This is a genomic window from Gelidibacter japonicus (assembly GCF_010725055.1).
Taxonomy (GTDB): domain Bacteria; phylum Bacteroidota; class Bacteroidia; order Flavobacteriales; family Flavobacteriaceae; genus Gelidibacter; species Gelidibacter japonicus.
In genome coordinates this window covers 93011-180358 of sequence record NZ_BJKB01000011.1, presented here as the reverse complement: position 1 = coordinate 180358, position 87348 = coordinate 93011, and the positions used below count along the sequence as shown (strand labels likewise).

At 39.1% G+C, this 87348-nt stretch carries 69 protein-coding genes (1 of these 69 running past the window's edge); 38 read left to right on the top strand and 31 right to left on the bottom strand.

Annotated elements, in window-relative coordinates; all coding sequences use genetic code 11:
* Positions 1 to 161: 161 nt before the first annotated feature.
* From G6N06_RS12660 to G6N06_RS12650, 3 genes are all read right to left on the bottom strand, one after another.
* The gene (locus G6N06_RS12660) at positions 162 to 1196 is read right to left on the bottom strand and encodes an aldo/keto reductase (protein WP_163517110.1); all 1035 of its coding nucleotides are present in this window, start codon (positions 1194 to 1196) and stop codon (positions 162 to 164) included.
* Positions 1197 to 1302: 106 nt separating this feature from the next.
* On the bottom strand, positions 1303 to 2259 hold the full coding sequence (locus tag G6N06_RS12655; protein ID WP_163517109.1) for an OmpA family protein: 957 nt from the start codon (positions 2257 to 2259) through the stop codon (positions 1303 to 1305).
* A gap of 80 nt (positions 2260 to 2339) precedes the next feature.
* Positions 2340 to 3104, bottom strand: coding sequence for an exodeoxyribonuclease III (locus tag G6N06_RS12650; protein ID WP_163517108.1), 765 nt, complete (start codon positions 3102 to 3104; stop codon positions 2340 to 2342).
* A 140-nt stretch (positions 3105 to 3244) separates the two neighbouring features.
* On the opposite strand from G6N06_RS12650, the gene G6N06_RS12645 reads away from it, so the two are divergent.
* The 6 genes from G6N06_RS12645 to G6N06_RS12620 all read left to right on the top strand — a co-directional run bounded on the left by G6N06_RS12645 (position 3245) and on the right by G6N06_RS12620 (position 15301).
* Positions 3245 to 6655 (top strand): DUF8818 domain-containing protein, encoded by a 3411-nt coding sequence (locus G6N06_RS12645; RefSeq protein WP_163517107.1) that lies wholly within the window; start codon positions 3245 to 3247, stop codon positions 6653 to 6655.
* Between the two features lie 52 nt (positions 6656 to 6707).
* Positions 6708 to 7097 (top strand): hypothetical protein, encoded by a 390-nt coding sequence (locus tag G6N06_RS12640; protein ID WP_163517106.1) that lies wholly within the window; start codon positions 6708 to 6710, stop codon positions 7095 to 7097.
* Between the two features lie 70 nt (positions 7098 to 7167).
* Positions 7168 to 11478: a CusA/CzcA family heavy metal efflux RND transporter gene (locus G6N06_RS12635; RefSeq protein ID WP_163517105.1), complete on the top strand. Its 4311-nt coding sequence runs from the start codon at positions 7168 to 7170 to the stop codon at positions 11476 to 11478.
* The gene (locus G6N06_RS12630; protein ID WP_163517104.1) at positions 11478 to 12623 is read left to right on the top strand and encodes an efflux RND transporter periplasmic adaptor subunit; all 1146 of its coding nucleotides are present in this window, start codon (positions 11478 to 11480) and stop codon (positions 12621 to 12623) included. Before G6N06_RS12635 ends, G6N06_RS12630 begins: the two co-directional genes overlap by 1 nt.
* Before the next feature lie 9 nt (positions 12624 to 12632).
* Entirely contained in the window at positions 12633 to 14615 is a 1983-nt protein-coding gene (locus G6N06_RS12625; RefSeq protein WP_163517103.1) for a heavy metal translocating P-type ATPase, read from the top strand.
* A 128-nt stretch (positions 14616 to 14743) separates the two neighbouring features.
* Positions 14744 to 15301, top strand: coding sequence for a DUF3575 domain-containing protein (locus G6N06_RS12620; protein ID WP_163517102.1), 558 nt, complete (start codon positions 14744 to 14746; stop codon positions 15299 to 15301).
* Positions 15302 to 15409: 108 nt separating this feature from the next.
* Here the strand turns inward: G6N06_RS12620 and G6N06_RS12615 are convergent, their stop codons facing one another.
* Positions 15410 to 16951, bottom strand: a complete 1542-nt coding sequence (locus tag G6N06_RS12615; RefSeq protein ID WP_163517101.1) for a glycine--tRNA ligase — start codon at positions 16949 to 16951, stop codon at positions 15410 to 15412.
* A gap of 62 nt (positions 16952 to 17013) precedes the next feature.
* Complete coding sequence (locus tag G6N06_RS12610) at positions 17014 to 17895, bottom strand: DUF8428 domain-containing protein (RefSeq protein ID WP_163517100.1); 882 nt, start codon at positions 17893 to 17895, stop codon at positions 17014 to 17016.
* 92 nt (positions 17896 to 17987) lie between these two features.
* Between G6N06_RS12610 and G6N06_RS12605 the strand changes: the two genes are divergently transcribed.
* Positions 17988 to 18665, top strand: a complete 678-nt coding sequence (locus G6N06_RS12605; RefSeq protein WP_240338061.1) for a ComF family protein — start codon at positions 17988 to 17990, stop codon at positions 18663 to 18665.
* A 53-nt stretch (positions 18666 to 18718) separates the two neighbouring features.
* Positions 18719 to 20350: an Ig-like domain-containing domain gene (locus tag G6N06_RS12600; protein WP_163517098.1), complete on the top strand. Its 1632-nt coding sequence runs from the start codon at positions 18719 to 18721 to the stop codon at positions 20348 to 20350.
* Here the strand turns inward: G6N06_RS12600 and G6N06_RS12595 are convergent.
* The 3 genes from G6N06_RS12595 to G6N06_RS12585 form a co-directional block, all read right to left on the bottom strand.
* Positions 20310 to 21089, bottom strand: a complete 780-nt coding sequence (locus G6N06_RS12595) for an amidohydrolase (protein ID WP_163517097.1) — start codon at positions 21087 to 21089, stop codon at positions 20310 to 20312. The genes G6N06_RS12600 and G6N06_RS12595 overlap by 41 nt on opposite strands.
* An 8-nt stretch (positions 21090 to 21097) precedes the next feature.
* Positions 21098 to 21607, bottom strand: coding sequence for a hypothetical protein (locus G6N06_RS12590; RefSeq protein WP_163517096.1), 510 nt, complete (start codon positions 21605 to 21607; stop codon positions 21098 to 21100).
* 64 nt (positions 21608 to 21671) lie between these two features.
* On the bottom strand, positions 21672 to 22814 hold the full coding sequence (locus G6N06_RS12585; RefSeq protein WP_163517095.1) for a methionine aminotransferase: 1143 nt from the start codon (positions 22812 to 22814) through the stop codon (positions 21672 to 21674).
* A gap of 394 nt (positions 22815 to 23208) precedes the next feature.
* On the opposite strand from G6N06_RS12585, the gene G6N06_RS12580 reads away from it, so the two are divergent.
* Positions 23209 to 25341 (top strand): S46 family peptidase, encoded by a 2133-nt coding sequence (locus G6N06_RS12580; RefSeq protein WP_163517094.1) that lies wholly within the window; start codon positions 23209 to 23211, stop codon positions 25339 to 25341.
* 70 nt (positions 25342 to 25411) lie between these two features.
* Here the strand turns inward: G6N06_RS12580 and G6N06_RS12575 are convergent, their stop codons facing one another.
* Both G6N06_RS12575 and ahcY read right to left on the bottom strand, forming a co-directional pair.
* On the bottom strand, positions 25412 to 25909 hold the full coding sequence (locus G6N06_RS12575; RefSeq protein ID WP_240338060.1) for a very short patch repair endonuclease: 498 nt from the start codon (positions 25907 to 25909) through the stop codon (positions 25412 to 25414).
* A gap of 361 nt (positions 25910 to 26270) precedes the next feature.
* Positions 26271 to 27587 carry an adenosylhomocysteinase gene (gene ahcY / locus G6N06_RS12570; protein WP_163517093.1) on the bottom strand — a complete coding sequence of 439 codons (1317 nt, stop codon included), beginning with the start codon at positions 27585 to 27587 and terminating at the stop codon, positions 26271 to 26273.
* A gap of 158 nt (positions 27588 to 27745) precedes the next feature.
* Between ahcY and G6N06_RS12565 the strand changes: the two genes are divergently transcribed.
* From G6N06_RS12565 to G6N06_RS12530, 8 genes are all read left to right on the top strand, one after another.
* A complete protein-coding gene (locus G6N06_RS12565) occupies positions 27746 to 28375 on the top strand; it encodes a 4'-phosphopantetheinyl transferase family protein (RefSeq protein ID WP_163517092.1) in 630 nt (209 codons plus the stop codon).
* 85 nt (positions 28376 to 28460) lie between these two features.
* Positions 28461 to 29231: a phosphoglycerol geranylgeranyltransferase gene (locus tag G6N06_RS12560; protein WP_163517091.1), complete on the top strand. Its 771-nt coding sequence runs from the start codon at positions 28461 to 28463 to the stop codon at positions 29229 to 29231.
* A 68-nt stretch (positions 29232 to 29299) separates the two neighbouring features.
* Positions 29300 to 29560: a thiamine-binding protein gene (locus G6N06_RS12555; RefSeq protein ID WP_163517090.1), complete on the top strand. Its 261-nt coding sequence runs from the start codon at positions 29300 to 29302 to the stop codon at positions 29558 to 29560.
* Positions 29544 to 30176 carry a nicotinamide riboside transporter PnuC gene (gene pnuC, locus G6N06_RS12550; protein WP_163517089.1) on the top strand — a complete coding sequence of 211 codons (633 nt, stop codon included), beginning with the start codon at positions 29544 to 29546 and terminating at the stop codon, positions 30174 to 30176. Before G6N06_RS12555 ends, pnuC begins: the two co-directional genes overlap by 17 nt.
* Complete coding sequence (locus G6N06_RS12545; protein ID WP_163517088.1) at positions 30137 to 30703, top strand: AAA family ATPase; 567 nt, start codon at positions 30137 to 30139, stop codon at positions 30701 to 30703. The genes pnuC and G6N06_RS12545 overlap by 40 nt, the downstream gene beginning before the upstream one ends.
* Positions 30700 to 32253 carry a DUF4301 family protein gene (locus G6N06_RS12540; RefSeq protein ID WP_163517087.1) on the top strand — a complete coding sequence of 518 codons (1554 nt, stop codon included), beginning with the start codon at positions 30700 to 30702 and terminating at the stop codon, positions 32251 to 32253. Before G6N06_RS12545 ends, G6N06_RS12540 begins: the two co-directional genes overlap by 4 nt.
* Positions 32254 to 32430: 177 nt before the next feature.
* Positions 32431 to 32835 carry an alternative ribosome rescue aminoacyl-tRNA hydrolase ArfB gene (gene arfB / locus G6N06_RS12535; RefSeq protein ID WP_163517086.1) on the top strand — a complete coding sequence of 135 codons (405 nt, stop codon included), beginning with the start codon at positions 32431 to 32433 and terminating at the stop codon, positions 32833 to 32835.
* A gap of 745 nt (positions 32836 to 33580) precedes the next feature.
* Entirely contained in the window at positions 33581 to 36046 is a 2466-nt protein-coding gene (locus G6N06_RS12530; RefSeq protein ID WP_163517085.1) for a TonB-dependent receptor, read from the top strand.
* Here G6N06_RS12530 and G6N06_RS12525 read toward each other — a convergent pair.
* On the bottom strand, positions 36043 to 36465 hold the full coding sequence (locus G6N06_RS12525; RefSeq protein ID WP_163517084.1) for a Rieske (2Fe-2S) protein: 423 nt from the start codon (positions 36463 to 36465) through the stop codon (positions 36043 to 36045). The genes G6N06_RS12530 and G6N06_RS12525 overlap by 4 nt on opposite strands.
* A 153-nt stretch (positions 36466 to 36618) precedes the next feature.
* On the opposite strand from G6N06_RS12525, the gene greA reads away from it, so the two are divergent.
* Both greA and G6N06_RS12515 read left to right on the top strand, forming a co-directional pair.
* Positions 36619 to 37092, top strand: coding sequence for a transcription elongation factor GreA (greA, locus tag G6N06_RS12520; protein WP_163517083.1), 474 nt, complete (start codon positions 36619 to 36621; stop codon positions 37090 to 37092).
* A gap of 297 nt (positions 37093 to 37389) precedes the next feature.
* Positions 37390 to 37779 carry an HIT family protein gene (locus tag G6N06_RS12515; RefSeq protein ID WP_163517082.1) on the top strand — a complete coding sequence of 130 codons (390 nt, stop codon included), beginning with the start codon at positions 37390 to 37392 and terminating at the stop codon, positions 37777 to 37779.
* A 17-nt stretch (positions 37780 to 37796) separates the two neighbouring features.
* Here the strand turns inward: G6N06_RS12515 and G6N06_RS12510 are convergent, their stop codons facing one another.
* Both G6N06_RS12510 and G6N06_RS12505 read right to left on the bottom strand, forming a co-directional pair.
* Positions 37797 to 38135, bottom strand: a complete 339-nt coding sequence (locus G6N06_RS12510; RefSeq protein ID WP_163517081.1) for a hypothetical protein — start codon at positions 38133 to 38135, stop codon at positions 37797 to 37799.
* Between the two features lie 9 nt (positions 38136 to 38144).
* The gene (locus G6N06_RS12505; RefSeq protein ID WP_163517080.1) at positions 38145 to 39293 is read right to left on the bottom strand and encodes a sensor histidine kinase; all 1149 of its coding nucleotides are present in this window, start codon (positions 39291 to 39293) and stop codon (positions 38145 to 38147) included.
* Between the two features lie 180 nt (positions 39294 to 39473).
* On the opposite strand from G6N06_RS12505, the gene G6N06_RS12500 reads away from it, so the two are divergent.
* The 3 genes from G6N06_RS12500 (at position 39474) to aat (ending at position 41552) form a co-directional block, all read left to right on the top strand.
* Positions 39474 to 40343: a flavin reductase family protein gene (locus G6N06_RS12500; RefSeq protein WP_163517079.1), complete on the top strand. Its 870-nt coding sequence runs from the start codon at positions 39474 to 39476 to the stop codon at positions 40341 to 40343.
* Between the two features lie 85 nt (positions 40344 to 40428).
* The gene (locus G6N06_RS12495) at positions 40429 to 40803 is read left to right on the top strand and encodes a DUF3127 domain-containing protein (protein ID WP_163517078.1); all 375 of its coding nucleotides are present in this window, start codon (positions 40429 to 40431) and stop codon (positions 40801 to 40803) included.
* Positions 40804 to 40916: 113 nt separating this feature from the next.
* Positions 40917 to 41552 (top strand): leucyl/phenylalanyl-tRNA--protein transferase, encoded by a 636-nt coding sequence (aat, locus tag G6N06_RS12490; RefSeq protein ID WP_163517077.1) that lies wholly within the window; start codon positions 40917 to 40919, stop codon positions 41550 to 41552.
* Positions 41553 to 41847: 295 nt separating this feature from the next.
* Here aat and G6N06_RS12485 read toward each other — a convergent pair whose 3' ends face one another.
* The 3 genes from G6N06_RS12485 to G6N06_RS12475 form a co-directional block, all read right to left on the bottom strand.
* Positions 41848 to 42678, bottom strand: coding sequence for an IS3 family transposase (locus tag G6N06_RS12485; protein ID WP_205334770.1), 831 nt, complete (start codon positions 42676 to 42678; stop codon positions 41848 to 41850).
* Between the two features lie 8 nt (positions 42679 to 42686).
* Complete coding sequence (locus tag G6N06_RS12480; protein WP_163517075.1) at positions 42687 to 43085, bottom strand: transposase; 399 nt, start codon at positions 43083 to 43085, stop codon at positions 42687 to 42689.
* Between the two features lie 442 nt (positions 43086 to 43527).
* Entirely contained in the window at positions 43528 to 44094 is a 567-nt protein-coding gene (locus G6N06_RS12475) for a DNA-3-methyladenine glycosylase I (protein ID WP_163517074.1), read from the bottom strand.
* Between the two features lie 88 nt (positions 44095 to 44182).
* Between G6N06_RS12475 and G6N06_RS12470 the strand changes: the two genes are divergently transcribed.
* Positions 44183 to 44806 (top strand): thioredoxin family protein, encoded by a 624-nt coding sequence (locus tag G6N06_RS12470; RefSeq protein ID WP_163517073.1) that lies wholly within the window; start codon positions 44183 to 44185, stop codon positions 44804 to 44806.
* Positions 44807 to 44896: 90 nt separating this feature from the next.
* Here the strand turns inward: G6N06_RS12470 and G6N06_RS12465 are convergent, their stop codons facing one another.
* The 6 genes from G6N06_RS12465 to G6N06_RS12440 all read right to left on the bottom strand — a co-directional run bounded on the left by G6N06_RS12465 (position 44897) and on the right by G6N06_RS12440 (position 49303).
* The gene (locus G6N06_RS12465; RefSeq protein WP_240338059.1) at positions 44897 to 45688 is read right to left on the bottom strand and encodes an energy transducer TonB family protein; all 792 of its coding nucleotides are present in this window, start codon (positions 45686 to 45688) and stop codon (positions 44897 to 44899) included.
* A 70-nt stretch (positions 45689 to 45758) separates the two neighbouring features.
* The gene (locus G6N06_RS12460; protein ID WP_163517072.1) at positions 45759 to 46301 is read right to left on the bottom strand and encodes a hypothetical protein; all 543 of its coding nucleotides are present in this window, start codon (positions 46299 to 46301) and stop codon (positions 45759 to 45761) included.
* Between the two features lie 34 nt (positions 46302 to 46335).
* The gene (gene truB / locus G6N06_RS12455) at positions 46336 to 47031 is read right to left on the bottom strand and encodes a tRNA pseudouridine(55) synthase TruB (RefSeq protein ID WP_163517071.1); all 696 of its coding nucleotides are present in this window, start codon (positions 47029 to 47031) and stop codon (positions 46336 to 46338) included.
* Entirely contained in the window at positions 47031 to 47843 is an 813-nt protein-coding gene (locus tag G6N06_RS12450; protein ID WP_163517070.1) for an undecaprenyl-diphosphate phosphatase, read from the bottom strand. The genes truB and G6N06_RS12450 overlap by 1 nt, the downstream gene beginning before the upstream one ends.
* A gap of 88 nt (positions 47844 to 47931) precedes the next feature.
* The gene (locus tag G6N06_RS12445) at positions 47932 to 48201 is read right to left on the bottom strand and encodes a DUF3098 domain-containing protein (RefSeq protein WP_163517122.1); all 270 of its coding nucleotides are present in this window, start codon (positions 48199 to 48201) and stop codon (positions 47932 to 47934) included.
* A gap of 223 nt (positions 48202 to 48424) precedes the next feature.
* On the bottom strand, positions 48425 to 49303 hold the full coding sequence (locus G6N06_RS12440) for a cell division protein FtsX (RefSeq protein WP_163517069.1): 879 nt from the start codon (positions 49301 to 49303) through the stop codon (positions 48425 to 48427).
* Between the two features lie 215 nt (positions 49304 to 49518).
* Here G6N06_RS12440 and G6N06_RS12435 point away from each other — a divergent pair, with 215 nt between their 5' ends.
* Complete coding sequence (locus G6N06_RS12435; protein WP_163517068.1) at positions 49519 to 52497, top strand: leucine--tRNA ligase; 2979 nt, start codon at positions 49519 to 49521, stop codon at positions 52495 to 52497.
* A gap of 229 nt (positions 52498 to 52726) precedes the next feature.
* Entirely contained in the window at positions 52727 to 53434 is a 708-nt protein-coding gene (locus tag G6N06_RS12430; protein WP_240338058.1) for a zinc metallopeptidase, read from the top strand.
* A gap of 91 nt (positions 53435 to 53525) precedes the next feature.
* On the opposite strand, the gene G6N06_RS12425 is transcribed toward G6N06_RS12430, so the two are convergent.
* Positions 53526 to 54041 carry a hypothetical protein gene (locus G6N06_RS12425; protein ID WP_163517067.1) on the bottom strand — a complete coding sequence of 172 codons (516 nt, stop codon included), beginning with the start codon at positions 54039 to 54041 and terminating at the stop codon, positions 53526 to 53528.
* A gap of 386 nt (positions 54042 to 54427) precedes the next feature.
* Here G6N06_RS12425 and G6N06_RS12420 point away from each other — a divergent pair, with 386 nt between their 5' ends.
* Positions 54428 to 55150, top strand: coding sequence for a Bax inhibitor-1/YccA family protein (locus G6N06_RS12420; protein ID WP_163517066.1), 723 nt, complete (start codon positions 54428 to 54430; stop codon positions 55148 to 55150).
* A 62-nt stretch (positions 55151 to 55212) separates the two neighbouring features.
* Here G6N06_RS12420 and G6N06_RS12415 read toward each other — a convergent pair whose 3' ends face one another.
* Both G6N06_RS12415 and G6N06_RS12410 read right to left on the bottom strand, forming a co-directional pair.
* On the bottom strand, positions 55213 to 55683 hold the full coding sequence (locus tag G6N06_RS12415; RefSeq protein WP_163517120.1) for an Lrp/AsnC ligand binding domain-containing protein: 471 nt from the start codon (positions 55681 to 55683) through the stop codon (positions 55213 to 55215).
* A 170-nt stretch (positions 55684 to 55853) separates the two neighbouring features.
* Positions 55854 to 57218, bottom strand: a complete 1365-nt coding sequence (locus G6N06_RS12410; RefSeq protein WP_163517065.1) for a saccharopine dehydrogenase family protein — start codon at positions 57216 to 57218, stop codon at positions 55854 to 55856.
* 86 nt (positions 57219 to 57304) lie between these two features.
* On the opposite strand from G6N06_RS12410, the gene G6N06_RS12405 reads away from it, so the two are divergent.
* Positions 57305 to 57700: a DUF423 domain-containing protein gene (locus G6N06_RS12405; protein WP_163517064.1), complete on the top strand. Its 396-nt coding sequence runs from the start codon at positions 57305 to 57307 to the stop codon at positions 57698 to 57700.
* A gap of 60 nt (positions 57701 to 57760) precedes the next feature.
* Positions 57761 to 59377, top strand: coding sequence for a phosphoenolpyruvate carboxykinase (ATP) (pckA, locus tag G6N06_RS12400; RefSeq protein WP_163517119.1), 1617 nt, complete (start codon positions 57761 to 57763; stop codon positions 59375 to 59377).
* A gap of 75 nt (positions 59378 to 59452) precedes the next feature.
* Here pckA and G6N06_RS12395 read toward each other — a convergent pair whose 3' ends face one another.
* The gene (locus G6N06_RS12395) at positions 59453 to 60199 is read right to left on the bottom strand and encodes a uroporphyrinogen-III synthase (protein WP_163517063.1); all 747 of its coding nucleotides are present in this window, start codon (positions 60197 to 60199) and stop codon (positions 59453 to 59455) included.
* A 15-nt stretch (positions 60200 to 60214) separates the two neighbouring features.
* Complete coding sequence (locus tag G6N06_RS12390; RefSeq protein WP_205334769.1) at positions 60215 to 60868, bottom strand: DUF4271 domain-containing protein; 654 nt, start codon at positions 60866 to 60868, stop codon at positions 60215 to 60217.
* 87 nt (positions 60869 to 60955) lie between these two features.
* On the opposite strand from G6N06_RS12390, the gene G6N06_RS12385 reads away from it, so the two are divergent.
* From G6N06_RS12385 to G6N06_RS12375, 3 genes are all read left to right on the top strand, one after another.
* Complete coding sequence (locus G6N06_RS12385) at positions 60956 to 61678, top strand: polyprenol monophosphomannose synthase (protein ID WP_163517062.1); 723 nt, start codon at positions 60956 to 60958, stop codon at positions 61676 to 61678.
* 91 nt (positions 61679 to 61769) lie between these two features.
* Positions 61770 to 63116 carry a dihydroorotase gene (locus G6N06_RS12380; protein ID WP_163517061.1) on the top strand — a complete coding sequence of 449 codons (1347 nt, stop codon included), beginning with the start codon at positions 61770 to 61772 and terminating at the stop codon, positions 63114 to 63116.
* Complete coding sequence (locus tag G6N06_RS12375) at positions 63113 to 63544, top strand: DUF4296 domain-containing protein (RefSeq protein ID WP_163517060.1); 432 nt, start codon at positions 63113 to 63115, stop codon at positions 63542 to 63544. The genes G6N06_RS12380 and G6N06_RS12375 overlap by 4 nt, the downstream gene beginning before the upstream one ends.
* Here the strand turns inward: G6N06_RS12375 and G6N06_RS12370 are convergent.
* Positions 63541 to 64566 carry an NAD-dependent epimerase/dehydratase family protein gene (locus tag G6N06_RS12370; RefSeq protein WP_163517059.1) on the bottom strand — a complete coding sequence of 342 codons (1026 nt, stop codon included), beginning with the start codon at positions 64564 to 64566 and terminating at the stop codon, positions 63541 to 63543. The genes G6N06_RS12375 and G6N06_RS12370 overlap by 4 nt on opposite strands.
* 92 nt (positions 64567 to 64658) lie before the next feature.
* On the opposite strand from G6N06_RS12370, the gene tyrS reads away from it, so the two are divergent.
* Complete coding sequence (gene tyrS, locus G6N06_RS12365; protein ID WP_163517058.1) at positions 64659 to 65969, top strand: tyrosine--tRNA ligase; 1311 nt, start codon at positions 64659 to 64661, stop codon at positions 65967 to 65969.
* 321 nt (positions 65970 to 66290) lie between these two features.
* On the opposite strand, the gene G6N06_RS12360 is transcribed toward tyrS, so the two are convergent.
* Positions 66291 to 67271, bottom strand: a complete 981-nt coding sequence (locus G6N06_RS12360) for a LuxE/PaaK family acyltransferase (RefSeq protein WP_163517057.1) — start codon at positions 67269 to 67271, stop codon at positions 66291 to 66293.
* A gap of 484 nt (positions 67272 to 67755) precedes the next feature.
* Positions 67756 to 68100: a T9SS type A sorting domain-containing protein gene (locus G6N06_RS12355; protein ID WP_163517056.1), complete on the bottom strand. Its 345-nt coding sequence runs from the start codon at positions 68098 to 68100 to the stop codon at positions 67756 to 67758.
* 216 nt (positions 68101 to 68316) lie between these two features.
* Here G6N06_RS12355 and G6N06_RS12350 point away from each other — a divergent pair, with 216 nt between their 5' ends.
* The gene (locus G6N06_RS12350) at positions 68317 to 69000 is read left to right on the top strand and encodes a response regulator (protein WP_163517055.1); all 684 of its coding nucleotides are present in this window, start codon (positions 68317 to 68319) and stop codon (positions 68998 to 69000) included.
* A complete protein-coding gene (locus G6N06_RS12345) occupies positions 69000 to 70046 on the top strand; it encodes a sensor histidine kinase (RefSeq protein WP_163517054.1) in 1047 nt (348 codons plus the stop codon). The genes G6N06_RS12350 and G6N06_RS12345 overlap by 1 nt, the downstream gene beginning before the upstream one ends.
* On the opposite strand, the gene G6N06_RS12340 is transcribed toward G6N06_RS12345, so the two are convergent.
* Entirely contained in the window at positions 70020 to 71075 is a 1056-nt protein-coding gene (locus tag G6N06_RS12340; protein WP_163517053.1) for a glycosyltransferase, read from the bottom strand. The genes G6N06_RS12345 and G6N06_RS12340 overlap by 27 nt on opposite strands.
* Before the next feature lie 615 nt (positions 71076 to 71690).
* Here G6N06_RS12340 and G6N06_RS12335 point away from each other — a divergent pair.
* From G6N06_RS12335 to G6N06_RS12320, 4 genes are all read left to right on the top strand, one after another.
* Positions 71691 to 80141, top strand: coding sequence for a DUF8693 domain-containing protein (locus G6N06_RS12335; protein ID WP_163517052.1), 8451 nt, complete (start codon positions 71691 to 71693; stop codon positions 80139 to 80141).
* Positions 80142 to 80428: 287 nt separating this feature from the next.
* Complete coding sequence (locus tag G6N06_RS12330; protein WP_163517051.1) at positions 80429 to 81190, top strand: DUF8693 domain-containing protein; 762 nt, start codon at positions 80429 to 80431, stop codon at positions 81188 to 81190.
* A gap of 981 nt (positions 81191 to 82171) precedes the next feature.
* Positions 82172 to 85546: a DUF8693 domain-containing protein gene (locus tag G6N06_RS12325; protein WP_163517050.1), complete on the top strand. Its 3375-nt coding sequence runs from the start codon at positions 82172 to 82174 to the stop codon at positions 85544 to 85546.
* 877 nt (positions 85547 to 86423) lie between these two features.
* Positions 86424 to 87348: the start of a DUF8693 domain-containing protein gene (locus tag G6N06_RS12320; RefSeq protein ID WP_163517049.1), read on the top strand. The gene runs 6347 nt beyond the window's last position; the window shows 925 of its 7272 coding nt (coding positions 1-925); its start codon is at positions 86424 to 86426; the stop codon falls past the right edge of the window.

The following is an 87348-nucleotide window of genomic DNA, read 5'->3' as shown; positions in this document are numbered from 1 at the left end:
GTTGTGGTAAAGCCTAATCAGCTTCGTCAAAACAGATCCAAAAAAAGAAGCGATAAAATAAATTTTGGTTTATTTTATCGCTTCTTTAAAGTAATCACTAAAAATGAGATGCTTTTTCAGTGGCCTCGTAAATGGTCCGCTTTTTTTATTCTTCTGTTTGATTATGCAGATGGATTTGGGATTTCTTTATGGACTTCTTCAATTGCGTCCAAAACTTCTTCGCTCAAGCTCAAATGTATACTGTCAATATTTTCTTTGAGCTGTCTTAAATTGGTGGCTCCAATAATATTACTGGTTACAAAAGGCTGTTGGGTTACAAATGCCAAAGACATTTGTGCCAAAGACAAATGGTGTTGATCTGCTATGGCAAGATATCGTTTCGTTGCTTTGGTACATTGCGCACTGCTATATCTGGCAAATCGTGTAAAAAGATTTAATCTTGAGTTTTTAGTATCCTCTCCTTTGATATATTTTCCTGACAACACACCGCAGGCCATCGGTGAATACGCCAAAAGCCCAATGTTTTCTCTCATGGCTATTTCTGCCATATCTCCCTCAAAAATCCGGTTGATTAAAGAATAGGCGTTTTGTATCGTGATCATACGCGGTAAATCGTGCAATTTTGTTTCCTCTAAAAAGCGCATTGTTCCCCATGCCTTTTCATTGGATATGCCTATATGCCTAATTTTTCCAGAAGTAATGATGCCATCCAAGGTATGAAGAATTTCATTGAAGTTATCCTGCCATTGCTCGTCTTCATGCTTATAATCTCTGATTCCCAAGGTGTTGGTATTGCGTTCTGGCCAATGCAGTTGGTATAAATCTATATAATCGGTCTTCAGTCGCTTTAAACTTTTATTGACTGCATCTTTTATGGCTTCTGGACTAAAACCATTGGTTCTGATATGGGCCGTGTACTCCCCTGGTCCAGCAATTTTGGAAGCCAATACCACCTTGTCTCTATGTCCTGTTTTGTCAAACCAGTTGCCAATAATTCGCTCCGTATCTGCATAGGTTTTTGGTTCTGACGGAACAGGATAAAGTTCGGCAGTATCAAAAAAATTGATGCCTTGATCAAATGCATAATCCATTTGATCAAAAGCTTCAGTTTGGGTGTTTTGGCGTCCCCAAGTCATGGTGCCCAAACACAGTTTACTGACTTTTATATTGGTGTGGGGTAGAGTGGTGTATTTCATATGTACTCCCTGCGAAAGCAGAGATATCCTTGTTAGTTAAACTTTTCCATTTTTGATTATACAAAGACCTGTCAGGTTTTTGAAAACCTGACAGGTCTGAAGCTACTTAATCATTCAACAATCTCGAAATCTCATCCAATTTAGGGGTCAATATGACCTCAATACGTCTGTTTTTGGCTTTACCTTCTGGGGTGTCGTTTGATGCGATTGGTGCATATTCACCACGACCAGCGGCAGTCAGGTTCTCAGGATTGATGGCCGGATTCTCTTTTAAAATTTGAACAATAGCGGTAGCGCGTTTAGTGGATAGATCCCAGTTACTATTCATTGGTCCAGTGCCATTATAAGGATCAGTGTCCGTATGACCTTCTATCAGAATTGCAATATCCGGATTTTGAGCCAATACGCTTCCCAATTGTTTTACGGCTTCTCTACCATTATTGCCCACGGCCCAACTGCCGGATTGAAACAACAACTTATTTTCCATGGAGACATAGACTTTCCCATCACGCTGTTCAACAGTCAGACCTTTACCTTCAAAATTGGTCAATGCGGTAGAAATGGCATTTTTGAGTTTGTTCATGGCAGCATCTTTCGCGGCAATCACGCTTTCAAGCTCTGCAATCCGCTGTGAACGAGCTTCCATATCTTCTTTTAATTTTTGCAAACGCGAGTTTTCATTGGCTAAAGCTTGTTCTTTTGCTTCCAATTGTGCCAATAGCTCTCTGTTCTTTTTGGCATTCTCGGCAATTGCTGAAGAACTGTTTTTCTCTAAGGCCTGATATGATTCCTGTAAATTTCTAAGATTGGTGCTGGTGACATCATACTCCTTTTGAAGCTGATTGCGTTTCGCGGTAGTATCATCGTAATCCCTTTGTAATTGAGACAATCTATTTTGCGCAAGGATCAAATCCTTTTTTAGATTGGCGTTTTCATCAGCAATTTCCCGATTCTCTTTTCTTAAGTTGGCGTATTTACTTTCTAAATCTGTATAGATTTTTTTAGACACACAAGACGTTGTCAACACAAGCGTCAACGCAATAAGGGACAATTTTTTAATCATGTTTATAAGTGTTTATTGTTAGGTTCATTTATTAGTCTTCAGTCTTCAGTCTTCAGTCTTCAGTCATCGTTCATCGATCATCAATCTTCAATTTCCAGCAATATTGGACAATGGTCGCTATGCACGGCATCTGACAAGATAACGCTACGTTTTAGTTTTTCTTGTAAAGGAGCACTCACCAATGCATAATCCAAGCGCCAGCCTTTGTTTCTTGCTCTTGAATTGGCCCTGTAGCTCCACCAGGTATAGTGGTCAGGGTCCTTATTAAAATGTCGGAACGAATCTATAAAACCACTGTTCATAAAATCTCCAATCCATTCGCGCTCTACAGGTAAAAATCCGGAAACATTGGAAAGCCCTTTTGGATTATGAATATCTATTTCTTCATGACAGATATTATAATCGCCTAGAATAATCAAATTTGGAATTCTCACTTTCAGTTCATCAATATATACTTGGAACATATCCATATAGTCAAGTTTATGTTGCAAGCGGGCGTCATTGGTGCCTGATGGCAAATATAAACTCATTATGGAAAAGTGATCATAATCTACTCTAAGGTTTCGACCTTCATAGTCCATTGATGCAATTCCTGTGCCATATTCGACGTGGTTTGGTTTGGTTTTACAGAGTATGGCAACACCGCTATAACCTTTTTTTTGAGCACTGAACCAATAGTGGTATTTATAGCCCGCCTCTTCAAAAACAGAGACGTCTAATTGTTCTTCCATGGCTTTTATTTCTTGTAGGCAAATGACATCTGGATTGGCGCTTTTCAACCATTTTATAAAACCTTTATTGAGAGCTGCACGAATGCCGTTGACGTTGTAGGAGATGATTTTCATATGTATTTCCCATGAAAATGGGAATCTTTAAGTTAAAACTTGATTTCGCACAAACTTAAATAATACTGTACTTTTATACGATAATTTTAAAGGCATTTTAACGATAAAATAATATCCGCCTTTAGAAGTTAATGTATTAGATGAAAATTGCTGTTCTTCTTATCTCCCTTATGACTTGTTGTTGTGTGTATGCACAGCAACCAACGTCCAATTATAGGACGAAGAAAATGGCGGTGAAGGATTCCGTTCAAATTGACTCGGTGAGTATCAATTCCAGTCAATTCAGTATTAAGACTAAAGAAAATATCCTCCTTGACACTTCTTATTATAACGTTGATTTTACAAAGGCGCTGCTGACATTTAAAAAACCTATTGAAACGGACTCTGTCATCATCGATTATCTCAGGTATCCAAATTTTATTACTCGAAAATATTTTCAGCTTGACGATAAGATCATCGTGGAAAGTACCGATAATCTGCAACAGCTCTATAAAATGCAGCAATCCACCTTGACCAGGAATTACACCCCTTTTGATGGATTGACCACCTCTGGAAGCATTTCAAGAGGTGTGACCATTGGCAACAATCAAAACTCGGTATTGAACAGCGAACTCGATCTTCAAATTTCAGGCAAGCTGAGTGATAAGGTGTCTTTGCGAGCGTCTATTCAAGATGCCAATATTCCTTTGCAGGAAAGTGGGTATTCCCAACGTTTGGATGAATTCGATCAGGTGTTTATTGAATTGTTCAGTGATAATTGGCGCATCAGGGCAGGAGATATTGATTTGCAAAACAATGACTCGTATTTTGCCAGTTTCACCAAACGCGTTCAAGGCTTGAATGTGGATGTAGATTTGGGCAACGACACTACCAAAACCAATTTATTTACGGCGGGAGCTTTGGTACGAGGCCAATTTACGACCAGTCAATTTAGGGCGCAAGAAGGCAATCAAGGCCCTTACAAACTAAGAGGTCCAAATAATGAGCTGTATGTGTTGGTGGTTTCTGGAAGTGAAACGGTCTATGTGAACGGAACGCCCATTAAACGTGGCGAAAATCAAGATTATATCATTGATTATAACGCAGGTGAAATTATTTTCAACTCGACATTCCCGATGACTTCTGAAATGCGGATTACTGTAGACTATCAATATAGTGAACGAAATTTTTCACGATTTACAGTATTTGGCGGTGGAAGTGTAGACACCGAAAAATTTAAAATAGGCGCTTCCGTCTATTCAGAAGTCGATTCTAAAAATCAGCCTTTACAGCAAAATCTATCCCCAGAACAGGTACAGATTTTGGCCAATGCCGGCGATGATCAATCGTTGATGGTGGCGCCTTCTGGCGTGCCAGAGCCGTATAATGAAAATCGTATCTTATATAAAAAGGAACTTGTTGATGGTGCAGAAGTTTATGTGTTTTCAAACAATCCTGAAGATGATCTATACAGTGTGAAATTCCGTTTGGTTGGCGATAATCAAGGAGATTATGTGCTGATCAATAGCAACGCAGTTTCTAATATATATGAGTATGTGTCGCCAGTTTCAGGTGTTCCTCAAGGGAATTATGCAGCAATTGTCCAATTGATAGCGCCTACCAAATTGCAGGTGGCAGTAGTTAATGGAAGCTATAAACCTACCGAGAGAACGGATATTTATTTTGAAGCCGCAGGGAGTAAAAACGATTTGAACCTCTTTTCAAATTTGGATGATGACAATAACGACGGGTTCGCTGGGAAACTTCGCGTACGACAAAAGGTCATAAAAAGTGATAGTCTTTGGAATTTGTCAGCAATACTTGATGCAGATATGATACAACAGGATTTTAAATCCATCCAACGTTTGTATTATGCGGAGTTCAATCGGGATTGGAATTTGGAAATGCCGATTGGAAATCAAAATTTACTGACTGCTGGCCTTGATCTTTATCACCCAAAAAATGGTATGGCCAGTTATAAATTTGAGCATCTTAATTATTCTGAAAATTTCAATGGCAATAGACATAGTGCGTTTGCCAGTTTGAAATTTGGAAGATGGCAAGTATTTACCAATTCCAGTATTTTGAATAGTGAAAGTGATATTTCGGAATCGACCTTTTTGCGTACTTTTAATAGATTGACCTATAACTTCAAGAACCAATGGCTGGGAACTAAATTGGCTGCAGAAGATAATGATCAACGCGAAATTGCCACCAACCAACTGACGACATTAAGCCAACGCTTTAAATCGGCTGAAGTATTTTACGGGATTGGCGACAGCACAAATGTTTTTGCCGAGTTGGGTTACCGACATCGCGTGAACGACAGTCTACGGATGGATAGCGTTGAAAAGGTAAGCAGTTCCAATACCTATTATATCAAGTCTAAAATCATTCAAAATTCTGCCACCGATTTAGGTGTTTATATCAATTATCGCACCTTAAAATCGGTGGATAAAGCCATTGAAAATGAGAAATCCCTAAATTCGAGAGTGACGTTCAGCCAGCAACTGTTTTCCCAAATAGTGTTATGGAATACGGTTTTTGAAACCAATGCCGGAAGTCTGCCTCAACAGGATTTTACTTATGTTAAGGTGGAGCCAGGCCAAGGTGCCTACACTTGGATTGACTATAATAACAATGGCATTCAAGAGCTCAACGAATTTGAAATTGCACAATTTCAGGATCAAGGCGAATTTATCAGGGTGCTGTTGCCTAATCAAGTATTTGTCAAAACGCATCAGAATAGGCTGAGTCAAACTATCACCATTAATCCGCAGCAATGGGCGGTGAGCGAAAGTGGCAGCAAGAGATTTTGGTCGCATTTTTACAATCAGACCTCGTATTTAGTAGATCGAAAGATAAAAAGAGAAGATAATGGCTTTGATCTCAATCCGTTTGCTGACAATGATGAGAATCAATTGGCCTTGAACAAGAGTGTTAGAAATGTTCTTTTTTTTAACAGAGGGAAACAGCACTTCACCACCTCTTACACTTTTTTAACCAATGCAGCGAAGACTTTACTTTCCATCGGATTTCAAGAGAGCAAACTAAAGAGCCATCAATTCAATTTTAATCACAAATTTGCCGAAAGTTGGCTTTTGAATTTAAAGACCAGTTTAGGAGAAAATCAAAGTTTGAGTGAGAATTTCGCCAGTCGAAATTATAAAATAGATGAAACTCGCTTACAACCTAAATTGTCTTATCTGTTCAATGAAAATGCCCGCTTTGATATCTTTTACCAATACACTTCCAAGGACAATACCATCGGTAATATGGAAACCTTGCTTCAAAATAACTTCGGACTGTCATTCACTTATAACAGGGCACAGAAAGTGGCGCTGACTGGTGAGATTAATTTTTATGATAATAGCTTTGAAGGCAACGCAAACACGCCAGTATCATATCAAATGCTCGAAGGTTTACAGCCAGGTAAAAACTTCACATGGACCTTATTGGCGCAACGAAAATTGACGGCCTTTTTAGATTTAAACCTGAATTATTTCGGTCGTAAAACAGAAACCTCCAAAACCATCCATACAGGAACTATTCAATTGAAAGCTTATTTTTAGAAGGTGATATATGTCACTTTTGTTATTAAGTTTTTTTCGTAGCTTTGCTACCATGGCAAATTTAGTTTCCATATTTTATACTGTCTTGATTCTTTTTCAAAGTTTGAATATCAGCTTTGAAGACGTGTCAAAATTCAGTGCGCTTATGGAACATGCGTCCTATCATCAAAAGACCTATGGCGATTCTTTTTTTGACTTCCTTTCTGAGCATTATGGCGAAGCTTCTGTGGCACATGAAAATGAGCATTCAGAGCACGAAAATTTGCCTTTTAAACATAATGACCACAATTGCTGTCATATAAATACATCTTTTACGCTTCAAAATATTGAGTTTACAAACTCTTACGAGGCTTTTTTTGAGATTCCTCTTAATTTTCATTATAAAGAATCCTTCTCCCTATTTGAGAAACCGTCTGTGTTTCAACCTCCTCAATTCGCATAATTCATTTTAGTTTAAGTTATTTTAAATAAGCCATTTTTTTCAATGGTTTACAACGATTTACGTATGAATTATGTTAGAAAATATTATAAAATTCAGTTTAAGGAATAAACTTATTATTCTCTTATTTATGGGGTTTGTGGTTGGTTTTGGAATTTATTCCTTAACAAGAATCCCCATTGGTGCCGTTCCTGATATTACCAATAACCAGGTGCAAGTGATCACTACGTCTCGTAATCTGTCAACGCAGGATGTTGAGCAATTTATTACCTATCCTGTGGAGTTGGAAATGGCCAATTTACCCGGGGTTGTTGAGATTCGTTCGACCTCCAAATTTGGACTTTCGGTGGTAACCATCGTATTTGAAGATGACATGGGCACTTATTTGCCAAGACAACTCATTGCCGAAAAAATCAAATCAGCCTCAGAAAAGATTCCCGAGAATTTCGGAACCCCAGAAATGGGTCCTATTACAACAGGTTTAGGTGAAATTTATCAGTATATCCTAGATGTCAAACCTGGATATGAAGATAGGTATAGCATTACGGAGTTACGAACTATTCAAGATTGGATTGTAAAACGTCAATTATCAGGAATTCCCGGCGTAGTCGAAGTAAATACTTGGGGTGGTTTTTTAAAGCAATACGAGGTAGCTATCAATCCGCAACAGTTGAATGCCATGAATATTACCATCTTGGAGATCTATGAGGCACTCGAAAAAAATAATAGTATTGCTGGTGGTGGATATATTGAAAAAGCCAATCAGGCGTTTTTTATACGAGGCGAAGGTTTAGTGGAATCACTTCAAGATATTGAGAATATTGTTATCAAAAATGATGGCGTTCCCATTTATGTAAAAGATGTAGCTAAAGTTGGATTTGGTAGCGCCACTCGTTTTGGAGCCATTACAGGAAATGGTGAGGGTGAGAAGGTGCTGGGCCAAATCATGATGATTAAGGATGGCAACTCTAAAAAGATCATTAATGCGGTCAAGGAACGTGTAGCTTCCATAGAACAAACCTTGCCCGAAGGTGTTTATATCAATCCTTTTTTAGAGCGGACCGAACTTATTGACAAGACCACATCTACTGTGGCAGAGAATCTCATTCTAGGCTCCTTGATTGTTATTTTTGTTGTGGTTTTGCTGTTGGGAAATTGGCGTTCTGGGCTGGTTGTAGCATCTGTGATACCGCTGAGTTTGCTGTTTGCCATTTCACTTATGAATATTTTTGGCGTCGATGCCAATTTAATGAGTCTTGGCGCCATCGATTTTGGAATTATCATTGATGGCTCAGTCATTATTGTGGAATTTATCGCCTATCAGATAGTAACACAAAGTGCCAAAATAAAATCGCTCTCCAGGGCTGATCGCCAATCTGAAATTGATCAGATCACCTTAAAAAGCGCATCCAAAATGATGAACTCGGCAATTTTTGGCCAACTCATTATTTTAATCGTTTTTATTCCAATTCTGTCATTGAGCGGCGTGGAAGGAAAGATGTTCAAACCAATGGCAATGACCTTTAGTTTTGCCTTGATTGGAGCCATGATTTTTTGCCTCACCTACGTTCCGGTGGCATCCTCAATGTTTCTGAAAGCAACCAAGCCGAAGGATTCCAATATTTCAGTCCGTTTAATGCGGTTTTTAAATAGGCAATATCGTCCGGTAATCAATTGGGCGTTGCTGAATACGCGCCTCGTCGTTGGAGTTTCAATAATCTTATTGTTTTTAAGTGGTTGGATTTTCAGTAGAATGGGCGGTGAGTTTGTGCCTACGCTTGATGAAGGTGATTTTGTCATCCAGCCCGTATTGAAGACGGGAACATCCTTGAGCAAGACGATAGAAGTCACCACCAAAATTGAACAAATCCTATTGGACAACTTTCCTGAGGTGGAGCAAGTAGTGACACGAATTGGAGCGGCAGAGGTACCAACAGATCCTATGTCAATGGAAGAAAGTGATGTGATCATCAAATTGAAACCAAAGAAGGAATGGACGTCTGCCTCGTCAAAAAATGAATTGGCCGACATGTTTGAAGAAGCGTTGCGGGTCATCCCAGGAATGGAAGTGGAATTTACGCAACCCATAGAAATGCGTTTCAACGAATTGATTACTGGCGTAAGGGCTGATGTCGCCATCAAGGTTTTTGGTGAAGATTTATCAATTTTGGCGCAAAAAGCGGATGAAATAAAAAACTTGATCCAAAACGTCGAAGGTGCTTCTGATATTATTGTTGAAAAAGTAGAGGGTTTGCCACAAATGAGTGTCAATTTCAACCGAAGTAAAATAGCCCGATATGGCGTCAATATTGCTGATTTGAACGATTTGATCGCAGCAGGATTTGCGGGTCGAACTGTTGGTAGTGTCTTTGAAGGTGAAAAGCGATTTGATCTGGTCATCAGGTTACAAGAATCACAGCGACAGAATATTGAAGATCTGAAAAACTTATATGTGGATATTCCAAGCGGCGGCAAGATTCCGTTGAGTGAGTTAGCCGATATTACTTATACCACAGGACCGGCACAAATATCTCGAGATGATACGAAACGTCGGATTGTGGTGGGTGTTAATGTTAGAAATCGGGATTTGCAATCGGTAGTGGACGAGGTGCAAGATTTGATTGAAAACAACTTGCAACTGTCAGCGGGATATAGCATTACCTACGGCGGACAGTTTGAGAATTTAGAAAGTGCCAAGGCGCGATTAATGGTTGCTGTTCCAGTGGCACTGGTGCTAATTTTCATCCTGTTGTACTTTGCGTTTCATTCGGTCAGAGATGCTTTGTTGATCTACTCTGCCATCCCACTGTCAGCAGTTGGTGGAATTCTGTTTTTATGGATTCGGGATTTACCATTCAGTATTTCAGCAGGGGTCGGGTTTATTGCCCTTTTCGGAATTGCAGTTCTCAACGGGATCGTATTGATAGAGCATTTTAAAGAACTTAAAAACCAAGGGATTATGAATATAGATGAGCGCATCAAGCGTGGTACACAAGAGCGATTAAGACCTGTATTGTTAACGGCTTCGGCGGCAGCTTTAGGGTTTTTGCCTATGGCTATTTCAACAAATGCCGGTGCTGAGGTGCAGCGACCATTGGCCACCGTGGTTATTGGTGGATTGATCAGTGCTACAATATTAACCTTAATGGTATTGCCAGTACTTTACGCTTGGGTGGAAAAGAAAAGAGATTTGAAAATTAATAAAACCGCACTAGTAACTATAGCTTTTATCATGTTGTCATTTCAGATGAACGCACAGGAAAGGCCGATGACGATTGAAGAGACTTTGAACTTGGCTATTGAAAATAATTCTGGATTAAAAGCGTCATCACTTCAAATTGATGAAGCCGATGCGTTGATTGGAAGTGCTTTCAGTTTTGATAAAACGTCTGTTTATTACAAGTATGAAAATAATGCCAACGAAATTGATCCTTTAAAGGTCTTTGGAATCTCTCAAGAATTTAAATTTCCAACGGCCTATATAGCGGACAGAAATGTCAACAGAGCGAAAGTCAGATTGCAGGAATCGACTCATGCTATTGGACTTCAAGTCTTGAAAAAGGATGTGTACTCAGCATATTACAATTTGAGTTATGCCAAAAACAAGGCGAAATCTTATCGTTTCTTGGATAGTTTATATCAAAATTTTGCACAATCTGCCAAACGACGATTTGAATTGGGGGAGACCAATTATTTAGAAATGATCACCGCTCAATCCAAGCAGAAACAGTTGGAAACTTTCTATAGACAGGCACAGCAAGAGGTGGTCATGTATCAGTCGCTTCTGAAAAAAATTGTTCAGGTTGAAGATATTGAGATTGCGGATGAGCCGTTAGAGAAGTTATCTGTTCGTTCCGAATCTATTGATGAAAACGTTGGAATGCTCTATTTTGAACAGTCCAAATCCTTTTACGATGCTAAATTGCGACAGGAGAATCAGAGTTTAATGCCTGATATAAGTGTTGAATATCTTCATGGCGTTAATGATGGGCTGAACAAGGATTTTGTGGGTTACCAATTGGGCTTGAAAATCCCCTTGTTGTTTGGAGGAAATTCTTCTAAAATAAAGGCATCAAAAATCGCACAGGATATTGTTGAGGAGAAACAACAAGATTATAAATCAAAATGGCAAGCTGAAAAAGAAGCTTTATTTGCCAAGCTGCAACAATATGACGAGGCAGTTACTTATTATGAAACACAAGGGGAGCACCTATCGGAAGAAATCATAAAAACTGCAGAACGCACCTTCAAGGAAGGAGAAATTGATTTTTTCCAATACATTCAGAGCATTGAGACTTCGAAGGATATCGAAATGACCTATCTCGATAATCTTAATGCCTACAATCAAACTATTATTGCAATCAATTATTTAATTTTAGACTAATGAAACAGTTATATATCGTATTTGTTTTCATGCTTTTGGTAGCTTGTGGAAATGATAAAAAGGAAGAACAAACAGAAGAGAATCTGCAGAAAACAGACGAATTGGTTGTCTCCAAAGAGCAGTTTAAAAGTGAACAAATGGAATTTGGGACCCTTTCTGAACACGATTTTAATACCATTGTGAAGGTGAGCGGTCAGATTGAAGTTCCTACCCAAAACCAGTCGAGTGTGAGCACTTTTCTTGGAGGTTATGTTACCAAAAGCCCATTGCTTATTGGAGATGAGGTTAAGAAAGGACAATTTTTGGTCACTTTGGAAAGCACAGAGTTTGTTGAAATGCAACAACGTTATTTGGAAGTTGCACAACAGCTTAATTTCTTGAAATCTGAGTTTACACGCCAGAAGACCTTGTATGATGAAAACATCAGTTCGGAAAAAAACTTTTTAAAGGCAGAAAGCGATTATAAGAGCAGTTTGGCACACTATAATGGACTAAAAAAGAAGCTCCAAATGCTCAATATCAATCCGACATCTGTAGAAAATGGTATCATTACTTCTACCATTAATCTCTATGCGCCTATTGATGGATTTGTGACCAAAGTCAATGTTAGCAATGGTACTTATGTGTCTCCTGCAGATATTATTTTGGAAATTATTGATACACATCATATCCATTTGGAATTGTCAGTGTTTGAAAAGGATATTCTCAAAGTTAAGAAAGGTCAAAAAATCGATTTTAGAATTCCGGAAGCTTCTGATAGTGTTTTTAAGGCGGAAGTCCATTTGGTGGGTACCACCATCGATCCAACAAATAGAAGAGTTGTGGTCCATGGCCATATTGAAGACGACCATACCGCATTTATAGTTGGAATGTTTGCCGAAGCTGATATCTTTGTAGGTTCTTCAATCGGAATAGCATTGCCTAAAACAGCAGTAATTCAAGTTGAAAATGATTATTTTGCATTAATATTGGATAAGGAAACTCCTAATGATTATTATTTCACAAAGGTAAAATTAGACATAGGTTTGCAAACCGAAGATGTTGTTGAAGTCTTAAACACAGCATCCTTAGCGAATCAAAAAATAGTAGTGAACGGCACCTATATGTTGTTAAATGAAGCAGAAGGGGGCGAGCATTCACATTAAAAATAAACTATGACAGATCATCATAAAGAAGACCATAGCCATCACAACCATGATGGTATATTCGGCCCACGTACGGAGTTGTATTTTTCATTGTTATGTGGGGTATTTCTACTAACGGGTTTCCTATTCAAAATTTTTGGAACAGATTCCCAATCTATGTGGGTATATCTTGTTCCATTATTGATTTCCTACGGATTTGGAGGCTATTATATCAGCATTGAAGCGTTTGAAAAGATAAAAAAAGGCGAATTTGAAATTGACTTCTTAATGATTGCAGCAGCTATTGGTGCTGCTTATATAGGGAGTTGGATAGAAGGTGCATTACTATTATTCTTGTTCAGTTTGGGGCATGCTTTAGAAACTTATGCCATGGACAAGGCTAAGAAATCTATTGAGGCTTTAGGGGAATTAACCCCTAAAACGGCATTGATTAAGAGAAACGGTAAAATTGAAGAAGTTAGCGTTGACGATTTGAAAATCAATGATGTCATTGTGGTGAGGCCTAACTCTAAAATTGCAGCCGATGGAGTGATCATAAAAGGCAGCAGTGCCATTGATCAGGCTCCTATTACAGGAGAAAGTATGCCTATTGATAAAGCTGCCATTTCCTCAGTGGACAAGCTTCCAAATTTCAATGATATCGATTCGTCCCACGTTGTGTATACGGGAACCATTAATGGCGATGGAAGTATTGAAGTCTTGGTTCTGAAATTGAGTAAAGATTCCACGGTAGCGCGACTGATTAAAATGGTTAGTGATGTCGAAACGCAAAAATCACCTACACAGCGGATGACCAAAAAGTTTGAAGAGCGGTATGTGCCTATTGTTATTTTGGTGGTGTTTGCATTGTGTTTTGCTTATCTCGTAGTCGACGAATCGTTCAATGATAGTTTGTATCGGGCGATTACTGTATTGGTTGCAGCAAGTCCGTGTGCCTTGGCAATTTCAACGCCGAGTGCCGTTTTGAGTGGGATAGCAAGAGCTGCCCAAAAAGGGGTATTGATCAAAGGCGGAAAGGCTTTAGAAGATCTGGGCTCTATTAGAACCATCGCTTTTGATAAAACAGGAACTTTAACAGAAGGTAAGCCAAAGCTCACCAACATGATTCCACATCATGATTATTCAGAAGAAGATTTGGCCCGACTAGTTTTGGAAGTAGAAAGTTTGAGTAATCATCCCCTGGCAAGAGCTATTGTTAAAGATGTCGAAGTTAAATATGCAATGCAGCATAAAAACTTAGCATCCAATGTCAATGCTATTCAAGGTAAAGGTATCAGCGCTACCTATCAGGATAAAACTGTTTTTATTGGAAATGAAAAGTTGATGACAGATGAGGGGATGACCATTCCCTCTGAATTACGCTTAAAGATGGATGGCTTGCTGCAAGAGGGACATACCGCAATGTTGGTGGCTCATAATGGTATGGTTATCGGATTAATGAGCGTGATGGATCTTCCAAGAAAAACAGCAGTTGAGACCCTAAAACGATTGAGGGCGATTGGTATCAAACGGATGGTAATGCTTACAGGCGATCATCAAAATGTGGGAGATGCCATAGCCAAACAAATTGGATTGACAGAGGCCAAAGGTAACTTATTGCCCGAAGATAAAGTAGAAGCCATCAAGAAGCTCATGGAACGCGATGGGAAAATTGCGATGGTAGGTGATGGGGTCAACGATGCGCCGGCAATGGCCTATAGCACGGTTAGTGTAGCCATGGGCGCTGCCGGTAGTGATGTGGCATTGGAAACGGCAGATGTGGCATTGATGTCTGATAAAATACAAATGTTACCCTTTGCCATTGGTTTGAGTAGAGCGTCCAAACGAATTATTACTCAAAATATTTGGATCAGTATGGGAGTCGTGGCCTTATTGGTGCCCGCCACCATATTTGGTTTAACCGGTATTGGATTGGCCGTTGTTTTTCACGAAGGATCAACTTTGGTGGTTGTTCTTAATGCCTTGCGACTGCTGGCTTACAATGAGAAATAACAGTGATCATATAAGTATCTTTTTTAGATAGATTTGATAAGGTTAGGCGTTTAGAAAGTATAAACATAATTTTTTCTGCGCAACCATTTGTACGTTCTTACATCCTAAACAAAATTAACCTCTAACTTATGAAACACTGTATTTTTGGGTTTTTAACACTCTTTGCTGTAATGGGTTCCCAGGCTCAATCGGACAGCATTTCAAAAAAGGATTCCGGAAATAATGAGATCAAATTGAACGCAATTATGCTGTTATTTGGTGCTTTTGAACCGAGTTATGAATATAATCTATCGGAAAGTTCTTCTGTTGGTATTTCGTTGTTTATTCCGTTTGATGACGATAATTTTGATACAAATATTAATTATTATATCTCTCCTTATTACCGAATTTTCTTCGGTCAGAAATACGCTGCAGGTTTTTTCTTGGAAGGATTTGCGATGGTTAACTCTATTGAACATGAGTATTATAGTCCTTCGCAAGGAGGTAATTATAACTATTGGGAAAAAGATGTTACCGATTTTGCCTTAGGCTTTGGATTAGGCGGAAAATGGATCACCAGAAGCGGGTTTGTTTTTGAAGTCACTGGAGGAATTGGTAGAAATTTATTCAATACCAATGACTCCGACTATTATGATTATTCGCCCATAGTCGGGAAATTTGGTTTCAACCTAGGTTTCAGGTTTTAAATAAGTTCCAAAAACAAAAACAAAAATCCCAAATTCCAGTAACGAAACATTGGAATTTGGGATTTGCTAGTTTCATTATTGAGACTCCTGCTTTCGCAGGAGTTTTTCTTACATTTTCTTCAACCAGGATTTAATATCCACTTCTTTCTTGATGATCCTGCTCAGATCTTCAATTTTTACGCGGGTCTGTTCCATAGAATCTCTATGTCTGATTGTTACCGTGTTGTCTTCTAAAGTATCATGATCAACAGTGATACAAAAAGGCGTCCCGTTGGCATCTTGCCTCCTGTAACGTCTTCCTACAGCATCTTTGTCATCATATACGACGTTGAAATCCCATTTCAGATCATCCATAATTTGGAGCGCAATCTCAGGTAAGCCATCCCTTTTTATCAAAGGTAAAATAGCAGCTTTTACAGGTGCCAATACTGAAGGTAATTTTAAGACCGTTCTTGTGGTATTGTTGTCCAATTCCTCTTCTACCAATGAATTGGAGAAAACAGCCAAAAACATGCGGTCCAAACCAATCGATGTTTCCAACACGTAAGGCGTATAGCTTTCCTTCGTTTCATGGTCGAAATACTGAAGTTTCTTACCTGAATATTCTTCGTGCTGTTTTAAGTCGAAATCGGTTCTTGAATGGATGCCTTCCAGTTCCTTAAATCCAAATGGGAATTTGAATTCTATGTCTGTTGCAGCATCTGCATAATGTGCCATCTTCTCATGGTCATGGAAACGGTAATTCTCCTCACCCATGCCTAACGATAAATGCCATTTCAATCGTTCCTCTTTCCAATGTTCAAACCATTCTTTTTGAGTGCCTGGCTTGATGAAAAACTGCATTTCCATTTGCTCAAACTCACGCATTCTAAAAATAAATTGTCGTGCGACAATCTCATTTCTAAACGCCTTTCCAGTTTGGGCAATTCCAAATGGAATCTTCATGCGTCCAGATTTTTGGACATTGAGGAAGTTTACAAAAATTCCCTGTGCCGTTTCCGGACGAAGATATAGATCCATCGCACTTTCTGCGGAAGCTCCTAATTTGGTACCGAACATCAAGTTGAACTGTTTTACTTCGGTCCAATTTCTACTTCCTGTCAACGGATCTGCAATTTCCAATTCTTCAATTAGAGCTTTTACATCAGCTAAATCTTCGTTTTCCAAAGACTTGCCCATTCTTGATAGGATGGTTCTTATGTTTTCATAGTACCCAACAACTCTTGGGTTGGTAGTAATGAATTCTTCTTTGTTGAACGCATCTCCAAAACGTTTTTCTGCTTTGCTGATTTCTTTTTCAATCTTGGCTTCAATCTTGGCGCAATGGTCTTCAATCAAAACATCGGCTCGATAGCGTTTTTTGGAATCCTTATTGTCTATTAAAGGATCATTAAAAGCATCTACGTGGCCAGAAGCCTTCCAAGTGGTTGGATGCATAAAAATGGAGGAGTCAATGCCTACAATATTTTCGTGTATTTGTACCATGGCGGTCCACCAGTAGTCACGAATATTTCTCTTTAATTCAGCGCCGTTTTGTGCATAGTCATAAACTGCACCAAGGCCATCATATATTTCACTACTCTGGAACACGTATCCATATTCCTTTGCGTGAGATATCACTTTCTTAAATTGGTCGTCCTGATTTGTCATGCTGCAAAAATAGAAAACCCTTCCAATTAAAGGAACGGTTTGTCTAAATAAATTTTAAGGTCTTAATTTAGTTCAATTTGTGTGCTTCCGAGCTTTCTCTCTTTATGGAAAACCGACACATAATAGGTGCCTTTTGAAAAAGGCTTGTCATTTTTCTGGGCCCGTATGGTGGTGCAAACATCAAGGACCTCGTTGTCATAGTTGATGCGTTGCTTGTCACTATAAATAAGTAGAAATTTGCCAAACTCAACAGCACCTTTCTCGCCAATGACATTGTTTAACGGATTGAGGACTTGGATATAGATATCTTTCATCCCTTTCTCGGCCAAGGTGTTTTCTGCCAATGTAAAACACACCTCAATTTGATCCGTTTGTACGGCCTTGTTAGTTGACGTGGATTTGATGCCAGATCTATAAGCCTTTGCGGAAAATGAATTTGCGGTCAACAAGGCTCCTTCTTCAATTGCATTGCTCAAGGATTTGTTGATCTTTTTAAGCGATTTGTTGGCTTTTTGCTGTTCGTTTAATTCGGAATAAGCCATTAGCTTTTCGTTTTCCAAGCGTTCGTTCAGCAAGTTGATGGAGTCTATTGTTTTAAACAGAATGGCATTTTTTGATTTAATTGCCGAAAGCTCAGACTTGAAACGTGCCAGAACTGAAAAATCGCTTTTCATCAGCCTTAACTCTTCTAAGGCTGACTTGGTGGTCTTCTTGGCACTATCAAGTTGATCAGATATGAGTTCGCTGGTGACGCTTAAGTCATCATATCTTAAAATCATTTGAGATAATTCACTTTCAACAAGTTTTTTCTCTTGGTCCAAAAAATGTTGATGTGCCTTGACAGATTGATAGGTGTTAAAACTAAAAACGCCTAAAGCTGCCATGCCCACAATCAATGAACCAATAATAATTCTGTAGTTAAAAAACTGAGGGTTAACTATCATAATTAATTATTAAGAGGGGGTAGGGATTATTTAATTAACAGAAGCGAAAATATATATTAAGTTTGTCATAGCTGTTTTTAATCGATAAAATGGTGAAAAACTTGTTAAACCTATTTTTTCCAGAGGTTTGTCTGACATGCGACTGCCAGTTGGAAGCCAATGAGTTCTATGTCTGTACCATTTGCAGACATGAATTGCCTTTGGCAAGTTTTGAAGATACGACCAATAATGAGCTGACTAAAATGCTCTATGGACGTGTTTTGTTAAGAAATGCCTCAGCGCTTTTGAGGTTTTCAAAAAAAGGATTGGTGCAGCGCTTGCTTCATAATCTAAAATATAAAGGTCATGAAGAAGTAGGTGAGTTTTTAGGGAAATGGCTTGGTGCGGAACTGATTAAACACGAGGGATTTAGAACTGTTGATGTGGTTGTCCCCGTACCGTTGCATTCCAGACGGCTAAGACAACGTGGCTATAATCAAGTGCATAAATTTGGAAAACAGCTTGCCTATGCATTAGAATGCGATTTTAATACAGAGGTTTTACAAAAAACTAAAGCTACGACAACTCAAGTCTTCAAGGATCGGATCATGCGATGGGTTAACGACGACGGATTGTTTATGGTGACTGAATTTGAGACTTTAAAAGGGAAACACATCCTTTTGGTGGACGATATCATTACAACGGGAGCAACAATTGAAACCTGTGCGAATGCGCTATTAAAAATTGAGGGTGTGACAATAAGTGTCGCCACGATGGCAATTGCGGAATAATTTTTTCGTTTGAAATAAATATATCGTTAATTTGCTGAAATTTGTGTGTGGTGATGTTTAAACCCTATTATAAACTCTTTCTGTTTTTTGGTATGCTGTTCATGCTTGTCAACTGTGCCAACAGAGGCATGCCTTCAGGTGGCGAAAAAGACACTGAACCTCCAAAAATCAGATATTCTACACCAGATAATTTCACGACCAATTTCAAAAGCAACGAAATCAAGATTTATTTTGATGAGTATGTCAAAATAAAAAATGCCCAGAAACAGTTGATCATTTCTCCGCCAATGGACCCAGCTCCAGACATCACACCACTGGGCAGTGCGAGCAAATATATCACCATTAAAATTAATGATACCTTACAGGCCAATACCACTTATGCGTTCAATTTTGGACAAAGTATTGTTGATAATAATGAAGAAAATCCCTATTCTTATTATAAATACGTCTTCTCTACCGGTGCTTACATTGATTCCCTATCTGTAAAAGGCGCAATTATCGATGCTGAAAAACGAGAGCCAGACACCTTTGTTTCGGTGATGTTGTACGAGGTGGATTCTACTTATAACGATTCGACAATTTATAAATCCCGCCCAAAATATGTAACCAATACCTTAGATAGTGTCAGTACGTTTAGTATTGATAATATTAAGGCTGGAACATACCGATTGGTAGCTTTAAAAGATGAAAATGGCAATTACACCTATCAGCAGAAATCCGATAAAATAGGGTTTTATGATAAGGAAATTACCGTTCCTACCGATTCGTTTTACGAAATAAAATTGTTTAAGGAGGTGCCCGATTTTAAAATGGAACGCCCAACACAGGTTGCCAAACAGAAAATACAATTTGGATACAGAGGCGATGTCAGTAATTTAAGCATTGAAATGTTGGGCGACAAACCCGATGGATTTGAACACCGTATCGTGAAAGATGCTCAAAGGGATACGTTGTACTATTGGTATAAACCGAATGTTGAGTTGGACACGACCTTATTTGTGGTCAAAAACAAAGCCTATGTGGATACTCTAAAACACCGTTTTCGAGACTTGAAAATCGATTCACTCATCATTAAACCTTCAGGAACGGGTACAATCGATTTTGATTCGGATTTTTTAATTGAAGGAAATGTACCTTTTGAAAAACTTGATCTTGACAGAATTTCTATAAGAGATAAAGATTCTTTAAATGTTGATTTCAGTACTGAACTTGACACACTAAAAAACACCTACCGATTTAAGTTTGATAAAACCGAGGCCAATGTTTATCAGGTTCAATTTTTACCGGAAGCGGTGACGGATTTTTTCGGAAAAGTCAATGATACCTTGAACTATACAATAAAGACCAAGAGATTTTCCGATCTTTCGGATGTTCGCGTTAGTTTAATTGATGCCGAATATCCCTTGATCGTACAATTAACGGATAATAGCGGCAAGGTGAAATACGAACAGTTTGCAGATGCACCTCGAATGTTTGATTTTAGGCATATCAATCCCGGTACTTATTATTTGAGAGTTATTTACGATGCCAATGGGAATAGAAAATGGGATACGGGTAATTATCTCAAGAAGATTCAACCGGAGCGCGTCAGCTATTATTCGAAAATTATTGATGCAAGAACGGGGTGGGATTTGGTTGAGGAATTTACTTTATTGAAAACTGATCCTGATCCGCCAAAAAATTAAACTTGGATCTATTGTGTTCAAGAACTTCTTTTTTAAGGGTCACAATTTCTACAGCTTCTTTGTCAAAAGGGATGTTGTCTATCCTATTTCCCAATACATCATAAACAGCAGAGTGTCCTGAGTAGTCATGATTGTTGTCGTCTTTGCCAACTCGGTTGACACCTACGCAATAACTCATATTTTCAATGGCACGTGCTTTTAATAATGTATCCCAAGCAGCCACCCGTATGGCCGGCCAATTGGCAACATAGATAAGGACGTCATAAGCCTCTACATTTCTGGCCCAAACTGGGAATCTGAGATCATAGCAGATTAACGGACAGATTTTCCATCCGTTATAATCCACAATGATTTTTTTGGTACCAGGCGTATAAACCTTGTCTTCACCTGCATAGGTAAAGGTGTGGCGTTTGTCATAATGGTCAATCGCACCTTTTGGATGCACAAAGACCATTCGGTTGTAGTAGTGGTCATTTTCTTTGATGACCATACTTCCGGTAATGGCCGCTTGTTTATTCGCTGCTACTTTTTTTAACCAGGCGATGGTTTCACCTTGCATGGTTTCGGCAACCCGTGAAGGATTCATGGTAAAACCGGAAGTAAACATCTCGGGCAATACAATAATATCTACTTCTTCAATAAGAGCATCTATTTTTTTTGAAAGATCAGCTCTGTTTTGTTCAGGATGCTCCCAAATCAACTCAGTTTGTATCAAGGCGATATTTAAGGTTTCAGACATGATGATTTTTATAAGCTTTTTCTTCTTTTTTCTACATCCTTTTTAAAGCGATCTAATTTCTTTAGCCATTTTTCTTCATCTTTAGGTGAAAGCCTTCCTCTTTCCTTGAGCCTATTGTACTTTAGTTCATTCTGCTCCAGTTTCTTTGTGGCTTTAAGGTACCTGTTTTGTGCCTTTTGTTTTCTTTTTAAGTCCTTTGCAGCTTTCTTGCGGGCCTTTTCTTGTTTTTTTCTTGCTCTTTCAGCTCTTTTCTCTGACCTTATTTTAGTCCTATGGGTTTTAAGAATACGGTCCTTTTGGGTTTTGTCAAGAGAGTGCGTAATATCAATACCCTCTTTAAAAATAGATTTTCCCTTAACCTCATAGGCTACTCCTTCACTAACTACATGTTGAGCATTGGCCATAATTCCAAGACTCATAAAAAAAATAAATATCCAGATTCTCATAACATTGTTTTTTAGTTTTTTAGTGCCGAAAAACCTCTCTAAATTCGGTGAGTGAACCGTGGTTTTTGGCATAGTAAAATTACTGAATTTTAGGATGGGAATTAAACTTTTAACAAGGTATTGGGTCATTCCTGTTTTAAATCGTATTTAAAATATCGGCGGCCTGTTTTAAGGTGTCGTCGGTTTTGGCAAAACAGAATCTCAGCACTTTATTATCCAGATTATCGGTGTTGAATACTGAAAGTGGAATAGATGCTATTTTATGGTCAATAGTCAGTCGTTTTGCAAAATCCACATCCTTTTCCATGGTGATATTTGAATAGTCCAATATCTGAAAGTATGCCCCTTGGGCCGGAGTAAATTGGAATCGGGAGTCTTTGATCAAGCTCAAAAACAAATCGCGTTTACGTTGATAAAAATCGGATAATTTCAGATAGTGATCGGGATGCTGTAAATAATCAGCCAAGGCTTTTTGCATCGGATGGTTGACGCAAAACACATTAAATTGATGTACTTTCTGAAACTCGGCCATCAAGGCTTTTGGCGCACAGCAGTAACCTAATTTCCAGCCTGTATTGTGGAAGGTTTTTCCGAAGGAAGCCACTACAAAACTTCGTGACTTAAGGTCAGGAAACAAGCAGGCACTTTGATGTTTTTTATCGTCAAAAATAATATGTTCGTAAACTTCATCGCTTAGCAAAATGATGTCAGTGCCTTTTAGCAAATCCTGTAAATTGAACATATCTTCTTCAGAAAATATAGTGCCACTCGGATTTTGGGGCGTGTTGATGATCACCATCTTGGTTTTGGAATTAATTTTTTTCGCAACTGCCGTCCAGTCTACTTGGTAATGAGGTGCTTCCAGTTGTACGGAAATTGTTTTTCCGCCATTCAATTCTATGGCCGGCTCATAGCAGTCATAAGCAGGTCTGAAAATAACAACTTCATCATCGGGTTTTATAAAGGTGGAGATGATGGTGAAAATCGCCTGTGTAGCACCTGCTGTAATGGTTATTTCCGAATCTGGATGATAGGTGCTGTTGTAGAGTCTTTCAAATTTATTGGTAATCGCAACGCGTAATTCTAAATTTCCTGCCATTGGAGCATATTGGTTATAGTCAGAATTCATGGCGTTGGTGACCAAATCAATCAATTTTTGATCACTTTTAAAGTTTGGAAATCCTTGGGATAGATTGAGTGCCTTGTGTTGTTGCGCCAAAGTGCTCATGACGGTAAAAATTGTAGTGCCTACATGGGGAAGTTTTGAATTGTGATGCATTCTCAAGTTCTTTAATTTTATGAAAGATAAGATAGACAAAAGTTTTGATTGTTTTAATCGACTTTTGTTTGGCAAGTAATAGTTGATTAGATGATGATTCAGTCATTGATTTTATTATCATCCAATTTATGCTGATTTCATCTTTCATCTATCCAGTCAATTAAGTTTTTTAAGGTTATGAACATTTTATGTTTTAAAGTTATTAACAAGCCTGTTTAATTTGTTTTCTATTTTGATTGGGAATACAATTTTCGAATTTTAACGCTTCAAGTCTTTGTTCATAATTCTAAAAGCGAAGCGGTCTTGATTCTTTTTTAACCGATATACATCAATAAATAGTTTAATCTTAGTGGTGGCTTTCTTATATTTGGAAACTTTAAAAACCATTTTAAATATGAAAGTTTTCAGAATTTTATTTCTTTTTATTGCATTTCAAGTTTCTGCACAGCAAGGCGGTATGTGGATTCCGTCATTACTGCAAGGTATGAATGAGGACGAAATGCAAAGTCTTGGTAGTAAATTGTCTGCCAAAGATATTTATGATGTCAACAACTCAAGTTTGAAGGACGCCATAGGACATTTTAACGGTGGCTGTACCTCTGAAGTGATTTCTTCAAAAGGTTTGGTCTTGACCAATCATCACTGTGGATTCAGTCAGATTCAGTCGCATTCCTCTTTGGAAAACGACTATTTGAAAGACGGATTTTGGGCCAGGAACCTTAAGGAAGAGTTGCCAAATAACAATCTATATATTGAATTTATCGTTAGAATAGAAGATGTCACCAAACAAGTTCTTGAGGGTGTTACGGAAACTATGTCCGATAGAGAACAGCAATCCGTAAGAGGGCGTAACAGTACGGCCATTGAAAAAGCAGCCCAAAAAGAAGATTGGCAGGACACGAGAATTAAAGCGTTCTATAAAGGCAATCAATATTTTCTTTTTGTGACTGAACGTTATACGGATATCAGATTGGTTGGTGCGCCACCTTCCAGTATTGGAAAGTTTGGTAGTGATACCGACAATTGGGTCTGGCCACGTCATACGGGTGATTTTGCCTTGTTCAGAATTTATGCCGATAAGAATAATCGTCCTGCAGCCTATTCGGAAGATAATGTTCCGTTTACACCAAAACATTTCTTGCCAGTCTCTTTGGATGGAGTGAGCGAGGATGATTTTACCATGGTATTTGGTTTCCCTGGCACTACCGATGAGTATCTTCCTGCCGTTGCCATAGCACAAACCGTTGAGAAAATCAACCCACGAGCAATTGCCATCAGGGAAGCAGCATTAAAAGTGATTGACGCCCATATGAAGGCCGATGATCAGATCAGAATCCAATATGCCTCCAAACAGGCACGTATTGCCAATGCCTGGAAAAAATGGCAAGGTGAGAATTTAGGTATTGAAAAAAGTGGGGCCATCGGTATAAAAAAAGCCCAAGAGGCTGAATTTACAAAACAGTTGAAAGCAAAGGGACTGGAAAGCAAATACGGAAATGTTTTGCCTGAACTTGAACGTCTTTACCACGAAATAGAGGAGGTCAACGTGAAACGTACCAGCTTTATGGAAGTTTTTTTAAGGACCAATGAGTTGACACCCATGATCTTTGGCCTTGTGCAATTGGAAGGTGCGGCGGCCAACAGTGAAGAGACTTTTGAAAAGCAGAGAGATGCCAATATTGCTCGTATGAAAGGGGTTTATAAAAATTACAATGCCAAGGTAGATAGAGAGGTTTTTGAGGCGGTCATGCCTTTGTACACCGATCAAGTTGATGCTTCTATATATGATAAAACGGCCTTTACGAATTTGGAAAGTGCCTTAAAGGTATTGGAAGGCAATTCGAGTGAAGTGTTGGAGAAGTTGAATGATGATGCCGCCTACCAATACATCAAGCCTTATATTATTGCATTTTATACGCAAGTTGAGCCTAAATTCCAAGAATTGAATCCTCAGATTAATAGCCTTGAACAGCAGTATATGACGGCTTTGATGGAGGTGTTGCCAGATCAACGTTATTTCCCAGATGCGAATGGAACCTTGCGCGTCACTTATGGTAAAGTGAAAGGCTATGAGCCAAGAGATGCGGTTTACTACGAGCCTTTGACCTATTTGGATGGGGTGATGGAAAAATATATCCCGGGGGATTATGAGTTTGATGTGCCCGAAAAGCTACAGGAGTTATACGCTAAAAAGGATTACGGGCAATACACGGATGCCACAGGAAAAGTGCCTGTTTGTTTCTTGGGAACAAATCATACCACTGGAGGAAATTCGGGAAGCCCAGCTATTGATGCCTATGGAAACTTAGTGGGATTGAATTTTGACCGTGTCTGGGAAGGGACCATGAGCGACATGTATTATGATCCTGAGATTTGCAGAAATATTATGGTGGATGCGCGCTACATCCTTTTCATCATTGATAAGTATGCGGGGGCACAACATTTAATTGATGAAATGAGCTTGGTGCGTCCAAAATCCGGAAACAAACAAACCAAGAAGGTTAAGAAAGCCAAGATCAAAAAATAATAAGATTAATTATTTAAAAAGAAACCCTTTCATTTCAATTTGGAAGGGTTTTTTTGTGGAGAAGCTTGACTTATGTGTTTTCTCCAGTGGCTATAAACATAAGGACATCATTAATGCAGCGATCTAAATCGTTAAGGATTTCTTTGGACCAAAATCTGAAAACCGTAAAACCTCTTTCAGAAAGCTCCTGATTGACTTGTCGGTCCCGTTGCATGTTGCGTTCAATTTTAGGGAGCCAAAACTTGCGATTACTTTTTATGGCATCTTTTCTTTCGTCCCAATTATAGCCATGCCAAAACTCGCCGTCGATAAAAATGGCGAGATTGTATTTTTTGATGGAGATATCAGGTTTACCGGGCAATTGTTTGCTATCTACCCGATAGCGGACGTTTTTATGCCACAAGGCCTTTCTAAACAAAAGTTCGGGTTTAGTATTCTTCCCACGGATCTTGCTCATCATTTTTGAGCGTTTCTTGGTGGTGTAAAAACCTGATTCCTCATTAAATCTTGGGACGATGATGTTGGGTTCATTGTAAGTCATGATGCTCTCTAAATTAGAAAATTCCAAGTTTAAATAGAAAGATATTTAGAGGTTTAACAAAAGTTTGAGGATGTGTAATTCATCAGTATTAGCTATAATCCAAAAAGTCTAAAAATTAATAAGCTATATTTTGACCGCAAGTCCGATAACTACCGGGAACAAAAAGGTTACGCCAAAGTCACATTACTTTTAAAACCTTGCGTTCTTTGCGATTTTTCTTTGTGTTCCTTGCGGTTAAATTTGGTTTTATACATGTACTTGTAAGCAGAAATGAGATAATGATCAATTGCACTAAGGTGTTATTCGTGATCAAATACTTAATAGTAGACCAGAAAGAAAAAAATCCCAAACATTACTGCTTGGGATTTGGAATTTAATTCTTGGAATTTTAATATCTATAATATTCCGGTTTGTATGGACCTTCTATCGGAACACCAATATATTCAGCTTGCTCTTCACGGAGTTCAGTGAGTTCTACACCAATTTTTTCCAAGTGCAATTTGGCTACTTTTTCATCCAAATGTTTTGGCAACATATATACTTCATTTTGGTAGGCATCTCTATTGGTCCAAAGTTCAATTTGCGCCAAAACCTGATTGGTGAATGAGTTGCTCATTACAAAACTTGGGTGGCCTGTAGCGCAACCTAAGTTGACCAAGCGGCCTTCTGCCAAAATGATAATGTCTTTGCCATTTACAGTATATTTATCAACCTGTGGCTTGATCTCTACTTTGGTATCGCCGTAATTTTTGTTCAACCAGGACATTTCAATCTCGTTATCAAAGTGACCGATATTACAAACGACTGTTTTATCTTTCATCATTTCAAAATGTTTCCCTTGAACGATATCTTTATTTCCAGTAGTTGTAATTACAATATCCGCATTGGCAACAACCGTTTCAAGTCGCTTAACTTCAAAACCGTCCATAGCAGCTTGTAAAGCACAAATTGGGTCAATTTCAGTCACCGTTACAATGCTACCAGCACCTTTGAAAGACGCTGCTGTTCCTTTACCAACATCACCATAGCCACAAACCACCACACGTTTTCCAGCCAACATTAAGTCTGTGGCACGACGCACAGCATCAACAGCACTTTCCTTGCAGCCATATTTGTTGTCAAATTTCGATTTGGTTACAGAATCATTCACGTTGATTGCAGGCATAGATAATGTACCATTTTTCATACGCTCATAAAGTCTGTGAACACCTGTTGTCGTTTCTTCGGATAGTCCGTTGATTCCAGCCATTAACTCTGGATATTTATCAAAGACCATATTGGTCAAATCGCCACCATCATCCAAGATCATGTTCAATGGTTGTCTGTCCTCACCAAAAAATAAGGTTTGTTCAATACACCAGTTAAATTCCTCTTCGGTCATTCCTTTCCATGCGTACACCGGAATTCCAGCAGCGGCGATGGCAGCTGCAGCTTGATCTTGTGTTGAGAAAATATTACAAGAACTCCAAGTCACATCTGCACCAAGAGCGATTAAGGTTTCAATCAACACAGCCGTTTGAATGGTCATGTGCAAACATCCTGCTATACGCGCACCTTTCAATGGTTGCGAATCGCCATATTCTTCACGAAGGCTCATTAGTCCTGGCATTTCAGCTTCAGCCAATTCGATTTCTTTTCTTCCCCATTCCGCAAGCGATATGTCTTTTACTTTATAAGGTACGTAAGGCAATGTTTTTGTATTCATCTGTTATTTTTTAATTGTTTTCAATAGAAAGTATACATTCTTGTAATATTATGTTTTCTAAACAAGCGAGGTTGTATAGCGAATTACATAATTGTATATTTGTTTCTATAATTTTATTATGCGACTGCAAAGATAATTAATAACTTCGAGAAACTTAAATGCCATTATATAAAACCATTACCCCAAATTCACAAACTACTGTTAAAATCTGGCAGATTACAGAATCCTATGAAGAGCTCATGCGGCCAATCACCTTAAGAGATGAATGTATGACCCGTGTCTTGGGGATGAAAAGTGAACTGCACCAGCGCGGATTTTTGAGTGTGCGCCATCTTTTGGCAGAATTTGGTTATACTGACCACGATTTGTATTATGACGAAAACGGTAAGCCTCATTTAAAGGACGGCAAACATATCTCAATTACCCATTCATTTACATTTTCGGGAGTTATTGTCAGTGATCACGAAGTTGGAATAGACATTGAGAAACAGCGTGAAAAAATTGCCGTAATAGCCCATAAATTTATTGGTTATGAATTTGATTATTTAGAGGATTCCGCCGATGACTATATCAATAAACTTACGGTCATCTGGTGTATTAAGGAATCTTTGTACAAATTGTTTGCAACGCCGGGCATGATGTTTAAGCATCATTTTTTGGTCATTCCTTTTATGGTCCAAGATGAGGAGACTGTGGCTTGGATTGATTATAAAGATAAAAAATACAGATACAATACGCATTTTTTTGAATTTGAAGGCTTTTCGTGTGCCTATGTATATGAGGGGTGAGGTTTAGAGTTCAGGTTTTAGAGTTCAGAGTTCAGAGTTCAGAGTTATGAGTTATGAGTTAAAATGAAATTATAGAAAAACATTCGTGGCTAAACAGAAAAATTTATATCAAGATTTATTAATCGCTATTTCTGAAAGGAAAAAACTCCTTGCCGTTTTGATTGATCCCGACAAAATGAAGCTCGAATGCGTATCGGATTTTATGGTCAAATTGAATGCCTCGCCGGCCACTCATGTTTTTGTGGGTGGAAGCTCGGTTGAGGAAAACCAAACGGATCTTTTGATTCAAGAGTTAAAACGATGGACCAAGTTGCCACTTTTAATTTTCCCCGGAGACGTTTCTCAATTGTCATCCCACGCCGATGGCTTATTGTTTTTATCATTGGTTTCGGGCAGAAATCCTGACTATCTGATCGGAAAACAAGTTGAAGCCGTTTCAGTCTTGCGGACCATGCAACTTGAAATTATTCCGACGGGCTATCTGTTGATTGAAAACGGAAAAGAAACCGCCGTAGAGCGTGTGACCAAAACTCAACCTTTAAACAGAGAAAACATTCAGAATATTGTCGATACCGCAAAAGCAGCGGAGTTTTTGGGAATGAAATGTATTTATCTCGAAGCCGGAAGTGGAGCGGTTGGTCCTATCAATTCTAAGATCATTCGAGCTGTAAAACAGGAATTACAGATTCCGTTAATCGTAGGTGGGGGTATCAAATCTAAAAAACAATTAGATGGTGCTTATGAGTTTGGGGCAGATTTGGTGGTGATTGGAACTGCATTTGAAGAAAATGAATTGTTTTTTGAGGAGATAAAGGCTCCAATAGAATTTGAACATTTGAGCAACGAAGAAAAATAAATGACCATTCGTATTAAGTAAAAAATAAGTTTAACTAAATAGAGATTCCTGCTTTCGCAGGAAGAGTTATGAAAATATCAGTAGAATTAAGCTTTACCCCTTTGCATGATGACTATGAACCAAGTATCATTCATTTTATAAAAAAATTAAGAGCTTCAGGACTTACGGTTTTGGAAAACCCTTTGAGTACACAGGTTTATGGCGATTATGATGAGGTCATGCAGCTTTTGACCACGGAAATAAAAGAAGCATTTACTTTGATAGAACGCGGTTTGCTCTATATGAAAATTGTCAAATCTGATAGACAGGACTATGAACCACATTTTTGATTTTCTGTTTGGACAATATTCAGGTTATGATACCATGGATATTGTTTTAGAAATAGTAGCTGTTATCTTCGGATTTCTTTCAGTTTGGAGCTCTAAACAAAATAATATTTGGGTCTTTCCTACCGGAATGATCAGTACGGGGATTTTTGTGTACCTACTCTTAAAATGGGAGCTTCTGGGGGATATGATGATCAATGGGTATTATTTCGCTATGAGCATCTATGGATGGTATATTTGGACCAGAAAGGTGGACAGCACTCATGTGACTCCAATTTCAAAAACGACCTCTTGGGAGCATAAAATGAGTGCCGTCATTTTTATAGCAACCTTGGGCTTTGTCTTCATTGTTTATAAAAGTTTTGACAAATGGACCAGTTGGGTGGCTTATGTCGATACCTTAACGACAGCCATATTTTTTGTGGGCATGTGGCTCATGGCACGTCGAAAAGTGGAGAATTGGATTTATTGGATTGTTGGAGATCTTATTTCTATTCCACTTTATTTCTATAAAGGTTTTACCTTTACAAGCATACAGTATTTTGGATTTACCTTTATAGCGATTTATGGATATATAGCATGGAAGAAAAGCTTAAACAAGACCCCTCAGATTGCATAAAAGTAGTCTTGTTTGGCCCCGAGTCAACCGGAAAAAGTACTTTAGCCATGCAATTGGCCGAATATTACAATACAGTTTTTGTGCCTGAGTATTCCCGTATTTATGCTGAAGAGAAGCTACGTTTGGGAAAAACTTTAACCGTGAATGATGTATTGCCAATTGCTGAAGGCCAAATGCGACTCGAAAATGAGCTGACTCCAAAAGCAGATACCGTACTTATTTGCGACACCGATTTATTGGAAACCAAAGTCTATTCAGAATCCTATTATGATGGGGTATGTGATCCGGTTCTGGAGAAATATGCCATACAAAACACCTACGATCTCTATTTTTTGACTTATATTGATATTCCGTGGGAAGCTGACGATTTAAGAGACCGGCCTCATGACCGCGAAGCCATGTTTGAAGCCTTTGAAAATGAGTTAAAAGAATATAACAAACCATATATTCTGTTGAAAGGCCCTATAGAAGAGCGATTTGAGTTGGCCGTAACCCATATTGATGAACTAATAAAAAAGAAAGTGTGAAATTTACAGAAAAAGATATACAGCAAATTGAAAGTAAAGGCATGACCCTGGCTCAGGTCCAATCGCAACTGGAACTTTTTGAAACGGGCATGCCATTTGTGAATCTTAGTTCGGCGGCAACAATAAACAAGGGTATTGTAAAATGTTCCGAAGTTACAAAAGCGCGCTATATCAATTTTTTTGATTCTAAAAGGAATGATGTTTCCATTGCCAAATTTGTTCCAGCATCTGGCGCGGCTACTCGCATGTTCAAGACTTTATTTAGGTTTATTGACGAATACGTTCCAGAGGATGAAACTATAAATTCTTTCATCAATAAATATAAGGACGCTGATTTGTCATTGTTTTTTGTTGGCATCGAAAAGTTGCCTTTTTACAATACGGTCCTTGAACAGATAGAAGTTTTTTATCCAGAATACGCCTCATTTTCTAACGATAGACAAAAATTGCTATTCGTCAAAACAATGATGGATGAGGATAAGATGAATTATGGTTTCTACCCAAAAGGACTGCTGCCATTCCATGAGTATAAAGATCATTTGGCAACGGCTTTTGAAGAGCATTTATTTGAAGCCGCCTTGTATGCATCCACAAATAATATAGCCTTCCTGCACTTTACAATTTCAGAAGTCTATAAAAAAATGTTTGATGACGAATTTGTACGTATTCGTGAGATTGTAGAGCAAAAAACAAATACCAAATTCCATATTACTTTTTCATATCAAAAGGCCTCAACCGATACCATTGCGGTTACACCCGAAAATGAGCTATTCCGAGCTGATAATGGACAATTGACTTTCAGACCGTCAGGTCACGGAGCACTTTTGGAGAATTTGAATCTATTGGACTCAGATGTTATTTTTATAAAGAACATTGATAATGTCGTGGTCTATAAATATGAGGATGAGGTTGCCGAATATAAAAAAATGTTAGCGGGCATGCTGCTTGAAATTCAACAGGAAGTATTTGACCACCTAAAGCTTCTTGAAAGTGGAGAAGTTACAGAAGAGGATATTCTCACTATTTCGCAGTTTTTAGTGAATACATTGCATGTGGTCATCAGCTCTGAGTTCGAGAAATATTCCACAAAATATCAAATCGAGTATTTATTTGATAAATTGAACAGACCTATCCGTATCTGTGGGATGGTTAAAAACGAAGGCGAACCTGGTGGTGGACCATTTTGGGTAAAGGACGAAAAAGGGCAAATCTCACTTCAAATTGTGGAGTCCGCACAGATCGATTTGGACAACAAAAAGCAAAACGAAATCGTCAAAAATGCGACGCATTTTAACCCTGTCGACTTAGTCTGTGGAATTAAAAATTTTAAAGGTGAAGTTTTTGACTTGCAACAATTTGTTGACCCTAAAACCGCATTTATCACCATGAAAACACATGCTGGAAAAGATTTAATGGCTTTAGAATTGCCTGGTCTTTGGAACGGGAGCATGGCCGATTGGAATACTGTTTTTGTTGAAGTGCCATTGATTACCTTTAATCCAGTAAAAACCGTCACCGATTTGTTGAAACCAACACACCAAATTGAGTAGTGAGCAGCCTGCCCGTACAATTGGCCTGTGTGTGTTTGGTTAGAAAAAAATGCATTCGGGCGGGTCAGCAGCCTCCAGTTAACAGCCTGCAGCCTGTCCCGTATTGGTCACTTGAGGGTAATTAGGTAGAAGGAGGTGTATTTTGACGGGGCGGGCAGTTTTTTTAAAAATAATACCATGAACAAAGACATTCTACAATCGGAATTGCAATTTAAAGCGGTAAGAAGCTCAGGCGCCGGGGGTCAGAACGTCAATAAGGTAGCCTCAAAAGTGGAACTTATTTTTGACTTGGAAGCTTCAAACGGATTGACCGATGATGAAAAAGTTTTATTGAAACAAAACCTTAGAAACCGACTCACCAAAGAGAACATTCTTTTGCTCCAATGTGAAGAGAGCAGAAGTCAGCATAAAAACAAAACCCTCGTGGTGCAACGTTTTTTCGATCTTATCGAAGAAGGATTGATCATTCCAAAAAAGCGTATTCCTACTAAGATACCACGATCGGTAGTTAGAAAACGATTGAAGGCAAAGCGTAAAACTTCTGATAAAAAAGCGGGTAGAAGACCGCCGGAATTAGAGTAGTGCTCAGTTGGCAGTTCTCAGTCTTCAGTCTTCAGTCGGCAATCTCCATCGCAATACCTCTGACATCATTTTTTCAACCATTACTATTAATTATTATCTCTGCGCCTCCGCGTCTCTCTGTATTAGCCCACTCCATGAATTTTCGTTTCCTATTTTTTTAGACAGGAATTACACAAATTATCACAGATTTTGAAATCTCACTAATTCCAAATTGCCATTTACGAGATGATTTTTCGCTTGAATAATTTATAAATTTGATCTTTTTGGAGCGCTGATCGCGCAGATGGCTTATGAATTTCACTGATTTTTCTCGGCAAATGTTTTCTGTGTAATCTGCGAGAAGTGTAGAGTGTTTTTTTTGAATTCTAACTAAAATAAATTTATTCGTAATTCATTCTTCTAAAATCGGAAATCCTTCATATCTTTGCACCGTTCTCAAAAAAGGGGTGCCTGATAGATTGAAGATCGAAGATTGGAGATTGAAGATTGTTGAATAAAAGGATTCATAAATCAGAAATCAAAGATCAAAAATCAATAATCAAATCGGCTGAGATCATACCCATTGAACCTAGAACGGATAATGCCGTTTAGGGATCTAAGTTTTAAAAAGTGTCTAAAGGACATGTTTAACGGTTGCCGGCAACATCTTAAAAAGATACCGCTAAACTTTAAAGCTTAATAAAATCATTTAATTTTTAACCAAGAATAATTACCTCTTTTTATTCGTCTAAATTTATTTATTCGAATGAAACCTTTATTCACGAATGTATCGGCAAAGAACCGATTCAAACCATCTATTAAGTTTATTTTAATTTATTTATTGCTCTTTTCGGGTCTTACCGCTTTTGCTCAAAACTATCGCGTGTCTGGTCGCGTCACCCAACAAGATTCAGAGCCACTGGCAGGGGTCAGTATTCAGCTGAAACGCAGCACAACCTGGACTCAAACAGATCTTAACGGTTACTATACTTTGGATTTGCCTAAAGGAAAACACACTTTGGAAATCCGTTATCTTACGGCTAAACCTATCGAAAGGACCTTTGATCTTAGCGCTGATTTGGTGCTAAACATCGTCATTAACGAAACGGTAGAAATTTTGGATGAGGTATTGGTCAATGCGGTACGTGTTGGAGCAAGCTCACCAATAACACACTCCAACATTTCAAAGGAAGATCTGGAAAAACGCAATTTAGGCCAAGATATTCCTATGCTTCTTAACTTTTTACCATCGGTCGTAACCACCACCGACGCTGGAGCAGGTATTGGTTATACCGGTATTAGGGTACGAGGTATTAATGCACAATCTACCAATATCACCATAAATGGTATTCCATATAACGATGCGGAATCCATGGGGACATTCTGGGTGAATTTGAGTGATTTTGCGTCGTCAACCGAAAGTATGCAATTGCAGCGTGGTGTCGGAACTTCCACAAATGGCTCTGGTGCCTTTGGCGCAAGTATTAACGTGCTTACTGAAGGGGTGTCAAATGAAGCAAGTGCCGAAATTGCCAATAGTTTTGGGAGTTATAACACCCACAAACACACCCTTAAGTTTAGTACCGGACGCTTGAATGACCACTTCGAAATTTCAGGACGTCTGTCTAATATAAAGTCGGATGGCTATATTGATCGTGCGTCTTCTGATTTAAAATCATACTTCCTGCAAGGTGCTTACGTTGACACCAATAGATTGATCAAGGCCGTTGTTTTTGGAGGCCAAGAAATCACCTATCAGGCCTGGAACGGGTTGGAAGACTTGGATCTATTAAAGAACGATAGAACCTTTAATACGGCTGGAATGTACACTGATGCTGACGGAAACATTCAGTTTTATGAAAACGAAATTGACGACTATAAGCAAGATCATTACCAATTGCATTGGAATGAGCGCATCAACAACCAATGGTCCACCACATTGGGGTTGAACTACACACGTGGTTTAGGGTTTTTTGAGCAGTATAAGGAAAATCAAAAATTGGCACAATACGGCATGGAAGATATCGAATTGGGAGGTGAAAGTATCACTCGGAGTGATTTAGTACGCCGTCGTTGGTTAGATAACCACTTCTATGTAGTCAATGCCAACGCCAATTATAAAAAGGAGGATTTAAATCTTTCATTTGGAACTTCGTATAGTACTTACGATGGCGATCATTTTGGTGAAGTGATTTGGGCACAATATGCCGGAAACACACCTAAGGGACATCGCTATTATGATGGTAACGGGAAGAAAACCGACGCCAATGTGTTTGCAAAAGCCACCTATCAATTTGATGAACAATTGAGTTTTTATGGCGATTTACAATATCGGAACGTAGGTTATAAAACAACGGGAACAAACTCCGATACGGATCTCATGGAAATTGATGAAAGCTTTAATTTTTTTAATCCAAAAGCGGGATTGACCTATCAGTTCAATACAGCAAATGCCTTGTACTTTTCTTATGCCAGGGCCAACAGAGAGCCAAGTCGTAAGGATTTTCAAAACAATACCGACGTCAAGCCCGAGCAACTTAATGATTTTGAGCTGGGATGGAGATATGATGATCCAGGATTCCGTATCAACGCCAATGCCTATTATATGTTGTATAATGAACAATTGGTGTTAACGGGAGAGCTTGATACAACCGGAAATCCAATCCGAACCAATAGTGGGGATAGCTACCGTTTAGGTTTGGAAATTGAGGCAGCAGTGAGATTGACTTCCCAATGGAGTCTTCAGCCAAGTGTGACTGTGAGTTCAAATAAAACCAAAAAGACAGTTGTTGAGCGCGATGGCGAGTTGGTAGATTTAGGCAAGACAAATATTTCGTTTTCGCCAGAACTTGTGGCGTCAAATGCCTTGGTGTTCCAACCCAAAGAACATTTTCAAATAAGCCTGTTGAGCAAATACGTAGGGGAACAGTTTATGGGCAACACTGATTCTCCAGCTTCTAAACTGGATGCTTATTTTGTGAATGACGTGAATGTCACCTACGAATGGCATTTAAAATCTAAGGAGGACTCGCAGAAGAAACCTTTTCTAAAATCGATTTTATTTTCTGGGCTGGCGAATAATATTTTCAATAAGAAATATATATCCAATGGGTTTTACTATACCTATGACGATACCTGGACGGATCCAAACCAAGTGACAACCATAGAAGGGGCTGGCTATTTTCCACAAGCTACCACCAATTTTCTGATTGGAGCGACCTTGAAATTCTAATTGGTAATATGCAGGGAGTTTCCTGATACGGTCACGCGATATTCCTTGAGTCCGCAGGGTAGTTGGGTCCCGACGGATCCTCCAGTAAATAAGCTATACTTATTGGCGTCAACGCAACCACAGACGGCATTGGCGCCAGTAATTGTTAGTAGGGAACAAGGTTGTTGTTCGTGATTGGGATCTGCAGCATCCCAGGCTCGGTAACCGTTACCAACATTGATGACGATAACACCTTTATTGCCTTGGTTGGCGATATACACCGAGTTGCTTGTGAATTGCAGTTGATTATATTGCGGTAAATTCATGTTGACGGTTACATTTACCGCAGCATTGACCAGGAATTTGCAGTTTTCATCGCTATTGTTTTTGCTGCAAGCGGTTATGAAAATAAGGCCAATAAATAAAAAAAGTTGTTTCATCAGGTTTAAAATTGTCATGCAATTTACAACAATCTCAAAGTTGTGGTAAATATTTTGTATATTTGTTTCATATCTCGTTTTAACGGGATTTTTTTTATGCTGTTCTCCAAAACGGGGTTTCAGCATATTTTATATATAGTAAAACGAAGAATTATGAGTAAAGTATCTTATTATACTGCAGAAGGTTTAAAGAAGTTAAGGGAAGAGCTCAGTTATTTAAAGGATGTCGAGCGCCCAAATGCTTCACGAGCGATTGGTGAGGCGAGAGATAAAGGCGATTTAAGCGAAAATGCTGAATATGATGCGGCCAAAGAGGCGCAAGGTATGTTGGAAATGAAAATATCCAAATTGGAAGAGACCTTATCCAATGCCCGTTTGATTGATGAATCACAATTGGACAGTTCCAAGGTTTTGGTGCTGTCAACAGTGAAAATAAAAAACCAAACCAATGGCATGGAAATGACCTATACTTTGGTGGCCGACGGTGAAGCTGATTTGGCATCAGGTAAAATTTCAGTCAACTCCCCTATTGGAAGAGGCCTTTTAGGCAAGTCTGTTGGCGAGGTTGCCGATATTCAAGTCCCCAACGGAATTTTGAAATTTGACATTTTGGAAATATCCAGATAAACTTATTCCTGCGTAGACAGGAATCTATTGGATGCTCTTTTTTAGTAAAAACACAACATTCCTGTTAAGATTAATTCTAACAGGAATTTTCTTTTTATATTTATAGAGTTCGGAGTTCGGAGTTCAGAGTTCGGAGTTCGGAGTTCCGGGTTTCAAGAAAAACAGTACTTTTAAGAAACAAGAAACAAGAAACAAGAAACAAGAAACAAGCCTGCCCGTCCGCAGCTTTTGCGGAGGCGGGAAACAAGCTTGCCCGTCCGCAACAAATCGGAGGCGTGAAACAAAAATCAAGAAAAAATGGCATCAATATTTACTAAAATAGTCAATGGTGAAATTCCATGTTACAAGGTTGCTGAAACGAAAGACTTTTTGGCCTTTTTAGACGTAAACCCGAATACCGAAGGACATACGCTCTGTATTCCTAAAATTGAGGTAGATCAACTTTTTGATTTGGATGAAGCCACCTATGTGGGTTTAATGGAATTCTCTAGAAGCGTTGCTATTGCACTAAAAAAAGCCGTGCCCTGTAAACGTATCGGGATGTCTGTTGTTGGTTTGGAAGTTCCTCATGTACACGTACATTTGATCCCGTTACATAGTATGGACGATATTCGATTTATTAATAAGGTGAGCTTGGAAAAGGAAGAGTTTGAAGCAATAGCTCAACGAATTTCAGATCGATTATAAATCCAATTCTCAACAACTTATATAAACAGAAGCGTGGTAGCGGTTAAGGTTGCGAACAAGACGAGCATTAAAATCCAAGATGAGGTTTTCAATTTGAAGGAGGATGGTTTTGGTGGTGTTGCACGTTGCTGATATTCAAATACCCTGTCAATATCGTCGGTCCACCGTGCAGGGAAGATCATGGTTTCACAAACTTTGCAAAATAATGAGTGAGCGGTTTCTGATGTAATGGCTTTATAAAAAAAGTTTTCAACAAAGCGCTGCTTGAATGTCAATTGCAATCCTTCTCTTGAATAACATTCAGGACAATTGTTATTTAACTCAACCTCTTTTAAAGTGAAAAACTTGTTCTCCATAATCCAAATTTACGGAATTAATTTTAATGAAATCTGCATGGTCGTTCCTTTGTTAATTTCCGAATGTAACACTTTTATTTTTCCATCGTGGTAATCTTCTACAATCCGTTTTGCCAATGACAGTCCTAAGCCCCAACCACGCTTTCTACTTGTATATCCAGGTTCAAAAACCTTTTGGAATAAGCCTTTAGAAAGTCCTTTGCCAGAATCCGTGACCGTAATTTTAACATCCTTGTCGCCTTCAATTATGGTTATTTTCAAATTTCCCTTTCCTCTCATGGCATCAATGGCATTCTTTACTAAATTTTCAATGGTCCAACTGTAGAGTTGGGGGTTCAAGTTGACATAAATGGGATGATCTGGTGCTTCAATTTCAAAACCTATCAATTTGCTGGAACGCGCTTTTAGATACTCATAGGAATCGACAGTTTCTTTGACGATATCTGATCTTTTTAAAGTGGGCATCGAGCCGATTTTACTAAATCGATCGGTGATGGTTTGTAAACGTGTGATGTCTTTTTCAATTTCCAATAGATAAGATGGGTTGACATCTTCAGAACGTAAAATTTCGATCCATCCTATTAATGACGATAGAGGCGTACCAATTTGATGGGCCGTTTCCTTGGCCATTCCCGTCCAAAGTTTGTTCTGTTCCGCAATCTTTGAACTGCGATAGAAAAAGTAGACCACAGCGGCAAAGAGCACAATAATGAGCAATAATGCCAATGGATAGTATTTAAGCTTGTTGATTAAAGGTGAATTGCCATAATAGATGGTGTAATAAATTTCGTCGTTATAATAGACCTCAATGGGCTGGTTTTCGCTTTCAAATGCGATTATAAGATTTTGGACTGAGGTGGGATTTTCTACTTTCTTTTTGTCAATATTTTTGAAAGTGCCTAAACTTCCATCTTTATTAATGGCCAACATAGGAGTGGTATGGTTGCTTTCTAAAATTTTAAGCGTAAGTTCCACATTCTCATTTTCAGATGTTAAGAGTTCTGATTGGGCAAATGACCAGTTTTGCATTTTTATGCGCTCTTCGGCCTTAAAATTCTGAAAGAAGATGTACGTATTCCATAAAATCAATGAGATAATTATAAAGGACGAGGCAATAATTATCCACCGTAAGATATTTCGGTTCATAGGGTATGGCATCAATACGTTTGTAATTTTAAATATACTCAAAGAAATTAGCAAATAGGAAACCTTTATTGCGATAATTTTTAAGTACTACATAACTAATGCAATTATGTTGATATTATTGTTTGATTCTTGTTCTAAATCATTTTTATAGGTTTAACAATATGGTTACATTTGCATTTAACAATTTTTTAAATGGTAAGTTTTGATCCTAAAGACCTGTCTACAGGTAAATTACATGGTTATTTGTTAAGTGCGGTAGCACCTCGGCCAATTGCCTTTGCCAGTACTATGGATGCCGATGGGAATCCGAATTTATCGCCTTTTAGTTTCTTTAATGTGTTTAGTGCGAATCCGCCAGTCCTCATTTTTTCTCCTGCAAGACGGGTAAGGAACAATAGTGTGAAACACACCTTGGAGAATGTAGAGGCCACGATGGAAGTGGTGATCAATGTTGTTAATTATGATTTGGTGCACCAAGCGTCATTGAGCAGTACGGAATATGAAAAAGGGATCAATGAATTTGAAAAGGCAGGCTTGACCATGCTAGATTCAGATATCGTAAAGCCCTTCAGGGTGGCAGAATCGCCTATACAATTTGAATGTAAGGTCAATGAAATTATAAAATTGGGCACTGAAGGCGGTGCGGGCAATTTGATCATTTGTGAAGTGGTGAAATTTCATATTTCAAATGAAATTCTGGATGACAATGAAATGATCGATCAAGAAAAGCTGGACTTAGTGGCTCGAGCTGGCGGGGATTATTATAGTAGAGCGAAAAATGGATTCTTTAAAGTACCAAAACCTTTGCGCACTATTGGTATTGGGATCGATGCTATGCCTGAAGCGATTAAAAACAGTATGATTTTTACGGGAAATGACTTGGGCATGTTAGGCAATATTGAAAAGCTCCCAACAGAAGAAGCTATTGCCGATTTTATAAAGAGTGTTGGTGAACATCATGCCAATATTAAAGAAATGACCCATCGTGAAAAGCATAAAATGGCCAGGAATTATCTGAGTTATGGTGATATTGACAGCGCTTGGAAGCTGTTGCTCTCTTAATTTTAAGAATCAAAATTCGAAATTAAGGGCTATAAAAAAATAAAGAATAGAATAACAGTAAATAGGAATAATAAAAATTAGTCAAATGGAAGTACAAGGAAAAATCAAAATGATAGGAGAAACCCAAACTTTTGGAAATAATGGGTTCAGAAAAAGAGAAGTGGTAGTGACTACAGAAGAGCAATATCCTCAACATATTATGGTTGAGTTTGTACAGGATAAAACCGATTTGTTAAACAATTACCAAGTTGGTCAGAATGTAAAAGTGAGCATCAATCTGAGAGGAAGAGAATGGGTCAATCCACAGGGAGAAACCAAATATTTTAACTCTATCCAAGGATGGCGTATTGAAAGTTTGCAAGAAGGTGCTGCGGGCAACATGCCTCCAGTTGCACCGGCTGAAGCATTTCAACCTGCAAACGACTTGAAAGAGGATGATCACGACGATCTGCCGTTCTAATACGCTATCGGCAGGAAATCCTTTTATCAGAACAATGAAAATGATAAAAAACCTCAATGCTCTAAACATTGAGGTTTTTTTGTGATATTTAGCAATGACATAAAGTGCATGGCATGGTGTTTTTAACAGATAAGATCGAGTTCCCAAATCCAAATAGGGCCGACTCCGATGGCCTGTTGGCTATTGGTGGTGACCTGTCGGTGCAGCGATTGCTTTTAGCCTACAAAAACGGAATTTTCCCCTGGTTCAATGATGATAATGACTTGATCTTATGGTGGTCGCCAAATCCGAGATTTATTCTGTTTCCACAGCGCTTAAAAGTCTCTAAAAGTATGGTTCAAATACTTCGAAATAAAGATTTTACGGTGACGGTCAACAAGGATTTTGAAGCTGTTATTTCAGAATGTTCCATAGCCAAACGAGAAGGGCAGGCGGGCACTTGGATTACGAATGAAATGATCAAAGCCTATACCAATTTACATCGTTTGGGCTATGCAATTTCGGTTGAGGTTTGGCAGAAGGATATTTTGGTGGGTGGTCTGTATGGCATTGATCTGGGCAATGGTGTGTTTTGTGGTGAGAGCATGTTTACTAAAGTAAGCAATGCAAGCAAAGTGGCCTTCATCACCTTTCTTCAAAACACAAACTATAAACTAATCGATTGTCAGGTGTATACCAAACATCTGGCGAGTTTGGGTGCTGAAGAGATAGAACGGAGTGAGTTTTTGGAGTATTTGAAAGAGGGTTAGGTTTTAAAGTTTATGATTTCGAGTTCCAAATTCCAATTTTCAAATTCCAATTTTGCGTCAAATTAAAAACGCTAATTTTTTAGTTTTTTGTAAAACCCTAATGGTTATTTCACAAAAGACACAAAGAAATCTCAAAAAACACAAAGGAGAATTTTGACAAAGATCTTTGTGAAACGCCTTTTTTTATTCAGCAGTCAGCAGTCAGCAGTCAGCAGTCAGCAGTCAGCAGTCAGTCCGCAGTCTTCAGTCTCGCGTCTGTCAGTGAACATCCCTGATTAGAGTTGACCGTTATTAATTAATTTTCATTATCAAAAATAGTTATCAATTTTCTTTGTTGAGGCCTCAACAAAGAAAATTGATTTATGAACTTCTCAGGGCTCATTCTATCATTGTTATTATGTAATCTTTTACTGTTATAATTCTTGACCGCTTTTGTCACCATCCTTTTTAATTGATTAAATGTTTGCGGTTTCCAGTGATCAAGATATTCTTCTTTTATGGTCCTGTTGATACGTTCTGCATAAGCATTGTCGTGGGCTGAGAGTGCCATACTTATTTGGCTCCCTTTTTCTCTTAAAAGGTTTATGTATCCCTTGTAAGTGTATTGGCTCCCCCGATCGCTATGGTGCACCAAAGGAGCCTTATTTTCTTTTAAAGCCATCGTCAATGCATCCATACTTGCCTTTGCCCTCATATTATCGGAGACTTTATATCCTACGATCTTTTTGGTGTAAACATCTATTATAAAAACTGCATAATAATGCTTGTTGCCAATAGGGATGTAAGTAATATCGGACTGCCACACCATTGATGGCCGGTCAACCTCCATTCCCTTTATAAGGTTAGGATAATAGATCTTTGAAGCGATAGTTGTTCTTTTATAGTTCTTTTTGCGCTTCAAACGATATCCCAGTTCCATCATAAGTTCTATAAACCTATCCCTACCTATAAAGTCAGGCTTAAGTGTATAGTACATTTTCTCAACCCCACAACCAGGGTGATCTTCCCTGAGCTCATCAGCTTCGAGAATCATCTGTCCCACCTTTTTGTCAAAGATCCTTTGCCTTGCATCGTACTGGGTCACAGCTTGTTTGCTGATACCAATGGTGGTGTATAATTTGTTCATTGAAAAACTCATTTTTTCTTTGTTTTTCCTGAACCAGTTGATTGTGGGGTGCCGAAGTTTTTTTTGATGTCGATGTCAAGTTCTTCCTTGGCGATCTCCATCATCTTCTCCAAATAATCGATCATTATCTGCTTGCGTCCCACAACACTCTCAAGCTCCTTGACACGGGCTTCGAGCTCTTTCATCTTTTGGCTGCTGCTGTCTTTCATTTCTATAATTCTAAACCCCTTTTCGTTAAAGGTAGAGAATTTATAGATCCAACGATAAATTGTCGGATTTCTAATCCCGTGCAGCTTCTCTAATTGGAGTACGCTAAACTTCCCACTCTCAAAATCTGCAACAATCCTTTTTTTAAACTCTTCTGAGTATTTACGCTGCTTGCGGATACTCCGTACATTTGCTTTCATAGTTTTCCACTCTTTAAGTGGTCAACCTATATCAGGGACGTACACAGATCACAAATCAACAATCACAAATCAACAATCAGCAATCAGCAGTCAGTCCGCAGTCAGTCCGCAGTCTTTAGTCTCGCGTCTGTCAGATCACAAATCGACAATCACAAATCAACAATCAGCAGTCAGTCCGCAGTCTTCAGTCTCGCGTCTGTCAGATCACAAATCAACAATCACAAATCAACAATCAGCAATCAGCAGTCAGTCCGCAGTCAGTCCGCAGTCTTCAGTCTCGCGTCTGTCAGATCACAAATCAACAATCACAAATCAACAATCAGCAGTCAGTCCGCAGTCTTCAGTCTCGCGTCTGTCAGATCACAAATCAACAATCACAAATCAACAATCACAATTCAATAATCGTTAATCTATAGTTGTTAATCAAAAACCATCTTCGGCATTATTGAATCTCCTCATATCTAAAACAATCCATCTCATGATCATTCACCATTCCTACAGCTTGCATATAGGCATACATCACGGTAGAACCCACAAACTTAAAGCCCCGTCTTTTTAGATCCTTACTAATGGTATCACTTTGGGCTGTAGTTGGAGGTGCTTCTTTATAGTTCTCGACTTTGTTTTTGATGGGCTTACCATCTACAAACCCCCAAATATACTTGGAAAAAGAACCAAATTCTTCCTGTATTTTCATAAAGGCCTTTGCGTTGGTAACCGTAGCGTGTACTTTCAGCTTGTTTCTGATAATACCCGCATCCTGAAGCAGACTGTCAATCTTTTCCTGTTTGTACTGTGCTATCTTCTTATAGTCAAATCCATCAAAAGCAACTCTAAAATTCTCACGCTTGCGTAAGATCGTAATCCAGCTCAATCCAGCCTGGAAGGTTTCCAGAACTAAGAATTCAAAAAGCGTGTCGTCGTCTTTTACCGGAACGCCCCATTCCAAATCGTGATACTGTTGGTAAAGCGCATCACCCATGCACCAACCACATCTTTGTTTTTCCATTTTAACGATCATTTGAATTGAAATACTAATGTAACAAGGGTTACCTAATAATACATAAAATAGGGTTAAATTTGCAAAAAATATATTTATGGATACAATCACACACAACGAAATAAAAATAATAATTGAAGAAAGCTTGAACAACAGTATGTCATATAATGAGTACAGGTTGTTGATGGCGAAATTGGTTAAAAACCAATCCACAACGGGATTGGACAAAAGTGTAGATATGGTTGCCTACACCGTTTTAAATGAACAGCGTATGAAGCGATGGGACAAAACGATAAAGGTTTCAGCAGAAGCTCAAGAAAAAATAGCATCCTTTAAAAGAGAGGTTACCTGGTTGGTCCTTACTGAAAGCTGGTGTGGCGATGCAGCACACGTGAATCCCGTAATCAACAAGGTGGCGGAATTAAGCCCTAACATCGATTTGAAATTTGTGTTACGTGACGAAAATGATGCACTTATGCAACAATTCCTGACCAATGGCGGAAAATCAATTCCTAAGTTGATTATGTTTGACCGTACTTCTGGAGAAGTGCTTGGAACCTTTGGTCCGAGACCTGCAGCGGCGACGCAATTGGTTAGGGATTACCTAGCTGAACACGGTATGATTACTGAGGAATTTAAGGAGATCTTGCAAGGATGGTACAATAAGGATAAAGGCCAAAGTACAATTTCAGATTTGTTGAATATTTTGGAGCTATCCTAAGAGATACCGTTGATAAGTATGAAAAGTGACTGCTATTTTGTTATCGCCTAAATGGGGTCAGAATGATCTTAAAATATTAAAAGGGAGGGGCTAATTTAAGTTCTTCCCTTTAAAATGATAGGTGATAGATCCAATCTGTTTGGGATTGGAAGCGTCAGGGCTAAAGCGTGCCTCATTGGCATATTGCAGCGCGCTCTCAATCAAACAGGCATTTTTTGAAGTGGAAGAGGTGTTGACATAAGCATCAATGACTTCACCCAGATTATTTACGGTAATATTGATCACTATTTTGCCGCTTTCCTCACAAAGATACACTGGTGGCGGTAAGTATTTATCCTTTCTATTCACTAGACTATAAGAAACACTGCTATTGGTGTTTAAGGAAGAATTATTGGCTAGGTTATTGGAGGAATTGTTACCGTTAGATATAGAAGATTGACGTTTTTCGGCAGATCGCATCGCAATGACGTTGTTGATCTTGCTGTAGGATGACAGCTCGTTTTCATTGAGTGAATAATCTTCAGCCGTAGGGTTGTTTGCTATATCTGTAACTTCTTCTGGAATGTCAGTGTCCTCCGTTTCTGTTTTTTTTGCATTCTGATCAAAATCGTCTGAATTGACGGTTTTGAAATTCTTCATCATCTCCTTAAACTCGTTAGCTGAGTTGTAGGCTTTATTGGTTTCAGAAATATTGGGATCGTTCAATGCCATTTCCTCAAGCAGTTGCTGTTCTTCTGGGGTAAGAGGTGGGGGCAATTCATAATAGCTCTCTGCCATCGCTTTGGTTTGCTGTTTAATACCAATGGCAAACATAGCAAGCACTAGTGTGCCGCTGATTAAAGCGGTAATGATTAAAGCCTTATGTTTATCTAAAAATTCCAAAAACTTGTTTTTTTATTGATTTCCAATTGTACTGTGAATGAATATATACGTCAAATTAAGGAAAAAAGTTTTAAAACACCATAAATTCGAGAAAAACAGATACGCTTGAAAGCTTTTCTTCCTGTTTATGGCCGAAGCGTTTTCTGTTAAAATCGAGACCAATCAACCACGAATTCCTAAAATTACTGTCGAAAGTTCTGTAGCCAACGCCGACTTTGTATATGGTCCCTTCTTCAAAATTTTTTCCGGCCTTAATGAGTTTTCCATAACCGCCACGTATAAAAAGAACATCGTCAAAATCAAGAATATTATAGTTAAACCCTAAATGCAAGGGTAAAAAGTTGAAACCTTGACGTAGATAATGATCATATTCAATATTAAGATCGATACTTGAACGACTGTCAAATTGATAGCCTAAAGAATTATTGATGAACAAACCATTCACCTCAATAAATGTGTGTCCTTCATTATTTCCAATAGTGTACTCTTCATTATTGGTCAGGGTTGCTGCCACTGAAATTTTATAATAAAGTCCATTGGATTTGATGTCTTCCTGCGCAGATAGATTTATCAGGGAACAGAAGAACATACAACTTAGTACAAGTGTTTTCATTAAGCGGTATTAGGTGCTGATACCTTATCAAAAACTATTCCGAAGGAAGGTTTTTGATGAACTCTTCAATGCCTACCGCATTCTTAACCTCAAAATCACCAATTTTAGTTCTTCGCAATACTGATAGATGTGCACCAGAATTAAGAGCTTTTCCAAAATCGTTGGCCAATGATCTTATATAGGTGCCTTTGCTGCATACCACTCTAAAATTGACTTCTAAGTTATTGATATGTGTGATTTCAAATTCTGAAATATGGACTTGTCTTGAAGGAATATCGACCGATTCTCCTGCGCGTGCAAATTCATACAGTCGCTTGCCATCTTTTTTGAGTGCTGAAAACACTGGAGGATGTTGAGCAATCTCACCAATAAATTGTTTGGTGGCCTTACGGATCAATTCCTCTGTTAAATGTTCTGTAGGGTAAGTTTGATCGATTTCTGTTTCCAAATCGTAAGAAGAGGTTGTGCTTCCTAAAACGAAAGTTCCGGTGTATTCTTTGATTTGAGCTTGAAAACTATCTATGTTTTTGGTCATTTTTCCGGTACAGATCACCAGTAAGCCTGTAGCCAAAGGGTCTAGCGTTCCGGCATGACCTACTTTTATTTTTTTAATTTTGAAGGCACGACGTATTTCCCAACGCAATTTGTTCACCACTTGAAATGAGGTCCAATGCAAAGGTTTGTCGATTAAAAGAACTTGACCAGAAAGATAATCGTCGGCTGAAAGCATTAGATGGTTGTTAGACTATAAATGAAATAATGAATGATTAAAAGCGCAACACCTAAAAAGATTCGGTAGTAACCAAATATTTTAAAACCATGTTTGCTTAGGTATTCGATAAAGGATTTAATAGCAATAAAAGCCACAATAAATGCAATGATATTACCAATAATAAGATAGTTGACCTGGTCGCTGCTCAATTCAAACCCTGCTTTAAAATAGTCGTATGTTTTTTTTGCAGTTGCACCAAACATCGTCGGTACTGCAAGGAAAAATGAGAATTCGGCAGCTGTTTTACGATTTAACTTTTGAGTCATCCCACCAACAATGGAAGCACCACTTCTTGAAGTCCCTGGAATCATCGCCAAACATTGAAAGAATCCAATCTTTAGTGCGGTGGCATAACTCACTTTGGTATGCGCGTCCGGATTGGCTTCGTCAAACTCTTCATTCGATTTAAACCAGTCATCGACTTTTAATAAGATAAAACCACCTATAATTAATGAAATGGCAACGGTGACGGGACTTTCTAATAGATCATCAATGATATCACTTAAAAGTAAACCTAAGATCACTGCGGGAAGTAGCGCGACAATCAGTTTGAAGTAAAAATCCAAACTTTGAAAAAAGCGTTTCCAATATAAAGCGACAACGGCCAAAATAGCACCCAATTGGATAACGATGGTGAACAGTTTTGTGAAATCATCGGATGCAATTTTCATAAACGAAGAGGCGATGATCATGTGGCCTGTTGAAGAAACTGGTAAGTATTCAGTTAGGCCTTCAATAATGGCTAAAATAATGGCGTCGAGTAAATTCATAAGGTAATTAATTATCAAGATTCAAATTCCAAGAATGACAGAATGAGTGAAATTGGAAATTGCCAGTCTGAATGTTGCGCAGGAATTTTTAAGTTTTGGAGTTTTTGTTTTTGCTCGGATCCAACAAAATGGCATAGACTTGAATACCAAAACCAATGAGTACTAAGGTAGGTGCTAAGCGGATGCGTCTCCAATTAAAAATTTCGGGATTGAAAACATTGGGGTCGTCACTGCCCCCACCGGACATTAGTATAAAACCCAATGCGATAACACCCAAGCCAATGAGCATAAACTTGTAATTTCTTTTGCCGAAAATAAAATTGCTGTTGGCGCTTTCTCTGCGTTTTTTCTCTCCCATGACGATTACAATATTATTAGGTTGCAAATTAACGGATTTATTTAAACCTTTTCGTTAATAGTATCTAAATAGTTGGGGCTTATTGACGATTTGGAAAGTGTTACAGAATTTAAGAAAGATTGACACAGCGTATTCTACTTAAAATTTTGTTCACTCTTATCGCTGAAACTCTCTTTGTTTTATTTGGCAAACGTTTATGATTCCAATCATTCAAAAGTATGCATCAATAATACAGCGCGTCCGTCTTCAAGTTCAGGAAGCGTTGCGTGGCTATAAACGTGCTGATCCATGTAATGAGGATTCCTAAAAGGAAAATGGCCAAAAACAGTCCACCAATCAAAATCGGGTTAGATAGCAGTTGTAATTCCATAAACGTTTCATTGAGATAATACAGCACGATGCCCATGCCAATTAAGGCTATAATGGCTCCAATAATGCCCAATTGTACGCTTTTATAAATGAAAGGTCTACGGATAAAGGCCTTGGTTGCCCCCACCATCTGCATTGTTTTGATGATAAATCGTTTGGAGTACACCGCCAATCGGATAGAACTATTGATCAATAGAACCGCAATCAAGGTGAAAATACCACTGATGATTAAGACCCAAAAGGTAATTTTCTTGACGTTATCATTCATCAATTCCACCAAATCATTATCATAGCGGATTTCTTCAATAAACTTTTTCGTAGCCAATTCTTCAGTAATGGAGGCCAGCGTTTCTGTAGTTACAAAATCGGCTTTCAAATGCACATCAATGGAGTTTTGAAGCGGATTGTAGCCCACAAAATCCATAAAATCCTCACCGGTTTCTGCTTTCATCGATTCGGCAGCCGCTTCTTTGGAGACGTATTCCGTGCTTTTGGTGTATTCTGCCATGGCTAGACTCTTTTCAAGCTGCTTGACTTCAACTTCTTTAGCAGAATCGTTTAAATAGATGGTCACGACCACCTGTTCTTTAAAATGGTCGGCAACTTTTTTGGCGTTTAATACCAAAAGCCCTAGGCAGCCCAATAAGAAAAGGACCAAAGCAATACTGATAACCACAGAAAAGTAAGACGAAATTAATTTTCGTTTTTGATATCTGTCAAAAGATGAACTCATAGAATTTTAGTTGAAGCTGTAAAAATATGAAACAAATCTAATCTGTTAAGGTTTACAACGTTTAAACTTTCAACATTGTTATAATAAGTTTAAATTTGCGGTCTGAATAATGTTCGCAGTCCCGATAGTTATCGGAAGCAGAGTCGCCAAGTTTCATTCTAAATATAAGCTGCGCGGTTTTGCGTCTCTGCGAGAGATCAACGATACGAAGATTTATGACTTATAATTTTAACGAGATAGAAAAAAAGTGGCAAGACTTTTGGGCGAAAAGCCAAACTTTCAAGGCCAAAAATGATAGCGAAAAACCAAAATACTATGTTTTGGACATGTTTCCTTACCCAAGTGGTGCAGGACTCCATGTGGGACATCCCCTAGGCTATATTGCCAGCGATATTTATTCCCGTTACAAACGTCACAAAGGGTTTAATGTGTTGCATCCTCAAGGTTATGACAGTTTTGGATTGCCTGCAGAGCAATATGCCATTCAAACCGGACAACATCCAGCACTAACTACGGAAGAAAATATCAAAACCTATCGCCGTCAGTTGGATCAGATTGGATTCTCGTTTGACTGGAGCAGGGAAGTGCGGACTTCTGATCCGTCGTATTATAAATGGACGCAGTGGATTTTCATCCAATTGTTTGACTCTTGGTATAATAACACATCCAATAAGGCCGAATCGATCGATACATTGATTTCAATTTTTGCTTCTGAAGGAAATGCCAATGTCGATGCGGTTTGCGATGATCATATCGAATCGTTTTCAGCATCGGAATGGGCTGCTTTTTCATCAGAAAAGAAACAGGAAATTCTTTTAAAATACAGACTGACCTATTTGGCAGAAACCGAAGTCAATTGGTGCCCTGCTTTGGGAACCGTGTTGGCCAATGACGAAATTGTCAATGGCGTGTCAGAACGAGGCGGACATATGGTAGTTAGGAAGAAAATGACCCAGTGGAGCATGCGGATTTCTGCCTATGCCGAACGCCTGCTTCATGGTTTAAATGATATTGATTGGACAGAGTCATTAAAGGAAAGCCAGCGCAACTGGATTGGGAAATCGATTGGCGCACAAGTGGAGTTCAAAGTTCAGAATTCGGAGTTCAAGATTCCTGTATTTACAACTAGACCTGATACCATTTTTGGTGTGAGTTTTATGACCTTGGCTCCGGAACATGATCTTGTAGAAAACATTGTAACGGACGCGCAGAAATTGGAAGTTGAAGCTTATATAAAAACGACCGCCAAACGAAGCGAGCGCGACCGTATGTCAGATGTCAAGACCATCACGGGTGTTTTTACCGGAGCTTATGCCGAACATCCATTCTCAAAAGAGCCCATTCCCATTTGGATTGGCGATTATGTATTGGCGGGCTACGGAACCGGTGCAGTGATGTCCGTACCTTGTGGTGATCAGCGTGATTATGACTTTGCAAAACATTTCAACATTCCAATTCCTAATATTTTCGAGGGGATTGATATTTCCGAAGAAGCGTATGCATCAAAAGACAATGTGGTCATTTCAAATTCTGACTTTTTAAACGGCTTGTCCTATAAAGAAGCCACCAAAAAGGCTATTTCAGAACTTGAGAAATTAGGTCAAGGTGAAGGGAAAATCAACTACCGATTGCGTGATGCGGTGTTCTCCCGTCAGCGCTATTGGGGTGAACCTTTTCCTGTGTATTACGTGGATGGCCTGCCACAAATGATCGATAAACAATATTTGCCGATCCGTTTGCCAGAAGTCGAAAAATATTTACCAACCGAAACTGGTGAACCGCCTTTGGGGCGCGCCGATGTTTGGGCTTGGGACACTCAAAAAGGTGAGGTTGTCAAAAATGAAAACATTGATAATGAAACTGTGTTTCCACTCGAGTTGAACACCATGCCGGGTTGGGCGGGTAGCTCGTGGTATTTCTTCAGATATATGGATGCCCAGAATGATGAGGTTTTTGCCGGTGAAGAAGCTTTAGAGTATTGGAAAGACGTCGATTTGTACATTGGCGGAAGCGAACACGCCACAGGCCATTTGCTCTACTCCCGTTTTTGGGTCAAGTTTATGAAAGATAGAGGTTTTGTCAGTATTGAAGAGCCTTTTAAAAAGCTGATCAATCAAGGGATGATCTTGGGGACGAGTGCTTTGGTTTATAGAGTCGTGGCCAATAGTGAGTCTGAAGAAACTGAGAGGGTCTATACCGATTTTTTTGTTTCAAGAAAATATTCTGAATTAATTCTTTCTGATTCTGAAGTTGCTAAGAAATTGAAACAACGAATTAGAGATTATTACATTATTGAGAAGAATAATGAAAATTTTTCTAAGCCATTCACTATAGAAATTTCACCGCTACATGTAAAAGTAGACTATGTCAACCCTTCAGATGAATTAAATATCGACGACTTAAAAAATGATAAAGAATTTGGTAAGGATTTTAGGGATGCCATTTTTATAGGAGAAAATGGACATGTTATTGAAGGAGACAATGACACTTATAAAGTTGGACATGAAGTCGAAAAAATGTCAAAATCTAAATACAACGTCGTCAATCCAGACGCGATATGTGAACAATACGGTGCCGATAGTCTTCGTATGTACGAAATGTTCCTCGGTCCATTGGAACAAGCCAAACCTTGGAATACCGCTGGAATTTCTGGCGTCAATGGGTTTCTTAAGAAACTATGGAAATTATATATGGGCGACAATGGCTTAAAGGTTACCGAAGTTGAACCGACCGCAGAATCTTTAAAAACCCTTCACAAAACCATTAAGAAGGTAGAAGAGGATATCGAAAGCTTCTCCTTCAATACTTCAGTCTCCACATTTATGATTGCAGTGAACGAATTGACGGCTCAAAAATGTGCCAGTAAGGAAATCTTGGAGCCTCTTTTAATTTTATTGTCACCTTATGCGCCACATATTGCCGAAGAATTGTGGAATCAGTTAGGACATGATGAATCCATTTCTACTGCACCATTTCCGATATTTGATGCAAAGCATTTGGTAGAAAGCACTAAGAAATATCCAATTTCATTTAATGGGAAAGTAAAATTCACATTGGAATTGCCAATGGATATGACTAAAGAAGACATTGAAAAAGAAGTGATGACACACGAAAAAACCTTGGCACAATTGGAAGGACGAACACCTAAAAAAGTGATTGTGGTCCCTGGAAAGATTGTGAATATTGTTGGATAGAAAATCAGGAGAACCCACTCCATCATGGTCGCAGATTCTGCCGAAATAATGTAGGAGTTTTTATTTTAGAAGAGGGAGAGTTTAAAGATAGCTGGGGCTTATTCTGTCATTATAGTTATTTTTAAGTGGAACGAAGCCACGGAGATATCTGAGGAACTGACAAAATTTCCTAATGTCAAATTGGCTTACTTTTTGCTATATTTAGTACAAATTAAAAATATAAATTAATATGGGAGGAATAGGCATGGGCTATTGGATTTTGATTGGTGGTATCGCGCTAGTAAGCTGGCTGGTAAGCAATCAATTAAAACAAAAATTTAAAAAGTACTCGCAAATCCATTTAAGAAATGGCATGAGCGGAAAGGAAATTGCTGAGAAAATGTTGGCCGACAATGGCATTACTGATGTGGAAGTTATTTCCGTAAAAGGACAATTGACTGACCATTACAATCCAGCAAATAAAACGGTTAATTTAAGTGAATCTGTATACTCACAACGCAATGCCGCTGCTGCCGCCGTTGCTGCCCACGAATGTGGTCATGCGGTGCAACATGCACAAGCGTATAGTGCCTTGAAAATGCGTTCGGCATTGGTGCCAGTGGTGAGTGTAACATCAGGAATGTCGCAATGGTTGGTCATTGGTGGTTTAATTCTTGGTGCCGCTGCCGGTGCTGGATTTGGCTATTATATTGCTATCGCCGGGTTGGTGTTCATGGGATTTGCCACACTATTTAGCTTTATCACTTTGCCAGTGGAATATGATGCCAGTAATAGAGCTTTGGCTTGGTTAAAAGGAAAAAACATGCTGACTCCGGAAGAATACAAAGGGTCGGAAGATGCGTTGAAGTGGGCTGCAAGAACTTATCTGGTAGCTGCCATCGGTGCCTTGGCTTCGTTGTTATACTGGGCAATGCAAGTTTTTGGCGGAAGAGATTAAGTCATAGACACAGCTCAATATATAAAAACCGAATTTACCTTAATCAGGTGAAATTCGGTTTTTTTTGTATTTGACTTTATAACGAGTGGATTTATTTCACATACTCAAGATCATTAAAAGAACCCTTCATCGTTATGGAAATAGTGCCATCAGTTGTAGATGCTACAATATTGAACTCCCCGGAGATTACACTTTTTTGTGAATTTGATGGGTGTTCTCGGTTGTTGGTGATTTTTAAGGTGCCGCTTTGTGAAAAATACTGCGCTGATGGTTCGTTATTTTTAATCTCCACATAAGTTATAGACTTATCCGAATCAACATCTCCCATTTGTTTCACAGTACCTTTGTCGAAGCCTCCGGAACTGTTTAGGAATAGAGTAATCTGTTTGCCGTTTTTATCGGCCATTGTAATTCTTAGGGTGTTGCCATTGGAACCCTTTACCGCTTCATAAGCCCCAAGTTTGAAACTGTAATTGGAAAATGTGCCACCGCTGATTGTGGCGTTGAATCCAGGGCCTTCAATAGGATCATTATTGGAATCATCACTGCTACATGACAACATGATCATTGAAAAAAATAGAATGCAAAAAAAGTTTCGATTTTTCATAATATAGGTTTTAAGTTGACAAAAACATTGTCGCTTAATAATAAGGACAAGGTTTTCTTTAGGTTGATTTGGGTGATTTCAAAAGCTTCAGTGCTTGATAATCAGGGCTAAAGTAGGAAATTTTCTTAAAACTTTAACAAATGGTCAATTTTTTTATTTTTCCAGAATGAGCTGGAGATATTAAATCAGCGCTTTACTCCATTATCATATTTTACCTGCTAATGGATTGACATGCTATCGATTGATTCGAAATTTCATCTAATTTTATTCAAAACACTATGGAGAAGACTATTTTAATCTTTGAAGAAATGGCTTATACTATGTCATGATGTTGTTTGGTATTTAATTTTTCTTATTTTTATCCTCTAACTTAACATACCAAATTTATGGAACAACCTACTGAAAGTCCTTTTGATAGTTTTGATGCTAAACTACTGGTGCACACCTCTGATGCAGAGCGTGTTGATTTTTACAAGAAAACCTATGGACACGTTGCCGGCGGCGTTCTGGTCTTTATCATTTTTGAATATTTATTATTGCAGAGTGAAACCATTGTCAATTTTGCCTTGTCCATGACCCAAGGTTACAAATGGCTGATCATGTTGGGTGGTTTTATGTTCATTACCAACTATGCGGAACGAATGACCATGAAATCCCCCGATAAGAATAAGCAGTACTTGGCCTTTGGTCTGTATATCCTGGCGCAGGCGTTTATTTTTGTGCCTTTAATTTATATAGCGGCTTATTATATGGATTCTGGTCCTGAGATTTTAAACCAGGCGGCAATTGTCACGTTGGCCTTGTTCACGGGATTATCTGCCGTGGTGTTTTTAACCAAAAAGGATTTCTCATTTCTTAGAACGGGGTTAACAGTCGGATTTTTCATCGCCCTTGGATTGATTGTTGCCGGAATATTATTCGGGTTTAACCTGGGCCTATGGTTTTCAGTGGGCATGTGCCTTCTGGCCGGTGGCTCAATCTTGTACCAAACATCCAACTTAGTGAACAAATATTCGACTGATGATTATATACCTGCGGCACTGGGATTGTTCGCCTCCTTAATGCTATTGTTCTGGTACGTGCTTCAGATCTTTATGTCTCGCGATTGACATCACCAAATGATATGAAAAACTCCTGAAATTATCAGGAGTTTTTTGTTTTTATGATATTGTTAAACTTCAATCTGTCTGTCAATCTGTTGATTTAAGGAGATAAAGGTCTCTGTTCGGGATACACCGGAGATGGATTGGATTTCCTTGTTGAGCAAATGCATCAAATGCTCATTGTCCTTACAGAGAATTTTTATAAAAATACTCCAATTTCCCGTAGTGTAATGGCATTCCAATACTTCGGGGATTTTTTGGAGCTGCTTGACCGCTTCTGGATTGCTCATGGCCTTGTCCAAGTAAATGCCAACAAAAGCCATGGTGGTATAGCCCAAAACCTTCGGATTAATGATGAATTTTGATCCTGCTATCAAACCTGACTTCTCTAATTTCCTCAACCGTTGATGAATGGCAGCTCCTGAAATGCCCACACTTCTGGCAATTTCCAGAATGGGCGTTCTGGCATCGGCCATTAGCGCACGGAGTATCTTTTTGTCGATACCATCAATTTGTATATTTTGATTGACTATTTTCATATTCACTTCCCGCGAAAACGGGAATCTCATAGATTTATATATTGATTTTTAATATCGGACTATCAATTTTCAACATCAAACTTTTACGCTTCGTTGTTGTGCGGCATAGGGCTTTATTCTGTTCCTTCAGATTTTTTCGTTTTTTGGAATTTCAAATTTCAAATTTGACCCTACACATTCAATGGATTATAGCCCAAATAAGGTACTTCTTTTTCAGTAAAGATAATGTCAAATTCCTCCAATTCTTTTAAAATTGGTCCGTAGACCTCTTTTGTTATCGGAATTTGGACGCCAGGCGTCGTTATTTTCTCATTTAAAATAGCCAAAGTTGCAATAGCTACCGGGAGGCCGACCGTTTTTGCCATGGCCGTATAAGTTTGGTCTTCGCCCAGAGTAACCATAGTGGACTCAATCTGGTGCATTTTACCATTCAGTTTATAACCAAATTTGTGGTACATGACAATCATGTCTTTCTCATGTTCTTCAAGCATCCAACTGTCCATTAGTATTTTTTGAAGTATTTCGGCTGGTGTGGCTCTTTTGAGGCCTACCATTTTTTTACTGTTGAAAAGATCCAATTCCTCGAGCTTTTCCCAAACAATATCATCCTGGTCAATTTTAAGTGATAATCTGAATTTCAGTTCTACCGAATCGGTATGGCTATAGGGTAAAAACGCATTTACGAAATCACGATAACTCATGTTTTCACTGTCGTCAATAGTATAACTATCATCGGTCATCCCCAATTGAACAAAGATATTCCACGCCCTACTAAAGCCAACCCTACGCATGGTTCCTCGATACAGTGTTTTGATTTCATCTAAGCCGTAAACGCTTTGGTATTTGAGCGAATCTCTATTGGCATAAGCTTCAAAACGTCCGTAACCATCCACTTCCAAAAATTCTGTTCTTCTGAATAATCGGTGGTAAGGAATGTATTTATAGTTGCCTTCCTGAATGAATTTTGCGGCACTTCCTTGACCAGCAACTACCACATTTCTTGGGTTCCAGGTAAACTTATAATTCCACAGGTTGTTATCGCTTTCTGGAGCGACCAATCCGCCAGCAAACGATTCAAACAATACCATCTTTCCTCCTTTAGCCCTGATACTGTCAATAACTTTCATGGCACTCATATGGTCAATGCCCGGGTCCACACCAATTTCGTTCATAAAGACCAAACCTTTGTTTTTCGCTGCAGTATCAAGGTCTTCCATCTCTTTACTGACATATGAGGCAGTGACCATATTCTTACCAAGTGTGATACAGTCTCTGGCCACCTCAATATGATAACGGGCCGGAAGCATGGACACCACAATATCGGCATTTTCAATGGCCTCCTTACGGGAATGATGATTGAATACATCCAAGGTGATAGCATGTCCATTCTCATGGTCATTGATCAGTTTTTGGGCATTTCGAATGTCAATATCCCCAACAATAATATGTAAATCCTCTTCCGTTGATTTGTCCAATAAATATTTAATTAAATAAGATGAAGATTTTCCTGAACCTATGACTAGAATCTTTCGCATAATGGGAATTGTTGAGTAATTTTGTTCGTTGCAAACACGAATTTACTAAATAACTATCGGTTATTGAAGTCAAAAATATAAATATAATGAATAGAACAATTTTGATTACAGCAGCAATATTTGGAATTGTTGCCATTGCACTAGGAGCTTTTGCCGCCCATGGTTTAAAGGAGGTACTCTCTACTGAGGCACTGCAGACCTTTGAGACAGGGGTTCGGTATCAAATGTACCATGCCATCATGTTGTTGTTTGTTGGTGGTACATCATTTTTAAACGCAAAATCGAAGAACATTATTTTTTATTTGGTCCTTATAGGAGTCGTGTTTTTTTCGGGTTCCATCTATGGTCTGTCAACCATGGATGTAACAGGGATCAATTTTAAAAGTGTCGGCTTTATAACCCCGATAGGCGGATTGCTGCTCATTAGTGCCTGGGCGTTAATGTTGCTGAATTTTTTAAAACTAAAGCGGGATAATTCCTAAAAATAGGTGCCTACTTTAAAATAATGTTTAATTTTGCACAACAAACAACACAATATTATTATGGCCAATTACACCCAAACTACGAAATCGATTTCGTTAGATGAGTACGGCATTAAAAATGCCGAAGTATATTACCAACTTCCACCAGAAAAGCTTCATGATATTGCAATTGCCAAAGGACAAGGCGTAGAAGCATCTTCTGGCGCTCTGGCAGTTAACACTGGAGAGTTCACTGGACGATCGCCTTTGGACAGGTTCATTGTTAAAGATGATGTTACCAAGGATCGAGTTTGGTGGGGAAATGTCAACATTCCATTTGATCCCAACGATTTTCAAAAGTTATATGATAAAGTAACCCATTATCTTTCTGGAAAAGAGGTTTTCGTAAGAGACAGTTATGCTTGTGCCGATGAAAATTACAAGTTGAATATTAGGGTGATTACTGAATATGCCTGGAGCAATCAATTTGCCTACAATATGTTTTTGAGGCCGACGGAAGAGGAGTTAAAGGACTTTTCTCCTGAATGGACCATAGTTAATGCGCCAGGTTTTATGGCCGATCCAGCAGTCGATGCGACCCGCCAGCATAACTTTGCCATTTTGGATTTTACCAGAAAAATTGCGCTTATTGGTGGAACAGGGTATACAGGAGAAATTAAGAAAGGTATCTTTTCTGCCCTAAACTTTATTTTACCAGTATTTAAGGAGACTTTGCCTATGCACTGTAGCGCCAACATTGGTAAGGATGGTGATACAGCTATATTCTTCGGATTGTCAGGAACAGGGAAAACCACTTTATCTGCAGATCCTGAAAGACGCTTGATAGGAGATGACGAACACGGTTGGACCAAAGAAAATACCGTATTTAATTTTGAAGGCGGCTGTTATGCGAAAGTCATTAATCTTTGTGAAGAAAATGAGCCTGATATTTTTAAAGCGATTAAAAAAGGTGCTATTCTGGAGAATGTTATTCTGGATGCCAGCGGAAAGGTTGATTTCAATGATATTTCCATCACGCCAAATACGCGTGTGAGCTATCCCATTGATCATATTGACAATATCGCCGTGCCTTCAATTGGGAAAAACCCAAAAAATATATTCTTTTTGACCGCAGATGCCTTTGGCGTCTTGCCTCCAATCTCCAAACTGACACCTAGTCAGGCGGCCTATCATTTTATCTCTGGCTATACGGCCAAAGTTGCCGGTACCGAAGCTGGCGTTGTCGAGCCTGTACCAAATTTCTCAGCGTGTTTTGGTGCACCGTTTATGCCTTTGCATCCTGCAAAGTATGCCGAGATGTTGAGTGACAAAATGAAGGAGACCGGCGTGAGCGTATGGTTGGTTAATACAGGTTGGACCGGTGGTCCATATGGTGTTGGTACCAGAATGAAATTGAAATATACCAGAGCGATGATCAACGCGGTATTGAATGGCGATTTGGGTCTTTATGATTACGACCATTATCATATCCATTCCGTATTTGGCGTAGCGCAACCAAGATCCTGCCCGGGTGTGCCTACTGAGGTACTAAGCCCAAGAACAACTTGGAACAATGATGAAGCTTATTATACAATGGCCTTTAAACTGACCAATGCCTTTAGAGAAAACTTTAAGAAATTTGAAAGTTTTGCGAGTGAGGAAATCAGAAGAGGCGGGCCTCAACGTTATGCGTTCTAATTTAAAGCCGCAATAAAATAAAAAGGCGATTCAGAATACTGAATCGCCTTTTTTAGTTTTTAAAAAATCGAAATTCTATTTTTTATTCACTTTTTCGATATACTTCTCCAAAGCCATGGTCATTGATGGCGTTTCGGGAGTAGGCGCTAAAATATCGACTCTTAAACCGTGATCTTCAACAGCTTTTGCCGTTGTATTTCCAAAAACTGCAATTCGGGTATCGTTTTGCTTAAAGTCTGGGAAATTATGGAATAAGGATTCAATACCTGAGGGGCTGAAAAACACTAAAATATCATAGAAAACGTCGGCAAGATCGGATAGATCGCTTATCACTGTTTTGTAAAAAATTGCCTCCTTCCACTTAATATTTAAACTATTCAAGAGTTCAGGGACTTCATCCTTCAGTTTATCGGTAGTTGGCAATAAGAAGGTCTCATCCTTGTATTTCTTGATCAAAGGTGAAAGGTCTTCGAAATTACGTTTTCCAACATAAATTCTTCGTTTTCTGTACACTACATATTTTTGAAGATAGAAAGCTACGGCTTCGCTTTGACAAAAATATTTTAAAGTATCAGGCACTTTATAGCGCATCTCATCTGCCACTCTAAAAAAATGATCTACAGAATTTCTGCTGGTCAAAATAATAGCGGAATATTGATTCAAATCAACTTTTTGCTGTCTTACATCTTTCGCAGCAACACCTTCAACATGGATAAATGGTCGGAAGTCGATTTTGACTTTTTGTTTTTCCTGGAGATCAAAATAAGGCGAATTTTCGATTTTAGGTTCGGGCTGTGACACTAAAATTGTTTTCACTTTCATAGGCTTGCGGTGGTTTTAAGCTTTATATTCTACAATTACTTTATATAAAATCAGATAAGGCCCAATTTCAAGTGCGCAAAGATACAAAATAAAATAGAATATGTTGTTTAACACCGTCTTTTGATGAATTTTAAATGAAGTTGCAAATCCGATAAGATTTATAATCACCAACACTAAAATTCCTACAAGAATACTAGTTCTTGTTGGACTTATCGTGTATAATAACAAGGCGTTAAGAGGTAAAAGAACAAATCCGCTAAAGTTTTTATAACTTGTTTTTTGGAACAGGTAGGATTCAATCACTTTGTCAATTTCAAAGAGACTTCCTATGAGCCGTTCAATCAAAATTTTAATGATCCCCAATGTGGATATCCCAAGGAGGATTTTTAGGAAAACATCAAGTTCAAAAGTCTGATCTGGTTGTAGGGTGAGAAAAGAAAGGTACCCAAAAATAGATAGTGATATAACGAGGTTGAAAAACAATAGCCCATCAAAAATGTCAATAAATTTTTGATCTTTAGTATAGATTTTGAGGTATCTCGAGTTGCCAAAAACACCGATAAAATCCAAAAACCGATTGGTGTATAATACTTTCGCGAGGGTAATAAATACCAATCCCAAAACCATGAAAATGGTAAACCACTCGTTCGCTATTATTTCTCTCATCATGCTGCTAAATTATAAAGAAAATTTTATCTGTCCATTTCAATAAAATTAATCTTTTAAAAAAACTTACTTTTGCTAAAATTTTTACCAATGAAAGACGCTATTGTCATCATCCCAACCTACAATGAAATCGAGAATATTGAGGCGATTATCATTGCGGTATTTGCCCAAGATAAAGCTTTTGACGTTCTTGTGGTAGATGACAACTCACCTGATTTAACGGCAGAAAAAGTAAAGTTCCTTCAAGAGGAATTTCCAGATCGTTTATTTTTGCTCCAACGTAAGAACAAAACCGGATTGGGAACTGCTTATATTGACGGATTCAAATGGTGCCTGGAGAATAAATATGACTATATTTTTGAAATGGACGCCGATTTTTCACATGATCCGGACGATTTGGGAAGACTGTATAACGCTTGCGCCAAGGATGGTGCTGACGTTGCCATTGGGTCTCGATATATCACAGGTGTGAATGTGGTCAATTGGCCAATGAACAGAATACTATTGTCGTATTTTGCATCCAAATATGTGCGATTTATTACACGGATGAAAATTCAGGATACCACAGCTGGTTTTGTTTGTTATAAACGAAAGGTGTTGGAAACCATAGATTTGGATGCTATTAAATTTGTGGGCTATGCGTTTCAAATAGAAATGAAGTTTAAGGCCCATTTAAAAGGTTTTAAAATTGTGGAAGTCCCCGTGATTTTTACAGATCGAGCAAAAGGAAAATCGAAAATGAGCGGTGGCATTATTTCTGAAGCAGTTTTTGGAGTTATAAACATGAAATTTAAAAGCCTATTTGGCAAATAATATGAACCGAGCATGCTAAAGGTTTTAAACCCCATTAGAAAGGTTGATTGCGAACAGCATGTGTCCGTTAAAAAACAATAAAAACAATCACATGAAAGAGAAAACAGTACTTATTAAAAATGCCAAGATTGTCAATGAGGGACGCATTTTTGAGGGTGATATTTTAATTGAAGGAGAATTCATTAAGGAAGTTGCCGATTCTATCAGTGCGAAAAATGCTGATGTGATGGTGATCGATGTGGAAGGAAACTATGTTTTTCCTGGGGTAATCGATGATCAGGTCCATTTTAGAGAACCTGGACTGACCCATAAGGCAACCATCGCATCAGAGTCGAAGGCCGCCATTGCTGGTGGGATCACGTCGTTTATCGAAATGCCAAACACTTCGCCGCAAACCACAACCATTGAAAAACTGGAAGCCAAGTTTGATATTGCCGCAAACACATCATACGCCAATTATTCATTTATGTTTGGTGGTACCAATACCAATTTGGAAGAGATATTGAAGGTGGATTCCAAAAATGTGGCCGGACTGAAGTTGTTTTTAGGATCTTCAACTGGTGATATGTTGGTGGATAATACAGAGGTTTTGGAGAAAATCTTCAAAAGTACCGATCTATTGATTTCTGTGCATTGTGAAGATGAAGCGACAATAAAACGAAATCTGGAAGCGCATATCAACACCTACGGAAATGATATTCCTATGGAATGCCATCCCATCATCAGAAGTGAAGAAGCTTGTTACCTGTCTTCTTCCAAGGCCATTGAATTGGCTAAGAAAACAGGAGCCCGTCTGCATATTTTCCATGTATCCACTGCCAAGGAAACGCAACTGTTCACGAATAAAATTCCGTTAAAGGATAAGAAAATTACCGCTGAGGTATGTATTCATCATTTGTGGTTTAGCGATGAAGACTATAAGAACAAAGGAACGCTAATCAAATGGAATCCGGCGGTTAAGACGGCCAATGATCGGGAGGAATTGTGGAAAGCACTTTTGGACGACCGCATTGATGTCGTGGCTACAGATCATGCTCCACATACCTTAGAGGAAAAGCAAAATGTATATACCAATGCACCTTCTGGCGGACCTTTGGTGCAGCATGCCTTGGTTGCTATGATTGAGGCTTTCCATAGGGATAGAATAAGCTTAGAGAAAATTGCCGAAAAAATGTGCCATAATCCTGCTATTTTGTTTCAGATCGAGAAACGTGGATATATAAAGCCTGGGTATTACGCCGATTTGGCCATTGTGGATATCAATAGTCCGTGGACCGTAAATAAGGAGAACATCCTATACAAATGTGGATGGTCGCCTTTTGAGGGGGTGACCTTTAAGTCGAGAATTACCCATACTTTTGTCAATGGTGCTTTGGTGTACAAGAATTTCAAGGTTTTGGATGTTAAAGCAGGAAAACGATTAACTTTTGAGAGATGAAACACTTTTTTTACATCGTAATCCTCATTTCTTTTGTTGGTTGCAACACAATTGACAGACCTAAAAAGCCTAAAAACTTGATTGCAAAAGATAAGATGTCCGAGATCATGTACGACCTCTATCTTCTCAATGCGGCAAAAAGTGTCAATAAAAAAGTGTTGGAGCTCAACGGGATTATGCCTTTGGAGTATGTGTACAAAAAGCACGGGATTGACAGTTTGCAATTTGCCGAAAGCAACACCTATTATGCCTACGATACCGAGGTTTATGCCCAGCTGGTGGAAAAGGTGAAGGCAGATTTGGAAAAAGACAAAGCGCTTTACGAAAAGCTGACCGAGGAGGAACAGAGGGTTAAGGATTCCATTAGAAAAGCTGAAAGAAGCAAAAAAGATTCTACAAAAACCATCGAGGGCGATTCCATCAGTTAAATCCCATTTTTTAAATCGTCCAAAAACAATTGACAGGTGTCTTCAATGGAAACCTGCATTGGCTTAAATTTGAAGTCCAAAGCGTTTTTTATTTTTGAGGCGTCATATTTTGTGATACTCCTTGCGCTTCTGGTCATCTGTCTTGACAATCTTCTACGTTTTCCTGTGAGCAAACGGCTCAGCCAATCCAATCGCCATCCTAGGCCCAAAATTAAGGGTGTGGCTTCCTTTGATGCTGGTTTTACACCAAGGGCCAATGCCGTTTGTTGTTGAAATTCCTTAAAAGATAGATTCTCTGAAATGACGATAAATCGCTCATTTTTAATGAGACTTTGCATTAACAACACCATTGCCCTGACCACATCATCAACATTCACATAAGCGGTAACACCATGGGTGTAGTAGGGCATGCCTTTGTATATCTTCTTGATCAAGCTACTGCTGCCTCCGCTATTCCAGAAACCTGGCCCAATGATGATTCCCGGATTTATAATCACCGCATCAATGCCTTCCTGAGTGCCTCTCCAAACTTCAATTTCAGCGCCGTATTTGGTAATGGCATACACGCTGTTGTCGGCATCCTGATTCCAATTGGTGTCTTCAGTGATCAATTGCTGCGGATTCTGTTGATGCCCAATGGCAGCAATGGAACTGACATAACAGAGTTTTTTTACCTGATAGGATAGGCATAAATTGACCACATTGGCGGTGCCTTCAATATTGATCTTCCGCAAAACATGGTACTTGTCAGGTTCAAAACTTACAAAGGCTGCACAGTGGTAAACATAGTCTATATCTTGAAAGGCCCTCTGCAGTGCAGGAATGTCTGTAATATCGGCCTCTACCCATTCTATTTGTTCGAAAAGCGACTCATAATCGGCGCTATAGTAGGAAAAAACCTTTTTTACCAAGGCCAATTTATGTTCTCTTCGGTAAATTGCTCTTATTTTATTGCTGGTTTTCAGTAGTTTATAGAGCAAATGCGAACCTACCAAACCTGTGCCTCCTGTGACTAATATCATATCACTAAAATAAAGAATTATTGGATATTAATCCCTAATTCTCCTTTGATGTTTATCTTTGCAGAAAATTTATAAAATTAATCTCAAAACTCATGACAAACCCTTTTGTAGAAGATTTACGCTGGAGAGGAATGGTACACGATATCATGCCCGGAACTGAAGAACAACTCAGTAAAGAAATGACCAGCGCATATATTGGATTTGATCCCACATCCGATTCGCTACATATTGGCAGTTTAGTGCCTATTATTCTTTTGGTCCATTTGGAAAAAGCGGGACACAAACCTTATGCTTTGGTAGGTGGTGCTACGGGAATGATTGGGGATCCGTCAGGGAAGAGTGACGAGCGTAATTTATTGGATGAGGCCACTTTGGAAAAGAATGTGGCTGGTATAAAATCAGTGTTGTCCCGATTTTTGGACTTCAATTCGACTGCCAAGAATGCGCCGGTTTTAGTAAACAACTATGATTGGATGAAGGATTTCTCATTCATCGATTTCGCAAGAGATGTCGGCAAGCGTATTACGGTCAATTATATGATGTCCAAAGATTCGGTCAAAAAACGATTCTCAGGGGAAGAAGGCAGTGTTGGGATGTCTTTTACAGAATTCACTTACCAGTTGATCCAAGGTTATGATTTTTACTATTTGCACAAGCACCACAATATTCTTTTGCAAATGGGAGGTAGTGACCAATGGGGAAATATTACCACTGGAACCGAGCTGGTACGTCGTATGAATGTGGGCCATGACGCCAAAGCTTACGCCATGACCTGTCCGCTGATCACTAAAGCGGACGGTTCAAAATTCGGCAAGAGCGAAGGCGGCAATATTTGGTTGGATGCTGATAAGACCTCGGTTTATAAATTCTATCAATTCTGGTTGAACACGAGTGATGAAGATGCCGATAGATATATCAAGATCTTTACGTTTTTGGATCGGGACACTATCGAAAAACTCATTGAAGAACATAGGCAGGCCCCACATTTAAGAATCCTACAAAAGCGATTGGCGGAGGAAGTGACCACTTTTGTGCATTCCAAGGAAGAATTTGAAAAAGCGGAGAGAGCGTCCAATATATTGTTCAGCGATAGCTTTAAACAAGATATCAGAACCTTGGATGAAGCCATGTTTTTGGAAGTTTTTGAAGGGGTGCCATTGGCAGAAATCCCTAAATCTGAATTTGATGAAGGCGTCGATATGATTGCTGCACTTTCGGCCAAGACCGGGTTTTTAAATTCCAATGGCGAGGCGCGACGTGCGTTGAAGGAAAATTCCATATCGGTGAACAAGGAAAAAGTTGCTGAAGACTATATATTGACGACCGATGATTTGATCAATGGCAAATACATCATTCTCAATAGAGGAAAGAAGAATACCTATATTATAAAAGTGGGCTCTTAATTATTAAGGAATCACAATTGTAATGTCATTGAAAAGAGCTGTTTCATTTAATTAAATCAAAAAAATGAATTTATTAGATCCCGCCCAAAAGCGGGATTAGCTCAGCTACGTCCCGCTTTTGGCGGGACTGCTTCACTAAAAAAAAACGCCTGAAGACGTAAACCTCTCCAGGCGTCAAAAAACCAACCAATCAACTTAAAAACTTCTCTTTTTCAATTATAGAATACTTTTTTTGGTTTCCCAAACAGTCGGTTTTTTAGGTGTGTATTTGGTCGTATAAAAAGCCGTTTGATTACAGCAATCTTACACTTTAACAAAGATTTATAATACCATAAGGTTGCAGCCCCTGATGTCTGAATGATCAAAGCGGCCAATAATTTCAAAACTCTTGTCGGCAAAGGTCTTTCCCAGGTCTTGGGTGGCAATAAATGAGCAGGAATTGATATTGGCCAAATCAATTACATTGATGCCGCCTGTTCTGTGATTTGGAAGTATGGACAGCGGGTCTTCAGTATCCCTGGTGCGGATCTGCATCCAATTGGGACATTTAAAAATTCCATGGCCATTGGAGTAAGCTTGACTTAGCAGCTCTGTCATTCCATATTCGCTGTGGATGTTTTTTACCCCAAATCCTTTTTTGAGTAGGTCATGCAGTTCTTCTCTTACCAATTCTTTGCGTCGGCCCTTCATTCCGCCAGTTTCCATAATTACGGTGTTTTTCAATTGAAACTGGTAAGATTCAACCAAATCCAATAGGGCAAAGGATACGCCGATGAGCAGTACCTTTCTGCCTTGCTTATCCAAGTCTATTAAAATGTCATTTAAGTCGGAAAGGTTATGAAGATAAAATCCGCTTTCAACCTGTCCCGACCGTTTGATCATATCCTCTACCATATAAATCAAGGAGGAGCCTTCACGTTCCAAATAAGAAGGTAATAATGCCAACACGACATAATCTTCCATGGGACCGTAAAAATGGGAAAAGGCACGCCTAAAGCTTTCTTTGTAAATGTGTAGATCCGTAACCTGATGCTTGCTCGTTGCATCGCCGGTAGTTCCTGAGCTGGTGAATACCTGTTCTACGGGTTGCGTACTGCTCAAAACATCATGCGATTTAAAGAATTGTATGGGAAGGAACGGAATGTCTTCTATGCGTTTAACGTCACTTGGATGAATATAGAGCAAATCGCAAAAGGAACGGTATACCCGGTTGTTCTCAAATTGAAATTTGAAAACCTCCAAGCTTGCAGATTCAAATTCGGCTTGTGTTTGAATGTTGAAAATAGTATCCATCGAAATCATATCACAAAAATATAGAAAATAAAAAAGCCTTACTTAAATATGATAAAGCTTTTCCAATAGGTCAGGATGGTAAAATAAAAAAGGAGTTTCTTGATGATATTCAGGCCATCTCCACCAAGTGCGTCCTTATTGGAACAGTTTATTCCCGCCAGTAGGTTATTTTACACCAACAATTTCACACTTTCTTGTCAAATCAATTATAGCTATTAGGATAGTGGCAGGATAAAGGCAGGGTAAAGGCAGGATAAAGGCACATGAAAGCCTTGTGGTCTAACTATTAATTTATGCATAATCTTAAAATCTCACAACTTTTTGACTTGATCCGTTATTATACAACGAGGTTCTTGATTCCCTAAAAACAAAGTGTCTCATCTTAGATCGGATTTTAAATGCTAAAACCAAGGATCACTGAGTTGTGAATGTGAAATGTGATGTGATAAGGTCGATTTATGGCGATTAGCAAGAAGTCTGTTTGTAGTAACAGCTACCTGACAACCAGTTTCCTGGTGGCCGAATTGTTGCCTTCTTTGATCTTTAGGATGTAAATGCCGGCGGTCAGTTTTGAAATGTTCAATTCTTTTCCAAAAAGTGATTCGGATAGAATTTTTTTGCCTAAAACATCATAAATTTCAACCTCTTTGGTCAGGTTTTCTTTTGTGGTGATATAGATTTTACCACTGCTTACTGGATTTGGATAAATCGATAGATCGCTAATACCATCTGATGGCGACAGGGTTGTTTTGGAAGCATTCGTTTGTGCATTCGTCGTTGGAACACCCATGCCAAGCCCGAAGATTAAAAAAAGAATGTAAATGTAGTTTTTCATCATACAAAATTAATTTTTCATCAACTGAAATCCGTTATTAAAGATACTAAAAATTATGGCAAATCCCGTACCAAAAGTATGTTAAACAATCAAAGTTTTCGACGAATGGTTAAAAAGAATGTATTCTGAAGGTTAAGATAGTGTTATCAATGCCCTGCTTTTTTATAAGTATCTACAGATAAGCTTATCTTTACAGTATAATTTTTGAATAACCCCCTAATGAAAAATAAGGATATAAAAATTCTATTGGTTGATGATGAACCCGACATTTTGGAAATTATCGGCTATAATCTTTCGGCAGAAGGCTATGAAATCATTACGGCAGAGGATGGAATCAAAGCCATAAAAAAAGCAAAGAAGGAACGCCCACAGCTGATCATCATGGACGTCATGATGCCTGGTATGGACGGTATTGAGGCCTGCGAACAGATTCGTAAGGTTCCAGAGCTCAGCAATACCATCATTACCTTTTTGACTGCACGCGGCGAGGATTATTCCCAAATGGCTGGTTTTGATGCCGGAGCCGATGACTATATTACAAAGCCCATCAAGCCTAAAGTATTGACCAGTAAAGTCAAAGCTCTACTGAGGCGATTGAATGAGGAGAGACCATCACAAAAAATACTTAAGATTGGCGAATTGATCATCAATCGAGAGGAATATAAGATTTCACATCATGGCAAGGAAATTATTCTGCCAAGAAAGGAATTTGAATTATTATCTTTGTTGGCCACCAAGCCCAATAAAGTATATAAACGCGAAGAGATTTTAAATAAAGTATGGGGCAATGATGTGGTCGTAGGCGGACGCACCATCGATGTCCACATAAGGAAATTGCGCGAAAAAATTGGTGACGATTGCTTTAAGACCGTCAAAGGCGTAGGCTACAAGTTTGTTGACTGATGCAAAAGAAAGAGATAAAAAAGTCCTATAAGTTTGCTGTTAAGACCACATTGTATATCACTTTGATTTTAACAGCCCTGCTCACTGTATTTTCTTTGCTCAGCCAATCCTTCAATATTTGGTCCATTTTGGGCTTTTCTGTCCTGACATTTATCATTTCATTTTTTATAATCCAATATCGTGCGGAGCGCTTTATCTATAGACGGGTCAAGCGGATCTACGATGATCTGACCCTATTGGAATCTGCCACCCTCCGCAAACAGCCCATCACCACCGATATGGCCACCCTGACCCAGGAAATCGGGAAATTTGCCCAGGACAAAAAACTTGAGATAGAAACCTTGAAAGTCAGGGAAGAGTACCGAAAGGAGTTTTTGGGCAATATCTCGCACGAATTGAAAACACCGCTGTTTACGGTCCAAGGTTATGTGTTGACCTTGTTGGACGGTGCCATGGACAATGAGAATCTTAGAAAAAAATACCTTGAAAGAGCCAATAAAGGCGTGGAACGCTTGATCTATATCGTGCAGGATTTGGATATGATTACCAAATTGGAGGTAGGCGATTTGAGTCTGAATATAGAGGATTTTGATATTGTGGCCCTGGTGGAAAGCGTGTTCGATTTGCTGGAAATGAAATCGGCCAAGAAAAAAATCACCTTGACTTTTGACATGCAGTACCCCGAACCAATTATGGTCAGGGCAGATAAGGAACGGATCAGACAGGTGCTTACCAATCTTGTGGTCAATTCCATTAAATATGGAAGCTTCAAGGGAACTACCGAGATCAGCATCGAGAACTTGATAAAAAATAAAGTCATTGTAAGAGTTACGGACAATGGCGAAGGCATTGCAAAGGTGAATATTCCACGGCTTTTTGAGCGTTTCTACCGAATTGATAAGAGCGGTTCACGTAAGGAAGGCGGCTCTGGACTCGGGCTCTCCATTGTGAAGCATATTATTGAAGCACACGATGAGCGTATTTATATTGAAAGTGAATTGAGCGTGGGCAGCGAATTCTCATTTACCCTCGAAAAGGCGAAATAGCTCCTCAAAATTGGGGCTCTGATCAAAAGCCTCCAATCCTTTATAGCGATCGATGCTCTCAAGTTTTTCCAAATTGAAATCGTCCTGTTTACAAAATGGTGCCAACTGATGCTCTTGCATTCTTTTGGCCAAATAGACTTGCTCAAATTGCCCAGGTGTCGGAATAAAAAAGGCTTTTTTGCCCAATGTGGCCAAGTCCATAATTGTGGAATAGCCCGACCGGGCGATGATGATGTGGCTGGCCTTAATCGATTTTTCCAATAATGCTGAGGTCATAAAATTATAAACCGTGAGAGGCCCAGATTCATGAATCCTTTGTTCCTTTTCCATAACCCCTCTTACAAAGAGCACTTGGCCTTTGTGGTTTTTAAATTCCTCCAATAATTTGTTTTCTAAAATCTCCCGCTGTGGCTCAGGGCCAGAGAGCAACGCCATAATATCATAGGAGATTTCACTTTCGGATTTCTGAAACCGACTTAAGGGACCAATGTGTTTTACAGTGAATTTAGGATGCTCCACATGTCCCATTTTCCCACTCAAATTGGGTGATCCCGACACATCGGGAACCCAGCACTCGTCAAATCGCTTTATGATCCTTTGATGCAGTTTGGTACTGAGCCAAGTGGTGCTTCCGCTTAAAACCTGCAATTGATGGGTGATAAAAACGGAAGGCAGGTTGTTGTGGTAAACCCCAAATCTGTTGTCGGAAATAATGCCATCAATGCGGTGGGTGTTTATGATGGATTTGATCGCATGATGTTCTTTCCGTATGGCCTTTATAATCTGTGGGGAATCCTTGAAAAGCTTGAGTTTTAAAAAGGACCCTTTTTTGGAATAGCTGATATGATAAGAAGGCAATTCCAAGGCTTCCAAATCGGGAAACTCCTTGGACAGAAGGGACAAGGCGGCACCATCACTGGCCATAATTGGTGTGTAATTTTGCTGTATCAAGGCATGGATGATGGGGATGCAACGCGTGGCATGACCCAATCCCCAATTTAAAGGCGCAATTAATATCTTTTTTTTCATCTTTTGTGAACCTTTGTTTTGGGAAACAGAAAAGTCCTAGGTTTAAAATAATTGACTGAACTGCTCCTGATGCGGCATTTCTGAACCGGCCCGTTCTCAGCCATAATTCATCTTCTGACCGCTTTTTTTGCCAAAGCGAAATCGGCTTGCTGACCGTATTTAGGATGGCAATGACACGGAGACCGCTACAATCCCTGGTGCAAATTTAGCAAACATTCAAAAGGAATCGCCCAACATTCAAAGATAAGGATCTCATGGGCTGTATGGATGTGATGGATGAGTTCTATGGATAAGGGAGGTGTGTGTTTGGGGACGGATAGCTGACTAAGCTTGAATTTGAAATTTTAATAATGAACATGGAGCTGTTAAACCGAACATTCAGCACCCTATTTGTCAGCTGATTACCACAAGTGAAAACGTTAAATAACATTTCGTTAACACCTATAGTTGCACTCATAGTTAATTATAGCATTTCAACGAGTTTTTTTCTTCCTAGACCACCATCCACTTATGTTTGTACATCCCTCGCTGAGCGGTAAATTAGGATTTCCCGTTTCTCTATTCCACTGATATAACACTTGGAATGGATTTTTGTGTTAACATTATTTTATGATTATGAAAAAACATTACACCTACGTTCTGCAATTGGTATTGCTAGCACTTTTTTCTGGGACTTCTTTTCACACCAATGCCGCGAGTCATTCGATCATAGATCCTGATAATGCCTTATATCAATTAGAATGGTCTTTTATAAAGACCTTGATTGATGAGGATTTGGAGAGGAGTTTTGAGAGGGGGGAGGCTTCTTCTGTGACTGTTTTTAATTGTCCTACTTCATTTTCTCAAAATGCTGACCCAGGGACTTGTAGTGCTGTGGTTACCTATGCTTTACCAACGACAGATATATCAGGTGGTAGCATGGTTTTAGTTACCTCTCTTGGTAGTGGTGATACGTTTCCAGTTGGCCCAACAACTGTTACTTATGAAGAACGTGATAATAATAATGTAGCCACAGGACAGACTTGTAGTTTTATTGTGACGGTTGTGGATAATGAACCACCAAACCTTGTCGGAGTACCTGGAAATACTACTGTAGAATGTGATGCCATTCCAGCTGCACCTACAGTAACCGCTACAGATAATTGCGATACGACACTTACGGTCAGCTATTCCGAAATCAGTAATACTGTTGTGGACGGTGTGGGGGCTATTGTACGTGAATGGACTGTAACCGACAACGGCGGGAATACAGTTACTGATACGCAGACTATTACGGTTATCGATTCAACGGATCCAATCCTTGCCGGTGTGCCTGGTGATGTTACAGTGCAATGTGATGCCATTCCAGCTGCACCTACAGTAACCGCTACAGATAACTGTGATATCTCACTTACCGTCAACTATTCTGAGACCTCCAACACTGTCGTGGACGGCGTCGGAACCATTGTCCGCGAATGGACCGTAACCGATACTGGCGGGAACACAACTACAGGGACACAGACCATAACAGTTGTGGATGGTACACCGCCTGCACTTGTCGGCGTGCCTGGAAATACTACGGTAGAATGTGATGCGATTCCATCCGTACCCACTGTAACCGCTACCGATAACTGTGATATCTCACTTAACGTCAACTATTCTGAGACCTCCAACACTGTCGTGGACGGCGTCGGAACCATTGTCCGCGAATGGACCGTAACCGATACTGGCGGGAACACAACTACAGGGACACAGACCATAACAGTTGTGGATGGTACACCGCCTGCACTTGTCGGCGTGCCTGGAAATACTACGGTAGAATGTGATGCGATTCCATCCGTACCCACTGTAACCGCTACCGATAACTGTGATATCTCACTTACCGTCAACTATTCTGAGACCTCCAACACTGTCGTGAATGGTGTCGGAACCATTGTCCGCGAATGGACCGTAACCGATACTGGCGGGAACACAACTACAGGGACACAGACCATAACAGTTGTGGATGGTACACCGCCTGCACTTGTCGGCGTGCCTGGAAATACTACGGTAGAATGTGATGCGATTCCATCCGTACCCACTGTAACCGCTACCGATAACTGTGATATCTCACTTACCGTCAACTATTCTGAAATCTCCAACACTGTCGTGGACGGTGTCGGTACCATCGTCCGTGAATGGACGGTAACGGATACTGGCGGCAACACGACTACAGGGACACAGACCATAACGGTTGTGGACACTAACCCCCCAACCTTCACCTCATGTCCTTCAAATTTTAATTTAAGTAATGATCTTAACATCTGTGGTGCCGTTGTTAATTATACAATACCTACAGCTACCGATAATTGCGGAACGGCTGTTGTTGCCCAAACCGATACGTCAGGTTTAACAAGTGGAAGTGTTTTCCCTATTGGCATTACTACTATAGAGTACACGGCTACTGATGCCAATGGCTTGACCAGTGTTTGTTCATTTACCGTGACAGTTTCTGATAACGAATTGCCTACAATTGATTGTCCTGATGATATAACTGTCAGTGCAGATGCAAATTGTCAAGTGGCAACTTTAGTCCTAGATGCGCCTACAACTGATGATAATTGTGCTGTGGCTTCTGTGTCCAACAATTTGGCAGGAATGCTGCCGCTTCCGGTAGGAACTCATACGGTGACCTGGACCGTTACTGACACCGCAGGCCTAACAGCCACTTGTGACCAAACCATTACTGTGGTGGATGATACACCACCTGTAATCACATGTCCTACGCCTTTGGCATCTTATGACACCGATCCTGACCAGTGTCATTCAACTTTATCGTTTACAGCTACTGCAACAGATAATTGTACAGGATCTCCAACCATCAGTTATGAAATAGATGGTAATCCAATTAGCTTTCCATATAACTTTCCTGTTGGATCAACAACAGTGGACGTGTTTGCTGAGGATGGCGATGGGTTGATATCAACCTGTTCGTTTGTGGTAAACGTAGAAGATAATCAACCACCAATTGCCCTTTGTCAACCTCTTACCGTGACTTTAGGTTCTACGGGAAATGCTACTATTACAGCAGAGGCACTAAATAATGGTTCTTCTGACGCCTGTGGAGGCACATTAACCTATGCAGCAAGTCAAACTTCTTTTACTTGTGCAGATATTGGTACAAACAACGTCACCTTAACTGTTACAGATGCTAACGGTAATACTTCAACTTGTAATACAACCGTAACTGTTAATGATTACATTCAAAATGCAACAGCCACAATTACCTCAAGTGTTGCTTCTCCAATTTGTAGTGGAACTTCAGTTACTTTTGAGGCAACGAATAGCCATTTAGGCTTAATCACAATGCCAGATTACCAATGGTATCAAAATGGCAGTCCAGTAGGAACTAATAGTAACACTTATACTACTACGGGATTAAATAACGGTGATGATGTTTATGTGGAAATCACAGCCGGACCTTGTAATACACTCATCACCAGCAATAGTATTACGATGACTGTTAGTCCTTTGCTTCCGGTATCGTTTAATTTAAATGCTTCTGCCAATCCTGCTTGTACAGGCGACAGCTTAAATTTCTTTATAACGGATTTGATTAATGGAGGCGCGAGCCCGTCTTACCAATGGTTTTTAAATGGTGCTCCTGTAGGTGCAAACTCTAATTCATACGGTCCGCTTACTACAATAGTTAATGGTGATATAATTTCTGTATCCGTTACCTCTAGTGCCACATGCGCTTCGCCTGTAACTGTTACAGAAACTTTAACAATGACCATGAATCCGCTTCCAACAATCAATGCCTTAGGGAATGGAAATAATGTGAGCACCTTGACCATATGTGAAGGTGAAAGCCTAACTTTAACGGGTAGTGGTGGTTCAACTTATACTTGGGATAACGGGGTAGTAAACAATGTTTCATTTACTCCTGCGGTTGGAACCCACACCTATACCGTGACGGGAACCAATGCCAATGGCTGTAGAAACACCGATACAATCACTGTTACTGTAAACCCAAATACGTCAATCACCTTAGTCTCTGCAAGTGCTGATCAAAGCGTGTGTAGAACAGGTAGTGCTCCCGTTGGCACAGTTGAAAATATAGACTTTAGTGTCTTCAATGCTACTACTGTAAACGTATCAGGCCTACCTGCCGGAGTGACGGGTGTTTATAATGCCGCACTAAACAGAGTCAGAATAAGTGGTAATCCCAACGACAGTGTGAGTGGCACATTTCCATATACAATAACAGCCACTAACTCATGTAATACTGTGACTTCTACTGGTGTTATAACAGTTTATTATGAAACACCTTCAACACCTGGGGCTATAAATGGACCGAGTTCTTTTTTATGTCCAGTAAGTACAGCTATTTATTATGTTGAAAATGATCCAAATGTAGAAACCTATGAATGGTCTGTTCCCAGTACGATGACTATTACCTCTGGTCAAGGTACAAACCAAATTGAAGTGGCAATTACAGGAACAGTCACGTTTTTAGAGCGAATTAGAGTAAGAGCACATAACCCATGTGGTACATCAAGTAGGAGAGATAGATGGATACTGATTAATTTTGCGGCACCAGGCATTGACGCTGGCAATGATATTTATGTGTGCGAAGGCACAAATATAGTTACTATGGCTGGTGATGCCAATGGTTTGAGTAATACTGAATGGGAATGGAGTGATAATGGGGCTGGTGGAACTTTTTCATCAGTAGGCACCTATGATCCACCTGAATATTGTATTAGATGGTATTGGTGGGGGGGATGTAGAGAGACTTATGATCCACCTCCAAGACCACTATACGCTGAAAACAGCACCTATACACTCCCTTCTGGAGCGGTAGCTGGTGATGTAATAACCATTAGTTTAATTGCAGATAGTGGTGGGTTTACATGGTGTGACAATATTGAAGACACGATGCGTATTCATATCCTACCAAATCCAACCGCTGAGTTTGTAACTACTAATGCAGTATGTTTTGGAGATAGTCTAACCATAACAGGAACTCCAAATACAACCGTGAGTTACTCTTTTAATGGTGCGGCTGCTGGTTCTTTTAACATAGGTGGTTCAGGTACGGTTACTTTTGCAAATCAACCTGCTGGACTTTATGAGTTAACAAGCATCCAATACACCAATCCACCAAACAGCAATGGCGTTGGTTGTGTCAATACAATTACAGGAGAACAAGTAACTATCAATGAGCCACCTACAGTTACTGCTCCTGCAGATATTACAATTTGTGCAGGAGAGACCGTTAATTTAAGTGGGGCTTCAATAACCGGAACCAATGCCTCTGGCAGTTGGAGTACTACAGGTACAGGTAATTTTTCAGGAAGTGTTTATACTCCAAGTGCAGGTGACATTAATAATGGAACTGTGACCTTAACTTACACCAATACGCCAAGTGATGGCGTTTGTCCAGGCGTTAGTGATAGCATGATAGTCACCATCAACCCTGTTCCAACGGTTAACGCTGGCGTAGATCAAATCATTTGTTCGGACAGCACTATTACCTTAAACGGTAGTATTGGTGGTGGTGCGATTTCTGCAACATGGAGTGCCTCAAGTGGTACATTCTCTGATCCAAATAGTTTAACTTCTTCATATACCCCAGGTATAACAAGTGGTACGGTTACTTTAACCCTAACCGCTAACAATCCTCAAGGTTGTGGCCCTGTTATTGACGAAGTCATCTATACAATCAATCCAGCCTCAATTGCCAATGCAGGTGCTGATCTTACCGTTTGTAACGCCGGGCCTATTGCACTTAATGGTAGTTTTAGCGGTACGGCAACTTCCGCAACGTGGAGCTCAAGTACTGGTGGAACATTCACACCTAATGCAAATACCATGAATGCCACTTACAATCCAAGTGCAGCAGATATTGCGGCCGGAAGTGTTACTTTGACATTGACCTCTAGTAATCCTGCAGGAGTTTGTAGTTCTGGTGTAGATACTGTGCTATTTACGTTTAATGAATCTGCAACAGCTGATGCTGGAACTAATCAAACTATTTGTTCTACGCAAACACTCGACCTATCAGGTGCGATCTTTGGTGGCAGTGCTACTTCAGCCACGTGGAGTTCAAGTGGTACTCCCGGAACTATATCCGGAACGACTTACACCCCAAGTGCAGCCGACATTGCAAACGGTAGTGTAACCCTTACCTATACCACCAATGATCCACCAGGAGTATGTCCTCCTGCGTCAGATTCTATAATAGTGACCATTATTCCATTCGTCTATGCGGCGGCGAGCAACACCACTGCTATTACAAGTTGTAGTGATACCACGCTTCAGTTGATGGCGAACGGTAATGGTACCTGGTCTGCAACACCAGTAACGCCAGGCAGTGTGTTTAGTTTTTCAAGTACTACAGATCCTAATGCAACTTTTACAGGTGAAAGTGGTGCTGAATATACATTAACCTGGACCTTGACAAACCCAGCTCCTTGTGCCATAGATACTGACACTTTTACTGTGACGCTCATGGATTGTGAAGATAATTTGACTTTTAACGGGATTGACAATAGTGTGAATTTTAATAATACATATAACCTGTCAGGTAATTTTAGTATTGAAACTTGGATTAAACCAAATGTTATAAACAGTAATATTCAAACCATTCTGTCAAAACGTAATGCAGGTAATTTGACCACAGGTTATGACTTAAGATTAGTTGATAATAACATCCAGTTTTATGCGAATAACCTGTCTGTCTCTAGAAGTGGTATTACAGCCAGTAGATGGTATCATATTGCGGTGACTTTCGATGGTAGTGCCTACAGACTCTATGTAGATGGTCTTTTAGTGAATAATAGAACTTCGACTATTGGCCCAGCGCCAAATACAGCAAATGCCTTATTGGGTGCCATGTCGCGACCAAACAATACACCAACCAACTATTATAATGGTTGGATGGATGAAGTGCGCATTTGGAACACCACTTTAACAGTTGACCAAATAAGGTTAATGATGAACCAAGAAATAGAAGATGTTGGAGGTGTCGTGATTGGAAGTACTACCGGTCCGTTGGTAAGTACAGGGCTAAATTGGTCCAACTTAACAGCCTATTATCAAATGAATCGTATTCCTAATGTTGTTGGAGGTAATTTATTGGCTAATGTCGGCGTAAATGGTGTCTTAAGAAATATGACCACGCAACAACCAGAATCCGCTCCGGTACCATATGATACTGCTGCCAACGGTCTTTGGACAGCTGCTACAACGTGGGAAGATGGAGGGGTATTACAAATACCACATACCAATGGAATCAATGGATCACCTGTAGAATGGAATATTGTAAGAACGAGCCATAATGTTAGTTCTAACAATCAAAACATTAAAGTTTTAGGTTTAATAGTAGAGGATAATACCTTATCCATAGAAAACTCTAATCCTAATGATGGTCAAAGTTTGGAAGTTACCAAATACCTCAAAATAGACGGTACTTTAGATCTTGTTGGAGAATCCCAATTACTACAGCCAGAAGGAAGTATTGTAGATTATACTGGAACAGGATACTTAGAGCGTGACCAACAAGGGTCTGGTAGTTTATTTAACTATAATTACTGGGGAAGTCCGGTAAATGTTGACGGAGCGACATATAACCTGAATGATATCTTGTTTAAAGCTACTGATCCGAATAACTTACAAGCCATAACTTGGACAAGCGGAACGAATGCCAATAATGCTACAAATACAATGAGCAGCAGATGGATTTATGAATATTCTGAAGGTCTTAACGGCGATCATTCAGCTTGGTTACACAAAGGGGCTACAGGGAGTTTTAACCTTGGCTTAGGTTTTACCATGAAAGGTAGTGGTGCGGGCAATGGGTCATCCATGCAAAACTATACCTTCGTAGGTCAACCTAATAATGGCACCATTACAAATACCGTTACAGCATCACCAGGCACAGAAAACCAAACCTTGCTTGGAAACCCTTATCCTTCGGCAATTGACGCCCGTCTTTTTATTAGAGACAATATACCTGGGTCGGAAGCTCATGCAGGTTCAACAGGTAGCATTGATGGATCACTAACCTTCTGGAGACAATCCACCACCAATAATTCCCACTACTTAAGAGATTATGAAGGTGGTTATGCATCATTAAATTTGAGTGGAGGTACAGCGGCAACTACATTTCCAGGAGATATGATAAGTGGGCTAGGTGATGCCGGTAACTTGACTCCAGGGTATTTTATTCCAGTTGCTCAAGGGTTCTTTGTGACGGCTGCCGATGACACCTATCAGGTGACCAACGAGGTTGTATTCAGAAACAGTCAGAGGGTTTTCAAAAAAGAATCTTCTGGTGAATCGGTCTTTTTGAGAGGCAGCGAAAACCAAAAAAGAGTTGCTAATTCTACAGGATATGAGAGCGACGATATGATACAAAGAGTCCGTTTAGCTTTCAAAACACCTGAGGAAGCCATAAGGCCATTATTATTGGCGTTTACGCCAAATAACGACGCAACAGATGGCTTTGACTATGGTTATGATGCTCTAAACAGGGACGCCTTCCCAAGTGATATGTCCTTTTTAATAGAAGGTAAAAAGTATATTATCCAGGGTGTCGGTGCTTTTGATATCAACAAAAAATATCCATTGGACATGACCTTGAAAATCTCTGGAAACGTGGAGCTTTCTTTAACAGGCCTTGAGAATTTTGACGAAGACATTGATGTTTATGTACATGATTCGTTATTGGATACCTATACCAGAATCAACACGGTTGGTTTCCAAGCCAACTTGGAAGCGGGCAACTATAGCGGACGTTTCTCCATCGTGTTCCAACCAGACACCACCTTGGATATCATTGATCAGGACTTTAAGGATATTAGCGTGAAGTATCTGCAAAAAACGGATGAAATCTATGTGAAGACTCCGGCAAGTATTGAAGTGCGTCAAGTATATTTGATCAATATCGCTGGACAGGCCGTCAGATCATGGAACATGACCAATATGAATTTCGGACAAGAGTTTAAGATTCCGGTGAAAGATATCTCCGAAGGTAACTATGTGCTTAAAGTAGAAACCAATACCAACAGTTATAACAAAAAAGTGATTATTAAATTTTAATCCAAAGGTTTAACCAACCAACCATTGCAAATCGTCTATTTCTTAACAGGAATAGGCGATTTTTTTTTTGCTTTCAATTTTTGGAGCTCAAACTCCCGATGACCGGACTTCAATTTTAAAATTTGCTTTCAGCTGATCCTGAATCTATTGTTCCTTGACAAAACCAATTAAGATATGTAAATAATAACTTACATTTGATTGCACTTCATCTAAAAACCATGTATTTCGTAGGCGAAATTCACTTAATTATTTACGTTTGCCGAACCCCTAATCATTAATTAATAGATATGAAAAATTTTACCTACTTATGTTTGGCCTTTTTTTGCTGCCTTACAGTCTATGCGCAAACAGAAAGCAAAAGCAATATCCAACGCGTCCGGATTGATTTCAAAACCCCCGAAGGCTATGTCCGCCACTTATTGTTGGCGTTTACCAAAGACAATAGTGCCACTGATGCCATTGATTATGGTTACGATGCCCGTAATCGAGATAAGCTTAAAGACGACCTGAATTGGATGATCAATTCGCAACGCTTTGTGATTCAAGGTGTGGGTGCCTACAGTGAATCCAAGAGGTATCCATTCGGTATGTTCCTGACCAATTCCGGACCTATTGAAATTTCTTTGACCGCCCTTGAGCACTTTGATACATCAATTCCCGTATTTGTACATGATGCCTGGAGTGACACCTATCATAAAATAAATGATCTCAGTTATAAAAAGATCATGGAAAGCGGTGTTTATCAAGATCGATTCTTTTTGGCCTTCTCCGATAATAAATCGCATCAATCGCTTTCTAATATTGACAATGTTTTAAATGATGTGTCCTTAAATTATTTTCGGAATTCCAAGACCTTACAGGTTAAATCCCAAGGCAAGCCGCTCCAATTGAAGTTGTACACGCTCCAAGGCCAATTGATCAGTTCGCATGACTTAAATAGTAATACAGAAACCCATACTCTGAGTATGGACCATCTTCAGAGTCAAGTTGTTTTGACCGTTTTGGAATCGGATCAGAATTATCGCCATAATCGTATCCTGATTAATTGAATCAGTAAGGAAACTTTCTGTTGAATTTCCGGTCCATAGATATTTATGGATCTACCCATATCAATCGTCTATTCTTTAATTAGGGTAGGCGATTTTTTTTGAACCGATGGAACGGATGGAACACTGACGACACTGATTCTGCTGATTTGCACTGATTTTTTTGACATGTCCAGATTATTACACGAAGATGCACAGAGGATATCACGGAGGATCGCGGAGTATAATGATCATGTATTGTTGCTTTGTGAGAATAAAATGCTGACCTGTCGGCTTTTCAGGCGGGTGAAGCCGATTTGTGTAGAGCTACGCAGGTTTTTTTGGAATTGATATCCCTTCCGTCTTTTAACTCTTTTCTGAGCTTAAAGCCATTCCGAAAAAAATCGGGACAAGCTCTTCCCTTAAAAAAAGGGAAGGAATTCTTTTGATTTGGATCATTTTTGAAATTTAGCCTAAAACTAAACTTCTCCTCCTTTTAAAGGAGGAGTGGATTCGATTCCCGGCAAGGAATCGAAGACGAGGTGGTTTTGACTCAATAATATATTCCGTCAAATTTTTAACCCAAATGGTTTTATAGCACCTATCCCTTTCCTTCTTTAAGCTTTGTTATGAGCTTAAATCCATCTTCTTTTAACCTTGGAGATGGCTTCTTTAAATCCATAAATCAGACCATCTCCTGACCGACCAAAAAAAAACATTGATGTACAGTTCGGTTGACGATTTCCGGCCTATAAAAAGGACTGCAGGACGTCGATAATTCAAATTAAATCTTTAAAAATATTGTTATTCGTCGTTGAAATCTGCACGTTCCTTATATCTGACGACTAAAATCGCTTCATATCGAAATTATTGCTATTCTGTAGGATGTCACCATAATTTTGCGCCTCCCTCCGTTAACGGTTAACCACGATTCCGCTCTATTTCAAACCAAATTTACCAACAAGCAACCGGAATTAAATTCCGGATTAAGAGTACCTACAGATTATGAAAAAAAATTACACTTACCTATTATCATTTATTCTTTTATCGCTTTTCGTCGGATTGTCTTATGGACAAAGTTCAGAATCAAAGCATGCTGGAAAAGGCGAGAACATTACAAAAAATAATTGGACAAATCCTGAAAACATTACAGTCGAAAATAGCTATGCTACAATAAAGCTGAAAGGCACTTCAGATTATTTAAAAGGGACCAACTATGGTTTTGACATTCCTAAATGTGCCACTATTGATGGCATTGAGCTTATCATTAAGAGAGCACAAAAGTCTTCTGGCAATGGAAATATACAAGACGCTCAAGTAAAACTTGTAAAAGGAAATAATACCTTTTCAAGGAACCTTGCGAGATCTGGAAATTGGCCAACTAATCAGAATGAAACAACTTACGGTAGCAATACGGAAGTTTGGGGTATTAATTGGACTCCAGACGACATCAATGATGCTAATTTTGGAGCCGTACTTTCTGTAAAAACTACCGGAAACGGGAATAAAGATGCCTCTGTGGATTATATGATGATCAAGGTGTACTTTACAGTTCCAGATACAACGGCCGATGCAGGCAGCGATATAGATTATTCTAATGATAATTGTGGTATTGTGAGTGTGAATTTAAATGCACAAAATTGGCGTGGAGAATGGTCAGTAATTTCTGGTCAACCTAGAACAAGTTACAGTTTTGGTAATAAAAATGACCCAAAGTCAACGTTTACAGGACAATTGGATGAGACCTATACCTTGCAATGGCAGAGATTTAATGCTTCGGCATGTGGTGATACTTCAGATACCATGACGGTGACATTTGCTAAATGTGAAGATTTCTTTGATTTTAATGGTAAAGAAAGCTATGTGAATTTTGGTAACGAATTCAATTTTTTGGGCGATTTTAGTATTGAATTATGGATAAAGCCTACAATGAGCGCGGCACCTAATCAGACCTTATTATCAAAACGAGGTTCTAATATCGTGAGCGGTTATGATTTAAGCCTGTCTAACGGAAAACTCAGTTTCAATTGGAATTCGTTTGGTAGCCTTGAATCTCCATATCCATTGTTTAATACCAGATGGTATCATGTGGCTGTTACTTTCAGCAATTGGAAGTATCGATTATATATTGATGGGATTCAAGTGGCAGAAGAATGGGGCTTTTTTCCATTAAATAACTCTTCCGATGCTATATTAGGTGCAACTAGAAATTCCTCTGATTTGATCCAAGACTTTTATAACGGCTCCATGGATGAAGTCCGTATTTGGAATAAGGCGTTGACCGAAGATCATATCCGTCAGATGATGAATCAAGAAATTGAGAAAAGTGGCACTGCGGTTCGTGGTTCGGTCCTTGGCATTGAGGTTTCCGATTTGAAATGGAACGACTTGGAGGGCTATTACCGAATGAATCAGGGGATTGATATTGCTGCTGGCAAGTTGGCCGACAATTCCGGATTGGGCACTATTGGAATTTTGAATGGAATGAAAACAATGCAACTTGAGTCTGCACCATTACCTTACACCACCACAGAAGATGGTCAATGGACCCAAGCCAAAACCTGGAAAAATGGAAGTGTTCAACAAATACCTAATTCTATCGGTATTGATGGCAAGACTTTAGTAGACTGGAATATTGTAAAGATTGGCCATAATGTCACTGCAACGGGCAAGAACATCAAGCTAGCAGGACTTTTGGTTGAGACCAACAGATTGACCATTCAAAATCATGATATAACAGATGGCCATAGTTTGGAGGTTTCAGAATATCTGAACATAAATGAAGGCGCTGTGTTGGAATTGGTGGGCGAATCGCAGCTAATTCAAGGAAAGAACAGTGTTCTTGGCACAGGTACAGGTATTTTAATGCGCGATCAACAAGGAACAGGTAATATGTTCAATTATAACTATTGGGGAAGCCCAGTAAGCACAGCTGGATCAGCCGATTCAAGAACATTTAGCGTGGCAGGTGTTCTCCATGATGGTGATTTGCCAGTGCTTTGGACTGCAAATAATAACGGCAGCCCAACCTCACCGGCAGTAACCCTGAGTACACGATGGTTATATACTTATAACGGAAATGCCGATAATTATAATGTTTGGAAACGTATTAATCAAAAAACAGAACTTCCAGTTGGCCTTGGATTTTTGATGAAGGGCGCTGGGGCTTATAATGCCGCAGATAAAAACTATACTTTTAAAGGTCAGCCTAATAATGGAACCATCCAAATTGCTGTTGGCGGACCAAAGCATGCGGTAGTGGTAGGCAACCCCTATCCATCAGCAATTGATGCCAATCAGTTTTTTGACGACAATGCAAATGTCCTTAAGCCTGGTAGTGCATTGCAATTTTGGGAACAATCTCCAGAAGGGAAGACCCATGTGTTTGCTGCCTACCAAGGACGTTACTCCTACTATGTAAAAACTGGTTCAGTAGCTGCAGCAAGACCTCCGGTAGGATCATCTGCACCTTCAGGGATTGCGGGAGCAGGTAGAGCATCAAAGACTCCGGGACGTTATATTCCGGTAGGTCAAGGATTTTATGTGGAAATCAATGATAAAGGTGGTAAAATCGAATTTAACAATGGCCAACGGAAATTTGTTAAAGAAGAAGTCGGAGAATCTGTGTTTTTAAGAACTCCTGAAAGTGGTTCAGATAAGGTTCAAAAAAGAACGGCTACCAATGCCAACGCAATTCAGCGTGTGCGCTTGGAGTTTACAACACCGGAAGGTGCCGCAAGATCGTTGTTGTTGGGCTTTACCCCTGATGATTCCGCTACCGATGGTATTGACTACGGATATGATGGTTTGAACAGTGATGACTTTCCAAGTGATCTTTCTTTCGCCATTGAAGATAAAAAGTTTGTGATCCAAGGAGTTGGTGCTTTTGATATCAATAAAAAGTATCCTCTGGATATGTCTTTAAAGATTGATGGAAACGTGGCCCTCGCTTTAACCGGCTTGGAAAATTTTGATGCGCCAATTGATGTTTTTGTCTATGACTCTGAATTGAACACCTATACCCAAATCAACGATAGTAATTTTCAAATGTCAATGCAGGCCGGTCAATACAAAGATCGCTTTTCTATCGTGTTCAGAAAGGATTCAACCTTATCAACCATCGATCAAGAATTTAAGGAAATTGGCGTGAAGTATCTCCAAAAAACAGCTGAGATCTACGTGAGCACACCTGAAAGCAGTAATGTACGTCAAGTATCTCTCATCAATATGGTTGGACAAACGGTCAGAACTTGGAATATATCGGACACACAGTATTCACGTGAATTTAAAATTGCGGTAAAGGATATTGCCGCAGGGAATTATATTATTCAAGTAGAATTAAGTAATAACAGTTATAACAAAAAAGTGGTCATTCAATAATAATTCACAAGTTTGACCAATTAATGATGATCAATCGTCTATTCTTTAATAAAGGGTAGACGATTTTTTTTAGACACGTCCCGATATCGGGATCACGGATTATTCGGAACCAAACCTCTCAGTCCCGATAGTCATCGGGATCAAAACCTGAGAGGTTTTTAAAGAAACTATCTTAAAATTTAGCAAAAAATTTAAACGCCTCCTCCTTTCGAAGGAGGAGTGGATTCGATTCCCAGAAAGGAGTCGAAGACCTGCCTGTCCGTCAGCCAGGCGAAGTGGTTGTATTATATAAGAAATTATCAAACCACTCATTTATATATTTTTGGTTTTAGATATGTTATGGAATTAATATCCCTTCCACCTACCTCTGTCAGCGAGACAGATCTTTAAGCACTTATCTGAACTTAAATCCATCCCAAAATAAGTGGAAGGAATTCAATTGATTGGAATATGTTTTTAAATCAAATTATAAATTGACCTCTTCGCAGATTTTGAATCTTAATCCTTAAATGTTGACGCCAGTCTAACAAGTTCATCGGTTAATCAGCACGAACCCCTATAAAATCCTTGTGCAACCCAGCATGATTTCCTTAAAAATACAACTTGGCAAAACGCCCAAATACCAACATGGTAAAACTAATTTGGCATTCCTGTTTTTCAACAAATTAAAACTATGAAAATATTAATTCAATCCTTCTTTATGCCTGATGAACACCGTCAAAGGTAATTATAGCATTTCAACGATTACTTTTCTTCAGCGCTCGTCTTCGCCGTATATTTATGTCTCTCTCCGAGTGGTAAATAGCATACCCAGCCTCACTATTTCAATGATTAAACACTTGGAATAGAGTTTTGTGTTAACATTATTCTATTGTATATGAAAAAACATTACACCTACTTACTGCAATTAGTTTTACTAATGTTTATGACAGGAGTTTCGTTTGGGCAAAATTCTGGAATTTACGAGAGTTCAGTAATTCTTGACAGTGGTTCTGGGAATCAGCAATTCGATTTATTTTCCCCTACGGACAGCACTAATGACACAGGATATTTTGACTATGACGGTTCTTACTTTGGTTCTTTTGGCTCCCAAAATGGCACATTACTACTAAATGGTGCTGAAAATAAAATTTGGAAATGTAATGCCACAGATGATATTATTAATGGTTGGTTGCATTATATGATTTATGAAACGGGAAATAGACCTAATCCCGTAGATTTTTTAAGTATAAATTTGGCTTGGTTTAGTAACGACATTGGTGCTGCTTGTGGCACTAACGGAGATAATCAGGTTTGGAAAACAGATAATGAAGGTCTTAATTTATTAGACGGACTAACAACAGGTAATTACACATTAGAAGTATTTACATTTGCTGATTATACTGTGGGTGGAATTCTTCAATTAAATCCTCATTATGTAAATAATAACGCTAATAATTTTAAGGCTACATTTGATGTTGACAATCCCCCAGAAGCCATTTGTGTAACCGAGCTTACCGTTCCATTAGGCGCAACAGGAACTGCTAGCATTACTTCAAATGATATTGATGGTGGCTCTACGGATGATATTGGAATTGCTTCATTAGCAATTGATGTTGATACTTTTGATTGTAATGATATTGGAACCCCAGTATTAGTAACTCTTACAGTTACGGATTCTATTGGTCAAACGGATACTTGTACTGTGCTTGTGACGGTTGTGGATAATATCCCACCAACCCTTTCAGCGGTTGGCAATAGAGATGAAAATGTGGACGTAGACTGTAACTTTACGATCCCTGATTACACGGGGCTTACCACCG

Coding starts and splice junctions, on each gene's coding strand:
- G6N06_RS12660 (WP_163517110.1), bottom strand. CDS start 1,196: ATGAAATACACCACTCTACCCCACACCAATATAAAAGTCAGTAAACTG.
- G6N06_RS12655 (WP_163517109.1), bottom strand. CDS start 2,259: ATGATTAAAAAATTGTCCCTTATTGCGTTGACGCTTGTGTTGACAACG.
- G6N06_RS12650 (WP_163517108.1), bottom strand. CDS start 3,104: ATGAAAATCATCTCCTACAACGTCAACGGCATTCGTGCAGCTCTCAAT.
- G6N06_RS12645 (WP_163517107.1), top strand. CDS start 3,245: ATGAAAATTGCTGTTCTTCTTATCTCCCTTATGACTTGTTGTTGTGTG.
- G6N06_RS12640 (WP_163517106.1), top strand. CDS start 6,708: ATGGCAAATTTAGTTTCCATATTTTATACTGTCTTGATTCTTTTTCAA.
- G6N06_RS12635 (WP_163517105.1), top strand. CDS start 7,168: ATGTTAGAAAATATTATAAAATTCAGTTTAAGGAATAAACTTATTATT.
- G6N06_RS12630 (WP_163517104.1), top strand. CDS start 11,478: ATGAAACAGTTATATATCGTATTTGTTTTCATGCTTTTGGTAGCTTGT.
- G6N06_RS12625 (WP_163517103.1), top strand. CDS start 12,633: ATGACAGATCATCATAAAGAAGACCATAGCCATCACAACCATGATGGT.
- G6N06_RS12620 (WP_163517102.1), top strand. CDS start 14,744: ATGAAACACTGTATTTTTGGGTTTTTAACACTCTTTGCTGTAATGGGT.
- G6N06_RS12615 (WP_163517101.1), bottom strand. CDS start 16,951: ATGACAAATCAGGACGACCAATTTAAGAAAGTGATATCTCACGCAAAG.
- G6N06_RS12610 (WP_163517100.1), bottom strand. CDS start 17,895: ATGATAGTTAACCCTCAGTTTTTTAACTACAGAATTATTATTGGTTCA.
- G6N06_RS12600 (WP_163517098.1), top strand. CDS start 18,719: ATGTTTAAACCCTATTATAAACTCTTTCTGTTTTTTGGTATGCTGTTC.
- G6N06_RS12595 (WP_163517097.1), bottom strand. CDS start 21,089: ATGTCTGAAACCTTAAATATCGCCTTGATACAAACTGAGTTGATTTGG.
- G6N06_RS12590 (WP_163517096.1), bottom strand. CDS start 21,607: ATGCCAAAAACCACGGTTCACTCACCGAATTTAGAGAGGTTTTTCGGC.
- G6N06_RS12585 (WP_163517095.1), bottom strand. CDS start 22,814: ATGCATCACAATTCAAAACTTCCCCATGTAGGCACTACAATTTTTACC.
- G6N06_RS12580 (WP_163517094.1), top strand. CDS start 23,209: ATGAAAGTTTTCAGAATTTTATTTCTTTTTATTGCATTTCAAGTTTCT.
- ahcY (WP_163517093.1), bottom strand. CDS start 27,587: ATGAATACAAAAACATTGCCTTACGTACCTTATAAAGTAAAAGACATA.
- G6N06_RS12565 (WP_163517092.1), top strand. CDS start 27,746: ATGCCATTATATAAAACCATTACCCCAAATTCACAAACTACTGTTAAA.
- G6N06_RS12555 (WP_163517090.1), top strand. CDS start 29,300: ATGAAAATATCAGTAGAATTAAGCTTTACCCCTTTGCATGATGACTAT.
- pnuC (WP_163517089.1), top strand. CDS start 29,544: ATGAACCACATTTTTGATTTTCTGTTTGGACAATATTCAGGTTATGAT.
- G6N06_RS12545 (WP_163517088.1), top strand. CDS start 30,137: ATGGAAGAAAAGCTTAAACAAGACCCCTCAGATTGCATAAAAGTAGTC.
- arfB (WP_163517086.1), top strand. CDS start 32,431: ATGAACAAAGACATTCTACAATCGGAATTGCAATTTAAAGCGGTAAGA.
- G6N06_RS12530 (WP_163517085.1), top strand. CDS start 33,581: ATGAAACCTTTATTCACGAATGTATCGGCAAAGAACCGATTCAAACCA.
- G6N06_RS12525 (WP_163517084.1), bottom strand. CDS start 36,465: ATGAAACAACTTTTTTTATTTATTGGCCTTATTTTCATAACCGCTTGC.
- greA (WP_163517083.1), top strand. CDS start 36,619: ATGAGTAAAGTATCTTATTATACTGCAGAAGGTTTAAAGAAGTTAAGG.
- G6N06_RS12515 (WP_163517082.1), top strand. CDS start 37,390: ATGGCATCAATATTTACTAAAATAGTCAATGGTGAAATTCCATGTTAC.
- G6N06_RS12510 (WP_163517081.1), bottom strand. CDS start 38,135: ATGGAGAACAAGTTTTTCACTTTAAAAGAGGTTGAGTTAAATAACAAT.
- G6N06_RS12505 (WP_163517080.1), bottom strand. CDS start 39,293: ATGCCATACCCTATGAACCGAAATATCTTACGGTGGATAATTATTGCC.
- G6N06_RS12500 (WP_163517079.1), top strand. CDS start 39,474: ATGGTAAGTTTTGATCCTAAAGACCTGTCTACAGGTAAATTACATGGT.
- G6N06_RS12495 (WP_163517078.1), top strand. CDS start 40,429: ATGGAAGTACAAGGAAAAATCAAAATGATAGGAGAAACCCAAACTTTT.
- aat (WP_163517077.1), top strand. CDS start 40,917: ATGGTGTTTTTAACAGATAAGATCGAGTTCCCAAATCCAAATAGGGCC.
- G6N06_RS12485 (WP_205334770.1), bottom strand. CDS start 42,678: ATGAACAAATTATACACCACCATTGGTATCAGCAAACAAGCTGTGACC.
- G6N06_RS12480 (WP_163517075.1), bottom strand. CDS start 43,085: ATGAAAGCAAATGTACGGAGTATCCGCAAGCAGCGTAAATACTCAGAA.
- G6N06_RS12475 (WP_163517074.1), bottom strand. CDS start 44,094: ATGGAAAAACAAAGATGTGGTTGGTGCATGGGTGATGCGCTTTACCAA.
- G6N06_RS12470 (WP_163517073.1), top strand. CDS start 44,183: ATGGATACAATCACACACAACGAAATAAAAATAATAATTGAAGAAAGC.
- G6N06_RS12460 (WP_163517072.1), bottom strand. CDS start 46,301: ATGAAAACACTTGTACTAAGTTGTATGTTCTTCTGTTCCCTGATAAAT.
- truB (WP_163517071.1), bottom strand. CDS start 47,031: ATGCTTTCAGCCGACGATTATCTTTCTGGTCAAGTTCTTTTAATCGAC.
- G6N06_RS12450 (WP_163517070.1), bottom strand. CDS start 47,843: ATGAATTTACTCGACGCCATTATTTTAGCCATTATTGAAGGCCTAACT.
- G6N06_RS12445 (WP_163517122.1), bottom strand. CDS start 48,201: ATGGGAGAGAAAAAACGCAGAGAAAGCGCCAACAGCAATTTTATTTTC.
- G6N06_RS12440 (WP_163517069.1), bottom strand. CDS start 49,303: ATGAGTTCATCTTTTGACAGATATCAAAAACGAAAATTAATTTCGTCT.
- G6N06_RS12435 (WP_163517068.1), top strand. CDS start 49,519: ATGACTTATAATTTTAACGAGATAGAAAAAAAGTGGCAAGACTTTTGG.
- G6N06_RS12430 (WP_240338058.1), top strand. CDS start 52,727: ATGGGAGGAATAGGCATGGGCTATTGGATTTTGATTGGTGGTATCGCG.
- G6N06_RS12425 (WP_163517067.1), bottom strand. CDS start 54,041: ATGAAAAATCGAAACTTTTTTTGCATTCTATTTTTTTCAATGATCATG.
- G6N06_RS12420 (WP_163517066.1), top strand. CDS start 54,428: ATGGAACAACCTACTGAAAGTCCTTTTGATAGTTTTGATGCTAAACTA.
- G6N06_RS12415 (WP_163517120.1), bottom strand. CDS start 55,683: ATGAAAATAGTCAATCAAAATATACAAATTGATGGTATCGACAAAAAG.
- G6N06_RS12410 (WP_163517065.1), bottom strand. CDS start 57,218: ATGCGAAAGATTCTAGTCATAGGTTCAGGAAAATCTTCATCTTATTTA.
- G6N06_RS12405 (WP_163517064.1), top strand. CDS start 57,305: ATGAATAGAACAATTTTGATTACAGCAGCAATATTTGGAATTGTTGCC.
- pckA (WP_163517119.1), top strand. CDS start 57,761: ATGGCCAATTACACCCAAACTACGAAATCGATTTCGTTAGATGAGTAC.
- G6N06_RS12395 (WP_163517063.1), bottom strand. CDS start 60,199: ATGAAAGTGAAAACAATTTTAGTGTCACAGCCCGAACCTAAAATCGAA.
- G6N06_RS12390 (WP_205334769.1), bottom strand. CDS start 60,868: ATGATGAGAGAAATAATAGCGAACGAGTGGTTTACCATTTTCATGGTT.
- G6N06_RS12385 (WP_163517062.1), top strand. CDS start 60,956: ATGAAAGACGCTATTGTCATCATCCCAACCTACAATGAAATCGAGAAT.
- G6N06_RS12380 (WP_163517061.1), top strand. CDS start 61,770: ATGAAAGAGAAAACAGTACTTATTAAAAATGCCAAGATTGTCAATGAG.
- G6N06_RS12375 (WP_163517060.1), top strand. CDS start 63,113: ATGAAACACTTTTTTTACATCGTAATCCTCATTTCTTTTGTTGGTTGC.
- G6N06_RS12370 (WP_163517059.1), bottom strand. CDS start 64,566: ATGATATTAGTCACAGGAGGCACAGGTTTGGTAGGTTCGCATTTGCTC.
- tyrS (WP_163517058.1), top strand. CDS start 64,659: ATGACAAACCCTTTTGTAGAAGATTTACGCTGGAGAGGAATGGTACAC.
- G6N06_RS12360 (WP_163517057.1), bottom strand. CDS start 67,271: ATGATTTCGATGGATACTATTTTCAACATTCAAACACAAGCCGAATTT.
- G6N06_RS12355 (WP_163517056.1), bottom strand. CDS start 68,100: ATGATGAAAAACTACATTTACATTCTTTTTTTAATCTTCGGGCTTGGC.
- G6N06_RS12350 (WP_163517055.1), top strand. CDS start 68,317: ATGAAAAATAAGGATATAAAAATTCTATTGGTTGATGATGAACCCGAC.
- G6N06_RS12345 (WP_163517054.1), top strand. CDS start 69,000: ATGCAAAAGAAAGAGATAAAAAAGTCCTATAAGTTTGCTGTTAAGACC.
- G6N06_RS12340 (WP_163517053.1), bottom strand. CDS start 71,075: ATGAAAAAAAAGATATTAATTGCGCCTTTAAATTGGGGATTGGGTCAT.
- G6N06_RS12335 (WP_163517052.1), top strand. CDS start 71,691: ATGAAAAAACATTACACCTACGTTCTGCAATTGGTATTGCTAGCACTT.
- G6N06_RS12330 (WP_163517051.1), top strand. CDS start 80,429: ATGAAAAATTTTACCTACTTATGTTTGGCCTTTTTTTGCTGCCTTACA.
- G6N06_RS12325 (WP_163517050.1), top strand. CDS start 82,172: ATGAAAAAAAATTACACTTACCTATTATCATTTATTCTTTTATCGCTT.